Source organism: Deinococcus multiflagellatus, assembly GCF_020166415.1.
GTDB classification, from domain to species: domain Bacteria; phylum Deinococcota; class Deinococci; order Deinococcales; family Deinococcaceae; genus Deinococcus; species Deinococcus multiflagellatus.
This window is the reverse complement of sequence record NZ_JAIQXV010000018.1, coordinates 1-104,780: the sequence shown is the minus strand read 5'-3', so window position 1 is coordinate 104,780 and position 104,780 is coordinate 1. Positions and strand designations below refer to the sequence as shown.

Annotated in this window: 109 protein-coding genes, 1 other RNA gene and 1 pseudogene; 38 read left to right on the top strand and 73 right to left on the bottom strand. The window is 69.0% G+C overall.

The genetic code is table 11. The annotated features are described in order from the left end of the window. The 8 genes from K7W41_RS17965 to K7W41_RS17930 form a co-directional block, all read left to right on the top strand. A partial coding sequence (locus K7W41_RS17965; protein ID WP_224611550.1) for a hypothetical protein occupies positions 1-987 on the top strand: 987 nt, incomplete at its 5' end. Positions 988-997: 10 nt separating this feature from the next. Continuing rightward, positions 998-1,417 (top strand): DUF4240 domain-containing protein, encoded by a 420-nt coding sequence (locus K7W41_RS17960; RefSeq protein ID WP_224611549.1) that lies wholly within the window; start codon positions 998-1,000, stop codon positions 1,415-1,417. Between the two features lie 203 nt (positions 1,418-1,620). Then, entirely contained in the window at positions 1,621-2,409 is a 789-nt protein-coding gene (locus tag K7W41_RS17955; RefSeq protein WP_224611547.1) for a TIGR00282 family metallophosphoesterase, read from the top strand. A gap of 39 nt (positions 2,410-2,448) precedes the next feature. Then, complete coding sequence (locus K7W41_RS17950) at positions 2,449-4,935, top strand: phosphoenolpyruvate carboxylase (RefSeq protein WP_224611545.1); 2,487 nt, start codon at positions 2,449-2,451, stop codon at positions 4,933-4,935. 99 nt (positions 4,936-5,034) lie between these two features. Beyond that, positions 5,035-8,010 (top strand): hypothetical protein, encoded by a 2,976-nt coding sequence (locus tag K7W41_RS17945; RefSeq protein ID WP_224611535.1) that lies wholly within the window; start codon positions 5,035-5,037, stop codon positions 8,008-8,010. Positions 8,011-8,681: 671 nt separating this feature from the next. Beyond that, on the top strand, positions 8,682-8,834 hold the full coding sequence (locus K7W41_RS17940) for a hypothetical protein (protein ID WP_224611533.1): 153 nt from the start codon (positions 8,682-8,684) through the stop codon (positions 8,832-8,834). 3 nt (positions 8,835-8,837) lie between these two features. Then, entirely contained in the window at positions 8,838-9,140 is a 303-nt protein-coding gene (locus tag K7W41_RS17935; protein ID WP_224611532.1) for a hypothetical protein, read from the top strand. 117 nt (positions 9,141-9,257) lie between these two features. Continuing rightward, a complete protein-coding gene (locus K7W41_RS17930) occupies positions 9,258-12,239 on the top strand; it encodes a hypothetical protein (protein ID WP_224611531.1) in 2,982 nt (993 codons plus the stop codon). Positions 12,240-12,509: 270 nt separating this feature from the next. Here K7W41_RS17930 and K7W41_RS17925 read toward each other — a convergent pair whose 3' ends face one another. From K7W41_RS17925 to K7W41_RS17880, 10 genes are all read right to left on the bottom strand, one after another. Further along, positions 12,510-13,076 carry a hypothetical protein gene (locus K7W41_RS17925; RefSeq protein ID WP_224611530.1) on the bottom strand — a complete coding sequence of 189 codons (567 nt, stop codon included), beginning with the start codon at positions 13,074-13,076 and terminating at the stop codon, positions 12,510-12,512. Positions 13,077-13,172: 96 nt separating this feature from the next. Continuing rightward, complete coding sequence (locus tag K7W41_RS17920; protein ID WP_224611529.1) at positions 13,173-14,912, bottom strand: thiopeptide-type bacteriocin biosynthesis protein; 1,740 nt, start codon at positions 14,910-14,912, stop codon at positions 13,173-13,175. Further along, positions 14,909-16,069, bottom strand: a complete 1,161-nt coding sequence (locus K7W41_RS17915; protein WP_224611527.1) for a hypothetical protein — start codon at positions 16,067-16,069, stop codon at positions 14,909-14,911. Before K7W41_RS17915 ends, K7W41_RS17920 begins: the two co-directional genes overlap by 4 nt. 37 nt (positions 16,070-16,106) lie before the next feature. Further along, positions 16,107-18,005, bottom strand: coding sequence for a TOMM precursor leader peptide-binding protein (locus K7W41_RS17910; protein WP_224611525.1), 1,899 nt, complete (start codon positions 18,003-18,005; stop codon positions 16,107-16,109). Positions 18,006-18,036: 31 nt separating this feature from the next. Beyond that, the gene (locus tag K7W41_RS17905) at positions 18,037-19,653 is read right to left on the bottom strand and encodes a hypothetical protein (protein ID WP_224611516.1); all 1,617 of its coding nucleotides are present in this window, start codon (positions 19,651-19,653) and stop codon (positions 18,037-18,039) included. Further along, on the bottom strand, positions 19,650-20,768 hold the full coding sequence (locus tag K7W41_RS17900) for a lantibiotic dehydratase C-terminal domain-containing protein (RefSeq protein ID WP_224611514.1): 1,119 nt from the start codon (positions 20,766-20,768) through the stop codon (positions 19,650-19,652). Before K7W41_RS17900 ends, K7W41_RS17905 begins: the two co-directional genes overlap by 4 nt. 130 nt (positions 20,769-20,898) lie before the next feature. After that, entirely contained in the window at positions 20,899-23,580 is a 2,682-nt protein-coding gene (locus tag K7W41_RS17895; protein WP_224611513.1) for a lantibiotic dehydratase, read from the bottom strand. A gap of 114 nt (positions 23,581-23,694) precedes the next feature. After that, positions 23,695-23,889, bottom strand: coding sequence for a thiazolylpeptide-type bacteriocin (locus K7W41_RS17890; RefSeq protein ID WP_224611512.1), 195 nt, complete (start codon positions 23,887-23,889; stop codon positions 23,695-23,697). 168 nt (positions 23,890-24,057) lie between these two features. Then, a complete protein-coding gene (locus K7W41_RS17885) occupies positions 24,058-24,870 on the bottom strand; it encodes an ABC transporter permease (RefSeq protein ID WP_224611511.1) in 813 nt (270 codons plus the stop codon). After that, positions 24,867-25,808, bottom strand: a complete 942-nt coding sequence (locus K7W41_RS17880) for an ABC transporter ATP-binding protein (protein WP_224611510.1) — start codon at positions 25,806-25,808, stop codon at positions 24,867-24,869. Before K7W41_RS17880 ends, K7W41_RS17885 begins: the two co-directional genes overlap by 4 nt. Before the next feature lie 349 nt (positions 25,809-26,157). On the opposite strand from K7W41_RS17880, the gene K7W41_RS17875 reads away from it, so the two are divergent. The 4 genes from K7W41_RS17875 (at position 26,158) to K7W41_RS17860 (ending at position 28,392) form a co-directional block, all read left to right on the top strand. Further along, entirely contained in the window at positions 26,158-26,307 is a 150-nt protein-coding gene (locus K7W41_RS17875; RefSeq protein ID WP_224611505.1) for a hypothetical protein, read from the top strand. Between the two features lie 150 nt (positions 26,308-26,457). Beyond that, complete coding sequence (locus tag K7W41_RS17870) at positions 26,458-26,655, top strand: hypothetical protein (protein WP_224611503.1); 198 nt, start codon at positions 26,458-26,460, stop codon at positions 26,653-26,655. A gap of 17 nt (positions 26,656-26,672) precedes the next feature. Further along, positions 26,673-26,825 (top strand): hypothetical protein, encoded by a 153-nt coding sequence (locus tag K7W41_RS17865; RefSeq protein ID WP_224611500.1) that lies wholly within the window; start codon positions 26,673-26,675, stop codon positions 26,823-26,825. A 112-nt stretch (positions 26,826-26,937) separates the two neighbouring features. Then, on the top strand, positions 26,938-28,392 hold the full coding sequence (locus K7W41_RS17860; RefSeq protein WP_224611498.1) for an alpha-amylase family glycosyl hydrolase: 1,455 nt from the start codon (positions 26,938-26,940) through the stop codon (positions 28,390-28,392). Between the two features lie 184 nt (positions 28,393-28,576). Here K7W41_RS17860 and K7W41_RS17855 read toward each other — a convergent pair whose 3' ends face one another. Continuing rightward, complete coding sequence (locus K7W41_RS17855) at positions 28,577-28,957, bottom strand: hypothetical protein (protein ID WP_224611496.1); 381 nt, start codon at positions 28,955-28,957, stop codon at positions 28,577-28,579. 154 nt (positions 28,958-29,111) lie between these two features. Between K7W41_RS17855 and K7W41_RS17850 the strand changes: the two genes are divergently transcribed. From K7W41_RS17850 to K7W41_RS17835, 4 genes are all read left to right on the top strand, one after another. Next, positions 29,112-29,660: an AAA family ATPase gene (locus K7W41_RS17850; protein ID WP_224611494.1), complete on the top strand. Its 549-nt coding sequence runs from the start codon at positions 29,112-29,114 to the stop codon at positions 29,658-29,660. A 243-nt stretch (positions 29,661-29,903) separates the two neighbouring features. Further along, positions 29,904-30,497: a chromate transporter gene (locus K7W41_RS17845; protein WP_224611492.1), complete on the top strand. Its 594-nt coding sequence runs from the start codon at positions 29,904-29,906 to the stop codon at positions 30,495-30,497. Continuing rightward, positions 30,494-31,012: a chromate transporter gene (locus K7W41_RS17840; protein WP_224611490.1), complete on the top strand. Its 519-nt coding sequence runs from the start codon at positions 30,494-30,496 to the stop codon at positions 31,010-31,012. The genes K7W41_RS17845 and K7W41_RS17840 overlap by 4 nt, the downstream gene beginning before the upstream one ends. Positions 31,013-31,059: 47 nt before the next feature. Next, a complete protein-coding gene (locus K7W41_RS17835) occupies positions 31,060-31,845 on the top strand; it encodes a phosphotransferase family protein (RefSeq protein WP_224611488.1) in 786 nt (261 codons plus the stop codon). Positions 31,846-32,058: 213 nt separating this feature from the next. Here the strand turns inward: K7W41_RS17835 and K7W41_RS17830 are convergent, their stop codons facing one another. From K7W41_RS17830 to K7W41_RS17805, 6 genes are all read right to left on the bottom strand, one after another. Beyond that, the gene (locus tag K7W41_RS17830; RefSeq protein ID WP_224611487.1) at positions 32,059-35,361 is read right to left on the bottom strand and encodes an AAA family ATPase; all 3,303 of its coding nucleotides are present in this window, start codon (positions 35,359-35,361) and stop codon (positions 32,059-32,061) included. A gap of 118 nt (positions 35,362-35,479) precedes the next feature. Then, positions 35,480-36,031, bottom strand: coding sequence for a GerMN domain-containing protein (locus K7W41_RS17825; protein ID WP_318010920.1), 552 nt, complete (start codon positions 36,029-36,031; stop codon positions 35,480-35,482). After that, positions 36,028-37,416 (bottom strand): N-acetylmuramoyl-L-alanine amidase, encoded by a 1,389-nt coding sequence (locus K7W41_RS17820; protein WP_224611485.1) that lies wholly within the window; start codon positions 37,414-37,416, stop codon positions 36,028-36,030. The genes K7W41_RS17825 and K7W41_RS17820 overlap by 4 nt, the downstream gene beginning before the upstream one ends. Beyond that, on the bottom strand, positions 37,413-37,844 hold the full coding sequence (gene smpB, locus K7W41_RS17815) for an SsrA-binding protein SmpB (RefSeq protein WP_224611484.1): 432 nt from the start codon (positions 37,842-37,844) through the stop codon (positions 37,413-37,415). The genes K7W41_RS17820 and smpB overlap by 4 nt, the downstream gene beginning before the upstream one ends. 105 nt (positions 37,845-37,949) lie before the next feature. Beyond that, positions 37,950-38,663 (bottom strand): SDR family oxidoreductase, encoded by a 714-nt coding sequence (locus K7W41_RS17810; protein ID WP_224611483.1) that lies wholly within the window; start codon positions 38,661-38,663, stop codon positions 37,950-37,952. An 86-nt stretch (positions 38,664-38,749) separates the two neighbouring features. Further along, positions 38,750-39,211, bottom strand: coding sequence for a hypothetical protein (locus tag K7W41_RS17805; protein ID WP_224611482.1), 462 nt, complete (start codon positions 39,209-39,211; stop codon positions 38,750-38,752). A 119-nt stretch (positions 39,212-39,330) separates the two neighbouring features. On the opposite strand from K7W41_RS17805, the pseudogene K7W41_RS17800 reads away from it, so the two are divergent. Both K7W41_RS17800 and K7W41_RS17795 read left to right on the top strand, forming a co-directional pair. Then, a pseudogene (locus K7W41_RS17800) lies at positions 39,331-39,975 on the top strand (MazG family protein); the annotation flags it as partial. A gap of 27 nt (positions 39,976-40,002) precedes the next feature. After that, positions 40,003-40,590 (top strand): NUDIX hydrolase, encoded by a 588-nt coding sequence (locus tag K7W41_RS17795; RefSeq protein WP_224611553.1) that lies wholly within the window; start codon positions 40,003-40,005, stop codon positions 40,588-40,590. Positions 40,591-40,702: 112 nt separating this feature from the next. Here K7W41_RS17795 and K7W41_RS17790 read toward each other — a convergent pair whose 3' ends face one another. The 7 genes from K7W41_RS17790 to mraZ form a co-directional block, all read right to left on the bottom strand. Next, positions 40,703-41,728 carry a DUF4384 domain-containing protein gene (locus K7W41_RS17790; RefSeq protein ID WP_224611481.1) on the bottom strand — a complete coding sequence of 342 codons (1,026 nt, stop codon included), beginning with the start codon at positions 41,726-41,728 and terminating at the stop codon, positions 40,703-40,705. Positions 41,729-41,970: 242 nt separating this feature from the next. After that, positions 41,971-43,143 carry an ABC transporter permease gene (locus K7W41_RS17785; RefSeq protein WP_224611479.1) on the bottom strand — a complete coding sequence of 391 codons (1,173 nt, stop codon included), beginning with the start codon at positions 43,141-43,143 and terminating at the stop codon, positions 41,971-41,973. Positions 43,144-43,230: 87 nt separating this feature from the next. Then, positions 43,231-43,788, bottom strand: a complete 558-nt coding sequence (locus K7W41_RS17780) for a 3D domain-containing protein (RefSeq protein ID WP_224611469.1) — start codon at positions 43,786-43,788, stop codon at positions 43,231-43,233. 430 nt (positions 43,789-44,218) lie between these two features. Further along, positions 44,219-45,556: a peptidoglycan D,D-transpeptidase FtsI family protein gene (locus K7W41_RS17775; RefSeq protein ID WP_224611467.1), complete on the bottom strand. Its 1,338-nt coding sequence runs from the start codon at positions 45,554-45,556 to the stop codon at positions 44,219-44,221. Beyond that, the gene (locus K7W41_RS17770; protein WP_224611465.1) at positions 45,547-45,957 is read right to left on the bottom strand and encodes a hypothetical protein; all 411 of its coding nucleotides are present in this window, start codon (positions 45,955-45,957) and stop codon (positions 45,547-45,549) included. Before K7W41_RS17770 ends, K7W41_RS17775 begins: the two co-directional genes overlap by 10 nt. Further along, entirely contained in the window at positions 45,954-46,862 is a 909-nt protein-coding gene (rsmH, locus tag K7W41_RS17765) for a 16S rRNA (cytosine(1402)-N(4))-methyltransferase RsmH (protein WP_224611463.1), read from the bottom strand. The genes K7W41_RS17770 and rsmH overlap by 4 nt, the downstream gene beginning before the upstream one ends. A 3-nt stretch (positions 46,863-46,865) precedes the next feature. Continuing rightward, positions 46,866-47,294 carry a division/cell wall cluster transcriptional repressor MraZ gene (gene mraZ, locus K7W41_RS17760; RefSeq protein ID WP_221089180.1) on the bottom strand — a complete coding sequence of 143 codons (429 nt, stop codon included), beginning with the start codon at positions 47,292-47,294 and terminating at the stop codon, positions 46,866-46,868. A 254-nt stretch (positions 47,295-47,548) separates the two neighbouring features. On the opposite strand from mraZ, the gene K7W41_RS17755 reads away from it, so the two are divergent. Next, a complete protein-coding gene (locus K7W41_RS17755; RefSeq protein ID WP_224611453.1) occupies positions 47,549-47,905 on the top strand; it encodes a DUF423 domain-containing protein in 357 nt (118 codons plus the stop codon). Between the two features lie 119 nt (positions 47,906-48,024). Here K7W41_RS17755 and rnpB read toward each other — a convergent pair. From rnpB to K7W41_RS17740, 3 genes are all read right to left on the bottom strand, one after another. Then, positions 48,025-48,462, bottom strand: an RNA gene (gene rnpB, locus K7W41_RS17750) — RNase P RNA component class A. Between the two features lie 79 nt (positions 48,463-48,541). Beyond that, positions 48,542-49,300, bottom strand: a complete 759-nt coding sequence (locus K7W41_RS17745; protein WP_224611451.1) for a pseudouridine synthase — start codon at positions 49,298-49,300, stop codon at positions 48,542-48,544. Beyond that, a complete protein-coding gene (locus tag K7W41_RS17740; RefSeq protein WP_224611449.1) occupies positions 49,300-49,671 on the bottom strand; it encodes a hypothetical protein in 372 nt (123 codons plus the stop codon). The genes K7W41_RS17745 and K7W41_RS17740 overlap by 1 nt, the downstream gene beginning before the upstream one ends. 38 nt (positions 49,672-49,709) lie before the next feature. Here K7W41_RS17740 and truB point away from each other — a divergent pair, with 38 nt between their 5' ends. After that, complete coding sequence (truB, locus tag K7W41_RS17735) at positions 49,710-50,636, top strand: tRNA pseudouridine(55) synthase TruB (protein WP_224611431.1); 927 nt, start codon at positions 49,710-49,712, stop codon at positions 50,634-50,636. Here the strand turns inward: truB and K7W41_RS17730 are convergent, their stop codons facing one another. The 4 genes from K7W41_RS17730 to K7W41_RS17715 form a co-directional block, all read right to left on the bottom strand. Next, a complete protein-coding gene (locus tag K7W41_RS17730) occupies positions 50,637-50,993 on the bottom strand; it encodes a hypothetical protein (protein ID WP_224611429.1) in 357 nt (118 codons plus the stop codon). 133 nt (positions 50,994-51,126) lie between these two features. Beyond that, entirely contained in the window at positions 51,127-52,578 is a 1,452-nt protein-coding gene (gatA, locus tag K7W41_RS17725; protein ID WP_224611427.1) for an Asp-tRNA(Asn)/Glu-tRNA(Gln) amidotransferase subunit GatA, read from the bottom strand. A 481-nt stretch (positions 52,579-53,059) separates the two neighbouring features. Beyond that, on the bottom strand, positions 53,060-53,821 hold the full coding sequence (locus K7W41_RS17720; RefSeq protein WP_224611414.1) for a DUF4388 domain-containing protein: 762 nt from the start codon (positions 53,819-53,821) through the stop codon (positions 53,060-53,062). 244 nt (positions 53,822-54,065) lie between these two features. After that, entirely contained in the window at positions 54,066-55,463 is a 1,398-nt protein-coding gene (locus K7W41_RS17715) for a S8 family serine peptidase (protein WP_224611413.1), read from the bottom strand. A 226-nt stretch (positions 55,464-55,689) separates the two neighbouring features. Here K7W41_RS17715 and K7W41_RS17710 point away from each other — a divergent pair, with 226 nt between their 5' ends. The 3 genes from K7W41_RS17710 (at position 55,690) to K7W41_RS17700 (ending at position 63,615) form a co-directional block, all read left to right on the top strand. Further along, positions 55,690-56,301 carry a hypothetical protein gene (locus K7W41_RS17710; protein ID WP_224611411.1) on the top strand — a complete coding sequence of 204 codons (612 nt, stop codon included), beginning with the start codon at positions 55,690-55,692 and terminating at the stop codon, positions 56,299-56,301. Between the two features lie 2 nt (positions 56,302-56,303). Beyond that, entirely contained in the window at positions 56,304-58,280 is a 1,977-nt protein-coding gene (locus K7W41_RS17705) for a hypothetical protein (RefSeq protein ID WP_224611409.1), read from the top strand. An 82-nt stretch (positions 58,281-58,362) separates the two neighbouring features. Next, complete coding sequence (locus tag K7W41_RS17700) at positions 58,363-63,615, top strand: DNA repair ATPase (RefSeq protein WP_224611407.1); 5,253 nt, start codon at positions 58,363-58,365, stop codon at positions 63,613-63,615. Positions 63,616-63,634: 19 nt separating this feature from the next. On the opposite strand, the gene K7W41_RS17695 is transcribed toward K7W41_RS17700, so the two are convergent. After that, positions 63,635-63,967: an HNH endonuclease gene (locus K7W41_RS17695; protein ID WP_224611406.1), complete on the bottom strand. Its 333-nt coding sequence runs from the start codon at positions 63,965-63,967 to the stop codon at positions 63,635-63,637. Between the two features lie 41 nt (positions 63,968-64,008). On the opposite strand from K7W41_RS17695, the gene K7W41_RS17690 reads away from it, so the two are divergent. The 4 genes from K7W41_RS17690 to K7W41_RS17675 all read left to right on the top strand — a co-directional run bounded on the left by K7W41_RS17690 (position 64,009) and on the right by K7W41_RS17675 (position 66,092). Further along, positions 64,009-64,593: a Uma2 family endonuclease gene (locus tag K7W41_RS17690; RefSeq protein WP_224611404.1), complete on the top strand. Its 585-nt coding sequence runs from the start codon at positions 64,009-64,011 to the stop codon at positions 64,591-64,593. 35 nt (positions 64,594-64,628) lie between these two features. After that, complete coding sequence (locus K7W41_RS17685) at positions 64,629-65,180, top strand: Uma2 family endonuclease (RefSeq protein ID WP_224611402.1); 552 nt, start codon at positions 64,629-64,631, stop codon at positions 65,178-65,180. A gap of 74 nt (positions 65,181-65,254) precedes the next feature. Beyond that, entirely contained in the window at positions 65,255-65,800 is a 546-nt protein-coding gene (locus tag K7W41_RS17680) for a Uma2 family endonuclease (protein WP_224611400.1), read from the top strand. A gap of 13 nt (positions 65,801-65,813) precedes the next feature. Beyond that, entirely contained in the window at positions 65,814-66,092 is a 279-nt protein-coding gene (locus K7W41_RS17675; RefSeq protein WP_224611398.1) for a hypothetical protein, read from the top strand. A 71-nt stretch (positions 66,093-66,163) separates the two neighbouring features. On the opposite strand, the gene acnA is transcribed toward K7W41_RS17675, so the two are convergent. Further along, on the bottom strand, positions 66,164-68,875 hold the full coding sequence (gene acnA, locus K7W41_RS17670) for an aconitate hydratase AcnA (protein ID WP_224611396.1): 2,712 nt from the start codon (positions 68,873-68,875) through the stop codon (positions 66,164-66,166). A 145-nt stretch (positions 68,876-69,020) separates the two neighbouring features. Here acnA and K7W41_RS17665 point away from each other — a divergent pair, with 145 nt between their 5' ends. After that, positions 69,021-69,851 (top strand): hypothetical protein, encoded by an 831-nt coding sequence (locus K7W41_RS17665; RefSeq protein WP_224611394.1) that lies wholly within the window; start codon positions 69,021-69,023, stop codon positions 69,849-69,851. 110 nt (positions 69,852-69,961) lie between these two features. Here the strand turns inward: K7W41_RS17665 and K7W41_RS17660 are convergent, their stop codons facing one another. Then, positions 69,962-70,273 (bottom strand): helix-turn-helix transcriptional regulator, encoded by a 312-nt coding sequence (locus K7W41_RS17660; RefSeq protein ID WP_224611392.1) that lies wholly within the window; start codon positions 70,271-70,273, stop codon positions 69,962-69,964. A 30-nt stretch (positions 70,274-70,303) separates the two neighbouring features. Between K7W41_RS17660 and K7W41_RS17655 the strand changes: the two genes are divergently transcribed. From K7W41_RS17655 to K7W41_RS17645, 3 genes are all read left to right on the top strand, one after another. Further along, a complete protein-coding gene (locus tag K7W41_RS17655; protein ID WP_224611390.1) occupies positions 70,304-71,815 on the top strand; it encodes an NADP-dependent isocitrate dehydrogenase in 1,512 nt (503 codons plus the stop codon). A gap of 279 nt (positions 71,816-72,094) precedes the next feature. Next, the gene (locus K7W41_RS17650) at positions 72,095-72,265 is read left to right on the top strand and encodes a hypothetical protein (RefSeq protein WP_221089197.1); all 171 of its coding nucleotides are present in this window, start codon (positions 72,095-72,097) and stop codon (positions 72,263-72,265) included. Positions 72,266-72,293: 28 nt separating this feature from the next. After that, positions 72,294-72,482: a hypothetical protein gene (locus K7W41_RS17645; RefSeq protein ID WP_224611388.1), complete on the top strand. Its 189-nt coding sequence runs from the start codon at positions 72,294-72,296 to the stop codon at positions 72,480-72,482. A gap of 61 nt (positions 72,483-72,543) precedes the next feature. Here K7W41_RS17645 and K7W41_RS17640 read toward each other — a convergent pair whose 3' ends face one another. Further along, positions 72,544-73,614, bottom strand: a complete 1,071-nt coding sequence (locus K7W41_RS17640; RefSeq protein ID WP_380057880.1) for a type III polyketide synthase — start codon at positions 73,612-73,614, stop codon at positions 72,544-72,546. A 565-nt stretch (positions 73,615-74,179) separates the two neighbouring features. Next, complete coding sequence (locus K7W41_RS17635) at positions 74,180-75,070, bottom strand: aldo/keto reductase (RefSeq protein WP_224611384.1); 891 nt, start codon at positions 75,068-75,070, stop codon at positions 74,180-74,182. A 196-nt stretch (positions 75,071-75,266) separates the two neighbouring features. On the opposite strand from K7W41_RS17635, the gene K7W41_RS17630 reads away from it, so the two are divergent. Further along, positions 75,267-75,461 (top strand): hypothetical protein, encoded by a 195-nt coding sequence (locus tag K7W41_RS17630; protein WP_224611382.1) that lies wholly within the window; start codon positions 75,267-75,269, stop codon positions 75,459-75,461. 198 nt (positions 75,462-75,659) lie between these two features. Here the strand turns inward: K7W41_RS17630 and K7W41_RS17625 are convergent, their stop codons facing one another. The 3 genes from K7W41_RS17625 to K7W41_RS17615 all read right to left on the bottom strand — a co-directional run bounded on the left by K7W41_RS17625 (position 75,660) and on the right by K7W41_RS17615 (position 77,422). Beyond that, positions 75,660-75,926, bottom strand: coding sequence for a BON domain-containing protein (locus K7W41_RS17625; RefSeq protein ID WP_224611380.1), 267 nt, complete (start codon positions 75,924-75,926; stop codon positions 75,660-75,662). A gap of 332 nt (positions 75,927-76,258) precedes the next feature. Beyond that, on the bottom strand, positions 76,259-77,062 hold the full coding sequence (locus tag K7W41_RS17620; protein ID WP_224611379.1) for a nitroreductase family protein: 804 nt from the start codon (positions 77,060-77,062) through the stop codon (positions 76,259-76,261). Positions 77,063-77,101: 39 nt separating this feature from the next. Continuing rightward, positions 77,102-77,422 (bottom strand): hypothetical protein, encoded by a 321-nt coding sequence (locus K7W41_RS17615; RefSeq protein ID WP_224611377.1) that lies wholly within the window; start codon positions 77,420-77,422, stop codon positions 77,102-77,104. Positions 77,423-77,499: 77 nt separating this feature from the next. Here K7W41_RS17615 and K7W41_RS17610 point away from each other — a divergent pair, with 77 nt between their 5' ends. After that, a complete protein-coding gene (locus K7W41_RS17610) occupies positions 77,500-77,970 on the top strand; it encodes a hypothetical protein (RefSeq protein ID WP_224611375.1) in 471 nt (156 codons plus the stop codon). A gap of 259 nt (positions 77,971-78,229) precedes the next feature. Here K7W41_RS17610 and K7W41_RS23740 read toward each other — a convergent pair whose 3' ends face one another. Next, positions 78,230-79,264 (bottom strand): GGDEF domain-containing protein, encoded by a 1,035-nt coding sequence (locus K7W41_RS23740; RefSeq protein WP_224611373.1) that lies wholly within the window; start codon positions 79,262-79,264, stop codon positions 78,230-78,232. 218 nt (positions 79,265-79,482) lie between these two features. Further along, positions 79,483-79,899: a nucleoside-diphosphate kinase gene (gene ndk, locus K7W41_RS17600; RefSeq protein WP_224611371.1), complete on the bottom strand. Its 417-nt coding sequence runs from the start codon at positions 79,897-79,899 to the stop codon at positions 79,483-79,485. Between the two features lie 92 nt (positions 79,900-79,991). Here ndk and K7W41_RS17595 point away from each other — a divergent pair, with 92 nt between their 5' ends. The 4 genes from K7W41_RS17595 (at position 79,992) to K7W41_RS17575 (ending at position 85,727) form a co-directional block, all read left to right on the top strand. Further along, entirely contained in the window at positions 79,992-81,920 is a 1,929-nt protein-coding gene (locus tag K7W41_RS17595; RefSeq protein WP_224611369.1) for an ABC transporter permease, read from the top strand. Beyond that, complete coding sequence (locus tag K7W41_RS17590; protein WP_224611360.1) at positions 81,921-82,835, top strand: ABC transporter permease; 915 nt, start codon at positions 81,921-81,923, stop codon at positions 82,833-82,835. A 635-nt stretch (positions 82,836-83,470) separates the two neighbouring features. After that, complete coding sequence (locus K7W41_RS23570; RefSeq protein WP_263489946.1) at positions 83,471-84,424, top strand: helix-turn-helix domain-containing protein; 954 nt, start codon at positions 83,471-83,473, stop codon at positions 84,422-84,424. A 163-nt stretch (positions 84,425-84,587) separates the two neighbouring features. Beyond that, positions 84,588-85,727 (top strand): AI-2E family transporter, encoded by a 1,140-nt coding sequence (locus K7W41_RS17575; protein WP_224611358.1) that lies wholly within the window; start codon positions 84,588-84,590, stop codon positions 85,725-85,727. Between the two features lie 364 nt (positions 85,728-86,091). Here K7W41_RS17575 and K7W41_RS17570 read toward each other — a convergent pair whose 3' ends face one another. From K7W41_RS17570 to rpsH, 17 genes are all read right to left on the bottom strand, one after another. Beyond that, positions 86,092-87,231, bottom strand: a complete 1,140-nt coding sequence (locus K7W41_RS17570) for a GGDEF domain-containing protein (RefSeq protein ID WP_224611356.1) — start codon at positions 87,229-87,231, stop codon at positions 86,092-86,094. 190 nt (positions 87,232-87,421) lie between these two features. Continuing rightward, entirely contained in the window at positions 87,422-87,772 is a 351-nt protein-coding gene (gene rplQ / locus K7W41_RS17565; protein WP_224611354.1) for a 50S ribosomal protein L17, read from the bottom strand. Between the two features lie 162 nt (positions 87,773-87,934). Further along, positions 87,935-88,936, bottom strand: coding sequence for a DNA-directed RNA polymerase subunit alpha (locus K7W41_RS17560; RefSeq protein WP_224611352.1), 1,002 nt, complete (start codon positions 88,934-88,936; stop codon positions 87,935-87,937). 14 nt (positions 88,937-88,950) lie between these two features. Next, positions 88,951-89,571 carry a 30S ribosomal protein S4 gene (rpsD, locus tag K7W41_RS17555; protein ID WP_224611349.1) on the bottom strand — a complete coding sequence of 207 codons (621 nt, stop codon included), beginning with the start codon at positions 89,569-89,571 and terminating at the stop codon, positions 88,951-88,953. 138 nt (positions 89,572-89,709) lie between these two features. Continuing rightward, positions 89,710-90,105, bottom strand: coding sequence for a 30S ribosomal protein S11 (gene rpsK / locus K7W41_RS17550; protein WP_221089212.1), 396 nt, complete (start codon positions 90,103-90,105; stop codon positions 89,710-89,712). Between the two features lie 3 nt (positions 90,106-90,108). Next, a complete protein-coding gene (rpsM, locus tag K7W41_RS17545) occupies positions 90,109-90,489 on the bottom strand; it encodes a 30S ribosomal protein S13 (RefSeq protein WP_221089213.1) in 381 nt (126 codons plus the stop codon). 2 nt (positions 90,490-90,491) lie between these two features. Beyond that, positions 90,492-90,605, bottom strand: coding sequence for a 50S ribosomal protein L36 (gene rpmJ, locus K7W41_RS17540; protein ID WP_012693977.1), 114 nt, complete (start codon positions 90,603-90,605; stop codon positions 90,492-90,494). 110 nt (positions 90,606-90,715) lie between these two features. Next, positions 90,716-90,958, bottom strand: coding sequence for a translation initiation factor IF-1 (gene infA / locus K7W41_RS17535; RefSeq protein WP_012693978.1), 243 nt, complete (start codon positions 90,956-90,958; stop codon positions 90,716-90,718). A gap of 309 nt (positions 90,959-91,267) precedes the next feature. Then, a complete protein-coding gene (locus K7W41_RS17530; RefSeq protein WP_224611348.1) occupies positions 91,268-92,650 on the bottom strand; it encodes a polysaccharide deacetylase family protein in 1,383 nt (460 codons plus the stop codon). Positions 92,651-92,788: 138 nt separating this feature from the next. Further along, positions 92,789-93,382 (bottom strand): adenylate kinase, encoded by a 594-nt coding sequence (locus K7W41_RS17525; protein WP_224611340.1) that lies wholly within the window; start codon positions 93,380-93,382, stop codon positions 92,789-92,791. A gap of 154 nt (positions 93,383-93,536) precedes the next feature. Continuing rightward, entirely contained in the window at positions 93,537-94,871 is a 1,335-nt protein-coding gene (gene secY, locus K7W41_RS17520) for a preprotein translocase subunit SecY (protein ID WP_224611338.1), read from the bottom strand. Next, positions 94,872-95,330 carry a 50S ribosomal protein L15 gene (gene rplO / locus K7W41_RS17515; RefSeq protein WP_221089217.1) on the bottom strand — a complete coding sequence of 153 codons (459 nt, stop codon included), beginning with the start codon at positions 95,328-95,330 and terminating at the stop codon, positions 94,872-94,874. Continuing rightward, complete coding sequence (gene rpmD, locus K7W41_RS17510) at positions 95,327-95,494, bottom strand: 50S ribosomal protein L30 (protein WP_224611336.1); 168 nt, start codon at positions 95,492-95,494, stop codon at positions 95,327-95,329. Before rpmD ends, rplO begins: the two co-directional genes overlap by 4 nt. Further along, a complete protein-coding gene (gene rpsE / locus K7W41_RS17505) occupies positions 95,491-96,015 on the bottom strand; it encodes a 30S ribosomal protein S5 (protein ID WP_224611334.1) in 525 nt (174 codons plus the stop codon). Before rpsE ends, rpmD begins: the two co-directional genes overlap by 4 nt. Further along, positions 96,005-96,343, bottom strand: a complete 339-nt coding sequence (gene rplR / locus K7W41_RS17500) for a 50S ribosomal protein L18 (protein WP_224611332.1) — start codon at positions 96,341-96,343, stop codon at positions 96,005-96,007. Before rplR ends, rpsE begins: the two co-directional genes overlap by 11 nt. Beyond that, entirely contained in the window at positions 96,343-96,900 is a 558-nt protein-coding gene (gene rplF / locus K7W41_RS17495) for a 50S ribosomal protein L6 (protein ID WP_224611330.1), read from the bottom strand. Before rplF ends, rplR begins: the two co-directional genes overlap by 1 nt. A 73-nt stretch (positions 96,901-96,973) precedes the next feature. Further along, positions 96,974-97,375 carry a 30S ribosomal protein S8 gene (gene rpsH / locus K7W41_RS17490; RefSeq protein ID WP_224611327.1) on the bottom strand — a complete coding sequence of 134 codons (402 nt, stop codon included), beginning with the start codon at positions 97,373-97,375 and terminating at the stop codon, positions 96,974-96,976. A 357-nt stretch (positions 97,376-97,732) separates the two neighbouring features. Between rpsH and K7W41_RS17485 the strand changes: the two genes are divergently transcribed. Further along, positions 97,733-98,137, top strand: coding sequence for a hypothetical protein (locus K7W41_RS17485; RefSeq protein WP_224611325.1), 405 nt, complete (start codon positions 97,733-97,735; stop codon positions 98,135-98,137). A 56-nt stretch (positions 98,138-98,193) separates the two neighbouring features. Here K7W41_RS17485 and K7W41_RS17480 read toward each other — a convergent pair whose 3' ends face one another. The 15 genes from K7W41_RS17480 to rpsJ all read right to left on the bottom strand — a co-directional run. Then, the gene (locus tag K7W41_RS17480; RefSeq protein ID WP_022800309.1) at positions 98,194-98,379 is read right to left on the bottom strand and encodes a type Z 30S ribosomal protein S14; all 186 of its coding nucleotides are present in this window, start codon (positions 98,377-98,379) and stop codon (positions 98,194-98,196) included. 9 nt (positions 98,380-98,388) lie between these two features. Further along, a complete protein-coding gene (gene rplE, locus K7W41_RS17475; protein WP_107138971.1) occupies positions 98,389-98,928 on the bottom strand; it encodes a 50S ribosomal protein L5 in 540 nt (179 codons plus the stop codon). Positions 98,929-98,994: 66 nt separating this feature from the next. Continuing rightward, the gene (rplX, locus tag K7W41_RS17470; protein ID WP_107138972.1) at positions 98,995-99,342 is read right to left on the bottom strand and encodes a 50S ribosomal protein L24; all 348 of its coding nucleotides are present in this window, start codon (positions 99,340-99,342) and stop codon (positions 98,995-98,997) included. After that, on the bottom strand, positions 99,342-99,746 hold the full coding sequence (gene rplN / locus K7W41_RS17465; RefSeq protein ID WP_022800312.1) for a 50S ribosomal protein L14: 405 nt from the start codon (positions 99,744-99,746) through the stop codon (positions 99,342-99,344). Before rplN ends, rplX begins: the two co-directional genes overlap by 1 nt. Continuing rightward, positions 99,743-100,030, bottom strand: a complete 288-nt coding sequence (gene rpsQ, locus K7W41_RS17460; protein ID WP_224611323.1) for a 30S ribosomal protein S17 — start codon at positions 100,028-100,030, stop codon at positions 99,743-99,745. Before rpsQ ends, rplN begins: the two co-directional genes overlap by 4 nt. Further along, positions 100,027-100,233, bottom strand: a complete 207-nt coding sequence (gene rpmC, locus K7W41_RS17455; RefSeq protein WP_221089226.1) for a 50S ribosomal protein L29 — start codon at positions 100,231-100,233, stop codon at positions 100,027-100,029. The genes rpsQ and rpmC overlap by 4 nt, the downstream gene beginning before the upstream one ends. Next, positions 100,220-100,645 (bottom strand): 50S ribosomal protein L16, encoded by a 426-nt coding sequence (rplP, locus tag K7W41_RS17450; RefSeq protein WP_046843208.1) that lies wholly within the window; start codon positions 100,643-100,645, stop codon positions 100,220-100,222. The genes rpmC and rplP overlap by 14 nt, the downstream gene beginning before the upstream one ends. Beyond that, positions 100,645-101,391 carry a 30S ribosomal protein S3 gene (gene rpsC / locus K7W41_RS17445; protein WP_224611321.1) on the bottom strand — a complete coding sequence of 249 codons (747 nt, stop codon included), beginning with the start codon at positions 101,389-101,391 and terminating at the stop codon, positions 100,645-100,647. The genes rplP and rpsC overlap by 1 nt, the downstream gene beginning before the upstream one ends. Continuing rightward, positions 101,391-101,789 carry a 50S ribosomal protein L22 gene (rplV, locus tag K7W41_RS17440; RefSeq protein ID WP_221089227.1) on the bottom strand — a complete coding sequence of 133 codons (399 nt, stop codon included), beginning with the start codon at positions 101,787-101,789 and terminating at the stop codon, positions 101,391-101,393. Before rplV ends, rpsC begins: the two co-directional genes overlap by 1 nt. Further along, a complete protein-coding gene (rpsS, locus tag K7W41_RS17435) occupies positions 101,786-102,073 on the bottom strand; it encodes a 30S ribosomal protein S19 (RefSeq protein WP_221089228.1) in 288 nt (95 codons plus the stop codon). The genes rplV and rpsS overlap by 4 nt, the downstream gene beginning before the upstream one ends. 12 nt (positions 102,074-102,085) lie before the next feature. Further along, complete coding sequence (rplB, locus tag K7W41_RS17430; RefSeq protein ID WP_221089229.1) at positions 102,086-102,919, bottom strand: 50S ribosomal protein L2; 834 nt, start codon at positions 102,917-102,919, stop codon at positions 102,086-102,088. 13 nt (positions 102,920-102,932) lie between these two features. Continuing rightward, positions 102,933-103,220, bottom strand: coding sequence for a 50S ribosomal protein L23 (locus tag K7W41_RS17425; RefSeq protein WP_221089230.1), 288 nt, complete (start codon positions 103,218-103,220; stop codon positions 102,933-102,935). After that, positions 103,217-103,831: a 50S ribosomal protein L4 gene (gene rplD / locus K7W41_RS17420; RefSeq protein WP_224611319.1), complete on the bottom strand. Its 615-nt coding sequence runs from the start codon at positions 103,829-103,831 to the stop codon at positions 103,217-103,219. The genes K7W41_RS17425 and rplD overlap by 4 nt, the downstream gene beginning before the upstream one ends. 3 nt (positions 103,832-103,834) lie before the next feature. Beyond that, positions 103,835-104,455 (bottom strand): 50S ribosomal protein L3, encoded by a 621-nt coding sequence (gene rplC / locus K7W41_RS17415; protein WP_224611317.1) that lies wholly within the window; start codon positions 104,453-104,455, stop codon positions 103,835-103,837. Next, a partial coding sequence (gene rpsJ, locus K7W41_RS17410) for a 30S ribosomal protein S10 (protein ID WP_449508528.1) occupies positions 104,452-104,780 on the bottom strand: 329 nt, incomplete at its 5' end. The genes rplC and rpsJ, both read right to left, overlap by 4 nt.

Sequence of the window (104,780 nt, the reverse complement as noted above, 5' to 3'; positions counted from 1 at the left end):
AAACTTGTGGCCAAAGTCAAGAATGTGATTGAGAAACTCCTGGGCAAAGGCAAGGACAACACTGGGCAGCCCTCCGCGAAGGGAACGGGCGATTCTTCCTCTCGCTCGAAGGCCGAGATGGAACAAGATGTCCGGGCTGCCGTGAAAGACGCTGAAGGCCTGATGGCCAGAAAGACGGTCAGCAAAGAGAATCTCGAGGGGAAATTTCCGTCAATTATCAGGCGGCGTAAGATCAAGGAGCTGCGGCTGAAGCCTGCCGGAAAGAAAGGACATTACGTACCTTACGCCAGCGTCAATCCAGAATCCACGGGCGACTCACCGCAACTGGTGTTGAGCAATACGCAGATCGCCTCTTTAAAAGCACTGGCGTCAAAATTTGCGCAGTACATTGGCTCAAACCCAGCCAGGCGAGCAAAATACAGCCGCGATAAAAAATCATTTCTCGAAAACGATGTCAAGACGGGTGACATCGTTGAGTTCGCCGCGCTACCGTTAATCGAGCAGTTCGCTGCAGAATCGAAGATGAAGCTGATCTACTCTCCGACGCTGAAGCTGATCGGTGGAGAGCCCCAGAGGGTTATTGGCGGTGACCGGGCGGAATTAGACTTCTTGCTGGTCGGCGACAAGAGCAAGGTCACCATCATCAGCGCCAAACTTGATGCCGGAAAATTCAAGGTGAAGCAGGACAAGACGCTCCTCAGTCACTTCCTGAATATTCCAGCGACAGCGCCTGACATTGTCACCTATGCCGAAACCTACTTTGGGAGAAACAAAGAATACAAGAACGTTTACGGCGCGGTGGTGGATTCAAGTGTGGGCCGCAAAGACATCGAGACCTTCAGGAAGACCTATCTCTCGAAAGTCAGCGTTTCGGATGTCGAAGTCAAATCTGTGGCGCCCAGACCTAACCTGAGAGGCATTCAAATTGAAGCGAGCAAGGAAGAACTTCTTGACCTGGTGATCGAGATGATTGACCAGGTCCTGTGAGGGGGACGCCGTGGGAGCCAAGAAGGTCTTTGAGGCCGATGATGAAAGCGTCATCCTGTCCAGCGAGCCGACCCCCTGGACGATTGATAACCTTATCTATCTGGACCTTGAAATCTGGCAGACGCTGATTGAATTCGTACGTCAGTTTTCTGAAGCAGATGCGGAACAGCTTGAACGGTATGGCCGTGCCGGGTTCGGCGAACATCTGGAAAACAGAACGCCCGAACACCTGATGGACTTCCGTAGAATTCTCGAGGCTTGCCTTCAGAAGCTTGAGACAGCGCCGGAGCGACTTCATACCGTCATGGCGCAACTGGAGCTTGAGAACCCGCTGATAGATGACGAGTACAAAAGAATTCTACAGATCTTCCTGACTTTTCTCGAAAAGTGCCTCAAAAAGAAGGTGTTCTACTCCGCGTGGACCGAGTGAATTCATCATGTCCATCACAGGAGCAGGTGGGGCCAGAAGAGCCTGAAATTGAGCCGGCATCGTCCTGAAAGCCCCAGGGGGTCGTCTCTGAGCCTCTTGCCTTGATCACAGAGGGTCAGCGGCTGTATACGGCAGAACTGGCGCTGGGAAGAATTCCCGAAGGCCTCGCCCATTCATTTCGTTGGCACGCTACCCTACCCCCTATGCGCGTGCTGTTTATTGGCGATGTGTTCGGCCAGCCGGGCAGGCGGGTGCTGGGCGCCCACCTGCCCACCCTGCGCGGTCAGGCTGATTTCGTGATTGTGAACATGGAAAATGCCGCCGGGGGCTTTGGCCTGCACCGCGAGGCCGCCGACGCGGCGCTGAAGGCGGGCGTGCACTGCATCACCCTGGGCAACCACGCGTGGCACCACAAAGACGTGTACGTGATGCTGCAGGACGAGGGCACCTATCCCATCGTGCGGCCCCTGAACTACAGCGACCCCGGCACGCCCGGCGTGGGCTGGCGCACCTTTACGGTGAAAACGGCGGCGGGCCCCCAGAAACTCACGGTGGTCAACCTGCTGGGCCGGGTGTTCATGGAGGCCATGGCCAACCCGTTCCGCGCCATGGACGAACTGCTGGAGCGCGACGACCTGGGCACGGTGTTCGTGGACTTTCACGCCGAAGCCACCAGCGAAAAGCAGGCGATGGGCTGGCACCTCGCCGGGCGGGTGGCGGCCGTGATTGGCACCCACACCCATGTGCCCACCGCCGACACCCGGATTCTGAAGGGCGGCACCGCCTATCAGACCGACGCGGGCTTCACTGGCCCGCACCACAGCATCATTGGCAGCGGCATTGACGGGCCCATCCAGCGCTTTCTGACCGAGCGCCCCCACCGCTACGGGGTGGCCGAGGGAGGAGGCGCAGAACTGAACGGCGTGTTTGTCCAGATAGAGGGGGGCCGCGCCACCGGCATCGAACGGTACCGTTACGTCGAAGAGGGGTGAGGCCGGGCGCAGACCCCGCCCACCCCGCCCGGAGGACGCATGACAATCCGTGACGACGTGAGGGTGCTGGGCCGGCTGCTGGGCCAGGTGCTGAAAGAGCAGGAAGGCGAGGCGTTTTTTGGGCTGGTGGAGCGCACGCGCGCCCTGGTGCGCGAGGTGCGCGCGGGGGGCGACGACCGCGACCTGCGGGAGATGATCGCGGGCCTGTCGGGCGCGGAGGCAGGCAACCTCGCCCGGGCCTTTACCTGGTATTTCCAGCTGGTCAATCTGGCCGAGGAATACGAGCGGGTGCGGGTGCTGCGCGCCTCGGGCGGGGTGCGGCCCCAGAGTCTGGCCCAGGCGCTGCATGAGCTGAGGGCACAGGGCCTGAGCGCCGAGGACACCGAAGCACTGCTGGCACGGCTGGACCTGGGCCTGACCTTCACGGCCCACCCCACCGAGATGCGGCGGCGCACCGTGCGCCGGCACCTGGAAGCGGTGGCGCGCGCCCTGCCGGCCCTGGGGGACGAGGGCGAGGGTGGCCCCGCCGCCGAGGGCATCGCCGCCCATGTGGAGGCGCTGTGGCGCACCCCGGAACTGCGGCGCCTGAAACCCACGGTGCTGGACGAGGTCAAGGGTGGCCTGAACTATGTCGCCAGCATTGCCCAGGCGCTGCCGGGGTTGCAGCGCGACCTGAACGCGGCCTTCCGCGAGGTCTATGGCCGCGACACCGCCGCCACCCTGCCCCTGAGTTTTTCCTCGTGGATGGGCGGGGACCGCGACGGCAATCCGTTTGTGACCCCGCAGGCCACCCGGGAAGCCCTGGCCCTGCACCGGGACCGCGCGCAGGAGGTGCTGCTGGCGCTGATCCAGCAGGCGTTTGCCGACCTGAGCCAGGAGGCACACGGCACCGAGGCCTACCGCGACGAGTTGCAGGCCCTGTTCGACGCAGTGCAGGCCGGCGAGACGGTGGACCTTGTGGGCCGCCTGTCGGCCCTGGACGCCAGCCTGCGCGCGGCCGGGCAACGCCGCAGCGCCGAGGTGCTGCTCACCCCGCTGCTGACGGTGGCGCGGGTGTTCGGGCAGCACCTGGTCAGCCTGGACATCCGCGAGCACTCGGCGCAGACGGGCGCGGCGGTGGCCGAGTTGCTGCGCGCCGCCGGCGTAGAAGCCGATTACCTGGCCCTGCCGGAACACGCCAAGCAGGAACTCCTGATCCGCGAACTGCGCTCGCGCCGCCCGCTGTGGCCGGCGGGCGAGGCCCTGACGGGCACGCTGGAAACCGCCATTGGCCCCATCCGCGAGGTGCGGGAAGCGGTGGCGCTGGCGGGGCCCCGGGCCTTTGGCCGCTACGTGATCAGCATGGCCGAGAGTGTCAGTGACGTGCTCGAGCCGCTGCTGTTGGCGCGCGAGGTGGGCCTGCGGGTGCTGCCGGTGCCGCTCTTTGAAACCCTGGACGACCTGACCCGGGCGCCGCAGGTGGTGTGGGAACTGCTTTCACTGCCGGAATACCGCGCGGTGTTGGGCGGCGACGTGCAGGAAATCATGCTGGGCTACAGCGATTCCAACAAGGACACCGGCTTCCTGGCCGCTAACTGGGCCCTGCACGAGGCACAGCGGCAGATCAGCGACGTGTGCCGCCGCGCCGGGGTGCGCTGGCGCTTTTTCCACGGGCGCGGCACCTCGATTGGGCGCGGGGGCGGGCCAGCCAGCCGGGCCATCCTGGGCCAGCCGGCAGGCACCATTGACGCGGGCCTGCGCATCACCGAGCAGGGCGAAGCCCTGGCCGACAAGTACAGCCACCCCGTCCTGGCGCGGCGCAACCTCGAACAGGCGCTCTACGGGCTGCTGCTCTCGGCGGCGCGGCCCGGGGGCGAACTGAAGCCCGAGTGGCTGGAGGCCATGACCCGGGCCGCGCAGCGCAGCGCCCAGGCCTACCGCGCCCTGGTGGACGACCCGGCGTTCCTGCCCTTTTTCGAGGCGGTCACGCCCATCCACGAGATTGCCCGCCTGAACATTGCCAGCCGCCCGGTGCGCCGCCCCGGGGCGCCCACCCTGGGCAACCTGCGCGCCATTCCCTGGGTGATGAGCTGGACACAGAACCGCGCGGGGCTGCCCGGCTGGTACGGGCTGCAAGAAGGCCTGCAGGAAATTGGCGCCCAGACGGCGCGCGAGATGTACGCCGCATGGCCTTTTTTCCGCACAGTGCTGGACAACGCCCAGATGAGCCTCGCCAAGAGTGACCCCCTGATTTTCGACGAGTACCTGCGCCTGAGCCCCCCTTCCCCGCTGGCCGCGCACCTGAAAGACGCCTACGCGCGCACTGTGGCCCTGGTGCAGGAGGTGGTGGGCGCCGAACTGATGGCGGGCGAGCCGCGCCTGAAAGCCAGCATTGGCCTGCGCAATCCCTACATTGACCCCATTCACCGCATTCAGGTGGAGCTGCTGCGCCGCAGCCGGGACAAGGAAGGCGGCCTGGACGAGTTCGAGCGCCCGCTGCTGCTGTCCATTCAGGGTATTGCGGCGGGGGTGCGGAATACGGGGTAAGGGGCTATGGGCCATGGGCACTGAGGCCAAATCCTCATGGCCCGCAGCCCATCGCCTCTTTCCTGACCGCTTTGTGAAGTCTCTATACTAAGGTCCCCCATGATCCCCTCCGCGCCCGCTCATCCGTCGGTGGTGGTGCCCCGGCCCCTGCGCACCGAACTGGGGCGCGCGGCCTTGCTGGGCCAGCTGTCGGCGCCGGGCCCGGAGCTGGTGGCGCTGCTGGCGCCCAGCGGCTACGGCAAGACCACCCTGCTGGCACAGCACGCCCGGGCACTGGGCCGCCCCACACTGTGGCTCAGCCTCAGCCCCAGCGATTCCGAGGTGGATTTCTTTGTGGCCTCACTGGCCCGCGCCGTGGCGCGCCTCGGCGTGACACCGGCACCACCGCCACAGGCCACCCCGGAGCGGGCCGCCGATCAGCTGGCCGCCCAGGTGCTGGCGGCGCAGCCGGACCTCGCGGTGTACGTGGACCGCACCGAGTTGCTGAGCCCGCTGACCGGGCAGTTGCTGGCGCTGTTTCTGGAACCCCTGCGCGGCGGGCGCGTGTTCCTGAGCGGCGTGGCGATGGACACCCTGCCGCTGGCCCGCTGGACGGCCGCCGGGCAGGCCACCGTGCTGGGGGCAGCGCAACTGGCGTTCAGCAGCGCGGAGAGCGCAGCCTTCTTGCAGGCGCGCGGCGCCCCCGATGAGGCGCAGGCGGCCGTCTCGGCGCTGGAAGGCTGGCCGGCAGGGGTGGCGCTGGCGGCCGGGGGCATTCACGCGGGCCTGGAACCCGGCGACCTGATGCGCGAGGCCCTGAATGTTCTGCCCGCCCCCCTGCGCGACGCCCTGCCGGAAGCCAGCGTGCTGGGCGAGTGGCACGACGATCTGGTGCGCGAACTGGACCTGCAGCTCCCCGGCGGCTGGCTGGACACGGTGCGCCGGGCGGGCCTGCCGGTCACGCCATTGGGCCGGGGCTGGTACCGCCCGCACGGCCTGCTGCTGAGCACGCTGGACGCCGGGCTGCGCCACGATCCGGCGCGTTTCCGCACGCTGCACGGGGCGCAGGCTCGGCGCCTGGCCGCCAGCGATCCCCTGCGTGCGCTGCACCACGCCGCACAGGCGCAGGACCACGCCCTGACGCTGGAACTGGCGGCCGGGGTGCTGCCGCGCCTGAAGGACCGGGGCGAATTTGCCCTGATGCACAGCGTGCTGTCCGGCCTGCAGGTGCCCGACCCGCCGCCGTGGCTGCGCGAGTACCGCGCCGTGGCCCGCATCGAGGCAGGCGAACCCGAACTGGGCGAACCCGAACTGCGCGCCCTGCACGACCAGGGCCTGACCACCGCCGTGGGCTTCACCGCCCTGACCCTGCTGGCCACCCGCCGGGGCGACTTTGCCGAGCAGTTGCGGCTGGCCGAACTGGGGCTGGCGCTGTTCCCGGCCGAAGAAACGCGCGCCCTGGCGCTGCAGCGGGCGGTGGCCCTGATCTCGCTGGGGCAGGTGCACGAGGGCCTGCGCGTGTGCGAAGCCGCCGCTGCCCAGGCCCGGGCGCGCGGCGCGCCACTGGAAGAAGCGGCGGCCCTGACCATGGGCCAGTACGCCCACCAGATGCTGGGCCAGTGGGCCGAGCGGGCCCAGGCGGTGGCGCGGGCCAGCGCCCTGCTTCAGGAACAGCGTCAGGGCGCCCGCGCGTTGCCACTGATGAACATTCTGGCCGAAGAAGCCCTGCTGCGCGGCGACCTGGACGGCGCCCACGCCGGGCTGCTGCAGGCCCTGGACATCGCCGGGCGCCATAGCCCCGTGATGGCCGCGCAACTGCACCTCACCCTGGCACAGTGGCAGGTGGCGCGGGGCGACCTGGCCGCCGCGCGGGCCACCCTGGACACCGCTCTGGACACCGCCCGGCGCCTGGGGCTGGAGGTGCTGCGCCCCTTTGCCCTGCTGGCCCGGTTTGAGGTGCTGAGCGCCCTGGGGGCGCCGGCCGAGGCCGAGGCCGCCTATCAGGACGCCTGCACCCTGCTGGCCGGCAACGCGCGGGCCGAGGTGCTGTTGCCTTTTTACAGCGGCCTGCACGCCTGGGGCCGCCAGGATCTGGCCGGGGCAAAAAGCGCCTTTGCCCGCGCCGCCGCCCTCCCGGGCCGCACCCAGCCCGCGCGGGCCGGGCTGTACCTGCTGGAACTGCAGCGCCGCGCTGGGCCCCTAGGGCCCGACGCCGCCGCCCAGGCCCGGCAGCGGCTGGGGGACCTCAGTCCGCTGCCGCTGCTGGCCCTGGACCGCGAGGCCCTCCGGCCGCTGGCAGCGGCCCTGGTGCAGCTGGACCCCACACACCCGCTGGGGGCCCTGCTGGGCCCGCTGCCGGCTGACGCCACCCCTGCCGCGCCCGCGCCTCAGCCGGTGCCCACGACCACGCTGGACGTGCGCCTGCTGGGAGCAGTGCAGATCTGGGCCGGGGGCCACGCATTGCGGCTGCCACTGGCGAAATCCGCCGAGGTGCTGCTGTGGCTGGGATGGCATGGGGCCGGCAGTTCGGCCGAGATCATGAACGACCTGTGGGACGGGTCGCGCCAGAGCAAGCACCATGAATATTTCCGGGTGGCGGTGCGGCGCCTGCGCGCGGCCCTGACCCAGGCGAGTGGCTGGCCGTTTGACCCCGTGCCCTACGACGGCCAGCGCTACCGCCTGCACCCAGACCTGACCCTGCACCTGGACGCCCGCGAGGTCATGACCCGCCTGGGCCAGGGCGAGGTGGCCGGGGCTCTGGACCTGTACAGCGGTGACCTACTGCCGGGCAGCGAGGGCGAGTGGGTGCGTACCCTGCGCGAGGGGCTGCGCGGGGCCCTGCTGGACGCGGTGGTGGACGCCGCGCGCACGCAGCCCGGCGAACAAAGCCTGAGCCTGCTGCGGCGCGCCGCGCTGCTGGAACCGGCGGGCGAGGCCGTGAATGTGACCCTGATTGAAGCGCTGCTGCCGGCCCACCCGCGCGACGCCCTGGGGGCCTTTCGCAGCTACGCCCGCCACCTGCGCCGCTTGCTGGACGAAGACGTGCCCGAGCGGCTGGTGCGCCGCCTGCGCAGCCAGGGCCTGCCGCTGCCCTGAGGCGCGGGCCGCCTCAGGATCTGGCGAAAGAGCGGCCCCGCTGCCGACGGGGCGGCGCACCCGGAAGCCCAGCCGCCGGGCTGGCCCTAATCCACCCGCCGCGTTGGCCGAACAAAAGTGTCCAAATCTAGTGGAATAGCGCCCCACACGGCGTCGTGACGGTCGGCCAAGCGAGCAACGTCGGTCGGCACGGCACTCTCTCTGTCGCGTCGTGGAAGGGATGTTCAGGCGTGACCGGCCCTCTTCGGCCTGAACAGTCCAGATCCCGAGCCTCTCCCAAGAGGACCCCGAGAAGAAGGTCGTCGTCGGACCTCGTGTGGTGCGGAACGCAAGGGCCACGGGCGCCAAGCATGCTGGCCTGGCCGGTCAGCGTTCAGACAGGGCTGTGCCCGGCCGTGTCCTGGAGGGCATCTCGCGCCGCCTGGAAACTCGTGAAAGGCAGGGCCAACATCTGGCGTGAAGATAGGCGCCCCCTCATGGCGCCGTTCCCTACCCCAGGCCCCCGGCCGCTTCTACGACACTCCTTTCCCCGATCTGGCGCGCTTTTCGCAACCTTTCCCAGTCCACCAGCAGGTGGGAATATGTGGCCCCTCTGAGAGGCCGCTGAAGATCTTCCCAGGGTATTCCCAGGGGGGGGCCTAGCCTATGGATACCGCAGGAAAGGAGACGCCATGAATACCATCCGCATGCTGCTCAGCACCCTTGCCCTCCTCGTCGCGTTCGCCCAGCCTGTTCACGCCACCCCGGCCCCAGTCCAGCCCACCTTCGATGACGGCGGCACCATCATTGACCCGGTGTGGCCGCCCATCTGGTGGCCCAGGTAAGCCGTGTCGCCGCAACGCTACGCGCTGGCCCTGGAACTGGCCTGCCAGACCATCAGCACCTGCCTGGACGCCGCGCCCCTGCCGGAGGCCGAGCGCCGCCGCCTGCACGGGGTGCTGGGCGAGCTTCAGGTGGCCTGGGGTGACCACGCCCGGCTGCAAGCCCCGCTGAACACGCTGCGCAGCGCCCTGTCGCAGCTGCCCGCCGAACACGCCCTGGCCGCCCGCGTGAGCCTGCAGACCATCAGCCAGTGGGGCGGCGAGGTGCTGGAAGCCGCGCCCCCGCGCCGCCCGGTGGCACTGGGCTGAGGGCCGCCGCACTCCCCCGCAGGGCCAGCACGCTGGGCCCTGACAGGGCACGCCCACCTCGTTCCTGACCCTTCGCCCCCCGTTCGCCCCTTGCCCCTACCCCCGGAGGCCGGCCGCATGACCCTTTTCCAGCCTTCCACCAGCCTGCCCCCGGTGGGCCGCCGCCCGCCGGGGCAGCAGCTCCCCGCGCCCCTGCCGGGCGAGTTGACCCGCACCCACCTGCTGGCCGAACTGGCGCAGGGCCGGCGACTGGCGGCCCTGATTGCCCCGGCAGGCTACGGCAAGACCACGCTGCTGGGCCAGGTGGCGCGCGCCGCCCAGACCCAGGGGCAGGCGGTGGCGTGGCTGACCCTGACCCCCGAAGAAGCCGACCCCACGCGGCTGGCCGGGGAACTGAGCCGGGCCTGTGCAGCGCTGCCCGGGTTTCAGCCGCTGGCCTTCCAGACCGCGCAGCAGGCCGGTGGACCGCCAGGCCCCCTGGCCGCTGCCCTGGCCCGTGACCTGAACGATCTGCCGCACAACGCGCTGCTGGTGGTGGACCAGACCGAGGTGCTGGGCGCCGCCGGGGCCGCGTGGCTGGGCACACTGCTGGGCCACCTGGGCGAGGGGCACCGGGCGGCAGTGGCCGGCTTTGACCTGGGGCCGCTGCGCCTGGGCCGGGTGCTGGCCCAGGGCGGCCTGAAGCTGCTGGACAGCGAGAAACTGGCCTTTACCCCTCAGGAGGCCGCGCAGTTCTGCGCCGGGCACCCCGGGCTGAAGGCCCCGGCCGACCGCTGGCCGCTGGGGCTGGCCCTGAGCGCCGCTGGCGCCGAACTGGGCAGCGCCCTGACGCCACAGGCTTACCAGGAAGAACTGCTCCAGGCCCTGCCACCGCACCTGGATGAGCTGCTGGACGCCGCCGCCGTGCTGCCGGTGTGGACCACCGCTGACTTCCGGGCGCTGGGCCTGGAGCCGCCCGGCGACTGGGCCTGCACCCTGCTGGGCGCGGGGCTGCTGCTGCGCGCGCACGGCGACGGCACCTACTGGCCGCACGACCTGCTGCTCTCGGCCCTGCGCGCCCGCCTGGACCGGCGCCCGCAGGCCCGCCCGGTGCTCTCGTGCCGGGGGGCGGCCCGCGCCGAGGCCGAGGGCCGCCCGCTGGAAGCCCTTCGCCTGTACCTGCAGGCCGGAGACACCCCGCGCGCCCTGGACCTAGCCCGGCGCAGCGCCCCGGCGCTGGAAGAGGGCTGGGCCTTTGACGTGCTGCGGCAGATGCTCGACAGCCTGCCCTACGCGGCGCTGGGGCCGGACCTGCAGGTAAAACTGTGCCTGTGCCTGCTGCACGTGGGCGAGGTGGTGCGCGCCGAGGCCCTGCTGCGCGAGCTGCGCGACCTGCCCGAAGTGCGCGCCGAGACGCTGTTTTTGCTGAGCGTGGTGGCCTCGCGCCGGGGCGACAGCGCCCGGCAGCTGGCCCTGGCCGAAGATGGCCTGCGCGCGGCCCCCACCGACCGCGTGCGCACCCGGCTGATGCGGGTGCAGGCCAGCGCCCTGAACGTGCTGGGGCGCACGGCAGAGGCGCTGCCCATTGCCCACGAGGCCCTGGCCCTGGCGCAGGACACCGCGCAGCACGGCGAACGCGCGCACCTGCTGGCGCTGCTCAACGCCCTGCAGGCCTTTACCCGCACCCCACTGGCCGAGCGCGAAGCTGTGATTCAGGCCGGGGTGCGGGCCTACCACCGCGCGGGCCTGGCGCCCGCCTGCACCCGCCTGCACGCCTCGCTGGCGTACCTGTACCGCCTACACGGCCGCCTGCAGGACGCCTGGACCGAGCTGCGCGTGGCCCAGGCCCTGGAAGACCAGGGCCCCACCCCGGACGGCTGCCTGGTGCTGGAGGCCCAGGGCGACCTGCACCGCGCCGGTGGCGATGACCGCGCCGCGCAGACCGCCTACGAGGCCGCGCTGCACCGGGCCGAGGCCCAGGGCATCACCTACCTGCAAGACACCCTGGCCTACAAACTGGCCGAACTGGCCCTGCACGCCGGGCACACGGCCGCCGCCCATACGTGGCTCACCCAGGCCCGCTCCTGGCAGTACGAGCAGCCGGGCCGCTGGACCGGGGGCGGCGCGCAGTTCTACGAGGGGCTGTTTGCGGCCCTGCGCGGCGACCCTGCAGCTGCCACCCGCCACCTGCGCGCCGCGCTGTCTGACCCCCGCCTGGGCCTGGAAGAGCAGGTGCGGGCCCAGGCGTGGCTGCTGCACCTGACCCCGGCCCACCAGCCCCTGCCGGCCGAAGGGGTGGGGGCACTGAAAGAACTGCTGACGTTCCTGGGCAGCGCGGCGGCGCTGCACCCTGACCTCAGCGCCCTGGCACCGCTGCAGGCCCGGATGCCCGGCCTGTTCCCGGCGCGAGGCAACCCAGAGGCGCCCACCCCCCCCGCCCCGGCCGGCGCCCGGCGCCTGCCCCTGCAGGTGACCCTGCTGGGCGGCGGCGTGCGGGTGAGTGTGGACGGCACGCCGCTGCGGCTGGCACACAGCAAACCTGCCGAATTGCTGGCGTGGCTCGCGCTGCACGGCCCCGCCACCCGCGAGCAGCTGGTGGACGCCCTGGTGGGCGGCGGCACGGAGCAGCGCCACGTGGAGTACGTGAAGGTCTCGGTGCGGCGCCTGCGCGCGGCCCTCAGCGAGGCGCCGGGCGTGGCCTTTAACCCGCTGGAGTTCCGCGCCGGGCAGTACCTGCTCTCTGAAGCCTTCGAGGTCCAGGTGGACGCGGTGACGGTGCGCGCCGCGCGCCACAGCCACGACCCGGCGGTGCTGACCCGGGCCCTGGACGCCTACACCGGGCCCCTGCTGCCCCGACTGGACAGCGCCTGGGCCGACGACGCCCGGTTGGAACTGGAAGAGGACCTGATCGCCTGTGCCCTGCGCCTGGCCGAACTGGTGCGCGAAGACGACCCGGCCCTGGCCACCCGCGCCTACCGCCGCGTGCTGGACCTGGACCCCTTGCAGGAAGAGGCCGCGCAGGCCCTGGTGGAGTTGACCGAAGAGGGAGGCCGCGCGGGGGAAGCCCGGTATCTGGAACGGGTCTGCCAAAGACGCCTGGAAGAGGGGCTGGGGGCATGATGTCTCGAAAGACGGCTGTCTCTGCCGAGTAGGGGTGAAATCATTTTTGTCGCCGATTCAGGCCAAGCGAGATGTGTGCAGCTTGGTTCTGCCCTGAGGTGGGGATGGGGCAGTGGCAGACCGTCTCATACGGAGTCCGGACCATCCGTGACCGCCCTTCCGCTTCGCTTCAGTGCTTCCACGCCTCTCCGTCCCCGTTTTTCCCTCTCCCTCTGGTCGGGTTCATCAGTTCTTTCATAGCGGATGAACCGGAAGCCTTGTCACATGACGTTACCAGGGGTTTCGGTAGACGCAGCCCAGCGTGCCTCTAGTCTGCCTGGACGAGAAGTCAAACGTGCGCTTCAGTGCCCACTGAACACCTGGGACCCAGCACTGGAAGTCATAGACGCCCGGGATTTCGTACAGGTGTGGCAGCGGCAGCAAGGGGGTCCGGGACTCGCTGCGCGTGCCATCGCCCCAATCCACCAGCACCGCCTCATCCTGGCTGGCGTTCTCGTACTCAAAGAGCCGGAGCGTCACCAGGGCCTGGGTATCTTCTCTTCCCTGAATTTCGACCCGGACAATCCGTCTGGGCCACAGGTCTGGATGACGAAGAAATGGCGCCCAGTCCTCCTCAAGGGCCTCAACCGGGCCTTCGCGCTCATCGGCCAGCAGGTATTCAGCAGAGCGCGCCTCTCGCAGCGTCATGCCGAAGGCGTCCATGAACAGCCCATAGGCCGTGAATCGGTGCAGCTCCGGGCGCGCCAGCAGGCTGCGGGCCAGCGCCGTGCCAGACACGCCCTGTAGCGCCTGTGCTCTCATGTGGCGAATCAGCTGAACCTGCTCCTGGTCCGTCATCGTGGCTGCATTGTCGCTGAAGATGGCGCCCGCACCGTCATCAGACGGAAAAAGGCGGACCCCATGTTCAGGTCCGCCCTCGTCCCTTCTTCGTCTCTACACTGGTCCGCCCAGAGGCAGCATGTAGGCGGTGAATTCATTCACGCCGTCCAGATGCAGCAGGGCATTCACGGCGTCGTCGTAGAAGCCGCCGATGGTGAGGTGCGGCAGGCCCAGGGACGCCGCGATCAGGCACAGGTTCTGGGTCAGGTGCCCGCATTCCAGCAGGGCGTGGCGGTAGGCGCGGTGGTGGTAATGCGCCTTGACATAGGTGTAGTCCAGCACCGGCAGCAACCACGCGGCAACCTCACGGGCGGGCAGCACGTTGGGCATGGCCGGGTTCAGGAAGGGCGAGCTGCGTTCCAGCAGTTCCACGGGCGGCACGGTGCCAAAGCGCACAAGTTCGCTGCTGTGTTCATCGAAGACGTAGTGCCCGGCATCCAGGCCACCCACGCAGTAGGCCAGCAGGTGCAGCCGCCACGGATACCGGCCCCCGCCGGATGGGTAAGGCCGCCGCTGCACCGCAAACTGCCCGCCCGGGTGCGTGACCACCCGCGTGTCCACAATGCCCGCTGCCCCGTGCAGCAGGGCCGACAGGGTGGGCAGCACCAGCGGCTGGCCGTAGCGCGCATACGAACTCGTGCGGCGGCGCAGCACTTCGCCCAGCGGCATGTTCAGGTCACCCGCTTCCTGGCGGGGCAGGGCCACCCGGCGCTGGCCCGGCCAGTGCGGCACTGGGCGCGGCTCGGGTGGCGTGGTGGCGCGCAACTCGGCCAGGCCGTGCGGGTACAGCTTGCTGTCCTCGTGGGCGCGGTGGTCCGAGGCCCAGTCGGCGTGCAGGTGCTCGCCCCCCCGGTCCGACAGGATCAGGGCCGCCAGCGTCGCCAGATAGCATTCGTCCTCAATGCTGAACCCCAGGCGGTTGTGGAACATGTGCAGCTGCGAGCGCCAGATGTCCAGGCTGGGGTAGCTCAACTGGCCCTCCACGGCGCGGTAGGCGCGGTGGGCGGCGCGGACCTCCGCTTCCCAGGCCTGCAGGAGCTGGCGGCCAGGGCGCTGCGTGTAGGTCTGCCGCGCGCCGCTGAGAGACGGGGGCGAGGCGAAGTACGTGGCCTCGGCGCGTTCGCGGGCGCGGGCCACCTGTTCGGTGGGGGTGGTGGAAAACAGCGGCCAGGCGTTCACGAAGTCGCGCAGCCAGCGCACCGCGCCGGGCGTGTCCAGGTCCAGGGCGCGCACGGTGGTCAGCAGCAGGTGCAGGCCCAGCCCCAGCCGGGCAGCGCGCGTGGGGGTCAGCGGCAGAATCTGCGCGGCAAAGGCGCTGGAGGTCTCGAAGAACCCCTCGCTGATTTCCAGACCGGCCGGGCCGCCGTAGCGCAGGGTTTCAGGCTCGTAGGGCACGGCCAGCACCTGCCCGTGGGGGTGCCAGCCGTACTGACCAGCGGCGCCGGCCCGCTGGCCGGGAGGGACGAAGGCGGCGTAGTAGGTGTCTGGATCGGGGATACCGGCATTGGGCAGGGCGCCCAGACTCCGGCCCAGGACCTCGCGCACCTGGGCAGCCGCCTCTGGCTGGGCGTCCCGCAGGCGCAGGCGCACATGCGGCCCGCCTTCCCAGTAGCGGATAAAGAACCAGCCCGCCAGCGCCGCGTGCCCCTGCAGGTGGCCCAGCAGCGGAAAGATGTCGGTGTGCAGCGCGCGTTCCAGCTCGGCGCTGGGGGCGAACGTGTGGGCGTGGAACGAGGTCCACACGGGGCGGGCGGCGGGCGGCGCGGTCACAGGGGGCGCGCTCAGAACAGTCATGCGGTCCTCCTCAACAGGGGCAGTGAAAGGTCGTTCAGGGGCGCGCGGCCACACAGCAGGGCGTAGGCCACGGTCTGGTTGGCGGGCAGGTTCAGCAGGGCGTCCAGCGGGGCTTCGCGGTAGGCGCGCACCGGGCGGGCAAACAGCCCCGCGCGGGCCAGGGCCAGGCACAGGCGCTGCGCCCGTTCCCCCAGGGCCAGCTGGGTGTGCAGGAAGGGCTGGTCCGGGTGATAGGTGGCGGTGAACAGCACGGCGGCGTTCAGGGCGCTCACGTTCAGGTCCTCAGGGTAGGAATAGGCGTGCTGCAGCGCGTCGGCCAGAGCCGGGGCAGGCACAGGGAGGAGGCCAGTACTGCTGTACACCCCGGCTGCCAGACCCGTGAGGTTGTGCGCGAGGAGCACCGTGTCTGGCTTGCGCAGGGCCGCCTGAAACGGGGCTGCGCCGGCGGGTTGCTGGTCGGTGAGCAGCCCAAATGGGCCGGGGCCCGACGAGCGCGCCTGAAGATCGGCCCAGGCCCTGGCCGCCTGCCCGGCATCGGCGACGCCCTCTTCCACCGTCAGGCTCAGCAGCGGCCACCACCCTGGACCCAGGTCTGGTGAGGCCGCGCCGGGCTGCTCGGTCAGGCGCAGGCCCAGGCCACCGCCCAGGTGCCGCAGGGCGCCCAGCAGGTGCCCGGCTTCCAGCGCGACCAGCGTGGGGCGCAGGGCGCCGTAACTGTCGGGCACGGTGGGCAGGTGGCCCAGCAGGTGCAGGGTGGCCGCCTGGGGGGGCGTGAATGCCGCGTGGGTCAATCGGCGCAGCTGCGCGCGGTGGGGGTCCAGCAGCCAGCGGCCCTGCGCGGTCTGCAGCACCACATGCGCGGCGTACAGCGCCCGGGGCGAGGGGTAGGCCCGGTGGGGGTTGTACGTGGCGTGCGGTTCCACCCGCAGCGGGGTGGCCGCCAGGCGCAGCAGGGTGCCCAGCCGGGCCCAGAAGGAAGCCGCTTCGGGCTGGTCCAGGGCCGCCCAGTCGGGGTGCAGCGGCGCGTCAGCCGGGTAGGGGTCCAGGTGTGGGGGCTGTCCGGGCCGGGCGGGGCCCACCTGCTTCAGGTACGACTGTTCTAGGGCGTGCAGAGGGGCCAGGAGTGTGGAAGGCAGGAACGGGGTGGGCAGGGTCATCGGTTCACCTCCTTGGGGCTGGCATGGCGGGCCAGGCTCACGGGAACGGGTGGGGCAGATGCAGGGCTGGGGCGGGGTTGGGAAAGCCCAGTCGCTCGGGCACGGTGTGCAGGCGGCTCAGGCCCCCAAAGCGCTGGTTCAGGTGCCCAAAGGTCATGGGCAGGCTGCCCGGCACGATCACCTTCACCTGGGCAAACCCCAGATCGCGCACCACGGCGCTCGTCTGGTCCACCACCAGCACGTCCAACCCCTCGGCCAGCACGCGGTCCGTCAGGCGGCGCAGCACATTGGTGAGGTCGGGGTCCATCCAGCCGCGCCAGTCGGGGAACAGGTCATCCAGGCGGGCGGGCGGGGTCGAATCGCGGAACAGGAACGAGAGGCGGTCAAAGGCGTCGGGGTGGGCGTTGACCGCCACATGGTCATCCAGGGTGCGCACCAGGGCAGGGTCACGCAGCATGGCCTGCAGCGCTTCTTCCGTGTGGGCGGGCTTGCGTGTATGCACAAAGGCGTTCACCACCACCTCGATCAGCCCGGCGCTCAGGGCCTTTTCCGGGTTGAAGTGCGCGCCAGCCGCCGACAGCGCCCGCGGATAGCCCCCCGATTCATTGACGAGCAGGGTCCAGATGGCGGGCACCCCAAATTCGGTGGTGATGTCGAAGGCATACGGCGTGAAGCCCAGCGACTCGGCGCGGCGCAGCAGGTGCAGGGTCAGGGGATCGCGCACCTCTGCCAGGTCAATGCGGCGGGCGGGCCGCTGGGCGTGCCACGCGAGCAGGAAAGCGTCGCGCTCAATCACTTCCAGCAGGCCGTAGAGCGCAGCCTCTTCGACCGAGGCACCCAGGGCGCAGCCGTTGGAACTCTCGTACAGAAAGCGTTCCTCGCGCGGCACGCGGTCGTGCTGGTAGTAGGCAATGTGTTCGGGCACCAGTCGGGCGGCGTTCTGGGCAAACGAGTGGGCCCAGACCCACGGCGTGGGGGTGTCGGGGTCCAGGGGCGCGTAGTCGTAGGCGGGGTGGTCCGCCTGGGTCACACCGCCCAGCGTGCGCAGGTCCACCGCGTGGGCCCCCAGCGCGCGGGCACTGGCCCGAATCCGGGTGCGCTTGCCGCGCGGGCGCTGGCTGCCGTAGCGTTCCAGCGCCTCTAAAAAGGCCACCGGTTCTGCATCCGTGAAGGCGTCGGCGCGGCCCCAGCCGGACTCGTTCAGGCGGTGGTCCGGGGCGTGGAACTCGGCGCCCACCAGCGGCATGCCCGCGTTGTGTGCGCGGTACACATGGTGAATCAGGCCGTAGCGCCAGTCGTGCAGCGCCGCGCGCAGGGCCCCGGCGTCCAGGTTCAGCGCCTTTTCCCGGAAGGCTTCGGGGTTGGCCTGCAGGCGGGGCTGCAGGTGCAGGGTGGCGGCCTCGGCGGTGTCGTCGGGGTAGGGCGAGCAGTGCGGGCAGTCGTGCAGCGGCACATGCCGGTGCCACTCGCCGGTCAGATCAGTCCAGCGCCAGGCGTAAATCTGGCCTGGGGCGGGCCAGTCGGTGCCCGCGCGGGAGATCAAGTCGTCCAGCACAGCCAGCAGCGGGCTCAGGGCGGCGGCGGGGGGCAGCACGGGCGCCGGGTGGGCAAAGTGAGCGTCCGGCACCTGGGCCACCTCGCGGCGGCGGCGCTCGGCGCACAGGGCGCAGCCGGGCGTGTGGGGCGTGACCGGGGGGCCCACCAGGGCCAGGGCCGCGTCCAGGCGCACCGGCAGCAGCTTCAGGTCGTGGGTGCGGGCGTAGTCTTGCAGGTCGGCCAGCTCGTGGGGCCGCCAGTCGTCGTGCACGGCCAGCAGCACGCTGCCGGGCGCTGGGGGGGTATTCAGATCGGTGCGCAGGGCGGCGCGGTGGGCGCTGCGGGCCCGGATCAGGCCATGCAGCGTGCCCTCGCCCAGGAGGTAGATCGCGGGGGTCATGGTGGCTCCTTGGGGGTCCGAGACAGGGTGTTCAGGCACGGGCACTCACCCAGCCCAGCAGCACGCCGCGCTGCACGGTGCCCGGCAGGCTCAGGTCCGGGATCAGGCGGAGGGCCCGGTCCAGCGCGTCCAGGGCGGCCCAGGTCTCGCGTTCGGGCTCGGTGGCCGGGGCGGGGTGAACCTCGCCAGCGGGGGGCAGGGGCGCGCCGGGCAGCGGCAGCGCCAGTTGCAGCGCGGCCACAGCGTCCACCAGGGCGTGCCGGATGGCCGTGTCTGGGTCGGCCTGAAAGCTGCTGGCCAGCAGGCCGCGCGCCGGGTCATACACCGCCGCGCCGTGCAGGCCGCGCAGAGCCGGGTGGCCCAGGGAGACCACCTGTGCGCCGACGCCATACACCATGCCCAGGCTTTTGAAGAGCCACAGGTGCGCCAGTGGCAGGTCGGCGGGCGGCAGCGGCTGGGCGGTGAAGGTCTGCGGCGCGCGGGCCAGTTCAGCACTTAGAAGGGCGTTCAGGCCCCGGCCCAGCAGGTCGGTCTCGTGGTAGCCCAGCACCGGGAAGGCGTATTCTCCGGGGTTCAGGTCCAGTGGCGCGCCGGGCAGCAGGGCCAGCAGGCGGCGCTCGGCGGCGCGGTTCAGGGCCTCGGTGCCGTCGGTGCCCCAGCCCGCCCGCCCGGCGCCGCCGGAGGTGCCGTAGGTGAACAGGGGCAGTTGCTCGCCCGCCGCGCCCGGGGCGTCGGTGAGGGCAAAGGGGCCACTCAGCAGCGCCGCCAGGTCGTCGGGGCCGGCCAGCGGCGCTGGCGCGTGAGCCACCGCCCACCAGTCCCCCTCGGTGGCCCTCTGCAAAAAGGCGGGCACGCGGGCGCTGCGCAGGGTGGCGGCGTCCACAACCAGCGCCTGATCCTCGGTCACGCCGCCCGGCAGGCCCGCAGCGGCGCGGAAGGCTTCCAGCGCCAGCAGCCCCGAGAGCAGTTCGGTCAGGGGCACGCCCGCGTCGCCGTCCAGGGTCAGGCGCCGGCGCAGGGTGGCTTCCGGGGTGTGCAGCGGGGCAATCACGCCCTGGTCGGCATCCAGCGCGGCCAGCAGCAGTGGCGCCTGCGCGCCAGACGGGTTCAGGTACAGGGCGATGAAGGGACCGGGGGCCGGCTGGGCGTCCACCGTGACAAAGGCCAGGTCGCGCAGGTGGGCGGCCACGCTGCGGGTCAGGGCCTGCGGGCCGCGCAGGGTCACCCGGGCGGCGCGCACGGCGCGGAAGGCGGCAGCGGGGCTGGCGCTCAGCGAGTCCAGGAAGCGCAGCACGCCGGCATGCTCGCCCACCTCGGCCGGGGTCAGGGCGGTGTCGGCAGGGAGCAGCAGGTCACGGGCGCGCAGTTCGTCCAGCAGCAATTTCGCGGCGGGCCACGCGCGCTCAGGCAGGCTGGCCTGCAGTTCGGCAGCGGTGACGCCCCCGGTCAACCCAGGCAGCAGGCGCAGAAACAGGGCGTGCAGCGCGGGGTGGCCCTGAATGCGGAAGGTGGTGGCCCAGTGCTGAAAGCGAATGCCGCTCCGGATGGGTACGTGCCCCACGCCGGGCCGCAGGCGCAGCACCTCGGCGCCGAGCACAGCCGGGCTGGGCGCCAGGGCCGCTTGCGCTTGCAAGGCCGGGGCGCTCACGCCACACCTTCCTCGCGCAGCTGCACCCACCACTGGTCGAAAAAGCCGCGCCAGTCCTGCCCGTGCAGTTCCTGCATGGCCTCGCTGACCATGTAGTTCACGAAGTACCGCTCCGTGGGCGAGATGTCCATCAGGGGCAGCGCCGAGTACATGAAGTTCATCAGGGTGCGGTACGTCGAGAACATCTCGACGTGGTACCAGGTCTCGGAAATGTTGAATTTGCGCAGCTCCTGGTGAAATTCGCTGAACTGGTAGTCCGGCCCAAACGCCCAGCGCGCCTGCGCTTCGGGGTTGATCCCGGCCGCCACCCGCTGCATGGTGGCGGTGGGATCGGGGGCCAGCAGGCCCGCGTCGGCCAGCTGCCGCCCAACCGGCCACAGGCGCCGGAACTGCGTTTCCCACAGGCTCAGCACCTCGTCACGCGCCCCGCTGGCCACCCCGTCCACCGCGCGCAGCACCTCATCGCGGATGGGCGCGTACTTCTGGGCAAACGCCGCGCGCAGCCGCTCTCCGCCGCCCTGGCGGAACAGGAACTCCTCCAGGTGCGAGCGGTACGAGATGTGCCCGGGATACACCCCGAACGGGTACGTGCTGGCGTACAGCACGAAGATGCGCGCCAGACGGATCAGCCGGTCGGTGTTGGTGCCCGCGTCCGCCTGCAGGGTCCGCAGCAGGGCGGGCGTCAGCGCCGCGAAGTACTGTGCGCGGAAGGCTTCGGCTTCCGGCGAGCCCAGCACCTCGCGCCGGTCCGGGGCCTCGCCCACCAGCACGCTGTTGTCCGGCCGGATAGGGCCGTAGGGCCCCGCTTCCAGTTCCAGGGTGCCCAGCTTCTCGCTGCGCGCCAGATACGCCGCCTCATCCAGCTCGCCGGTGGAGGGGTACTCGCGCAGGTAGGCTTCGGCCTGCTCCTGAGCGTAGGCCAGCGCGGCCTGCACGGCCCCGTCCTCGCCCTGCACGATCACGCGGACGTGCGGGCCGAACTTCCAGTGGCGCTCGGCGTAGGCCAGCGTGACCCCGGCGCGCGCCTGCAGCTCCAGCACGAGGGGCAGAATGAGGTCGCGCAGCAGCGGGCGCTTCTCGCTCGCGTAGTGGGTGACGTACAGGGCAGCGTTCATAGGGAACCTCCGGTGCGGGGCAGATAACCTGGGGTGAGTCGAAGACGAACCCAAGCGAAGCGAGTCTCAGCAAGAAAGGGGCGGCGAGGATGGACAGGCATGGCGGCGCTGTTTCCGCGATCCCTGGGAATCACAGCCGTCCCTTCTGATGCAGTTCAAAGACGAGTTCGCTGGTAAGAGGCCCCTGGTCGCCGTGGACCAGCGCCTCTTCGGGCAGGGGGCGGCATTCTTCAAACACGAAGTCCTGCGGGCTGTCGCGCAGCACCTTGGCCAGCAGCCGCGCGTGCAGGGGACTGGAGAAATCGAGGTACTGGGGTTTCTGGGTGCCGCCGGCCAGTTCGGCCTGCCACGCCTGCAGGTTGGCGCTGCCCCGCGCGGCGCGGCGCCGGCGCATGAACACCTGGGGGGGCAGCCCGTGGTCGGCGGCCCAGCGCCACAGGGTCAGGGCGTACTCGGCGTCGGTGGCGTGGGGACCGGGGGCGGGCAGGGCGGCGTGGGGCACGCTCCAGCGGGCGCGGTGCAGCACCACAGGCCCGGCGCGCAGGCGCGGCGTGCGCCGAATCTGGCCGCCCGCGGGCCCCAGGCTGGCCTCGGCAATGTCGGGCAGGTGCGGCACGATCAGGCCGTTGTTCGTCAGGGTGACCAGAAAGTTTTTCAGGCTGGGCAGCAGCTGGGCGATCAGGAACCCGGCGTACACGATCTGCACGGACTCACCCGTGTCTCGGCGGCGCAGCACCACCTCGTCGCGCGCCTCGTCGTGTTCCAGGTACAGGTCATTCACGCTCAGGGCTGGCCCATCCACCGGGGCGTCAATCTGCACCTCGGTGTCGGTCAGGGCCGGGTGCAGGTTGGCGGTAAAGCCGTGGGCACTGCGCAGGCCAAGCTGGCTGTGGCCGGCGGGGGCCAGGGCAGTCAGGGTGGCCCGCACGTCCGCCGTCACCTGGGCAGGCAGCGCCGACAGGAAGCGGCTGAAATACTGCCCGTACCCGGCGTAGACCTGGTTCACGATCAGGCCCGTTTCGGTGCCGCCCACCGCAGCCTGGGCAAACACGTCGTAGGACCAGGGGCGGGTCGTGAGGCGCCCGGGGAGGCGCGCCAGCCACGCCTGCAACTGCGCCTCGGTCAGGTCGAGTTCCTCGTGCCCCTCGCGGGTGGCGGCCAGGTAGGCGGCGCGCACCTCGCGCTGCACCGCGAAAATCTCCTGCAACTCCGGGCGGGCGCGCAGGGCCTCACTGGGGCCGCGCAGCGAGGCCTGCAGCCACTCGTCGAACAGGTCAGCGTTCTCGCGCACGAAGGTGGGCAGGTCGTCTACCCGGGCCCCCCGGCCCAGGCCGGTGACCAGCCGCTCGCGCAGCAGCGGTTCAAACAGCAGGTGGGTGTCGAATACGCGCAGCACGGCCAGCAGCAGGTGCAGCCGCGTCAGGGCGGGCTGGAAGGGCGCCGGGTCCAGCGTCTGCATTTCAGGGGCCGCCGTGTCCTCGTACAGCACCGGGCCGGCGGGCAGGGTCAGCCCGTACGCCTCGTAGGCGGCGGCCAGATGCGCGCGGGCCGCGTCCAGGGCGGCGGGGCGCGCCCCACTGTCCAGGGCCGGAAAGGCCTGCAGGGCGCCGGCCAGCGCGGCCAGGGCGCCGGCGGCCACCTCGCCCTGGATGGTCTGGGCGCGGCGCAGCAGGGCCGCCACCTCGCCCAGCAGGTCGGCCGGTTGTTCGGTCAGGCCAGTGACGGGCAGCAGGAAGCCGCTGTCCATCAGCTGCCCCAGGAAGCGGTGGGGGGCCTGCGGATCGGCCGACAGGTCCGCCAGGGTACCCGCCAGGTCAGCGTAGGACGCCTCTCCCCCGTTCTCCCGCACCCGGGCAATCAGGCGGGCCAGGCCGCCGCTCAGGCGCAGGGTCACGCGGCGCGAGGCCAGGTTGCGGGCCCGGGGCTGGCGCACGGCGTCATCCAGGGCCTGCTCGAACCGCACTTCGGCGCCCTGCACCCGCAGGTGATCGCCCAGGCGCCAGGGCAGGGCGGCGCGCAGCTCCGGGGTTTTCAACGCGCCGTCGAGCAGGCGCAGGATCAGCACGTGGTTCACGGTCACGCTGGCCTGAATCTCCGGGCGGGCCAGCGCGGCGCTGCCCCCTTGCATCCAGCGGCCACCGGCCACCGAGGTGTAGTGGCTGAACGGACTGGTTTTCCAGGCGGCGCGGGACACGTACTGCAACAGGCGGTATTCGCTCTTGCGCAGCGTGCCCTTCTGCTCGGCCAGGGGGGTGGCGGCGTACTGCCGCGCGGTGGCCAGCAGGGCGCCGCTGGAGACCGCCAGCGCCTTCAGGAACCGCTCGTCACGGCACACCGCCTGCATGGCCGTGCGTTCGGCCGTCAGGTGGGTGTCCAGGGCGCCCAGCAATTCGGCGGTGCGCGCTTCCTGGGCGGTCCAGGCCCGCAGGTAAGCGTGCACCGCCGGGGGCAACCGGACCAGCAGGTCGGCGGGAAGCTGGCGGGGGGCCTTGGCGGCCAGCACCGTGCGCCGCAGGGCCAGCAGTTCGCGGCGTTCGGTGTCACGCTCCAGGCCAGGAATCAGGGTGTACAGCGCCTCGGCCGCCTCGGCGCGGCGCTGGTGTAGGTCGGTCCGCGCCGCCGCGTCGCCGCGCAGTTCGGCCTCCAGGGGAAAGCCCGGCCGCGCGGGGCTGACGTGGTTAAAACGCAGGAGCAGCTGGGGAGCCAAAAGGTCATCTGGTGTTGTGGGTGCCGCAGTGGTGGTCTGTGTTGTGGCGGGCAGCGCTGCCGTGGACTGCGCGCTGGGCTGGTGCCGAATAAAACCCTGGGTCATGGCCGTACCTCCTTGTCTGAAAGTCGAGAGGGCGTTGTCGGCGTGCTGCGGGGCAAAGGGTGGGGGGAGGGGGGTCGCCTGGACCCAGTCCCTCCCCCGCCCGCACTGGGCACCTTACTCAGCGGAGACTTCGCTGGCCCCGCAGCAGCACGAGCTGCTGCCGCAGGTGGAGGTGGCGCTGCAGGAGCTGGAGCCGGACGACGCGCCGGTTTCGGCCAGGGCGGTGCTGTCGCGCACTTCGGTCACTTCCAGGGCTTCGATGTTCAGGTCGCTGAAGTCAATGTCGGTCATGGGGGCAATGTTGGTCATGGTGGTCTCCTTGGGAATGCGCTGTCGGCGCAGTGAGAGGGCGAAGGAACGGACAGCGGCGTGCAGGGTCAGGTGAGGGGGCGGGGCGTTAGAAGGCGATCACCTCCGGGTGGGGCGGGTAAAGCCGGGTGGATTAGGAGCGCTGGAACCCTAGGGGCCGCAGGGGCCTTATAGGCCAGCGTTGCCTTCGTCGCGTCGGTAGCCCAGGCGGGCCAGGAAGAGGAACAGCGCGGCGTATCCGGTCAGCCACAGCACGTGGGAGAGCATGTTGGGGTCGTGTGCGGCACCAATCTGGCCCAGGGCCAGCTGCGAGAAGTGGTAGGGGGGCAGGGCCGGGGCGATCTTCTGAAAGAACGCGGGGAGCATGGCGTACGGCATCCAGAGGCCGGAAGCGAACGACATGGGGATGTAGATCACATTGGCCAGGGCCGGCGCGGCGCCGGGGCCGGAGAGGAAACCCAGGGCCAGACCCAGGGCGGTAAACGGCAGGCCACCCAGAATCAGGGCCAGACCCAGGCGCAGCCATGTCTCGGCCGGCATCTCCACGCGGCCCACGGTGGCGCCCAGCAGGAACATCAGCGAGATGATGGTGACGTTGAACATCAGCGAGGTCACCAGCTTCGAGAGCAGGAAGGCCCCGGGCGGCATGGGTGAGACGCGCTTGATCTTCAGCCAGCCACTGGCCCGGTCGTTGGCGATGCCCACCCCGAAGGAGAAGAGCGAGGCGCCGATCACGCCGAAGGCGCCGTAGGTGGCCAGCATGTACATGGGCACCCGGACATTGCCCGCCGACTGGTTCATGTAGGTAAAGCCGAACACCACGTAGAACAGCAGCGGAAAGATGATGGTGGGAATCAGGAACATGGGGCTGCGCAGCAGGGTCAGCGTCTCGGCGCGGATCTCCAGGCGGTACAGGCGCCAGCGGTTGACGCGGGGGGCCGGGAAAGGCCGGGTGCGGGGCACGTCTTGCACGAGGCTCATGCGCTCACTCCTTGTGGGGTCTTGAGGCCCTGGAACACGTCGTCCAGGCTGGCGGGCCGCACGGTGAATTCCTGCAGGGCAGGGTCCAGGGCGTACAGGGGGGGCGCGATCACGGCCTGCCCGTCCACGGTCAGGTGCAGCACCCCGTCCTGCTGGCGCACGGCGCGCACCCCGGGCACCGCCATCAGCTGCGCTTCGGTCAGCAGGGCGCTGCGCAGCGAGACGTGCTGCACGTTCACCCGGGCCTTGAGTTCCTGCGGTGTGGCCTGGGCCACCAACCGGCCCTTGTCCATCACCAGAATCCGGTCGGCCAGGGCGTCGGCCTCTTCGAGGTAGTGGGTGGTGAGCAGCACGGTGCGGCCGTCGTCCACCAGGGCCCGCACCTGGGTCCAGAAGGACCGGCGGGTGTCCACGTCCAGCGCCACGGTGGGTTCGTCCATCACGATCAGCGCGGGGTCGCCGCACAGGGCCAGGGCAAACCGCACCCGCTGGCGCTGCCCGCCGGACAGCTGCCGGTAGGTTCTCGTGGCCAGGTCGCTTAGACCGGCGCGGCGCAGCGTTTCGGCCACCGGCAGCGGCGCGGGGTAGTAGCTGGAAAACAGCTCGACCAGTTCAGCGACGCGCAGGTTGGCCGCCAGATGCACCTGCTGCAGCATGGAGCCGGTGTGCATGCGGTGGGCGGCGTCAAGCGGCGAGCGGCCGTAGACCTTCACCGCGCCCTGGGTGGGGGCCAGCAGACCCAGCACCATATTCACCAGGGTGCTTTTGCCGGCGCCGTTGGGGCCCAGGAGTGCCACCACCTCGCCGGGGTGGATGCTGAGGCTGGTGGGGTGCAGCGCGGGAATGGCGCCGTAGGCCTTGCTCACCTCCTGAAGTTCGATGGCGGGGCCGGCGTACTCCGGTCTCCACGTCCTGGGTGTGTGCCGTTCAAGCTGCATTTCACTCTCCTTCCGGCGCGGGGCTTCTTTGGGTTCTTCCCGAGCGGTGAGGAGAGTGTGCCGGGGGACCGGGGACAGCCCGGAGACAGGGGGGCCGGTGGTGGAGCGAGTGGCAGGGACATAGGCCCGCAGCCAGGGTCCAGGGCCGACTGTCCCCAACCCGTCTCCGGGCGGCGCGCACCGTGGGCGCACGTGCAGGCCCCTCCGTTTCGGTGGTCCGGCCTGCACCGGCGGCGCGCTGGTGGTTCTGCTGCCGTCAGGACCCACCCCTGGGTGTCTGACGCGCGGCCACACCCAGCGCCACTTCCCGGCCCGCTTCTCACACCCGTTTCTGTCTCAAGGAGGTTTTATGCGCGTTCTGTCTGCCCTTCTGCTCTCCCTGGTCCTCTTTGCCCCGGTGGCCCAGGCCACGGGCGCGGCCACGCCCCAGACCGGCGGCACCTTTGGCGGGTTCGGCGGCGGCTCGTCGGGTGGGGGCGGCGCCTCGGGCGGCTGGTAAGTCCGGCCCCAGTGTCCCCGCCGCGCCCCGCCCGTGACCCTGCCCCCAGTCGTGTCTCCAGTCGTGTCTCCAGCCGTGTCCCCGTGCGTGTCCCTGCGCGGCCTGCACGGTGTCTCCAGGCCGTCCCCAGGCGATTTCTACAGTTCCCCCATGACCCGCACCCGCACCCCCCGCACCGCCGTGTTCGCCCTGCTGACCGCTGCCCTGCTGGGCCTGAGCGCCGGCGCCCAGACCGCCTCGCCCAACAGCGACCCCGCCGTGGGACCGGTGCAGCTGAGTGACCCGGCCGTCGGCCCGGTGCAACTGGGCACGCCCGCTCCTGCCCCCACCCCATCCACGGGCCGCTGAGCCCCAGGAGGTTTGATATGCGTCTGAAAACTGTGCTGACCAGCCTGCTCGCCCTCGTTTTGGTGACCGCCACCGCTGCCCAGGCGGCAACTGCTGCCCCGCAGACCCAGGGATCGGTGAAAGGCGGCGGCGGGTCCTTCGGGGGGGGCGGGGCCAGCGGCAGCTGGTAAAGCCCACCTTCCTGGCAGGCGGCGAATCCATTCAGGGTTCGCCGCCTGCCGTGATGCCCCTGTCCTGACTGCACCGCCCCTCTGCCGATCTCGGAACCGCTACCATAGCCCCATGCGCTTTCCTGCCCTGACGGGCGCGCTGCTCCTGGCCCTGACCAGCCTGAGCAGCGCGCAGACGGCCACGCCCCCGGCCCGCTTTGAGGGGCAGATTATCTATCAGGTCATGCCGGACCGCTTTTTCGACGGCAACCCGAACAACAACCAGGGCGTCAACCGCGCCGATCTGCGCGCGTGGCACGGCGGCGACCTGCCGGGCCTGACCCAGAAACTGCCTTACATTCAGAAATTGGGCGCCACCGCCGTGTGGCTCACCCCCGTCTACCAGCAGCAGACCACCAATTCCTTTGGCACGGCGCCCTACCACGGCTACTGGCCGGCCGATTTCCGCAACGTGGACCCGCACTTTGGCACCCTGGCGGACTTCGGCACCTTCGTGAAGGCCGCGCAGGGGGCCGGGATGCGCGTGGTGCTCGATCAGGTGATCAACCACTACGGCTATGAGGCGGCGGCGGTGCGCGCGCGCCCAGGCTGGTTCAACGGCGAGGCGCAGTGCAGCGCCACCACCAACAAGGATGTGGACTGCCCCCTGGCCGGGTTGCCGGACCTGCGGCAGAGCGAGCCCCAGGTGCGTGAACTGCTGCTGGGCAACGCGAACTTCTGGCGCGAGCAGGGCGTGCAGGCCTTCCGCTACGACGCGATCAAGCATGTGGAAGGCCCTTTCCTGCGCGAGCTGCTGGCCGCCGACCGGCAGGCGGGCACCTGGACCCTGGGCGAATGGTTCGACGCCGACACGGGCACGGTGGCCGACTGGCAGAAGGCGGGCTTTGACAGCCTGTTTCTCTTCAGCCTGCAGGCGGCCATGAAGGGCAGCATCATGGCCGGCCAGAGCCTGGACGGTGTGCGCAGCGTGCTGGCGCGGCAAGGTGAGCTGGTACGCCCCGGCGAGGTGGCCCTGTTCCTGGACAACCACGACGTGCCCCGCTTTGCCCAGGGCACCCTGTTTGAAGACATCGGCCAGGAGCGCACCAAGTATGGCCTGCGCGCCCTGATGACCCTGCGGGGCGTGCCGGTGATCTGGCAGGGCACCGAAATCGCCATGCGCGGCGCCGCCGACCCCGACAACCGCCGCGACATGCGCTTTGAAGACCAGTGGACCCCCGGCGAGCGCGCCGTGTTCGAGGCCACCCGCGACGCCATCGCCGTGCGCAAGGCCAGCCCCGCCCTGAGTGCCGGCGCCCTGAAGCTGCTCCCCACCCCCGACACCGTCAGCGGCGACCTGCTGCTGTTTACCCGCGAACTGAATGGCCAGACCGTGCTGGCTGCGTGGCACAACGGCAAGGCGCGCAAGACCTACAGCCTGAAACTGAGCACCCTGGGCGTGGCCTGGGCGAACCGCCCCGCCGCCTCTTCCCTGTTCGCCGGCCAGAACGCCCGGGTCAGCGTCTCGGGCGGCTACCTGCACCTGAGCCTACCGCCCCAGGATGCGGCGGCCTTCCGGGTGGAGTAAGCCACAGGGCAGCGGCGCGGAGGTCATCCTTCCGCGCCGCTCTGCTTTGGTCTGATACGGAACTCAGGTGAGCCGAAGGCGAGCCTGAGCGGAGCGAACACGAGAAAATACGGGACTACGGCGATGGAAAAGCATATTTGCGCTCTTCCCAATATGCTTTGGAATCAGAGGAGTCCCGTATGATTTAAGCTTTCAGGGGCCTGGGCACCGGCAGGGTGTAGGTCGCAAACGGTTTCCACTGCCCGCCCGGGTGGTGGCGGGCCAGGGGCCGGTCCTGGGCGTCCACATAGACCATGCGGTAGCGCATGCGGCCCAGTTCCAGACCGCCGCGCTCGCGCCACAGCACCTGCACGTCCACATTCGTGGCGGCGGGGTCCGTGTCGTGGGCACCCAGAATGCTGAACTCATCCAGGCGGCCCGGGTACACCTTCTTGACCTGCCGGATGCTGCGCCGCCCGGTGGGAAACACCCGCGCGGGCAGGGCCAGGGCCATTTCGCGGTAGTGGCCGCCCTGCCAGTGGGTCAGGAAGGCGCTCAGGGCGTCCTGTGGCGTGGCCGTGTTCATGCCCCCAGCATGGCACGCCGGGATTAGGGCGCGGTATGGGGCATTTGGCGCAGCGGCAGGTGCGACAGGTGGCCCAGGGACAGCCCGCACCCCTTTGTATAGATGGCCCTTTGGATGGAGGGCGGCGCTGGCCGTAGGCGGGTAGCCTCGGGAAGTGACCCCACCCCTTCTGCTGGTGCTGACCGGGCTGCCGGCTGCTGGAAAATCCACCCTGGGCGCGGCGCTGGCCCGCGACCTGCAGCTTCCCTTCGTCACCAAGGACGAGTACAAGGGTCTGCTGCTGGCCCGGCAGCCAGACCTGCCCCGGGACATTTCGGGGCCTCTGAGCTTTGACCTGATGTGGCATGTGGCGGGCGTGACGCTGAGGGCAGGCGTGAGCACCGTGCTCGAAACGCATTTCTACCGCGGGGTCAGCGAGGCGCACCTGCTGCGGCTGGCGCAGACCCACGGCGCCCGGCTGGCCCAGGTGTTCTGCACCGCGCCGCTGGACGTGCTGCGGGCGCGGCATGCGGCGCGCGTGGCTTCGGGGGCGCGGCCGGGGATAGACCTGCCCTTCGAGCACGCCCTGGCGCCCGCCCACTGGTGCCACACCCCGCTGGACCTGGGCCCGGCGCCCTGTCTGCAGTTGGACACGGCTGCGGGTAATCCGCTGCCCAGGGCGCTGGCCTGGGTGCAGGGGCTGGCTGCTCTGCCGACAGACTGAGGGAAAGAGCCCCCTATTTGATGGACTGCATGGGCCATCACCCAACCCAGGAACAGGCCCATGAACGGCCCTGCTCCTGCAGCTGCCCGGCGCGAACCTAGACCCCAGGCTGCACCAACCACAGCGCCCGGCGTGATGTCCCCACCGCTGGGCCACCCTTCTGCCCCTTTCGTTCGTTCTGTTCCCGGCTGTTCCCGCCGCAGTCACGCCTGGGCGGCGGGCCCGCCGCCTTAGGCTCTGGGCATGCCTGCCCCGGCCCTCTCCCCCACCGCCCCGGACCACCCGGCCCAGCCGCAGCGGCCTCCCACTCCCCTGGGGCTGCTGCAGTTGTTTCTGGGCGTGGCGCTGGTGGGCATTGGCGGCGGCCTGCCCGCCCATACCCGCCGGGCCCTGGCGGCGCGCGGCTGGCTGACCGACGCCGCTTTTGCCGAGGCCTTTACCCTGGCGCAGCTGACCCCCGGGCCCAACGCCGTGAATCTGGCCGCCATGGTCGGCGCGCACCTGTGCGGGCCCCGGGGCGCGGCGCTGGCGGTGGCCGGGATTCTGGCACCGGGCTTGGTGGCCATGCTGGCAGTCAGTGTGATCACGCTGGGGCTGCCGGGGGGCCTGCCGCCCACCTTCCAGAGCGCACTGCGCGGAGCGGCCTGCGCGGCGCTGGGGGTGATGCTCACGGCCGCCGTGCCGGTGGTGCAAGTGGCGCTGGGGGTCCGGGGCGGCGCGGTCCTGATGGGCGCTACGTTTCTGGCCCTGGCCGCCCTGAAACTGGACCTGCTGCCGGTGCTGGCGGTGGTGGTTGCGGCTGGCCTGCTGCTCAACCGGCCCCGGAGCGGCGAATGAGCGCCGACCCCTGGGACATCCTGCTCACCTTTACCCGGCTGGGGCTCGTGAGTTTCGGGGGGGCCAACCTGCCGGAAATTGAACGGGTGCTGGTAGAGCAAAAAGGCTGGATCACCCCGCAGGTGCTGGCCGGCGGCTTTGCGCTGGGGCAGGTGATGCCGGGGCCCAACATGCTGGCCATGACCCACTACGGCTTTGCGGCCGGGGGCTGGTGGGGCGCGGCAGCGGCCACCGCCGGGTTTTACGGCCCCACCGCCCTGCTGAGCGCAGCGGCCATGCTGGCGTGGCAGCGCCTGAGCCGCTGGCGCTGGTTGCCGCCGCTGCGCAGCGCGCTGCTGCCTTTTGGCGCCGGGGTGCTGCTGGCGGGCGCGCTGGTGCTGGGGCGCAGCAGCCTGCACAGCTGGCCCGCTGCCGTGATTGCCGTGGCCGCTTTTGTGCTGCTGCAGCGCACGCGGGTCAACGCGGCGGTGGTGGTGCTGGGCGCGGCGGGGCTGGGCGCGCTGCTGGGCCTGTAGGGTGTGGCCAGACGCGGCGCTCACGGCCCCAGGGGAATACTGAGCGCATGGCTCCGTCCCCCTACGCCAAGCCCCTGCAGCACGCCGACCTGCCCGCAGGGATCCGGGTGGTCCTGGGCCCCGGACCCCTGCAGGAGCCCCCGCAACAGGGCCGCACGTCCCGCGTGGCCTTTGCGCTGGACACTGGGGGCAGGCCTGTTGTGGTCAAACGCTCGGTGGGGCCACACCTGGACTTGCTGCGGCGCGAAGCCCGCGCACTGGGCGCCCTGCACCCGCTGGGCGTGCCCGCCCCGGCGCCGCTGCTGTACCTGGAACACGCGGCGCCCGCTGGCCCGGAAGGCTGGCTGGTCACCCCGCGCTGGCCCGGCCTGACGCTGGAGGTGGCCCTGCGCACCCAGGAAGACCCGGGGCACCGCGCCGCCCTGCTGGCCGACTTCGGCACGGCCCTGGCGAGGCTGCACGCGACGCCGCCGCCACCCGGTTTCGGCAGCCCCGACTGGCTGGCCGGGGCCCTGACCACCGCCGCCCGCCTGAACCCAGCGGTGGACGCCGCCCACCTCGCCCAGTTGCGCCGCGAGCAGCCTGGCGGCCGGGCGGCAACCCTCATTCACGGCGACCTCTTTCTGGACAACGTGATGGTGGCCCAGGGGCGCGTGACTGGCTTTATTGACTGGGGCTTTGCGGCGGTGGGCGACCCCCGTTATGACGTGGCCGTGGCGATCCACGAACTGAGCCCGGCGGATCAGGCGGCTTTTATAGAGGGCTACGGCCCGGCTGCGCAGTTGACCCCCCAGGAAACCGATTTCTTCGTCGGGGTCGCCCTGCTGTTCTGACAGCGGCCCCAGGGCAAAGGACACGAGTGTCAGTGAGGAACAGTCGCGCCGTGGAAGAGAGGCGCCCCAGGCTGACAATCAGGCCACCCCGATGAGCGTGCTTCCCTCCCTGCGCGAGCCACTTTCGGGCTCTGTGGCACCCACTCGGGCCTCCCCCAGCAGAGCCTTCCTCTGAACCTGCCTTCAGAGGACAGTCCCCCCCCTGTCTTTCCTCTACCCGGCTTTGGCGTCCTCGGGCTGCTTGATGCTCAGCACGCGGCTGGCGCCGGTCTGGTCGGTGGTCACGCCCCACAGCGCAGTGGCAATTTCCATGGTGGCCTTCTGGTGGGTCACCAGCAGGAACTGGGCGCCGCGCTCGCTGAACAGCTGCAAAAAGGCGGTAAAGCGGCGGATGTTGGCCTCGTCCAGCGGGGCGTCCACCTCGTCCAGCACGGCCAGGGGCAGGCCCCCGGCGCCGCCTTCGCCGCCGGCATGGTTCAGGGCGAACAGGAACCCCAGCCCCGCCATGGTGCGCTCGCCCGCCGACAGCAGGGTCATGGAGCGGGTGCGTTTTCCTTTGGGCTGCACCGCCAGCCGCAGGCCGCGCAGGCGCCCGGCCTCGTCACGCTCGCCTTCCAGTTCGCCCTGGCCGCCCAGCAGCTGGGCGCTGTACTCGCGGAAGGCGGCGTTCACCCGGTCAAAGGCGGCGGCCGTGGCGTGGCCCTCGGCGGTTTCGAGGTCGTGCAGGTGGGCGCGCAGTTCAGTGGCGGCCGTTTCGGCGTCGTGCAGCTCGGTGCGCACGGCGGCCAGCAGCTCGGCCTCGGCGGCGTGGTCGGCCTCGGCGCGGGCGTTCACCGGGCCCAGGGCTTCCAGGGCAGCGCGGGTGCGGGTCAGCTCGGCCGTCCACTCGCGCGGGGTGCCGGGGGGCAGGCAGCCGTCGGGCAGGGGTTCTTGCAGCCCCTCGCGCCGGGCTATGAGCAGGCGCACCTCGTCCAGGCGGGCGCGGGCCTTGTTCTGCGCGGCAATGAGGTTCGCGTAGGTCTGGGCGGCCTGCTCGCGGACATATTCGGCGCGGGCGTATTCGTGTTCGTCCAGGGTGCCCAGGGCGGCCTCGCGCCGGGTCACCTCGGTCACGGCGGCGGCGAGATGGGCCTCCTGGGTCTGCAGGGCCGCCCCACTGGCCTCCAGGCGGGCGCGCAGGTCCCCGGCGCGGGCGCGGCCGGTGCGGTAGGCGCGCCACGCGGCGTCAGCCTCGCGGGCCAGGGCCAGGGTTTCGGCGGCGGCGCGTTCGGCGGCGCGGCGACCCTCGGCCTCGTGGCGGGCGCCGGCCAGGGCCGCTTCCAGGTCGTTCAGGTCGGGCAGGGGCGCAACAGGGTCCACGGGTGCAGGGGTGTCGGGGCCCAGGCGGGCCGAGAGGCGGTCGCGGTGGGCTTCCAGGCTGCGGGCCTGCGCGCCCAGTTCGGCGGCGCGGCGCTCGGCCGCCGCCTCTTCCTGCGCGGCACGTTCGCGGGCGGCCAGCAGGGTGTCGTGCGCGGCGGCGCCCCCGGCCAGCGCGGCTTCCACCTTCTTCAATTCGGCGCCCAGGCGGGCACTCTGGCGGTCGGCGTCGTCCAGTTCAGCGTCCAGTTCCTGAAAGCGGCGCTGGTCGGTCAGCACGCCCGCGCCCGTGTCGCGCGCGCGGCCCCCAGTAATCGCGCCGCCGGGCTCCACCAGTTCGCCGTCCAGAGTGACCAGCCGGGGGCGGCTGCTGTGCGTGCGGGCAATGCGGTTGGCGGCGCGCAGGTCCCGCACCACCAGGGTGTCAGCCAGAATGGCTTCGCTCACCAGCGGCGGATCGCTGGGGCACAGGTCGGCGAGGTTGCCCACCACCCCGTCCTCGCGCAGCAGGGCGGCGTCGCGGCGTGGGCGGGCGCGGATCAGGTCCAGAGGCAGGAAGGTGGCGCGGCCCCCCACCCGCTTCAGTTCGTCAATAATCTCGCGGGCGTCTTCGGCCCGGTTCACGACCACCTGTTCCAGGCGCCGGCCCAGGGCGGCCCCCAGCGCGGTCTCGTAGTCGGCGGGCACAGTCAACAGGTCCGCCACCGAGCCCACGATGCCGGGGTGGTCCAGCCGCAGGGCGTTGCGGGCACCCTCGCCGTAGCGGGCATACGAATTCAGGGTCTGTTCCAGGCGCTCGCGTTCGCGGCGCAGCGGCGCCACGCTGGCGTTCACGCGCGCCAGTTCGCCGCGCAGGTGCCGCTCATGGTTCAGGGCGGCCTCGCGCTCGGCCTGCAGGGCGCGGTAGGCAGTTTCGGCCTGCTCGCGGGCGTGGCGCGCGGTGTCCAGGCGTTCCTCGGCGGCGTGCAGGCTCTCCAGGGTGGTGTCCAGGTTGCCCTGGGCGCGCTCCAGTTCGGCGCGCAGGGTCTCGCGGCCCCCGGCCTCGCGGGCCTGGGCCTCGGCGGCGCGGGCCACCAGGGTGCGGGCGCGCGACAGCTCGGCGTCCAGGCGGCGGGCCTGGACCTCGGCGCCCTCGGCCCCGCTGCGGGCGGCCTGCAGGGCGGCGTCCAGGGCGGGCAGGTCGGGGGCCGACACTTCCGGGGGGCTTGTGGGCAGGGCGTCCAGTTCGGCCTGCAGGGCGGCGCGCTCACCCAGCAGGTGGTCGCGGTAGCGCCCGGCCTGTGCGGCGGCGTCGCGGGCGGCGCGCAGGGTTTCCAGGGCGCCCGCGTAGGCGTCGCGGCGGGCGCGGGCGTCCTGGGCGGCCTCGCGGGCGCGCTCTGCGGCGGCGGCGGCGGTCTGCACCTCAGTGCCCAGGGCAGCGCTGCGGGCCTCCAACTCGGCACCCTCGGCGCGGGCGGCGGCGATGTCCCGGGCCAGTGCCGCCTGCCGCTCGCGGCGCAGGGCGTCTTCCAGGGTCAACACGCGCAGGCTCAGGGTGCGCCAGTCGCGCGCCTCCTGGGCCGCGCGGCCCAGCCGGGCCAGGACCGCTTCACGCTCGCCCAGCACCAGCCGCAGCGCGCCTAAGTGGGTGTCGGCCTCGCGCAGCCGCGCTTCGGTCTCCTGCCGCGCCGACACCGCGCGCGACAGCCCGGCCGCTTCCTGCACGTAGCCCAGCAGGGTCTTGCCCTCGGCCTGCACCACGCCGCTGACCTCGCCCTGCCCGATCACCGCCAGCCCCCCGGGCCCCAGACCCGTGCCGCGCAGGGCGCTCTGCACGTCGCGCACGCGGGCGGGGCGGCCCCCCAGGTCCTGCTCGGCCGTGCCGTCGCGGTAGATGCGCCGGGCCAGATTCACCCGGCCCTGCGCGGTGTGCAGTTCCAGCTGCACCTCGGCCAGCCCCAGCGGGGCCTTGCCGCCGCTGCCGTGAAAAATCAGCTCCGAGGCCCGGCCCGCGCGCAACTCGCGGGCGCGGGCCTGGTGGGTGGCCCAGCGAATGGCCTCCACGACGTTGCTCTTGCCGCTGCCGTTGGGCCCAATGACCGCACTGACGCCGGGCCCGAATTCCAGCCGGGTCCGGTCCGCGAAACTTTTGAAGCCTTGGAGGGTGATGCTGTGCAACATGGGGAGGTCAAAGGGTCTAAAGGTCTAAGAGTCTAAGGGAAAACAGAAGGAGCGTGGGCCCGCACGCAGGGGCGCCTGCCCCTTAGACCCTTCGACTCTTTGACCCTTAGACCTCTCCTCACTGATCCGCGCAGTCCTCGCGGGTGTACGGCTCGCGCAGGTCCAGGTGGCCCAGGGTTTCCACGTTCTGGCCGGCCAGCAGGAAGGTCACGTCCTGGCCCCGGCTGTCGAGCAGGGTGCGGGTGAGGGTACACAGCAGCATGCGCTCGCCGCTGGTGCCGTAGCGCAGTTTGGCGTAGCTCTCTGGCAGGTCCACGAAAAAGTGTTGCCCGCGCAGGTACACCTTGGGGGCCACGCTGCCGGTCGGCACCACGCCCAGCAGCCCCTTGTCGAAGGGGCCCTGGGTCCACACGTTCACGGCGGCCTGCGCCACGGCGCGCGGGTTGGTCTGCACCACCTGAATGGTGCGGGTTTCGGGCTTCAGGCGCTGCACCTGGGGGTCGGTGAAATACACCTTGACCTTCAGGGTCTGGCGCTCTTCGAGGTCCGGTTTGGGGGGCGTGGGCGTGGGCGGCGTGCGCTGCACTGCCTGCAGGGCCAGCACCGAGCAGGCAAACAGCGCCGCGGCCACCACGTTGAAGAGCGAAAACAGCTTGCGCAGCGCGGTCATGGCTGGGCCCCCGCCGCACCCGCACTGATGTTGGCGTTGTTGTTGGCGCGGGCCGTGAGGTAGGTGGCCACCGAGCGCGCCACTGCCTCGGCCATCAGCTGCAGGCGCTGGTTCACGCCCAGCTTGGCCAGATCCTCGGCGTTGCCCGCCCAGCCCAGTTCCAGCAGCAGCGCGGCCTGCGGGGCTTCGCCCAGCGACAGCACGCGGCTGGTGGTTTCGCGCCCGGCGGTGACGCCCTTGGCCTTCAGCTCGCCGCGCAGCAGTTCACCCAGGCGGCGGGTGCTGCCCGGGCCCGCCACCACCAGCGCCGAGTAAGGCGGCGCCGCGCCGGCGCGGATGGTGTTGATCAGGGGCGCGCTCGCCCGGCCGGTCTGCTCGTAGACGGTCACCCCGCTGCGCTGGGCCCCGGGCAGGCGCCCCAGGTCCAGGGCCAGATACACGTCGCTCTGGCGGGTCAGCCGCAGGGCGTCCTCGCGGCTCAGGGTCTGGCTGGCGTCGCGGGTCATGCGCACCTGCCAGCCGAACTTGGAGAGCAGCTCGGCCGCGCGCCGGGCCACTTCCAGGGTCACGTCGCGGCCCACGCCCGGCACCCGCACCGGGTCCAGCACGATCAGGGGAGCGGTCACCCGGGTCAGCACTTGGGGGCTGCTGCGCGCCACCCCGGGCCCGGCGTCCACCACCACGCGCACGTTGCCGGGGCGCACCACCTTGTACACGCGGTACCCGCTGCCCGCGTTCAGGGGCAGGGTCACGGTCAGGTCCTCGCCGCTGCGCGCCACGTCCACAGAGGGCACAAAGGCCCCCCGGGTGGTGTAGCGGCGGGTCTCGCCCTTCAGGCCGCGCAGGGTGATCACCGCGCGGTCGCCGCGCTGCTCGTCTTGCACGGCCACATCGCGCGAGAGGTCCAGCACCAGCCGGTCGGTGTCGCGCCCGGCGCGGCTGCTCACGCCCAGCAGCTGCGGCGCGGGCACCGTCAGCTTGCCGGGCTCGTACTGGGCGCCCAGGCCGGCGGCCAGGGTGTCCACCGGCAGGTACAGGTTGCCATTCACCAGCGTGGCGGCGCGCGCCTGCAGGCGGCGGGTGTCCAGCTGCACCGTGTTGAAATCGGTGGTGGCCCGCTGCTGGTCCTCGTCAATGGGCAGCAGCAGCGTGTGGCCCAGCCCCGTGACCCGCACAATCTGGCCTTCGCGGGTCACGGTGAGCAGGCCGCTCAGAACGCTCTGGCTGGCGTATTCGGCGCCGTACAGCTGAATGCTGTCCACCGGCTGCCCCGCCAGATTCAGGCGGCTGAAGGCAATCTGGGCCCCCGCGAGGCCCAGCAGCAGCAGGCCGGCGCTCAGCAGGCGCAGGGCGGCGCGGGGGCGGGCAGAGCGGGCGGCCTTCACAGCTCGCGCAGCTCCCGGCGCACGGTCTTTTCGGCCTCGGCGCGGCGCTTGTCATGCAGTTTCTTGCCGCGCGCCAGCGCCAGTTCCACCTTGAAATAGCGGCCCTTCTGGTACAGCCGGGTCGGCACCAGGGTCAGACCCTTCTGCTCCAGGCCGCGCTTTAATTTGCCAATTTCCTCGCGGTTCAGCAGCAGGCGGCGGGTGCGGCGGGGCTCGTGGTTGTTGTAGGTCGCTTCCTTGTAGGTGGGAATGTACAGCCCTTCTAACTCCACGTTGCCGCCCTGCAGCCGGGCAAAGGCGTCGCGGAAATCCACGCCGCCGGCCCGCACGCTCTTGACCTCACTGCCCGTCAGGCTGATGCCCGCCTCGAAGCGCTCTAATAATTCGTACTCGTAATGAGCGCGGCGGTTCGTGTACACGCGGGGCATTCTAGCAAGGGGCGGTGAGTGGTGAGTAGGCAGTGGTCAGTGGAAAAAACAGCCTCTCGGGCGCGCGCACAGCGCCTCTTCCACTCACCACTCCCCACCCACCACTTACCCCTTCTTTGGCCGGCTGGGCCGCACCTCCACGCGGCTGGGCAGGGTGCGCGCGGGCATGCGCAGGAGGTCCACGGTCAGCTGCGCGAGGTCCTCGGGCTGAATTTTCCAGGCGTCCTGATCATTCGGGGTGTGGCCGTTAAAGTGCGTCGCCACGCTGCCGGGCATGATCTGGGTGACCTTGATCCCCCGGTCGCGCAGTTCCAGCATCAGCACCTCGGACAGGCCGTTCAGGCCGAACTTGCTGGCGTTGTAGGCGCCGCCACCCGCAAAGGGGTTCTTGCCCGCCAGGCTGGACAGGGTAAAAACGTACCCGCCGCGCTGTGAGAGTGCTGGAATGGCCGCCTTGACGGTGTAAAAAGCCCCGCTGAGGTTGGTGTCAATCACGTCCTGCCACTGCTCAATGCTCAGGTCGGCCACAGAGGCAAAGTGGCCCACGCCTGCGTTCACAAACAGCACGTCCAGGCCGCCAAACGCCGCCACATGCGCGTCCACGGCGGCCTGCAGGGCGTGGGGGTCTTTCACGTCGCAGGCCACGCCCCGGGCCTGGGCGCCCAGCTCTGCGGCCACCCCTTCAATCTCGCCCTGGTGGCGGCTGGTGATCGTGACCCCGTAGCCCTCCTGCACCAGGGCCTGGGCCACTGCCCGCCCAATGCCCTTGCTGGCTCCGGTGAGAAAAGCGCTTTTGCCCTGCTGCGTCTGGCCGGTCATGGGCGGACGGTAACACGCCGCAGGCCGGGCGCAGTGTGGGGCCGCGTGCAGACACGGGCCCCGGGGCAATGACGGTGCGCCCGCGCTCAGGGCAGGCGGGCCGCCAACTGGTCGTACAGGTAATTCACGAACTCGGCCTGATAGCGCAGCAGCACGGAAATCCCGAAGGTTTCACTGAGCACCACGTTCTGGCCTTCGGGCAGGCGGAATTCCAGGCGGGCGCCCAGCTTGTTCCAGGGCAGCAGGGCGCGGGGCGCCACGAACACCGGGCGCACCTCGATGGCCCCGGGGGCGCCCGCCTTCTCGGTCACGGTGGCCCTGGGATACCGGCGCTTGATGGCCCCGGCGCTGTCGCGCTTCATGGCTGCCAGGATGCTGGCGCGCTGCTCGGCGCTCACGAGGTTGGGGTTGCCCTCGATTTTGGGGTCCAGGATGACGTAGGTGGCTGCCGAGAGGCGCTGGGCGGTCCAGCTGGCCGGCGTCTGGGCGCTCGCCAGGGGGAGGGTCAGCACCGAGGCGGCCAGGGCCGTGGAAAGCAGGAACTTCATGCGGGCCAGTGCATCACACCCAAGCTGACGCGGTGTGAGGGGGCGCTGAGGGGCGCCCTGGCCGCCCAAGGGCGCCACCAGGGCCCCGGGCCGTTCCAGCGGGCCGCTACAGTAGGGCCATGCAGGATCTACTGACCATCATGCGCCGCCTGCGCGGGCCCGGCGGCTGCCCGTGGGACCAGGAGCAGACCCACCAATCCCTGCGCCCCTACCTGCTGGAAGAAGCCGCCGAGGCCGCCGACGCTGCGGCCGGGGGCGGCGGCCCCGAACTGGCCGACGAACTGGGCGACGTGCTGCTGCAGGTGGCCTTTCACAGCGTCATTGGCGAGGAGGCCGGCACCTTCTCCTACGCGGACGTGGAACAGAGCATTGTGGAGAAGCTGGTGCGGCGCCATCCCCATGTGTTCGGAGACACGGCGGTGGCGGGCAGCGCCGAGGTGGTCACCAACTGGCAGGCCATCAAGGCCACAGAGCGCGGCGGGCGGCCCAGAAGCGCCCTGGAGCGGGTGCCCGCTGGCCTGGGCGCCCTGAGCCGCGAGGCCCAGGCCCAGAAACTGAGCGCGCAGCAGGTGGGTGCCCAGCCAGGCACCGCGCCGCCCAGGGGCGAGCCGGGCCAGCGGCAGGCCCAGGCCCTGGCGGCGCTGCAGGAGGCCCCGGCCACCCCGGAGGGCGTGGCACAGGTGCTCTCGGCGGTGGTGGCCTGGGCCCGCGCGGCAGGCGTGGACCCCGAACTGGCCCTGCGCGACCACACCACAGCGGCGCTGCGGGCACTGGACGCCGGCGCAGCGGCCATCCCCGTGACTGATCCACTGGACCGGGCTGCAGCCGACCCCTGGGCCACCTGGGTGGGGGAACGCGAGCGCCGCACCCTGCACCTGCCTGAATACCGCCGCGCCGCCGTGCTGGTGGGTCTGACCCGGGAAGCCAGCCCCCGCGTTCTGCTGACGGTCCGCTCGGCCGACCTGCCCACCCACCGGGGCCAGATCAGCTTTCCGGGGGGCAGTCTGGAACCGGGTGAGGACCCAGTCACGGGCGCCCTGCGCGAAGCCCAGGAGGAGGTGGGCCTGGACCCGGCCGCCGTGACCGTGCTGGGCGAACTGGACGACGTGTTCACGCCCATCGGCTTTCATGTCACGCCTGTGCTGGCCCGCATTCCCGCGCAGCCGGGGCTGACCCTCAGCGCCGAGGTGGCCCAGCTGCTGCTGCCCACCCTGGCCGAGCTGCGCGCCCTGCCCGTGACCACCGAAACCCGCACCCTCCCCGACGGCACCCGCGTGCCCCTCTACCGCTACCCCTGGCAGGGCCACGACATCTGGGGCATGACCGCCCGGATTCTGCACGACCTGCTGACCCAGGGGCCGGAGGAGGCCGATGGCTGATAGCTGATGGCAGATGGCTTTATCACCTTGCCATCTGCCATGTGCCATTACCCATCTGCACACAAAAAACCACCCCCACCACGGCGGGCGGGGGTGGGCTTCACGCTGAAGATCAGCGGGTGGGGGTAATGGTGATCTGACCGTTCTGGGTCACGTTGTAGGTGTTGCTGAAGGTGCGGTAACCGGCGGCCACGACCACGATCTCGTGGGTGCCGCGCGACACGCGGATGTTCAGCACGCCGTTGCGGATGGTGCCCACCTCGTCGCCGTCCACGAACACGCGGGCGCCGTTCACCGGGCTGCGCAGGGTGATGGTGTACTGCGCGGGGGCCGGTACGGGGGCCGGGGTCACAGCCTGGGCAAATTCCACGTTCAGGTTGGTGGTGCTGCCCGCGCGGATGGTGATGGTGGTGGTGTAGTCACGGTAGCCGGGGGCCTGCACCCGCACGGGGTAGGTGCCCGCACGCAGGTTGCTGTAGGTCACGTTGGCACCGCCCAGCCGCTGCCCGTTCAGGATCACGGTGGCGTTCTGCACGTTGGTGCCCACAAACAGGCTGCCGGTGCTCACGGGGTTGCGCGCCGCCACGGTGTAGAAGGCGGTGTCACTCACCCAGCTGTTCTGGGGCAGTGGGTTCACCACGATGCTCAGGGCCTGGGCCAGCCCGGCCTGGCTCTTGGCGTTCACGGTGGCGAACTGGTCCTGCGCGCTCTTGAAGGAGCTGATGTCGTCCAGGTCCAGCTCGGTCAGGCTGGCCAGGGCCAGCACCTTGTTCTGGCCGATGGGGCCCGCCACGGTGTACGTGAACTTGTCGTCGGGCGCGGGGAACACCTTGGTGGTGTTGGCCTTGACGAAGTTGTCTTCCGACAGACGGTTGGGCAGGATCTGGTCCACGGTGCCGTCGGGGTTCACGTTGAACAGGTACACGTAGGCGTCGCGGTTGACGGTGGTGCTGATGGAAATTTTGTCACCCACGCGGTAGGCGGGGTTCTGGTTGCCGCTGGTGTCTTTGTCCACACGCACGTTCACCGACAGGTCGGGCTGCGTGGGGTTCACGATGATGCTCTGCGCACTGATCTTGGGGGCCGCAGCGGCCGTGCTGAGCAGCATGGCGGCGGGAATCAGAAAAAGCTTCTTCATGTCGTACCTCCAGGGCACAGCCTACGGGCGGCAAGATGACGCACCGTGAGCGGCCTGGGAGGCTTTGTTAATGGTGCTTCAGGTCACCGTCAGGCAGGTGACGCCGCCCTGACGGGGCGTGTGAAGCAGCCTTTGGAAGGCGCCTGGGGCAGCTTCCCGAGTCGGGAGCCATAGGTCTCCCCCAGCAACTTCAGCGGCGTCCAGCCTCAGGCCAGCACCCTTTCAAACCTACACCCCTTTGCTCAGCGCAGAATCCGCGCCGGTTCCACCGCCGCCGCCCGCCGGGCCGGAATGAGGGCCGCCAGCAGGGTGGTCACCAGGCCAATGGCATTCACGCCCAGCACGTCGGTCAGGCGCACCTCGACCGGCAGGGTGGTGATGAAATACAGGTCGCCCGGCAGGGTAAAGGGCCGCACCGTGAAATACGCACTGATGCCCAGGCCCAGCAGGTTGCCCAGCAGCAGCCCGCCCAGCCCCAGCGCCAGGCCCTCCAGCAGAAAGATGCGGGTGATCAGCGGCCGGGTGGCCCCGATGGCGCGCAGAATGGCGATTTCCTGTGTTTTCTCGAACACCGCCAGCGTCAGCACGTTGGCGATCCCAAAGGCCGCCACCACCACGATGAGCAGCACCACAAAGGCAATCACCCGTTTCTGCAGCGCCAGTTGGTCCAGCAGCGTGCCGTACAGGCTTTGCCAGGGCAGCGGCGAGTAGGCGCGGGTACGGGTCAGGTCGTCGCCCACCGCCGGGGCCTGGGCGGGGTCGTGCAGGCGCAGCTGGTAGCCCGTGATGGCCTGGGTCCCCTGCAGGGCCTGCAGGGTCTTCAGGTTGGTAAAGGCGTAGGCGGAATCAATCAGGTAGTTACCGGTGGAAAACACGCCGCGCACGCGCAGGGTCGTGCGGCGCTGGGTGCTGTTCAGCAGGCGCACCGTATCGCCAGTAAAGGCCCCCACGCTGCGGGCCAGGGCCGCGCCCAGCAGCACCTCGCCGTCTTTCAGGCTGCCCAGCGCGGCTTGCTGCTCGGCGGGCAGTTGCAGCACTTCCCGGGCGGCAGGGGTCACGCCAAACAGGGTGGTGAAGTCCACCCCGGCGCCTCGCCCCGGCGAGGCAGGCCGGGTGAGCAACCCCTTGTCGGCCAGGAAGGGTGTAAAGGCCAGCACCCGGCGGTCAGCGCGCAGGGCGGCTTCCAGTTCGGCGTCGGGCGGGACAGGCCGGAAAGCGGTCACGCTGAGGTGGGGGCTGGCGCGCAGCGTGGCGTCCACCAGCGCGCGGGTAAAGCCGTTGGTCAGGCTGAGCGCCGCAATCAGGGCCATGACCCCCACCGCAATGCCCAGAATGGTCAGGGTGTTCTGGGTGCGGCGGCGGCGCAGGTGGGCGCGCGCCAGTCGCCAGGGCAGGGCGCGGTCAGGCTTGGACATGCACCGGGGAGGATAGCAGAGGACCAAAGTGAAGGCCCCGCCCGGCAGCGGCGCGGGCGGGCGGGGGCCTGGAGGGCAGCAGAAAGGTCAGCGAATGGCGGTAATGCGGATCTGGCGCGCGCCCCAGTTCAGGGCCTCGGTGCGGGTGGGCATCCAGATGTCCACACTGTTGGTTTTGCGGGCGGCCATCGTGTCTTCCACGATGAACACCCGGCCGCGCAGCATGTTGGAGTAGCGCCCGCTGAGGTCCTCAATCATGACGCGGGTGCCGTAGGGAAAAAGGCGCAGCAGGTCGCGCGACAGGGCGATCACGCCGGGCCGGGTGCGGGTGCCCGTGGCCGTGATGTACGGCGAGCCGTCGGTCTGGCTGGGCAGGCTGTTGTAGGCGGTGGAGCGGGCCACCGCCGAGCGGCCACGGACCGGCGTGAGCGCCACCGGCTGGCTGGGCTGCTGCGCCTGGGCAATGGCGGCGGCGCGGTTCTGGGCCGCCTGCTGGGGGGCCGGGGAGGCGGCCGGGCGAACGGTCAGGGCGTCACGCACCGCGTCTGAGGCCACGGTACTGGCAGGCAGGGCCGGCGTGGCGCCCGCTGTACCCAGCAGGACGAAGGCGGCGGCGCGAATCCAGTTCAAAGGGCGTTGAGACATGCGTTCTCCTGCGGGCGCAGCGCCAGGGCGCGCGCCCGTTGAGGGTCAATGAAAGGAACATCACTGGGTTGAGGGCGCATGAAGCGTCCCCCTGTTCGTGCATGAGCGTAATGGGGAGAAATGGCAGGTTTTTGAGAAAGTGCTGTCTCCTGGCTCATCCAGTGCCGACCATTCGGGTGGCAACAGTTCAAAACAAATGGAATCCGCCCAGCAAAAGCGGGTTCTAATCATGAGACAAGTTCTAATCGTCTCATTTAGTTTCTCATTGATTTCGTGTGAAGAATGCCGGATTCGGGTGCTGCCGCTCCCCTATTGTTCAGCTGCAGCGCCCAGTAAGGTAGGAAAAATGACACTTCGGCGGTGAGCCCCAGTGAGAGGCAGCCGAAGTGTCAGTTGACCGGAAGTTCAGCTTCTCAGCGTCTCTTAGAATTCACTCATTGTCGCCCGAGGTGGGCGGCACCACGCCCCAGCTCGACAGCACATCTGCAGAGATAGAGCGGAAAATAGGCGCGGCCAGCTGCGAGCCGTGGTATTTCACCTTGGCGCCGTGCACCATAACCGCAATGGTGATGCGGGGGCTGTCCACGGGGAAAAAGCCCGCGAACACGCTGTCATAGATGCTGCTGGAATAGCGGCCGTCCACCACCACCTGCGCGGTGCCGGTCTTGCCAGCCAGGTCATAGCCTTTGATGCCGGCGTTGCCTGCAATCCGCTGCACCACGGTCTGCAGCATGGTGCGGGTGGTGCGCGCCACTTCCGGGCGCAGCACGTCGCGCCGCTCCTGACCTGCTTCACCTTCCACCAGACGGGGCGAGACGTAGCGGCCGTCATTGGCCAGCACGTTGAAGGCCGCCGCCAGCTGCAGCGTGGTGCTGCTCATGCCCTGCCCGAAGGCGTTGGTGGCGCGCACCAGCTCACTCCAGCGGCTTAGGGGCTGCAGTTGTCCACTGGCGGCCACCACCGTGGGCAGCGGAATGTCGCGCCCAAACCCGTACTGCTCCAGATAGCCGCGCATGCGCTCTTTGGGGAAGTGCTCCACGATATGGGTCATGCCCACGTTGGAGCTGTACTGCAGCACGCCCTGGGTGGTCAGCGTTTTGGGGTGGGCCACGCTGTCGCCAATGCGGCTGCCCCAGCGCCCACCCACAAAGCGGCTCATGGGGGTGCTGTACAGGGTGTCTGGGGTGGTCAGGCCCTCGTTCAGCGCGGCGGCCACCACCAGCGCCTTCACGGTGGATCCGGGCTCAAAGCGGTCCAGGAAGGCGCGGTTGCGCCGGGCCCCCTCCGAGTAGGTGCGCCACGTGCCCGGATCAAAGGGCGGGTAGCTGGCCGCCGCCAGCACGCGCCCGGTGCGGGTTTCGAGCACCACAGCGGCGCCGTATTCGCCCTGGTGCTCGGGAATGGTGCGGGCCAGCGCCGCTTCGGCCGCCGCCTGGATGCCGGTGTCGATGGTCAGTTTCAGGGTGCGGCCAGCGGTCAGCGGCCCGTCGTAGGCGTGTTCCAGGCCCTCCAGGCCCTCGGTGGCGCCCATCATGCCCAGCAGCTGCCCGGCCAGGGTGCCCTGCGGATAAACCCGTTTGCCGTCCACGCTGGTGGCCAGCACCCGCCCATCGGCCGACACCACAGACCCGCGCGCCTGCACGGCCTTTTGCCGCGCGCTCTGGGGCGCGCCCCATTCCAGCTGGGCGTAGGCCCAGACCAGGGTCAGGAACATCAGCAGGGCCAGAAACCGCATCAGGTGGGAGCGGTTGCGAATTTTCACTTCCACAGCGTGTTCACCTCCAGCGTACGCGGGGGACGGGGGCGGGGGGGCGGGGCGGCCGGCAGCGGCGCGAAGGTGGCCCGGTCCTTGGGCACGTCGGTCAGGCGGCGCATGCCATGTTCAGTGGCCCAGTCCAGGAGCCGGCGCTGGTTTTCCAGGGTCTGCAACTGCACGGTGAGGTTGGCGTTCTGGGTGGTCAGGGCCGCTTCGCGCGTCTGGGCGGCGCGCAGGGCGGGGCGCACATGACTGGTCAAGGCGCGCGCCCCCACGAGCACCAGCACCAGCGCGAAGTAAATCAGCACGTAGCGCACGGCGCGCGCCCGCCACGTGGGCAGCGAGGTGTCCAGCTCGCTCCAGCGCGGCAGAAAGCGCGACAGGGACACCTGGGGCCCTTGCAGTCGGGTCACGCGGCCCTCCGCTCGGCCACGCGCAGCTTGGCGCTGCGGGCGCGGGGGTTGCTGGCCTGCTCCTCTTCCGAGGCCACCAGCGGGCGCTTGGTGAGTGGGCTCAGGACCTCGCTGCCCAGCAGGAAGCGCTTGACGATGCGGTCTTCGAGCGAATGAAAGCTGATGACCGCCAGCCGCCCGCCGGGGGCCAGCAGCGTTTCGGCGGCCTGCAGCCCGTCGCGCAGGGCGCCCAGTTCGTCGTTGACATGGATACGCAGCGCCTGAAAGGTGCGCCGGGCGGGGTGAATCCCCTTGGAAAAGCCGGGGTACGCCCGCTTCACGATCTCGGCCAGTTGCACGGTGGTCTCGATGGGCGCCTTGTCACGCGCCGCCACGATGCCGCGTGCAATGCGGCGCGAGAGGCGGTCCTCGCCGTATTCATAGATGATGGCGGCGAGGTCCTCTTCGTCGTAGGTGTTCACCACGTCGGCGGCCGATTCGCCGCTCTGGCTCATGCGCATGTCCAGCGGGGCCTCGGTGTGGTAGGAAAAGCCGCGCGCCGCGTCGTCCAGCTGAAAGCTGCTCACGCCGATGTCCAGCAGAATGCCGTCCACCTGCGTGACGCCCGCTCCTGAGAGCAGCGCGGCCATGTCGCGGTAGTTGCCCTGCAGCACGGTCAGGCCCGCCCATCCGGCCCGCCGGGCGCGTTCCAGGGCGTAGGGGTCCTGGTCAATGCCGTACACGGCCGCGCCGGCCGAGAGCAGCAGCCCGGTGTGCCCGGCGCCGCCCAGGGTGCCGTCCACGAACACGCGGCCCGGGGCCGGTTGGAGCGCTTCCAGCACCTCGGCGGCCAGCACCGGCACATGCGACAGGCCGCCTTGGGCGGGGGCGGCTTCGGAAGACAGGGGGGTCTGGGAGTCGTTCATTGGTTACGCCACAAAGTTGGACAGAAGGTCAGGTTTGGGGGGGTTGTCCTGCACCGCCGCAATGGCGGCTTCCCAGCGGGCCGGGCTCCAGAGTTCCAGGCGACCGGGCGCACCCGCCACGATCACCTCGCCCTCCAGGGCGGCAAAGGCGCGCAGGGGCTGGGGCACAGAGACGCGGCTCTGGTTGTCCAGGCGCGCCTTGCTGGCCCCGGAATAGAAGAAGCGCACAAACGCCCGGGACTCGGCGTCGGTGAGGGGCAGGCCTTCTAACTGCGTTTCCACCCGCTTCCAGCTGGCCAGGGGAAACACGTACAGGCAGCCTTCCATGCCGCGCGTGAGGATCATGCCGTCCTCCACGAAGTCGCGGAACGCGGGGGGCATGACCACGCGGCCCTTGTCATCAATGGTGTACGGGTATTCGCCAAACGGCACACACGGCTCCTCTTTTCCCACCTGTGCCCACCTTGCGGGCGGATGAGGTTGGGGGTCCACCTCAACCATAAACACGCGCTCAACGTCTTTTGGTTGATGCGGCGAGTGTAACAGCCGTTTCCACGAATTACCACCAATTCCCACCTCTCTCCCACTTCTCTGGCCCCTTTCCCCCCACAGCCCCACCCCGGCCCCCCGCGCTGAGCCTGGGGGCGGGACACCGGCCACCCCGCGCGCGCCCTACGCTGCGGGCCATGCGTTCCCACCACACCCTGCGCGCCGGCGCCGTGCTGGCGGCCCTGGCCGTTGCCCTGGGCGCCTTTGCGGCCCACGGCCTGAAAGCCCGCCTGGACGCCGCCGATCTGGCCACCTTTGAAACCGGCGCCCGCTACCAGATGTACGCCGCCCTGGCCCTGCTGGCCCTGGGCACCCAGGCCGGGCAGCGCCGCGCGCCCCCGCTGCTGCTGGCCGGCGCCCTGGTGTTTGCCGGCAGCCTGTACCTGCTGGCCCTGACCGGCGTGAAAGTGCTGGGCGCCGTGGCCCCCATTGGCGGCGCGCTGATGATGGCCGGGTTTGTGCTGGCGGCACTGGACGCGAAGAAAGGGGTGTAGGGGGTGGGTTGTCGGGTGTGGGAAAAAGAAGGGGGACCGTGCACGCCTTTTTTCTGCCCTTCCCACAGCCCACGACCCACAACCAAAACAGGCCGCTCCCATCTGGGAGCGGCCTGCCTTCTTGCGGGGGAACTATAAGCCGGGTTCTGTCCACCGCCTGGGGCGGCTGTTCGGCCATCTCTCTGGGACGCGCATTGCGGCGCGCCTCAAGCGACCATCCTGGCGGTCATCGGGCGGGCCAGCCCTCGCGCACGGTCGGGTCTTGCACCGGATGGGGTTTACCAGACGCCCGCAGTCTCCTGCCGGCCTGGTGCGCTCTTACCGCACCGTTTCACCCTGACCGCGCGCCTGCCCACTGCCGGGGCTTTGCGTTCTGCACGCTAGCGCGCGGCGGTCTGGTTTCTGTGGCACTGTCCTTCGGCTTCGCCGTTTCCCAGGCCCCGGCAGCGGGCGGCTGGGCACTTGACTCGCCGACCAGCCGTTAGCTGGCATCCTGGCCCTGCGGTGCCCGGACTTTCCTCACGCCTGTAAGGGCGCGCGGCCGAACATTCCCCCGCAAGGAGAAAGGATAGCAGGAGGCGGGCCGTGGTGGGCGGTGAACCCTTCTTGTCCCGCCTCCCGCGCACTGCTGCCTTTCTACCCCCAGCGCTTCTCAATCCGTTCCCACTGGCGCGCCCACACCTGGGGCGGCGTGCGGTCCGGGTGCAGCAGGTCGCGCAGGTCGCGGTCGTCAAGCTGGCGGTATTCGCCCACCTCCAGGTTGCCCAGCCACAGGCCGCCCACGCGGTAGCGCAGCAGGCGGGTGACGGGGTGGCCGATGGCTTCCAGCATGCGCCGCACCTGGCGGTTGCGGCCCTCGCCCAGCACCACGAAGGCGCCGCCCCGTGCCGGGCGGGCCTCCCGGGCGGTGGCCGGGCCGTCGTCCAGCGTCAGCGAGCCGTCCAGCAACTGCTCCAGATCGGCCGGGGTGGGGGCGTGGGGGCCCTCAGTCCAGGCGCGGTACGCCTTTTCGTGGCCGTAACGGGGGTGGGTCAGGGTCAGGGTCAGGTCGCCGTCGGTGGTGAGCAGCAGCAGCCCTTCGGAGTCGCGGTCCAGGCGGCCCACCGGGTGCAGGCCGGGGGTGGGGGGCATGGCGTCCAGCACGTTCCTGCGGCCGTACTCGTCGCGGGCGGTGGTCACGTAGCCGCGCGGCTTGTAAAGCATGTAGGTGACCTTCGGGGCGGCCCCGGTTTCGATCAGCTGGCCGTCCACCCGGATGTCGTCGGCGTCGGTGACAGTCTGGCCCAGGGTGGCCGGCACGCCATTGACGGTCACGCGCCCGGCCTGAATCAGGCTTTCGGCCGCGCGGCGCGAGGCCACCCCGGCGCGGGCCAGCCGCTTGTGCAGCCGCTCCATTACAGCCGGCTCCGGCGTGAGGGGCTGCCCAGCAGCGCCATAACCGCCAGCAGGGCCAGCGCACCCGAGACCACCAGCAGGGCGGTGCGCAGCGGCGCGGCCAACGTGTCGGCGCCGCGCAGCACGGGGGGCAGCAGGGCCGCCACCAGCAGCAGGTTACCGCCCACCAGCCCCCCCACCTTTACTCGGTCCGGGGCAAAGCTGGCGGCCAGCTGAAAGGCGCCCCAGGCCAGCACCACGGCCCCCGCCCCGCGCGCCAGCCACAGCGGCGAGACGCCAATCAGGGACGCCACGGCAGGCGGCAGAAAATACAGATACAGCCCCAGCGGCACAAACAGCAGGGCGGTCAGCCAGAAGGCGGCGCGCAACACAGGGGCCAGTGTACCGCCCACCTGCTACCCTGCCCCCCATGCCCGTGATCGCCGTGGACAAACCCCTGACGTTGACCTCGCACGATGTGGTGAATCGCGCGCGGCGGGCGCGCAGCACGCGCCGGGTGGGCCACACCGGCACCCTGGACCCGCTGGCCACGGGCGTGCTGGTGCTGTGCGTGGACGACAGCACCAAGGTCGTGCAGTTCATGGAGGCCGACACCAAGGATTACCTCGCCTGGATCAGCCTGGGGGCCGGCACGCCCACCCTGGACGCCGAGGGCCCGGTGGATTCGCGCGCCGACGTGCCCCAACTGACGGAAGCGCAGGTGCGCGAGGTGCTGGCGACCTTCGTGGGACCCCAGGCCCAGGTGCCCCCGCAGTACAGCGCCATTCAGGTGGGCGGCCAGCGGGCCTACGCGGTGGCGCGCGCCGGCGGCGCCCTGGACCTGCCGGCCCGCCCCATCGTGATCCACGAACTGGCGTTGCTGGGCCTGTATCCCAGCGTGGCGGCGGCGCCCCACACCTTTGATCCCCAGACGTGGCGCCCGGCCGACAGAGGCCACACTTTTACCCTCCCTGACGCACTGGGCGAGTTCCCCACCCTGCTGGTGTGGGCCCGGGTGGGCAGCGGCACCTACCTGCGCTCGCTGGCGCGCGATGTGGGCGCGGCGCTGGGCGTGCCCGCGCACCTGGGCGGCCTGGTGCGCACCCGCGTGGGCCGCTACGACCTGCGTGACGCCGTGCCGCTGGACGGGCTGGCCGACGCCCCGGGCATTCCCGATCTGGCCGCCCTGGACTTCCCGGTCATCGAGGCCGATGAGCGGCTGGCCCGCGAACTGCGGCAGGGCAAACGGCCGGCGCATGAGGCCGCCGGCCGCTTTGTGGTGACGCTGGAAGGCCAGCTGGTGGCCGTGGTGGACGGCGACGGGCAGCAACTGAAGGTGGTCCGGGCCTGGGCGTGATCAGAGCATAGGTAGCAGCGCCAACCAGTGGGCAAGCTCGGCGGCTTCGTCTTCTGGAAGGCCCGCGATGAATTCTGGATGACGGCGCAGATCGGCAAGGACGTTGCGCAAGAACCCCAGCTGCCGAATCCGCTCGTGGGGAAGCGTGCGCCACGCCGTCAGGTCAGCGCTCACCTGTTCTGGAGACTCTGACCGCAAGACAGACCAGTACCAGACTCGGGCCGCCTGCCGCCACTGCGCAGCCGCAGGGCCGTCTGGAAAAAGTGCGGCGCAGCGGAGGCGGGCGGCTATGGCTTCCCGTTCATCCTGGGGGGCGCGGGTCTGCTCGGCCACCGCCTCGTAACAGGCGAGAAGCATCAGGCACCATTGCGGCCCCCGGGCGGTTCCTCTGGCCTGAAAGAGGGCATGCCACACCCCTTCTTTGAGGGACAGGAGGTCGTTCACCCCAGCCCGGCGTGCCCGAAGCTCCTGAAGCTCTGTCCTGGCAGCGTCAATATCCAGGGGCCACCCCGGCCTGCACCACACCCAGGGCCTCCAGGCCCCCCGCCAGCCGCACCAGCCGCTCGTCCTGCAGGGCCGGCGCGATGAACTGAATGCCCACAGGCAGGCGCACCCCGTCCACCGTCTCGAATCCGGCGGGCACGCTCAGGGCGGGCAGCCCGGCAAGGTTGATCGCCACGGTGTCCACATCGGCGGCGTACATCGCCAGGGGATCGCTGGTCTTTTCACCGCGCCGGAACGCCGGAAACGGACTGGTGGGCGTGACCAGCACGTCAAATTGCCCGAACGCCTGCGCGAAGCGGTCCGCGATCAGGCGGCGGACCTTCATGGCCTTGCTGTAGTAGGCGTCGTAATAGCCGCTGCTCAGGGCGTAGGTGCCGATCAGGATGCGGCGCTGCACCTCGGGGCCAAAGCCCCGCTCGCGGGTGAGGGTCATGGCCTCGGTCACGTCACTGCCCGACACGCGCGCGCCGTACACCATGCCGTCAAAACGCGCGAGGTTGCTGCTGGCTTCCGGCATGGCAATCAGGTAATAGGCGGCAATGGCGTACTTCAGTTCGGGCAGGCTCACCTCGGCCACCTGGGCCCCGGCGCCGCGCAGGGCGTCCAGCGTGGCTTGCAGGGTGGCGTCCACGCCCGGCGTGTTGCCCCCCAGGCTCTCCTGGATAACGCCCACCCGTAACCCGCGCAGGTCGTCAGCGGTGACCGTGGCAAAGGCGGGCGGCGCGTGCAGGCTGGTGGCGTCCAGGGGGTCGTGTCCGGCCAGCACGTTCATCAGCAGGGCGAGGTCCTGCGCCGTATGCGCGAAGGGCCCAATCTGGTCCAGACTGCTGGCGTAGGCCACCAACCCGGAGCGGCTGACCCGGCCGTAGGTGGGTTTCAGGCCATACACGCCACAGAAACTGGCCGGCTGGCGCACGCTGCCGCCAGTGTCGCTCCCCAGGGCCACCGGGGTGAGGCCCGCCGCCACCGCGACCGCGCTGCCCCCGCTGCTGCCGCCCGACACCCGCGCCTCGTCCCAGGGGTTCAGGGCAGGGCCATGCGCGCTGCTTTCGGTGCTGGAGCCCATGGCGAATTCATCCATGTTCGCCTTGCCCACAATCACCGCGCCGGCCTGCTGCAGTCGCGCCGCCGCCGTGGCGGTGTAGGGGCTGACATAGGTCGCCAGAATGCGGCTGCCGCAGGTGGTGGCCGTCCCCGAGACATTGATGTTGTCCTTCACGAGGATGGGCACGCCCGCCAGCGGCAGTGCCTCGCCCCTGTCCACCCGGGCCTGCACCGCCTGCGCCTGCGCCTGGGCGCCGTCATTCAGGCTCACCACGGCATTGAGGGGCCGGGCGGCCTGAATACGGCTGAGGGCGGCGGTCAGCAGCTCGGGCGCGGTGGTCTCGCGGGCCTGCACGCGGCGGGCCAGTTCGGCGGCGGTGGGGGGCACGGGCATACCGGGCCAGTGTAGCGGGGGGGCCTGCGCGCGGTGGGGCCACGCCGTCTAGCCGGGGGGTCTTGTGGGGGTCGAGGCGTCGGGAAGTCGAGAGAAGAACTGGATTTCTTGGGCAACGGTGCGGAGAAAGCCGGTTATTCAGCTGGTGTGGCTCGATGAGAGCAAGGTTTTTCTCTCTCCCGGGCGCTCGATGCAGAGAGGCCGACCCTGGACCCAGCCAGAGCGGGCGTCTCCACGCCGCTCCTGTGAAGCCGTCGCAGTGCCCAGGAAGGAGCGTGCACCGGCACCGTCGCCTTATCCGCCCATTTCAGGCGCCCTTGCAGGCGAGCGGGCGCCACTGCCCACACAGGTTTGACGCCACTTCCACGGCCCGGAACATTGGCCGCACGCCGCACCATTCTTCCAACCAAACCAACCTCTGACGGCCCCTCTCCTGCCCTCTCGACCCCTCGACCCCCAGACTTCTCGACGCTCCCCCCGCCTACACCGGCTTAACCAGCACACTGTCCCCCGCCCGCAGCCCCGTGCGCATCAGCAGTTCGGGGGGCACCATCAGCTGGGTGGTGAGGTTGGACGCCATGCGAATCGGCAGGGTGTACACCTGCCCGCCATCGGTGCGGATCGCCACGCTCTGCGGGTGGCGCACGATGTCTTCTTTCCAGCGGCGAAAAATCAGTTCGTCCACCAGAGCCACGTCGCGCACCTGCCGGGTCACGGTCACGGTCAGGCGGGCCACGCGGGACTTGCGCGGCGCGATCAGGCCAATGCGGCAGAGTTTCAGCAGCATCCGCTTGGCATCCGGGTCGCGGGCGAGGTCCGACACCGGCTGCTGCGCTTCAATCTGCTGCAGGATGTCCAGTTCCTTCAGGCCCCAGCGCATGCGCGCCACCCGCTCTGGCGAGGTGATGCGCGCCGGGCCATCAAAGGGGAGTTCCTGCACCGGCATCGCTTCCAGGGCCTCCAGGGCCACCTCGTCCAGCAGGGCGTCCATGCGCGGCTGCGGGTGGGCCAGCCCCTCGTCAAAGTGAAAGCGGCCCTGCGGGGCTTGCAGCAGGCGCACCAGCGCGGGCACCCCCAGGTCGTCGCCAAACTGCAGGTGACGCACCCGCCCGCCTTCCAGCCACGCCTGAAACTGCCCGTCGGCGCGCTCCACGTTCAGGACGCCGCTGCGCCGCTGCTCGGTGAGCAGATACAGCAGTTCCAGAAAGTCGAAGGTTTCAAGGCTGGCGGTGGATTTCGTCATGAGGCTCAGGCCGTACGGCCTCATGTTGGCTCATCTGGTGGCCCTAAGCAAGCCAAAATGCCTTAGCGTTAAGCAAACAACCCGCCAGGGGGCCCCTCGTGTGGAGAGGATCAAGGGACACGTTTTGACGGTCAACACAGGCCCGGCAGCACAGGCAGCTGCACCTCTGTTCAGTGCAAACAGGGGGCCAACAAGGAACGCCCGGCGCTTGGCCGGACGCTTCACCCCTCCACAACTGCCCGGCTTAGCGGGTGGCGGCGCGCACCGCCGCGTTCACGTCCAACCGGGGCAGGCCCGCCACCGCCGTGTTGGCGCTTTCCAGCAGGCGCTGTTTTGTTTCGGCCGCGCTCAGGGCCGGGTTGGCCGCGCGCATCAGGGCCGCCGCGCCACTCACCAGCGGGGCGGCGAAGCTGGTGCCGGCACTCAGGGTATAGCCCCCGCCCGCCGCCAGAATCAGCATTTGCCCCGCGTTGGTCGCCCCGGCGCAGTTGCCGGCGCCGCCAGGGGCCACGATGTTCAGACCCCGGGGGCGGGCCGTGCTGGGGCGGGCACTGTAACAGGCCAGGGCCGTGTCGCTGGTGCCCAGCGCGCCCACCGCCACCACGTCCGGGTGACTGGCCGGGAAATACACGCCGTCGCCCGCTGTGTTGCCTGCAGCCGCCACGATCACGGCCGACTTCGCCGCGTTGGTCAGGGCCGCGCTGAGCACCTGATCGCTGGAGCCCGCCGGTTCGTTGGGGTCCAGGGGTCGGCCCAGGCTCAGGTTGATCACCTTGGCGCCGCCCGCCACCGCCGCGTTCAGGGCCTGGGCCAGCGAACTGGTGCTGCCGCCGTTGGCCCCCAGCACTTCCAGCGCCATCAGGGGCCCGCTCCAGGTGACACCCGCCAGCCCCGCGCCGTTGTTCGTGGTGGCCCCCACCAGCCCCGCCGAGGCAGTGCCGTGCCCGCTCTGGCTGTCCGAGCCGCCCGCTTCTGGCGTCAGGAACGAGGCGCGCTCGGCAATGCGGGCAACCAGGTCCGGGTGGTTGTCCACCCGCGCGTCCAGAATGGCGGTCTTGGCGGCGACCGGCGTCTTGCCACAGGCCTGCAGGAAGGTCCACGCAGCGGGCGCCTGGACGCGGCCCAGGTAGGTCTGGGTGTACGCCACTCCGCCGGCCACCAGCGGCACGCCGCCGTTGCCGGGCACACCCGGGTCATTGGGGTTGGCCAGCGGCTGGTACAGGTAATCCGGCTGCACCCGCAGGCCCTGGGCCTGCAACTGCGCGGCAAAAGCGGCGTCGGTCTGGCCGGCCGGCGTTTGCGCCAGCGTCAGGCCAGCGCCCAGCGCGCGGGTCTGCACCCCCAGCAGGGCGCCCTGGGCCTGCAGGCCGCTGCCCACGACCAGCACCCGCCCCGGCACATGCGGCGCCGACCACACCGCCGGGGCCCCGGCCACGGGCGCGCTGGCCCCGGCCTCCACGAGCCCCGCCACCTGCTGCGCCGACACCCGCGCGGCGCCCTCGCCCTGCGGACAGATCGGCGCGGGCGGAGCAGGCGGCGCCGGCGGCGTCACAGGCGCCGTGCCGCCCCCACAGGCGGCCAGCAGCAGGGCCAGCGACAGCGGCAGAAGTGTGCGGGACGCGAAGCGGGGCAGCGTGGGCATACCCCCAGGGTATAGGGCATTGGGCTGACCCGCCTCTGAATCTGGGGGCGCCCAGGGGGTGACCTGCCCCCACTTCCCCCTCCGGAAACCCGGGCGAAGGTGAAGGCGTAGTGAGAAGCATGACCCCCCAGCCCCCCCACCGCCCGCCGCAGATGCGGCCCACCCCGCCCCCGGGGCCCGCTAGCCTGGGCGGTATGCCCTTCCCGCCCGCTCCCCGGAGCCTGCATTGAACACCTTTCTGAACACGGCGCTGAGTTTCCCGGCCGCGCTGTGGAGCGCGGTCTTTGCTGCGTGCGTGCTGGGCTGGCTGCTGGTGGCCCTGGGGCTGCTGGACAGCGACGGCCTGGACGGCGCGCTGGGGGGCGCCGCTGGCCTGGGGGCCCGTCTGGGGCTGAGCGGCGTTCCGGCCCTGCTGGTGCTGACGGTGTTGACCTTTCTGGGCTGGGTGGGCACCTACATGGCGCAGCGGCTGGTGCTTTCAGGGCTTCCGGCGGGCGTGCAGTTCGGGGCCGGGGTGCTGACCCTGGCGCTGTCCCTGCCGCTGGCCGCTGCCCTGACGGCCGCGCTGCTGCGCCCGCTGCGGCGCCTGAGTGCCCAGAGCGAGCCCACCGCCGCCGCCGATCTGGTGGGCCGGCGCGCCACCGTGGCCTCGGCGGCCGTGGACGCCACTTCCGGGCGCGTGACGGTGGACGACGGCGGCGCCGGCCTGATCTTCGAGGCGCGCGCCCTGCCCCCAGACCGCCCGGTGCGCGGCCAGCGCGTGGTGCTGCTGGCCTACGACCCCGAAACCCACCGCTATCAAGTGGCGTCTGAAACGCCAAGTGCCAAGGAGTATTAGAGATGCCTGATCTGTCGTTGCTGTTGCCGTTCGTGGTTGGCCTGGGTGTGTTTCTGCTGGTGCTGCTGGCCCTGATTGGGATTGTGCGCGCCTTTTACGTGAAGGTCGAACAGGGCACCGCCCTGATCGTGAACGACCTGTCCGCGCGGCCCAAGGTGCGCTTTACCGGCGCGCTGGTTGTGCCCGTGCTCTACAAGGCCGAGGTGATGCGCATTTCGCTGATCACCCTGCAGGTGGACCGCCGGGGCAAAGAGGGCCTGATCTGCAAGGACAACATCCGTGCCGACATCACGGTGGCGTATTACCTGCGCGTGAATGAAACGCCCGAAGACGTGCTGAAGGTCGCCAAGGCGATTGGCGCCAACCGGGCCAGCGACCACAAGGCGGTGGATGAGCTGTTCAACGCCAAATTTTCCGAGGCGCTGAAGACCGTGGGCAAGAAGTTCGAGTTCATCGAACTGTTCGAGAAGCGCGAGGAATTCCGCGACGCCGTGGTGAACGTGATTGGCCGCGACCTGAACGGGTACGTGCTCGAAGACGTGGCGATTGACTACCTGGAACAGACGCCCAAGAGCATGCTGGACCAGAACAACATCATGGACGCCGAGGGCATTCGCAAGATCACCGAGCTGACAGCCGCCCAGAACGTCGTGACCAACGAACTGGAGCAGAACGAGCACCTCGCCGTGACCAAGAAGAACGTGGAAACCCGGGAAGCCACCCTGGCCCTGGAACGCCAGCAGGCCGAGGCCGAAGCCCGCCAGAAGCGCGAGATTGAAACCATTCAGGCCCGCGAGCGCGCCGAAACCGACCGCGTGAAAGAAGAGCAGCGCCTCGTGGCCGAGCAGGCCCGCATTCAGACCACCGAGCAGGTGGAAATCCGCGAGCAGGAGCGCCAGCGGCAGGTGGAAATCGCCGAGCAAAACCGCCTGCGCGCCATTGCCATTGAAGCCGAGCGCGTGGCCCGCGCCGCCAAGATGGAAGCCGTGACCACCGACCGCGAGGTCAAACTGCAGGAGGTCGAGCGCGACAAGGCCGTGGAGCAAGGCGTGATGGACGTGGCGAACATCACCCGCGAGCGCGTGGCGATTGACAAGACCGTGGCCCAGGAAGAGGAGCGCATCAACGAGGTGCGCGAGGTCAGCGCCGCCGACCGCGCCAAGCAGGTGCGCGTGCTGGCCGCTGAAGCCAGCGCCCAGGAAACCCTGGTCAAGGAAATCAAGGCCGCCGAAGCCGCCGAGGCAGCCGCCAAGTACCGCGCCACCGAGCTGACCACCATTGCCCAGGCCGAATTCGATGCCGCCAGCCGGCAGGCCGAAGCCAAGAAGATGCTGGCCGAGGCCACCAAGGTGGAGCAGGCCGCGCCCGGTCTGGCCCAGGCCCTGGTGCAGGAAGCCAGCGCCGCCGCCATTGAGAAGGTGGGCACCGCCGAGGCCCGCGTGATTGAAGCCAAGGCCGACGCCAACTACAAGCAGGGCAGCGCCGACGCCCGCGTGATGGCCGAGCGCCTGAGCGCCCAGGCCGAGGGCGAGGCCCGCATGGGGCAGGCCCGCGCCACCGCCACCGAGGCCCTGGGCAGCGCCGAGGCCAGCGCCACCCTGAAGAAGATGACCGCCGAGGCCGAGGGCCTGACCGGCAAGTTCAATGCCATGGGCCAGATGAGTCCCGAGGCCCGCAGCCACGAGGAATACCGCATGGCCCTGGAAACCAGCCTGCAGCAGGCCCTGGCGTCTATTGAGGCTGGCAAGGAAATCAGCAAGGAGAACGCCGAAGTCATTGCCAGCGCCCTGCGCAGCGCCAAGATTGACCTCGTGGGCGGCGAGGGCGGCATGTTCGAGGCCCTCAGCAAGGCCCTGTCGCTGGGCAAGGCGGTGGAAGGCTTTACCCAGAAAAGCCCTCTGGTCCAGAGCGTGCTGCAGCGCTTTGGCGTGAACGTGCCCCAGAGCACCGCCCAGGGCAGCGCCAACACCCAGGCCTGACCCACGCCAGCGGGGCGGGCCCTCGTGTGTGCCCGCCCCGCTTTCCCCTCTTTCCTCCCCTTTCCTCTGAGGTTTTTTCCCCATGACCGACCCTGCCCTGCCCACCCCCGACACGTCTCTGGATCAGGCGGTGGCCGAAGGCGGCGCCTATGAGGTGCTGCGCAAGCGGCTGCTGGCCCAGGGCGCGCAGCTGCGCCGCGTGGCCGACGACCTGAATGCCGGGCGCGTGGCCGAGTTCGGGGACAGCCGCCTGAGCCTGCTGGGCCGCTTCCGGGTGCAGACCGAGCACAACGGGGTGGGCCGCAGCGTGGTGCAGGTGGGGGGACAGCTGCTGTTCGGCTTCAACGTGTTTCTGGGCCTGAAAACCCAGACCCAGGTGGCGGACGTGTTCGGCCTGTACCAGCTGGTAGAGGTGGGCGGCGCATACGACGTGGAGCCGGTCAGCCTGAAGGGCACCTTCCTGGCCGACCCAGCCTTTACCCGCGACTTCGACGAACTGTACGCCTACTACAAGCACGCGCGGCTGCTGACCCTGAGCGTGCAAGGCGACAAACTGCTGGCCGCCTTTCAGATTGGCGAGCGCAGCAGCGACCGCCGCGTCTTTCGCTGGGCCCTGGGCCCGGCGGGCGAGGTCACGTATCTGGACGCCCGGGGCGAGCGCGACCTGAAGGCGCCGGCTCCCTTCGATTTCGAGTGGACCCGCGCCGGGCGCGAGCAGGCGGTCAGCGGGCGCTTTCCGCACCTGAATATCCTCGACACCCTGTTCGTGGAAACCAGCGGCGGCGACCTGACCATCAAGGTGGAGAACAACACCGAAACCGGCCAGGGCATCTACAGCGAGCCGGTGGAAGACCGCACCCAGTCGCTGGACGACGCGACCTTTGAATTTGCGCAGGTGGGCACCCTGATTCTGCTGCGGGTGCTGCCTTACCGCGAGAAGGTCTGGCGCGGCCTGATCTACAACACCCTGACCCGGCAGGTGACGCGCAACGACGCGATCACCCGCGCCTGCGTGAGCCTGCCCGAAGACCACGGCCTGATCTTTCCGGGCGGCTATTACCTGCAGGGCGGCGACCACCGCGCCTTCGAGGCCGCCCACGCCGGGATGGGCCTGGGCCGCGTGGTGCGCTCGCCCAACGGCGAGGACGTGCTGTATGTCTTTTCCGAGCCAGACAGCGGCTTGTCGGCGCTGTTTGTCTACAACCTGATCCGGCGCGAGGTGCAGCCGCCCATGCTGGCCCACGGCTGGGCCCCGCTGCCCGACGGCCGGATGGTGCTGTTCCACGCCGAATCCGGCGAGCCCACGCGCGTGCACCCCATGCAGGTGTGGCAGACCCCCTTTGTCAGCGACCTCTACGCCGCCAGCCGCCCGCCCGGCACCTCGTACCTGGGGCGACTGGGCAACGCGGAACTGGTGCGCGGCGTGTCCAACCTCTATGAACTGGCGCGCGAGATCGAGCACCCCTCGGTGAGCGCCGAGCGGTACGCGCGCCTGGAAGGGGCCACCCGGCGGCTCTTTGACCAGCACCGCTGGTTCGACGACGAGCACACGGGCGGCCTGCGTACCCTGCTGCACGGCATCGTGGTGACCACCGAAACGGTGCTGGACGAGTTCGAGAAGGTGCAGAGCCTGCGCGCCGCCGCCGCCCAGGCCCTGCAGGCGGCGCAGGCCGACCACCGCGCGCTGCTGGCCCGCGTGCGCCCCGAGGACTGGACCCGCATTGACGAGTACGTGGCGGCCCTGGCCGACCTGAACGCCCTGCGCGGGCGCCTGCTGACCCTGCGCGAGGGGCGCTACATGGACCTTGCGGCGCTGGACACCATGACCAGCGCGGTGCAGGAGGCCCACGCCCGCCTGGGGCTGGCGACCGGCGCCTTTCTGAACACCCCGGAGGCCCTGGCTCCACTGGCCGCCCGCCTGGACACCCTGGCCGCGCAGATCGACGCCGCCGACACCAGCCGCGCCCTCACCGAGGCCCTGGACGCCCTGGCCGGGCTGTCGGCGGAACTGGACCTGCTCTCAGAATTGCTGGGCGCGCTGCCCGTGGAGGACGCTGCCGCGCGCACCCGCGTGGTCGAAGCCATCGCGGCCCTGTACGGGCGCCTGAACGGGGTCCGGGCCCGCGCCGAGCAGGCCCGCAAGGCCCTGGGGGCCGGCGAGCGCACCGCGCAGTTTGCCGCGCAGCTTGGCCTGTATGCGCAGGCGGTGGCCAGCGCCCTGGGCCGCGCCACCACCCCCGAAAAGGCCGAGGAGGGGCTGGCGCGCGCCCTGGTGGGCCTGGAGGAACTGGAAGGGCAGTTTGGCGACGACGAGACGTTTCTGCCCGACATCCTGACCAAGCGCGACGAGGTGCGCGAGGCCTTTGAGGCGCGGCGCCAGACCCTGCAGGACGAGCGCCAGCGCAAGGCCCAGAGCGTCATGGACGCCGCCAGCCGCATTCTCTCGGGGCTGGGGGGCCGCGCGGCCCGCCTGAAGATGCTGGACGAGCTGAACGCCTTTTTTGCCAGTGATCCGCTGATCGTGAAGGTGCGCGACCTCGCAGCGCGGCTGCGCGAGCTGAAAGACACCGTCAAGGCCGACGATCTGGACGCGCGCCTGAAAGCTGCCCGCGATCAGGCGGCCCGCAGCCTGCGCGACCGCACCGAGCTGTTCGAGGGCGACGGCACCGTGATTCGCCTGGGCCGTCACCGCTTTAACGTCAATACCCAGCCGCTGGACCTGACCCTGTTGCCACGCGGCGACGACCTGGCGGTGCACCTCACCGGCACCGAGTACCTGGACCCGCTGGACCACCCGGCGCTGAACGACCTGCGCGCCTACTGGTCGGCCACCCTGGTTTCGGAATCCGCCGAGCTGAGCCGCGCGGAATATCTGGCGGGCGAGGTGCTGCGCGCCGCCCAGGACGGACAGGAAGGCCTGACCCTGGCCGGGCTGCACGCCCTGAGCCCCGACGACCTGAGCCGCACGGTGGCCGCCTTTGCCGCGCCCCGCTACCGCGAGGGCTACGAGAAAGGCATTCACGACCACGACGCCGCGCGGCTGCTGCAGGCGCTGCTCCCGCTGCTGCAGGCGGCGGGCACCCTGGTCTACCCGCCTGCCGCCCGCGCCCTGGCCACCGCCTACTGGGCCGAACACCCGGCGCGGCGCGCGCACTGGCACGTGGCCTTTGGCAACGCCCACGCCATGCACGCGCTGTTTGGCCGCCGCGAGGCGCTGGACACGGCGCTGGGCACCCTGGCCGCCGAGGTGGCCGCGTTCCTGACCGGGGCCGGGCTGCCCCACACGCCGCTGGACGCCCGGCAGGCCGCCGCCTTCCTGGGCGACGAGTTAAAGGCCCCCGCCCCCACCCTGAGCTTTTCACAGGCCGCCGCCGACCTGAACGCGGCCCTGGACACCCAGCTGCAGACGGCCGGGCTGCAGGGCACCCTGGCCCACTCGCTGGCGCAGCTGGAGGGCGACCTTGCGGGCCGCTGGGCGCTGCTGCGCCACTGGCTGGGCGCCCTGTGCGCCGCGCCGCCGTGGGCGCCGCTGGCCCGCGCCGTGCCCGAAGCGGCGGCCCTGCGCCTGTTCGGGGCTGCCGTGTCCCACACCGTGCGCGACGTGCCCCTGGGCACCCAGGTCACGGGGCTGCTGAGCGGGCACCCGCGCATTCAGGGCGGCACGCTGTCCGTGGCCCCGGACGACCTGCTGACCCGCCTGGAGCGCCACCGCAGCGACTTCCTGCCGGGCTTCCAGCGGTATCAGGCCGCGCGGCAGGAGGCCACGGCGCAGGAACGCGCCCGGCTGCGGCTGGACGAACTGCGTCCCCGGCCGCTGACCTCCTTTGTGCGCAACCGCCTGATTCAAGAGGTGTACCTGCCGATCATCGGGGACAACCTCGCCAAGCAGATGGGCACGGCCGGCGAGGGCAAGCGCAGCGACCTGATGGGCCTGCTGATGCTGATCTCGCCGCCCGGCTACGGCAAAACCACCCTGATGGAATACGTGGCCCACCGCCTGGGCCTGGTGTTTGTGCGGGTCAACGGCCCCAGCCTGGGCCACGAGGTGCGCTCGCTGGACCCGGCCCAGGCCCCGGACGCGGGCAGCCGCCAGGAACTGGAGAAGCTGAATCTGGCCCTGGAAATGGGCGGCAACGTGATGCTGTACGTGGACGACATTCAGCATACCCACCCCGAATTCCTGCAGAAATTCATCTCGCTGACCGACGGCACCCGCCGTATTGAGGGCGTGTGGCGCGGCCAGCCCAAAACCTACGACCTGCGCGGGCGCAAGTTCGCGGTGGTCATGGCCGGGAACCCCTACACCGAATCCGGCGAGGTCTTCAAGATCCCCGATATGCTGGCCAACCGCGCCGATATCTACAACCTGGGCGACGTGCTGGGCGGCATGGAGGACGCTTTCCGGCTTTCGTACCTCGAAAACAGCCTGACCAGCAACCCGGTGCTGGCCCCACTGGCAACCCGCGACCTGAACGACCTGTACCTGCTGGTGAACCGCGCCCAGGGCCAGGAAGTCAGCACCAACAACCTCTCTCACCCGTATTCCGCCGCCGAGGTCGAGGAGATCGTGGGCACGCTGCAAAAGTTGCTGGCTGTGCGGGACGATCTGGCCCGCATCAACGCGCAGTACATCGCCAGCGCCGCCCAGGACGACCGCTACCGCACCGAGCCGCCCTTCAAGCTGCAGGGCAGCTACCGCAACATGAACAAGCTGGCCGAGAAAATCAGCGCGGTGATGACCGACGCCGAGGTGGATCAGGTGGTCACCGACCACTACCAGGGCGAGGCGCAACTGCTGACCACCGGCGCCGAGGAAAACCTGCTGAAGCTGGCCGAACTGCGCGGCACCCTGACCCCCGAGCAGGCCGCGCGCTGGGAAGCGATCAAGGCCGACTACCGCCGCAACAAGGCGATGGGCGGCGACGACGCCGACACCGGCGCGCGCATGGTGGCCCAGCTGGCCGATATTGCCCAGGGCCTGCAGGGGCTGGGCACGCGGCAAACGCCCATGCCGGCCCCCACCGCTCCCCCACCCTCGGCTGAACCGCTGGCCGACGCCCTGCGCGAAGGGCTGGCCCCCCTGCTGCGCGAACTGACACGCGGCTTTCACGAGCGGCCGGCCTCGACTGCCCCGCTTGCCCCGGCCCCCGACGACACGGCACTGCGCGCGGCCCTGGCGCCCTTATTGGCCGGGCTGGCCGCCACCACCCAGAAGCAGGACCAGACGAACGCGGCGATCTACGAACTGGTCGAGGTGATTCGCAAGCGGCAAAACGTGGTGCGGGGCCCGGCCGGGCCGGTGGGGGCCACCGGGCGGCATTCACCGGGCGAATAACCCCAGCTTCCTCTGGGGGTCAGTGCACCCGCACGCCCCGGCTGAGCGGTTGTTTCTGCACCCATTTCACGAACTTCTGCACTTCCTCGCGTGCCAGGATGGCTTCTACGGTGTTCAACTCGTTCGCCAGTTCTGCGTTGCTGAACGTTTTGGAGAGGAAACCCTGGCAGGCGGCGCACATCTTCACGGTGGGAATCTGGCCCAGTTTCACGCCCTGGCGGCGGCCCTGCGACTTGGGTATCAGGTGGTGGTCGGTCATTTCGCCCTCCCGCCCGCACAGCACGCAGACGTCCTGCGGCTGCTCCTGCGCGTCCTCCGTCCAACTTGCCTGCGCCCGTTCTTTCCGACCCATCGGGCCACGATAGCGCGCGGCGCCCTGGGTACACTGAGGCCATGACAGATTCGCCCCTGAAAAAAATCAGCGAGGCCGAGTATCTGCGCACGGAAGAAGTGAGCCCGTTCAAGCGCGAATACGTGGACGGCTTCGTGTACGCGCTGCACGGCGAGGATGGGCCAGTGGCCCAGGCGGGCGCCACCAGCAAACATGGTCTTCTTTGCACCAATCTGGTGGCCGCGCTGCACCGCCCTGCCCGTCAGAAGGGATGCCGGGTCTACGTCAGCGACATGCGGGTTCGGGCTGACGCCCTGGGCACACGCTATTACTACCCCGACCTTGTGCTGACCTGTGAGGACATGGCGGATGAAGCCCGGTATACGGAGGCCCCCTGTTTTATTGCCGAAGTTCTGAGCCTCAGCACGCGTGACACAGACCGCCGGGAAAAGCTCTGGGCCTACCAGCAATTGCCCAGCCTGCAAGGGTATCTGCTGGTGGACACTGCCACCCGCGCCGTTCGCCTGTACCGCCGCGACGCTGAGGGCTGGCGGGACGCCTACGCCGAGGGCCAGGGCCAGATCACCCTGCCGTGCGTGGACCTGACCCTCTCGCTCGACGAGATCTATGACGGCGTAAACCTGTAACGGTTGAAGGTGCGGCCACAACCTACACTGTGCCCATGACGGAGCCCGCCTTCCGCACCATGACTGAGGAGGAATACCTGCGCTGGGACGGGCCCCGCGAGGGCAAATGGGAGTTCGTGGACGGCTTCGTGTACGCCCAGGCCGGGGCCAGCCGTCCCCACAACCAGATTGCCAGCAACATTCAGCGTGTCCTGCTGCCCGCCACCGCCGATGGCCGCTGCTGGTCGTACGCCAGCGATCAGAAGGTGCGCGTCTACCGTGACGGCCGCCCCCGGTACTACCTGCCCGACCTCGTGGTGGTGTGCGACTCCAACCTGGTGGGCGAGGTCGAGACCACGCCCTGCCTGATCGTCGAAATCCTGAGCGCCAGCACCCGCGCCGTGGACGAGTCGTTCAAGGCCAGCGATTACCGCCGCCTGGACAGCCTGCAGGGGTACCTCTTGGTGGACAGCGAAGCGCGCGGCGTGGAGTTCCACCGCCGGGTTGGGGCTGAATGGCAGTTAGATGTCATTGACACCAGCGTGGACCTGCCCTGCCTGGGTGTCTCGCTGAACGTGGATGATATTTACCGGTACGTGGGGCTTTAAGGCGGGTCAAAGTTCACCCTACCCGGCGTGAACCTGTGACGGTCTGACCTGGGGCGCAGGTCTACACTGTTCCCATGACCGATGCCGCCTTCAAGCTCGTGTCTTTGGAGGACTATCTGCGCGCCGAGCGGGACAGTCCCACACGGCATGAGTACATTGACGGCTTCGTGTACGCGCAGGCGGGGGCCAGCCGGGCGCATAACATCATCACCAGTAATCTTCATGTGGCGCTGCACGGCCCCGCGCGCCGGGCGGGGTGCCAGGTCTTCCAGAGCGACATGAAGGTGCGCGTCACCCCCACCCGTTACCACTACCCTGATCTGGTGGTGAGTTGCGGCCCACCGGGCGAGGACGAGTACACCGAAACCGCCCCCTGCCTGATCGTGGAGGTGCTCAGCGAGAGCACCCGCGCGGCGGATCAGAATTACAAGGCAGAGCGCTACCGCGAGTTGCCTTCCTTGCAGGCTTACCTGATGGTGGACAGTGCCCGGCGGGCCGCTGCCCTCTACCGCCGCACCCCGGAAGGCTGGGTTTTTGAGGTTGTGGCGGAGCGTATACAGTTGCCGTGCCCCCCAGTCGAACTCATGTTGGAACTCATTTATGAAGGCGTCACGTTTTGAAAGGGGTTCTGACATGACACTTGAACTAGCGGACATCCTCAAGCAGTCCTTTTCCGCAGACGAACTCAGGGCAAATCTCCACTATGTCCTCGCTGCCCTCTACGAGGACGCTTCGGACCGTACTCTGGCTTCGAATGTCAGCCAAGCGTCTGGACTTGATTATTATTGGCTTTACAACGAACTCTGCGGCATCTCGACCTTTGACCTCAGCGACACGGCGAGAATGGCAGAGGTGCAGCAGCGACTGGAACAGGGCGGCTTGCTTGAGTGGCGCCGCCAGCATCCCATCTAAAGCTGCCTGAGCGTCTGGACGGCAAATGAAAAACCCCCTCCGCAATGGGAGGGGGGTCATGCTGAAGGGGCTTACGCCTTCACTTCGTTCTTGCTGCGTTCCAGGATGCTGCGCAGTACGGTTTGCAGAATGCCGCCGTTCTTGTAGTAGTCGATTTCCACGGGCGTATCAATGCGGCACTGCACGGTCACAATGCGGCTCTGGCCGTCCTTGGTGATGCGCAGGCTCACGTCCTGACGGGGCTTCAGGTCGGCGGGCAGCAGCACGTCGAAGACCTCGTCGCCCTGAATCCCCAGGCTCTCGGCGGTGTCGCCGTTCTTGTACTGCAGCGGCAGCACGCCCATGCCCACGAGGTTCGAGCGGTGAATGCGCTCAAAGCTCTCGGCGATGACGGCCTTCACGCCCAGCAGGAAGGTGCCCTTGGCGGCCCAGTCGCGGCTGGAGCCCATGCCGTAGTCCTTGCCGGCAAACACCATCAGGGGGATGTGGCTGGCCTTGTAGTTCTGGGCGGCGTCGAAGATGCTCGTGACCTGCCCGGTGGTGTAGTCGGTGGTGAAGCCGCCTTCGGTGCCGGGGGCCAGCTGGTTCTTCAGGCGAATGTTGGCAAACGTGCCGCGCGTCATGATGCGGTCGTTGCCGCGCCGCGAGCCGTACGAGTTGAAGTCCTTGGGCTGAATGCCGCGCTCGGTCAGGTACTTGCCGGCGGGGGTGTCGGCCTTGAAGGAGCCGGCGGGGCTGATGTGGTCGGTGGTCACGGAGTCGCCCACCTTCACCAGGGCGCGCGCGCCTTCAATGCTCACGATCTCGCTGGGGCCGCCCGCGAGGTTGTCGAAAAAGGGCGGGTTCTGGATGTAGGTGCTGTCCGCGTTCCAGTTGTACAGCGCGCCTTCGGACACCGGAATGGCGTTCCAGTCCTTGTTGCTCTTCTCAATACCGTCGTAGACCTTCTTGAACATCTCGGCGTTGATGGCGCTGTCCATGACCGTCTGAATCTCGGCGGCGGTGGGCCAGATGTCTTTCAGGTACACGGGGCGGCCGTCATGGGCGGTGCCGATGGCGTCGTTCACGATGTCGTTCACAACCGTGCCGGCCAACGCGTAGGCCACCACCAGGGGGGGCGAGGCGAGGTAGTTCGCCTTGATGTGCGGGTTCACGCGGCCTTCAAAGTTGCGGTTGCCGGAGAGCACGCTGGCCACCACCAGATCGCCTTCGGTGATCGCGTCCACCACGGGCTCGGGCAGGGGGCCAGAGTTGCCGATGCAGGTCATACAGCCGTAGCCCACGGTGTTGAAGCCAATCTGGTCCAGGTAGCGCTGCAGGCCAGCGGCTTCCAGGTACTCGGTCACCACGCGGCTGCCGGGGGCGAGGCTGGTCTTGACCCAGGGCTTGCTCTTCAGGCCCAGTTCCACGGCCTTCTTGGCCACCAGACCGGCGGCGATCAGCACGCTGGGGTTGCTGGTGTTCGTGCAGGAGGTGATGGACGCCAGCGTCACCGCGCCGTGCCCGATCTTGATGTCGGTGCCGGTGATGGTGCCCTGCGCGGCCAGCTTGCTCTCGGGCAGTTCAAAGCCGCGCGCCTTGACGGGGGCGGTCAGGGCCTCATTGAACACCGTGTGCATGTCCGTCAGATTCACGCGGTCCTGGGGGCGCTTGGGGCCGGCGAGGCTGGGGACGATAGTGCCAAGGTCCAGTTCGATGTGGTCGGTGAAAACGGGATCGGGCGTCTCGTCGGTGCGGAACATGCCCTGGGCCTTGTAGTACTGCTCAACCAGTTCGATTTCCGTTTCCAGGCGGCCGGTGCGGCGCAGGTAGCGCAGCGCCTCGTCGTCCACGGGGAAAAAGCCCATGGTCGCGCCGTATTCCGGGGCCATGTTGGCAATCGTGGCGCGGTCGGGCAGGGTCATGTTGCTCAGGCCGGCGCCGTAGAACTCCACGAACTTGCCCACCACGCCCTTCTGGCGCAGCATTTCGGTCACGCGCAGCGCGAGGTCGGTGGCGGTGGCGCCCTCGGGCATGGCGCCCGTGATCTTGAAGCCGATCACTTCGGGCATCAGCATGTAAATCGGCTGGCCCAGCATCACGGCCTCGGCCTCAATGCCGCCCACGCCCCAGCCCACGATGCCCAGGCCGTTGATCATGGTGGTATGAGAATCGGTGCCCACGAGGCTGTCGGGGTACACGACCACGCCGTCGTCCTCGGGACGGCTCTGCACACCCTTGGCGAGGTACTCCAGGTTGACCTGGTGCACGATGCCGCTGGCGGGGGGCACCACGCCGAAGTTGTCGAAGGCCTGCTGGCCCCATCTGAGGAACTCGTAGCGCTCGCGGTTGCGCTCGAATTCCAGGGCCATGTTGTTGGCCAGCGCGAAGTCGGTGCCGAACTCGTCCACCTGCACCGAGTGGTCAATCACGAGGTCCACCGGAATCAGTGGGTTGATCTTGCTGGGGTCGCCGCCCAGCTTCACCATCGCCGAGCGCATGGCCGCGAGGTCTACCACGGCGGGCACGCCCGTGAAGTCCTGGAGGATCACGCGGGCGGGCTTGAAGGGAATCTCGACTTCCTCGTTGACCGGCTTCCAGCCCGCCACGGTCGCCACATCTTCGCGGCGCACATCGTAGTCGTTGGCCTCGCGCAGCACGCTCTCCAGCAGCACCTTGATGCTGACGGGCAGCTTGCTGATGTCATGGCCCTGGGCCTGCAGCTTGTTGAGGTTGTAGTAGTACAGCGGCCGGCCGCCTTGCGTGGTAAGAACGTCGCGCGTTCCGAACAGGTTCATCGCCATGAGTGTGGTTCCTCCTTGCCCCGGGGGGCGGTCCATTCATCATAAATGTTGGGCGTGTGGGCGGGCGTTACCGGAACAGGCACGCGACCCCCGCAATTTGTTACCACCTTGGGGACGACAGAGCAGGTGTGGCAGAGTGGGCGTGATGGCCCCCACCCTCTCCCCCACCCCTGGCTCCGGTGCCCTGGAGCCCCACGAATCGGCCCGCTTAAAGGCCCTGGAACAGACTGTGCGCGACGGCCTGCGCGACTTTCAGCGCACCGGGCAGGCGCTAAGTGACATCCGCGACAACGCCTTTTACCGCGCCACCCACGAGAGCTTTGAATCGTACCTGCAGGAGCGCTGGGGCTTTAGCCTGCCGCAGGCCGGGCGCCTGATCGACGCCGCGAACGTGGCGAAGGTCCTCTCACCCATCGGCGTGCAGCCGCAGAACGAACGGCAGGCGCGCGCCATGAAGGCCGCCGCAAATATCGTGACCGAGCTGGAACCCGAGCAGCAGCGGGTGGTGGCGCGGCTGGTTGAGGCCGCGAGCGAAACCGCCCCATGGGAGGACGCGCCGCCGGCCGCCGAACTGCGGATCATGGCCGGGGTGGTGAAAAAGCTGGCGCCCGAGACCACCGTGTACCACCCCGACAGCGGCGACGAGGTGCCCTTTGAGTCCCTCAGCGTGCCCCAGCGCTACGAGGTGGCGCGCACCCAGGCCGAGCAGAAAACCCAGGCCTACCGCGAAAAGCAGGAGGCCAAGGCCAACGCGCCGCAGCCCGAGAAGGTCAACTGGGCCGAGTGGTGCCTGAACTATGCCGCGCAGGCCCTGGGCCCGGGGCAGCGGCTGGAAATCGTGGTGGAACCCGGCGAACAGCCCCGCGTGCAGGCCCGCGTGATGGACGGGGGGACCGGCGAAGTGCTGGCCGAGGGACCGGAAGCGGGCAATCTGAAACGCGCCGTGCTGAATCTGGTGGCCGAAGTCAAAGGGTAGAGCGGGAAAGCGAATTCCTGTTCCAAAACCACCGGCCCCGGGTTTTTCACCTGGGGCCCGGTCTTTGCCGGCGGTGGGGGCGGGCGCCCAGAGCAGACGGCGTTCAGCCTCTACCCCAGCGAAGTCAGCAACTCCCCAACCGTGTGGTGCGCCTCCAGGGGGTGCCTCAGCGCCGCCGCGTGCTGAATGCGGTAGGTGTTGCGCCGCCCCTGGCGCTCGCGGCTCACCACCCCGGCCTCTTCCAGATCGCGCACGATGCGCTGCACCGCCCGTTCCGTAATGCCCACGCGGGCCGCCACCTCGCGCAGGGTGTCGCCAGGAAAGCGGTCCAGGCACAGCAGCACATGGGTGTGGTTGGTCAGGAAGGTCCAGGGGGCAGGGACAGGCGCGGCCATAGGGGCCTTGACACTAGCACGAAACATGCGACATCATTTTCGTGTATTAAGTTTCGCATGACCCGGAGGCACCCCATGATGCAGGCCACGCTTGATTCCCACCACTCCGCCCCCACCGACCACACCGCGCTTGTGCCCGTGGCTGTTGCCCACGGCGACGGTATTGGCCCGGAAATCATGGACGCCACCCTGCGCGTGCTCTCGGCGGCGGGCGCGCGCATTCAGCCCGTGCCCATCCGCGTGGGCGAGGCGGTGTACAAAGAAGGCCACACCAGCGGCTTTACCCCCGACACCTGGGACACCCTGCGCGCGGCGGGCGTGCTGCTGAAAGCACCCATCACCACCCCGCAGGGCGGCGGCTACAAGAGCCTGAACGTGACCCTGCGCAAGACGCTGGGCCTGTACGCCAACGTGCGCCCCTGCCGCGCGTACGCGCCCTTTGTGCCCACGCTGCACCCGCAGACCGATGTGGTGATCATCCGCGAGAACGAAGAAGACCTGTACGCCGGCATTGAGCACCGCCAGACCCGCGAGGTGGTGCAGTGCCTGAAACTGGTCACCCGCGAGGGCTGCGAGCGCATTGTGCGCTACGCCTTTGAATATGCCCGCGCCCACGGCCGCAAGAAGGTCACGGCCCTGAGCAAGGACAACATCATGAAGCTGACGGACGGCCTGTTTCACGAGGTCTACCGCGAGATTGGCGCCGAGTACCCGGACATCGCCCAGGAACACCAGATCATTGACATCGGCACCGCGCGCCTGGCCACCCGCCCCGAGCGCTACGACGTGATCGTGACCCTGAACCTCTACGGCGACATCATCAGCGACGTGGCCGCCGAGATCACCGGCTCCGTGGGGCTGGCGGGCAGCGCCAACATTGGGCCCAGCTTCGCGCTGTTTGAAGCCATTCACGGCAGCGCGCCCGACATTGCCGGGCAAAACCTCGCCAACCCCGGCGGACTGCTGCAAGCGGCTGTGATGATGCTGGGGCACCTGGGCCAGCACGAGGTGGCCGAACAGGTGCAGAACGCCTGGCTGCGCACCCTGGAAGACGGCATTCACACCCCAGACATTGCCGGCGAGCACACCAAGGAAAAGGTGGGCACCCGCGAATTTGCTGACGCCGTGATTGCGCGGCTGGGGCAGGTGCCGGCGCAGTTGCCCGCCGCCCGCCGCAGCCCCGGCCAGCTGGCCCTGCCCGCCGCCCCCCCCAGCCGGCGCGACGTGACCAAGACGCTGGTGGGCACCGACGTGTTCTTCGAGTGGGCCGAGGCCGACCGCGACCCCCAGGCTCTGGCCGAGAAGCTACAGGCCCACGCGACCGGCGCCCTGCGCCTGAACATGATCACCAACCGGGGCGTGAAGGTGTGGCCCGGCGGCCAGCAGGAAACCCGCCGCGCCGACCACTGGCGCTGCCGCTTCCTGGCCGCCGAAGGCCAGGAGGTCACCCACGCCGACGTGGTGGCGCTGCTCTCGGGCCTGCTGGACAGCGGGCTGGACTTCATCAAGACCGAGCACCTCTACACCTTTGACGGCGTGCCCGGCTTCTCGATGGGCCAGGGGCAGTAAAGGGGAGAGTCCCGCCTTCCAGGCCGCTGCTGCGCTGAACCCTGGCGCAGCGGCGGTCTTTCTTTTTGTTCTGCTAGCGCGGGCAGGTGCAGTGCGACCGCTGAAGATCCTCTCCGGGACAGCGAGGCAGGCCCAGCACTTGCGCCCTGCCCTCTCCCATCACCTGCCGCCCAATGCCCAATCCTCGATGAAGCTGGGCGGGGGCTGACCTTCATGCCCTGGGCCTACGCTGGAAGGCGAACTACCACAGACTTCAGGCCACAAGGAGGCGCGCACCCCATGACGGACAAATCTCACCCCCAGGGCGGCACCAAGGACACCGACGACCTGAGCGACATCAAGGACGTGCAGGACCAGACCATGCAGGAACACGCCCGGCAGGCCGACCAGACCCCCCAGGAGGTCCGGGGCGAACTGGACGGTGCGCAACCCCAGAACCTCCGGCGCTAAGCCGCCCCCACCCCCAGGAGGTCCCCCGATGGGCGAAGGCAAACCCGGCCACACCCCGGCCGATGAACCGAACGTTGGCGTGTCGCAGATGGAGCAGCTGAGCAGCACCACCGACCCCGCCCACAGCAAGGAAGAAGGCGGCCTGCTGGCCAACCCCGACGTGGCCGACAGCATGGCTGAAGGCGACGAGGACCAACGCCGCGAGAACAACGGTTAAGTACGCGCCAAGTCAACACCACGCCGCCGGGTCAAAGTTCCCCGGCGGCGTCTTTTCCTTTTTAAGTCCCAGTTGCCGGGAAGCGCAGCAGCACGTGTTCGGCGCTGAAGCCGGGGCCCATGGCGGTCAGCAGACCTTGTCCCTGGGGGCGGGCCTGCAGCGCCTCGGCCAGCACGAACAGCACCGTGGCGCTGCTCATGTTGCCGTAGCGGCGCAGCACGGCGCGGCTGGTGTCCAGGGTGCCGGCGGGCAGGGCCAGCGCCTCTTCAAAGGCGGCCAGCACCTTCACGCCGCCCGGGTGAATCACAAAGGTGCCCACCTGCTGCCGCGTCCAGCCGTGGGCGGCCAGGGCCTGCGCCACGTTCTGCGCCATCATGCCGCGCACCAGGGCCGGAATATCGCGGCTGAAGCGCACTTTCAGGCCGTCATCCACCACGTCCCAGCCCATGATGTCCTCGCTGTCTTCGATCAGGGTGGAAAACGCGCCGCACAGTTCGGCCAGAGAGGGCGGCCCCGGCACATCCGGCGCGGTGAGCACCAGGGCCGCGCCACCATCGGAAAACAGCGCCGTGCCCACGAAATTGCTCTTGGACTCGTCACCGGCCAGCAGGGTCAGGCTACACAGTTCCACGGCGACGAACAGCACCCGCCGGAACCCTGCACGGACCAGATCGGCGGCGCGGGCCAGCCCAGCTGCTCCCCCTGCACACCCCAGCCCCCACACCGGCAACCGGACGGCGTGGCGGCTGATGCCCAGCGCCTCGATGACGTGCGCGTCCAGGCTGGGCGCACTGATGCCACTGGTGTTCACCAGCACCACGGCGTCCACCTCGGCCGGGGCCACCTGCGCCTCTTGCAGCGCCTGCCGCGCCAGCCGCACGCTCAGCGCGCGGGCCTCTTCCACAAAGGCGGCATTGCGCTCGCTGAACGGGCGCGGCGACAAGTACCACTCCAGCGGCCGGGCCAGCGCCCGGGTGTCAATCTGCGCGTTGTCGAACACCTCGAGCAGGCCCGGCCGCGCCGCCATACGCGGAAACAGCGTGCGCGCCGCCTCGCGCACCTGACTCTGCGGGGCCGACCAGGGCGGCGTGCCCGTGACCACGGCGCGCAACAGGGGAGCGGAAAACGTCATGCGGCGCATTCTGCCGTCCCCCCACCGCCCAGACCGTGCGCAAAGTTGCCCCCCACCTTGGGAAAAAGCTGGGAGTTCTTCATGGGCAAACAGGAACTCTAAAAGTCTGCCTTCATCCCACAGAGAAGTTGTCGAAGAACTACCTATCCTGAGCAGAAAAGAGGCCGCGCCAGAAGCGAGCCGTCGCCCCTTCTCTTTTCAAAGTAGAACTTTCTGGGCCGCACCAAGACGCCTTGCCCCGCCACCGCCCAGGTCCAGACGAAGCCGTCGAACGTGGCCCCACCCGCTCGGGGGCGGCCCCTCGCTCATCTTGGTTCGGTGACGTAGGCTCACTCGCTCTTTGGCGCGCAGCGCGCGGGCGTGGGGCGATGGGCGGAGGCGGACCACGGCGTACAACGCGGGGCGAAGCCAGACAACCCTACCGCGCCAGTCAACGTTTGCCGAGCGCAGCGGAAAAACTCCCCCTGCCCCTCTGGGGTAGGGGGCTGGGGGGTGGGGCAAACCCAGACACCTTCACAAAAAAACGGCAGCAGGCCAACACCCACCGCCGTCCACACGAAAGCCCTTATCCCCCCTGCTTCGCCCACTCCTCCCGCCCCACCTGATCCAGCGCCCGGAAATCCTCATCCGACAGGCTCAGCCGCGCCGCCGCCACATTCTCTTCCAGGTGCTTGCGCTTGCCCGTGCCCGGAATGGGCAGCATCACCGGGCTGCGCCGCAGCACCCAGGCCAGCGCCACCTGCGACGGCGTGGCTCCCAGCCGCCCCGCCACGTCGCTCAGCACGCTGCCGGGCCGCGCCAGCCCACCGGCGGCCAGCGGATACCACGGCAGAAAGCCAATGCCCTCGCGCTCGCAGTAATCCACCACGTCTTCACTCTTGCGGTTGACGAGGTTGTACAGGTTCTGCACGGTGGCCACCGGAAACACGGCGCGGGCCGCCTCGATTTCTTCCACGCTGACTTCAGACAGGCCGGCGTGACGAATGATGCCCTCGTCCATCAGTTCCTTGATGGCGCCGAACTGCTCGTCACGCGGCACGCTGACATCAATGCGGTGCAGCTGCCACAGGTCAATGCGTTCCACGCCCAGGCGGCGGCAGCTGAGGTGCGCCTGCTGCTTCAGGTACTCCGGGCGCCCCAGCGGAATCCAGACATTGGGACCGGTGCGGGTCAGGCCGGCCTTGGTGGCGATCACCACGGTGTCAAAGGGGTGCAGCGCCTCGCGCAGCAGTTCCTCGCTGACCGCCGGGCCGTAGCTGTCGGCGGTGTCAATGAGGTTCACGCCCAGTTCGGGCAGGGCCCGCAGGGTGTCCAGGGCCGCGCGGCGGTCGGTGGGATCGCCCCACACGCCCTCACCGGTGACACGCATGGCGCCGAAGCCCAGCCGGTTCACACTCAGGTCACCGCCAATGTTGAAGGTGCCGCTGGCAGCGGCGGGTGCAGTCGTTTCGGTCATGTGGAACCTCCAGCCGGCATTGTGCGCGTTGCGGCTGGGCCCGCCTAGGGCCCTGTGCTGAAGGGAAACTAAAGAGTTGTGGCGGGGCGCGCGCCTGCCTTGTCCAGCCCTGTCAGAGATCAGACAGAAGATGTGTGAAACATTGAGTGCACTTAAACATTCCCTCATGTTTTCTTGAGGGTGAGCGGGAGTGCGTATGGACGACATCGGCACCTCTTTACAGGCAGTTTCTTTCACCCGCCGCGACCTGATTCAGGATGAGCAGGGCAACTGGTTTCACCTGCCGACCCTGCGCGCCCTGCATGCCGCCGGCCGCCTTGCCGCCGACAGCGCCGGTTTTCTGCTTCTGATGCAGCACGCGGCCCTGAACCGTCCCCGCATGATTTCCTGAGCTGACCGGCAGCCCCTGTCCCACCGCAGCCGAGCCCAGGCGCAGACCAAAGGCAGGCCCCGCGCTGGCCTTTCCCCTCGACTCCTCGTCCCGCGGTGGGTGCCGCTGGCGTCGCCAGTGCGTCCGGCACCCAGGCGCGGCGCTGGCGCTGGCCCGTCTGGGGCTGGGCCATGCCGGTGCGCCCGTTCCCTGCTGGCTCTAGACACGCAGATTGGTTGTGGACCCGTGTACTCCGCGCACGCCGTCCAAACAGTCCTCGGGCAGCTGTTTCTGGCGGCGGTTCATCACTGTGCCGCTCCGGTTCACCGCACCGTTTTGCACCTGCACCCCAAGCCCGCTGGCGGCGAGTTCGTGGTGGTTTTTGAGCATGTCGCTGACCACTTCGCGGATACGCTCGTCACGGCGCGGCTGGCCCTTGGGGCCGCGCCCCCGGAAGCTGGTCTGGCCGCCCATGCCCTGACCCATGCCGCCCTGCGCGGTTCCGCTGTGGCCGGCCCCCCTGGCTCCACAGGTGCCCGCCGCTGCGGTCACTGGACCTGGCGCCCCGGTTGTTGTGCCAGCCGCCCATCTGGGGGCCCATACCGCCGCAGCCACCGACCATCAATGGGTCACCGGACCCTGTGGCCCCTGCAGGACATAACCCGGCGGGACCCAGGGCACAGCCGTGCGCGCTGCCCGCTTGGGCTGCCCCCGCTCATGACCACCCCACAGCGCCAGATGACTTACCCCTAGAGCCAGGGGGCGCGGCCCTTCACCACCCCATTGAGCGGAGCTTCGTTCGCGGCGGCCAGCCCCATTCAGGCACCCTGTGGCCCCTGCGTGTCCTGCTCCGGCACGGCGCAGGTTTCGCGGAACACAAACTGCGACAGCCGCTTGCGGTGGCGGCTGCTCCAGTCAATCGACGGCCGGGCCCCCTGCTCGGGCAGGTACCCCAGGCGGTAGACGGCCATCAGTTCCAGGTCCGGCGGCACCTGCAGCAGTTCGCCCAGGGCCTGCCAGTGCCGGGGAATCTCCATGGGCGTGCTGACAAACTGAATGCCCATCCCCAGCGCCCCCACGGCGTTCCAGATGTTTTCCATGGCGGCGCCCAGGCCAAAGACCGAGTAAAACCCGCTGAGTTCGCCGGGCCGGTATTCGGTTTTGTCCAGCAGCGCCGCCAGCAGCAGGGGGCTTCCCGCCACCAGCTTGCGGTTGTCTTCGCCCAGCTTCCTCGGCACGCCCAGCTGGCGCATCAGTTTCAGGCCCGCGTCGGAAAAGACCTGCCGGGTAAAGGGTTTCAGGGGGCCGGGCAGGTGGTCAATGTGAATGCCGTCGCGCCGGGCGTCCATCTCGGCTTCCGAGAAGCGGAAGTAACGGCGGTACCGCTCGAAAAACACGCCCGCTTCGATCAGTTCGGTCATGCTCTGGCCGGCAATCTGGGCCACGCGCTCAATGGTGGCGCGCTCCTCAATGAGCACAAAGCGCCAGGGCTGCGAATTGAAATGGCTGGGCGCGGCCTGCGCCACCCGCATCAGCAGGTGCTGGTGTTCGCGGCTCACCGGCTCTGGCCGAAAAGGGCCATTGGTGGTGCGCCGCGCCAGCATGCCGTCTATCAGGTTCATGGCGGTCAGGCTAGCAGGGCGCGCGCTGGCCCCCTGTCCCTACCCCCAGGCCAGCCACGCCCCCAGCCCGTAGGCCCCAGCGCAGGCCAGCGCCCGGCGCCAGTGGTCGCTGCGCCCAGGGCGGGTGCGCGGCATGGCCAGCAGCAGGGCCAGCGCAGGCCCCAGCGCCCAGCCCCGCTGCCCGGCCAGCTGCGCCAGCACGGCGGCCAGCAGGGTCCCGGCACAGACCGCGAAGAACAGCGCGTGGTGGGGCCAGCGCACCCGGCTCTGGCTCCAGCCCAGTTGCAGCCGCAGGCCCAGGGCCAGCAGCGCCAGCAGCAGCGCCCCGGTCAGAAGCAGCAGCGGCTGGTGCAGGGGCATGGCGGCATGCTTGCACGGCCCTGGGCATGACAGATGCCCCCACATCGGCCCCGGGGGCGTGGTATACGGTGGGGCGCATGCGTGTCCGTCCCGTTCTTGTCTGGCCCCTGCTCACGGCGGCCCTGCTCGGCGGGTGCAAGCCGGCCGCCGGGGGCGCCCAGGATCTGGTGGCCCGCACCCTCTTTACGGCCACCGGCGCCTACGACGCCCAGGCCGATCTGCGCGAGCGGGTGCCCGTGGGCCAGCGCCGCACCACCTGGACACGGCGCCCACCCCTGGACGCCGCGCAGGTGGTGGTGGTCTACGACAGTGACGCCCGCCCCCTGAGCTGGATGCTGGACATCCGCACGCCCCGCTTCAGCGCGCAGGCCCTGGCGGGCAGCGGCGCGCGTTCGGTGAACACACCCCTGGGCCCCGGCCTGCGCCCCGCCCCCGGCTCCCGGCTGGCCGACACCCTGATTCTGCCCACCAAGACGGGGCTGCGCATTCTGACCCGGGGGTATGTCACCCAGAATGACCCCGCCCTGCTGCGCGCCTTTTCGCCGTAACCCCGAGGACCGGAACCCGGGCCCACATCGCTGGCCGGGCCAAAGATCAGCGGGGGCCTACCGGCGCGGGTATCTGCACTGTTGGCCTGCCTCCCGCAGCGTTCCAGCTTTTGCCGTGCAGTTCCGCCGTCGCCCTCATCTGGGCACTCAGAACGGGACCCCGAGCGCCCTGGGGCAACGCAAAGACCCTCACAGACAGGACCGGACAATGAAGGTGAGCAGCCACTTTCTGGCCGCAGGGTGGAACGGGCCGCCGCTGTCAGCGCACGGCGTTGCGGCCAGCGCGCTTGGCGTGGTACATGGCGCTGTCCGCGCGGCTGAAAATGGCGTCAATCGAATCGTGTGGCCCGCGCATCGAGGCCACCCCGAAGCTGGCGGTCACCTGCAGCCCGGCCACCGGCTCGGCGCTGACCTCGCCGCGCAGGCGCTCGGCCACGGCCAGGGCGTCGGTCTTGGCCACGCCGGGCAGCAGCACAAGAAATTCCTCGCCGCCCCAGCGCCCCACCAGGCCGCCCGAACCGCTCACGCTGCGCCGCAGCCGTTTGGCCGTGGCCCGCAGCACATCGTCGCCCACCGCGTGGCCATGCTCGTCATTGACCCGCTTGAAGTGGTCAATGTCGGTCACGATGATGCTCAGCGGCGTGCGGGCCTGGGCGGCGTGCTGCACGGCGCGTTCCAGTTCCTCTTCGATGGCGCCGCGCCCCATGACCTCGGTCACGGCGTCCAGCCGCGCGGCGCGCAGACGCTCATTGTCTTCACGGTGGCGCGAGAGGTTGTTTTCAATAAACGACATGAGCACGTACGCCATGATCCCGGTGGCGCCCATCACGATGCTGGCCGTGACCCAGTCGGCCAGATTGGGCGCGGCCACCGGGCCATTGACCACCAGACTGACCAGCATGATGGCAATGCCCGCAATGTTCAGCGCCGTGCCAAAGCGCGAGCCAAACACCAGATAGGACACCAGAATGTTCATGGTGAGCCACAGGCTCAGGTGCATGGGCATGTCGCCCCAGGCCACCGCGCGCGGAATTTCTACCACCGCCGCCAGGACATACCCGGCCGTGGTCACCATGTAGATCCGCCGCAGGGAGGCGGGCGAGAACACCACCGCGCCCACGGTGCCCAGCGCCACGAGCGCCGCCCAGTATTTGGGCACGTTGTAGGCAACCGGAAAAGCCCCCGGCGGATCAATCAGCGCCGTGAGCAGGGCGTAGAGCACATACGCCAGGCAGGACGTGACCACGGCCACCTGCCGGCTGCGGTGCAACCGCTGGGGCAGAGAGTCAGGCACGCTGGTGGCGCCCGCCGCTGGGCTGTGGGGTCCCGATCCGTGGGTTCATGTGGGGTCCTGGATGCAGCGGGCACCTGGACCACACCTCTGGCCCGGCGTCCGCGCAGCAGCGTTCATAGTAGTACATGGGGCGGGCCCCATGGGCGCAGAAAACGCCGCCCAGCAGCGCGCAGCGGCCCACCCCCACTGGGGGACGGACCGCTGCCCAGGGGCGCGCTTCAGGCGAGCAGTTCGCCGTCCTGGAAGAACAGCGCCAGTTCGCGCTGGGCGCTTTCCGGGCTGTCGCTGCCGTGGGTCACGTTCTCGCCCGTGGTGGTGGCGAAGTCGGCGCGGATGGTGCCAGGAGCGGCGTTGGCGGGGTTGGTGGCGCCCATCATGGCGCGCCAGCCGGCGATGGCATTCTCGCCTTCCAGGGCGATGGCCACCACGGGGCCGCCCGTGATGAAGTCCACCAGCTCACCGAAAAAGGGCCGCTCCTTGTGCTCGCCGTAGTGGGCCTCGGCGGTTTCGCGGGCAATCACCATCTGCTTGAGGCCCACAATGCGGTAGCCCTTGTGCTGAATGCGCTTGAGAATCTCGGGGGTCAGGCCGCGGCGCACGCCGTCGGGCTTGATCATGGCAAAGGTGCGTTCCATACCACGGGGCAGCATAGCAGACCCGCTTCCCCCCGCTTCCCCCACTGCCCGGCCTCTGGCCGGAATTCACCGGCACCGCGTACAATAGGAAAGTGACCCACGATTCTCACTCTCGCCCGTCTGGCGTCGCGGCGCGGATCGCCATGATCGTCAGCGCGGTTGCCATTCTGGGGCTGCTGCTCACTCCCCTTGCCACGCTGGGCCGCGGGGGCGACGCGGACGCGGCGCTGCTTCATCTGAGCGGCGCGGTGTACAACCTGACCAGCAATGCCCAGATTCCCCTGCCCCCCAGCGGCGCGGTGCTACCGCTGGCGTGGGGCGCCCTGGCCGCCCTGGCCGCCACCCTCTTCGGCGCGTGGCGCCGGGCACGCTGGTTCTGGATTCCGGCCCTGGTGGCCTTTGTGCTGGCCACCGCGGCGGTGCTGGTGCTGGGACGCGCCCTGGACACCGAAACCACCCGCGTGCTGGCCGACACCGCCCTGCGCCCCGGCACCAAGCGGCAGCTGCGCAACTTCTATGCCAGCGGCGGCATGAACCTGGGCCTCTTTCTGCCGGCCCTGGCGGGCCTGATCGCCGCCGGCGCCGGTCTGAGCCACGTGCCGCGCTGGTGGGAGACGTTTAACCGCCTGCGCGCCCTGCTCGTGCCCTTTACGGCCATTGGCCTCGCCATTCTGGTGGGGGCCGCCGTGGTGCTGGCGGTGCAGCCCGCCATCAACACCAGCAGCGCGCCCCTGACCCTCTGGACCGGCTGGCTGGCCAAGACCGACCTGGTGTATTTCGTGTATTCCTCGCTGTTTGCGCCGGTCACGGCGGTGCAGTCGCTGCTTGACAGCCTGAAACTCGCCACCCCGCTGATTTTCACGGGCCTGTCGGTGGCGTTCGCTTTTCGCACGGGCCTCTTTAACATCGGCGCGCCGGGGCAGCTGACCATGGGGGCCATTGCGGCCATGCTGGTGGGCGTCTATGGCCCGCCCAGCCTGGGCTGGGGCCTCTTGATCTTGAGTGTGCTGGCTGCCGGCGCGGGCGGGGCGCTGTGGGGGGCCATTCCCGGCTTCCTCAAGGCGCGCTTTGGCTCCAGCGAAGTGATCAACACGATCATGCTCAACTACATTGCCTCGGCCATCTTCATCTTCATGATCGGCAGCGAAACCTACCCCTTCCTGGGCAAGACCTATCCTCTGCCCTTCAAGGCCGAAGGCTCCAACCCCGAGAGTGAACTGATTCAGGGGCAGGCCCAGCTGCGGCCACTGCTGGAAGTGCTGAATGTGGGCCAGAACGGCACGGTGGCCCTGAGCATCGGGCTGCTGGTGGCTGCCGCCGCGTTCTTCATCACGCGGATCGCCATGCGCGGCCACCGCCTGCGCTCGCTGATCGCGGCGGCGGCGGCCGTGGTGCTCGGCGCGCTGACGTGGCGCATTGGGATTCCGGTGGAGGTGGCCGGCAGCCAGCTGAACGGCGCTTTCCTGATTGCCCTGGCCTGCGTGGCCCTCTTCGGCGTGCTGATGTGGCGCACCGCCACCGGGTACGCCCTGCGCGCCGTGGGCCTGTCGCCCAAAGCCGCGGAATACGGCGGCATCAGCGTGGCCCGCAACACCATCCTGGCCATGACCATCGCCGGGATGTTCGCGGGGCTTGCCGGCACGCACTACGTCAACGGCGGCGCGCTGGACCAGTACCGCCTGAAGCAGAACATGCCCGTGAACGTGGGCTTTGACGGCATCGCCGTGGCCCTGATGGGCCAGAGCACCCCGGCCGGGGTGGTGGCCGCCAGCGTGCTGTTCGGCACGGTGGACACCGGCGGCGTGAACGTGACCACCAAGCTGCAGAAGGTCAACAGCGACATCGTGACGGTGCTCAAGGCCCTGATCGTGCTGTTTATCGCGGCCGGCGGGTTCCTCAGCCGGCGTATCACGGAGCCGCCCGCCGCGGCCCTCAGTGGGCCCAGCTCATCGGCGCCCAACATGGCCACCAACGCCGTCGCGCACCGCCAGATGCACATCCCCAACGACGGGAGCAAGTAAATGGACAGCCTTTTCGCACAGCTTCTGACCACGGCCTTTCTGGCCACCTTTATCCGCAGCGTTGTGCCGCTGCTGCTCACTGCCCTGGGGGGCCTGTTCAGCGAGCGCGCCGGCGTGGTGAACATCGCCCTGGAAGGCCTGATTATCTTCGGCGCGCTGGCCGGCGCGGTTGTCGCGGAACTGCTCGGGCCCAGCCTTGGGGCCGCGGCCCCCTGGGTGGGCTGGCTGGCCGCAGCGGTGGTGGGCGGCCTGATAGCGGCCATCCACGCCGTGCTCAGCATCCGCTACCGCGCCGATCAGGTCATCAGCGGCACGGCGATCAACCTGCTGGCCAACGGGGTGCCCGCCGTGCTGCTCACTGCCCTGTACGGCGTGTCCAACGAAAGCCCCAAGGTGGCCAATGCCCTGCCCCTGTGGGGCTTTGGTGACCTGCGTTTCTCGCCGCCCGTGTACTTCGCCTTTCTGGCGGTGGCGATCACGTGGTACGTGATGTACCGCACGCCCTACGGCCTGCGCCTGCGCGCCACAGGCGAGCAGCCCGGCGCCGCCGCCAGCATGGGCGTGAACGTCAAGCGCATGCGCTACAGCGCCGTGATTCTCTCGGGGGTGCTCGCCGGCACCGCCGGGGCGTTCCTCAGCATTGGCAACCTGGATTCGTACGTGCGCAACATCAGTGCGGGCGCGGGCTTTATCGCCTTGGCCGCCCTGATCTTTGGGCAGTGGAAGCCGCTGGGCGTGCTGGCCGCCACGCTGCTGTTCGGCTTCCTGCAGGCGCTGTCCATTGCCCTGGGCGGCACCGACCTGCTGCCGCCCGCCCTGGTGAGCGCCCTGCCCTACCTGATCACCATTCTGGCCCTGGTGTTCACGGGCCGCAGCCGCGCGCCCAAGGCGCTGGGCCGGCCCTACGACGGCTGAGCGGCCAGCCCACAGCCCACTCCGCCTCCCCTGTCACCAGCGGGCGCGCTTCCCCACCGGGAGCGCGCCCGCTTGCGCATGGCGTGGCCCGCCCCTACGGACCACCGTCCATTGCCGGAACATCCAAGAGAGAACGGGGTGTTGCCCGCCTTCGGCGCTGGGCCAGCCCAATGCGCGGACAGCCGTATGTTCTTCCACTTCCTCTGCTGCGCACCTGGGCCAGTCCGGTCGAAAACACTCCGTCAGGCGTGGCGGAATGTTTCCGAAGCCGTCTCACCGATGGTGCGGACAGTTTCAGCATTTCACACAGGACAGCCTGACAAACACGGTGTTTTTCCCCTCCCGCTCGTGGGGGACTCACAGAGCTGCGCAGCAGAGGTCGGGAGGGGGGAAGCGAGTTGGGCGGCCCAGACGACCTTTCTTCCATGGGCCACTCGCAACGCTTGAAAAGTGTCTGCACCATTGCTCACACGGATTCCGGATGATCCGTTTCAGCGCCTCCGCTTCGCTCCGTCACCGCTTTTCCTTCCCCCTCCGGTCGGGTGAACCCGTTGTTTCACAACGGATGAACCGGAATCCTTATCACGCCCAATCCGGCACAGACGCCGGGCGCAGGCAGCGTGTAGGGTAGGGGCATGGGGTTTGGCAGCGCGCTGAAACAGGCCAGGGAAGCGCAGGGACGCACCACGCAGGACGTGGCCCTGCACACCAAGATTCGCAGCGATTACCTGCAGGCCCTGGAAGATGGTCAGCTGCACCAGCTGCCCGAACGCACCTTTGCCCGCTCCTACCTGCAGCGCTATGCCCGCGAACTGGGGCTGGACCCGGCGCCGCTGCTGGCGGAATTTGACCGCCAGGTGCCGTTGCCGCCGGCACCCAGCGCGGGGATGTCGCGGCACTCGCCTGCGCGGCCCGGGCGGCGCAGGCCCTGGCCGCTGCTGCTGGCGGCGGGCGCCGCAGTGGTCCTGCTGGGCGGCGCGGCGGCGTGGCGCCTGGGCCGGGCCCCCGCCCCAGTGGCCGCGCCGGCCCCCGAACCAGCCACCCAGGCGCCGGTGACGGTTCGCCTGACGGTCAGCAGCGTGCCCAGCGGGGCGCGGGTGTACCTCGACAACCGCTATCTGGGCACCACCCCGGTTCGGCTGTTTCCCCTGCAGGCGCGCGACCGGGCGCAGTTGCGGGTGGAACTGACGGGCCGCGCGCCCCTCAAGGAGGCGGTGGCCCTGGCCCGCAGCCGCAATCTGCGCGCCACCCTGAACCCGGCCGGCCAGCGCAGTCTGCTGACCGACCTCAATGCGCCGCGCCCCACCCCCGCCCCCAGCGCCCAGGTGCCCCAGGCCGCGGCGCCCACGCCCGCCACCCCGGCCCCCGCCGCCATCACCATGACGTTCTCTGGCTCCTCATGGACCCGGGTGACAGACGCCCAGGGCCGGGTGCTGTTTGAGGGCACCCCGGCCGCCGGCACCGTCAAGACCTTTCAGGCGGGCGTGACCATTCGTACCGGGAACGCGGCGGCGGTCCTGGTGAGCGTGCAGGGCGCGGCCTCGGCGCCGCTGGGCCGGGCGGGCGAGGTGGTCACCCGCACGTTCTGAATCCAGGGCTACCCTGGCGAGTTGGCAGCGGTCCAGCACTGCTCTCCCCCGGGGGCCCGCACCAACAGTGCCGCGGCGCGTCTCAAGGGCCCCTCTTGCGCCCGGCCATGTGGGTGCAGGCTGGGCGGGCGGCACCCACCGCCTGCCGTACAGTAGAAGCACTGTGACCCGCCCCACCCGTCCACCCCCGTTGCCCACCTCCGCCAACGCCTTTCAGTACGTCTGGCGAAGCCCCTGGATTCGCGTGCTGGTGTTCCTCCTGGCGTTTTACCTGCTGTACGGCTTCGTGGGCCAGGTGCGCACCGTCATCGTTGATTTCGCCGTGGCCTTTCTCATCGCCTACCTTGCCAATCCCCTGCTGAACTGGCTGGAAAAGGGAAAGGTCAAACGCGGCCTGGGCGTCTTTTTCGTCATTCTGATTTTCGTGGCCCTCTTCAGCTTGGCGGGGATTCTGCTGGCCACCGTCTCGGCGCAGCTGATCACCCTGTTCCAGAAATTGCCGGATCAGATCGGCTCGCTGGGTGACACGCTGGACCGGGTGTCGGCGTGGCTGAGTGCGCGCGGGGTACCAGGGATGGACGACGCCCGCGACCGCCTGATCACCGCCGCCCAGACCTACGTGCAAAACATTGGCCGCAACATCGTGCCCATCCTGCAAAATGCCCTGAATTCCACCGGCACCTTGCTGAGCGGCCTTCTCTCCATTGGCGGCATGGTGGGCCAGATTCTGCTGATTCTGCTCATGAGCATTTACCTGATGCTGGACTACAGCCGGGTCAACGCGGCGCTGCTGGCCATTTTCCCCCGGCCCTGGCAGCCGCGCGTGCTGGAATTCAGCGAACTGACCGGTACAGCGGTGGGCGGCTACGTGCGCGGACAACTACTGATTGCGGCGTTTATCGGCGTCTTCGTGTGGGTGGGCCTGACCCTGGTGGGCATTCCCAGCGCCGCGGCCATCGGCTTTCTGGCGGGGGCCTTTAATATCGTGCCGTACCTGGGGCCCATCATTGGCGCCACACCAGCGATTCTGCTGGCCCTCACGCTGCCCGGCGCGTGGCTGAAGATCGTCTTTGTGATCGTGGTCTTCGTGGCCGCCAACCAGATTGAGGGCAATTTCCTCAGCCCCTATATCCTCAGCAAGACCACCGATCTTCACCCCATCACCGTGCTGGTGGCCATCCTGATTGGCGCCTCGCTGCTGGGCTTTGCTGGCGCCCTGCTGGCCGTGCCCACGGTGGCCCTGGGCAAACTGGCCCTGCACCGCTACTACTATCCCAGCCGCATTTACACCGAAGGGCCGTAGCCCCCCTGATGTTCAGCCGACGCCGCCGGGCCTGGAGAGGTTTCCGGCGGCGTCGGCTGTGAAGTTTATGGACAGCGCGGCTGCGACGCCCACCTGCCCATGATCGGCCTAGTGCCGACCGAACGGCCTGTTCCCTGCCGGCCGCACCTCTTCAAGGACGCCGCCTCTGCCCGCTTGTGCTTTCGCCACCTCACCGCTCTACCAGACCCTCTGGATGGGCACGGCTGTCGGGCCTGCCTTTGTGCGGCGACTGTAGGGCACTGGGGCGGCCGGCACACCAGGGCTGCGGTCCGGCCCCGCCCCAGGCCCCCCTGCCTTCCTCTTTGCTTGATGCTGAGGAAAGACTGGTCTCCGCACCGCGGACCTATTTCAGCATCACCGCAGGGCGGTGGCGCTCGTATCGCTCGGCCACGGGGGCGGCCAGATGCACGCGGTTGCGCCCGGCGCGCTTGGCCTGGTACAGCGCTTCATCGGCGGCGTCCAGCAGCGTGGGGCCGTGCACGGGCGCGCCCATGACCGCCACACCCACGCTGACCGTGATGGGCAGCCCGGCCAGCGGCTCGCGCGACACCCGGCCGCGCAGCCGCTCGCAGAATTCCAGTGCGGCGGTTTCGTCGGGCAGGTGCAGCAGGCACAGGAACTCCTCGCCGCCGTAGCGCCCCACCACGCCGCCCGCTGGCTGGTGCGCCCGCAACTGCACCGCCAGCGCCCGCAGCACCTCGTCGCCCCGGGGGTGCCCGTGGTCGTCGTTGATGCGCTTGAAGTGGTCCACATCCACCAGGGCCGCCACCAGCCGGGGGCCGTCCATCGTGAGGGGCCCGGCCAGACCCTCCAGCGACAGCATCAGGGCGCGGCGGTTGGGCAGCCCCGTGAGCACATCGGTGTGGGCGTCGGCCATGGCCTGCCGGGCCAGCCGCGTGACCAGCGAGGAATGCCGCGTGGCCACCACCTGCGCCGCCAGCACCGCCAGGGTGGCCATCACCAGTTCGCCCAACGTGGTCATCAGGTAGCGCTGCGCGGCCCCGGTGCCCTGCGGCCACCACGCCAGCATGCACAGCACGAGGCCGCACAGCACCATAAAGTTCAGCCGCAGCGCCGCCATGCCGGGAAAGACCCAGGCATTGAGCATCAGGGCCACAATGGTCCACGGCAGGGTGGTGCTCAGCAGCGCCGCGCGGTCCCCAGCGGCCAGCGTGTGGTCGGCCAGCAGGGCGCCCAGGCGCAGCACCACAAAGCTGTTCAGCGCCGCCACCAGGGCCGTTTCGGTCCAGGCCAGCGGCAGCCGGGTCCAGCTCAGGACCGACAGCAGCGTCAGCACCACAAACAGCAGCGGCAGCGCGGCCTGATCAAAAGCGCCCAGATACGGGGACGCCGCGTGCAGCCACAGCGGCAGCCCCACCGCCAGGGCGCCGCCCGGCAACACCAGACGGCCCAGCAGCCGCCGTTCCCGGAAGGACAGATCCGCCGGGTCGGAACTCGCGCTCGGCGGCGCAGGGACGTGCATGGCCCAATCATACGGAGTTCTGCCGCCTTCGTATACTCAGTTCAGGCTGCGGCGCAGCCCTGGAAAGGCCGTCAGCACGCAGCGGGACCGGCGCGGTGGGCCACGCATGTCTGCCCCCTGCGCCACCAGACAGCCGTCACAAAAAGAACCGGAAGCTTTCGCTCCCGGTTCCTGTGGTCTATGGCCGAACTCAGACGAGTTCGATCAGGGCCATGGTCACGCCGTCGCCGCGGCGGGTGCCCACGCGCAGAATGCGGGTGTAGCCCCCCTGGCGGTCGGCGTACTTGGGCGCCACTTCGTCCATGACCTTGCGCACAACGGCGGTGTCCTGGATATCGCGGGCCACGAGGCGGCGGGCGTGCAGATCGCCGCCCTTGGCGGTGGTGATCAGCTTCTCAACGTAGGGGCGCAGCTCTTTGGCCTTGGTGAGGGTCGTCTGGATACGGCCCTCGCGCAGCAGGGCGGTGGCCTGGGCACGGGCCAGGGCCACGCGGCTGCTGCTGTTGCGGTTGAGCTTGCGACCGGCTTTACCGTGACGCATGGTGAATCTCCTTGGGGGGAAGTGGGGGGTGGGGCGTGGTCCGTGGGACAGAGGGGGCGCGGGCGGCAGGAAGCGGGGCGCGGGAAGAAACCTGGGCGAGGCCGGCAACTTCAGCGGGCTCTCTGCTCTAGACCCTTAGACGCTTTGACCCTGGACCTTTTCTCAGTCGCGCAGCGCCAGGCCAAACTGGGCCAGTTGCTGCTTGATTTCATCGAGGCTGCGCTCGCCAATGCCGGGCACCTTCTTCAGGTCGCGGTCGGACAGGGCGCACAGGGCGTCCACCGAGTCGATGCCTTCTTCCTTGAGGGAATGCAGCACGCGGGTGGTCAGGCCCAGGCCTTCGAGGGTCACGCGGGGCGTGTCCAGTTCGGCGGGGTAGTCGCCGGGGTTCAGGTTCACGCTGCCGGTGGCGGGCGGCAGGTCGTACACGTTGGGCGCGCTGGGCGCGGGGGTGTAGACCGGCTGCTGGTACTCAGGGGCGGCGGCCGGCAGGGTTTCCACGTTGCCGAACACGGTCAGTTCGTCGCGCAGAATCTCCACAGCCTTGTCCAGCGCGTCCTGGGGCCCGGTTGAGCCGTCGGTCCAGACGCGCAGAATCAGGCGGTCCAGGTCGGTCTGCTGGCCCACGCGGGTGTTTTCCACATGGTAGGCCACCCGGCGCACCGGCGAGAACACCGCGTCCACCGGAATGGAGTTGATGCGGTCCTTGGTGGCGTGCTTGTCGGCGGGCACGTAGCCTTCGCCTTCTTCCACGCGCACCTCCATCACCAGCTTGCCGTCTTCGGCCAGCGTGGCGATCACGAGGTCAGGGTTGACGATTTCCGCGTCGCTGGGGACCTCAAAGGCACTGGCGCGCACCACGCCCTCGCCCTGCGCGCGCAGGGTCAGGGTCTTGGGCCCGGGGGCGTGGAACTTCACCACGAGTTCCTTGAGGTTCAGGATGATCTGGATGACGTCTTCCTTGACGCCAGGGATGGTGGAGAACTCGTGCAGGACGTCCTCGATGTACACGCTGGTGACAGCTGTGCCCGGGATCGAGGACATCAGGATGCGCCGGATGGGGTTCCCGATGGTGACGCCGTAACCGCGCGTGAGCGGCTCCAGGACGAATTCGCCGTAGTCGCCGTCCACGCGGGCTTTGAGTTGAGGGCGCTTTTGATCCACTGGGGCCTCCTGATTTAGCGCGAGTAGTACTCGATGATGAAGTTCTCGTTGATGGGCAGGGCGAGGTCTTCACGCGCAGGCAGGCGGGAGAAGGTGCCCTTGAAGTTCTCGGCGTCCAGTTCGACCCAGGGGCTGACGCGGCGGCGCTTTTGCGCTTCCATGTTCTCCTGAATAAAGCCGATCTTGCGCGCCACTTCAGCAACGGTAATCTCGTCGCCGATCTTGACGCGGTAGCTGGGGATGTCCACGCGCTTGCCGTTGACCAGGATGTGGCCGTGGCCCACGAACTGGCGGGCCTGACGGCGGGTGCTGGCAAAGCCCATGCGGAACACCACGTTGTCCAGGCGGCGCTCCAGCAGCTGCAGGAACACGGTGCCGGTCACGCCGGGGACGTTGGCCGCTTCCTCGAAGAGGTTACGGAACTGCTTTTCGCCAATGCCGTACAGGCGGGCGAGCTTCTGCTTTTCGCGCAGGCGCACCGAGTAGTCGCTGGGACGGCCACGGCCACGGCGCTGGCCGTGCTGGCCGGGCGCGTAGGGGCGGCGGTCCAGATACTTCTGGACTTTCTCGGTCTCCGCGAGGTTGATGCCTTCGCGGCGGCTCTGCTTGGTAATGGAACCACGGAAACGACCCATGTTCAAATTCTCCTTGCGGTTGGCCGGTAACCGGCACAACCGGGTCTGCGGCCCTCTGGTGCCCGCTTCCGTCGCCTGTGGTGAGGCTTATGCCGCGCAGGGCAGGGGAAGCGGGACAGGTGGGCGCGCGCTGCGCGTTTAGGCGCGGAACTTCTTCTTGGGGCGGCAGCCGTTGTGGGGCACGGGGGTGTCGTCCATGATGGACTTCACTTCAATGCCCGACGCCTGAATGGCGCGGATGGCCTGCTCGCGGCCGGAGCCCGAGCCGCGCACAATCACGTCCACCACGTTCATGCCGAAGGTCTGCACGGCCTTTTTCACGGCGTCGGCGGCGGCCAGCTGGGCGGCGTAGGGGGTGCCCTTCTTGCTGCCCTTGTAGCCAATCGTGCCGCCGCTCGACCAGGCCACAGAGTTGCCTTCGAGGTCGGTGATGGTCACGATGGTGTTGTTGTAGCTGGCGTGCACGTACGCGCGGCCAGCGCTGATGTTGCGCCGGGCGCGGCGCGGGGTCTTGCCTTTGGTGCTCTTCGCCATGGCTTACTTCCTCGTGGCCTTTTTCTTACCGGCGACGGTCTTGCGCGGGCCCTTGCGGGTGCGGGCGTTCGTCTTGGTGCGCTGGCCGCGCACGGGCAGGCCGCGGCGGTGGCGCAGGCCACGGTAGGCGCCGATGTCCATCAGGCGCTTGATGTTCTGGCCCACTTCGCTGCGCAGGTCACCTTCGACCTTGTAGGTCTTCTCGATGGCCTCGCGCAGGGTGCTCTGCTCGGCTTCGCTGAGGTTCTTCACGCGGGTATCGGCATTGATGCCGGTGCGGGCCAGAACTTCCTTGGCACGGGTCAGGCCGATGCCATAAATGTAGGTCAGCGCGATTTCAACGCGCTTTTCGCGGGGCAGGTCAACGCCAGCAATACGCGCCATGCTTAACCCTGCCTCTGCTTGTGCTTGACGTTGGAGCAAATGACCAGCACGCGCCCGTGGCGGCGGATCACTTTGCAGTTGTCGCACATCTTTTTGACACTGCTGCGAACTTTCATTGCGTCCTCCTCGCGCCGCCGCGTCTGCCGTTCCATCATGAACAGCGACTGGCAGCGCTCGACCCCCGGCCTGCCGTCTGCGGGCAGGGAATCTGTTGGGTTGCGGCCTGTTACTTGCGGTAGACGATGCGCCCGCGCGTTGTGTCGTACGGACTGATCTCCAGAACCACGCGGTCCCCCGGCAGAATACGGATGTAATGAATCCGCATCTTGCCGCTGATGTAAGCCAGGATGTCGTGCCCCGTATCGAGTTTCACCCGGAAGGTGGTGTTGGGCAGCGCCTCTTCCACCACGCCCTCGGCCCGCACGGTATCGGACTCTTCCTTCTTACGCTTTTCCCGCTGTTCCGGCATCTTTCGTCTTGCCACGCAACCTCCAGGCCTGATACAAGCCAAACGTAAAGGTATCATGGGCATGAAGGAAACGGCAAGGTGGGCGGCGACCCCAGAGGACCGGATGTCAGGGGGGCCCGTAGGTGTCCTCTGACTCTGGACACAGGCCAGGCTCAGGTTCTGGAAAGATCACCTGGCCCGTCCGGGACGCTGTGCAGTCGGTGAGGCGTACTGCACTGGGCGCAGGGTCCGCTTGACGTCGCTCTCAGCCACCCGTTGCCGGAACGCCCAGTGGACGGTCCAGCCTGTGCCCCGGCTTCTCCCCTTTCCCTACCACACCGCTGTCAGGCGCACGCCGAAGCGGCGCCCACTGCTCACCTCGGCGGCCACGCTGTAGCTGCCCACGCGGTACTCGATTTCGCCGTAAGGCCCCGCGCCTTCGCCCCAGCGGTAACCTGCCCCCAGGCGCAGGGGGCGGCCCTCGCCGCTCTGCCAGGGCAGCGCCGCACGCAGGCCCAGCTGGGTGCCGGCGCGGTCCTGCGCCGCTGTCAGCTGCACGTAGTCAGCGGGAATAAGGGTGCCGCCCCAGGCCCAGTACCAGCCGCCGTCCACCCGGCTGGCCCGCGCCCAGACCTCGCCGTAGCCGCCCAGGGCCAGCGCGCCGCCCACCAGTGGCCCCCCCGAGTCCAGGCCCGCCGCCAGCGTGACCGGCGCAAGGTTCAGCGCCGCGCCCACGCCGGTGTAGACCCCCTGCCCGGGGCCTACCCCCCGGCGGGCCGCCAGATTTACGCTCCAGCGTCCCTCACGCCACGCCAGCCGGGTGTCGCGCTCGCCGCGCCACGCCGCGCTGATCAGGCCATTGCCCAGCAGCTCATAATGGGCAGCGTTCCAGGTGCGCGGCGGCGCGGCCAGGGGATGCGGCTGGCCCAGACCGTCCAGCGCGGGCAACAGCATGCCAGCCGCCAGCAGCGGCATGCGGGCGTCCAGGCCCCAGCGGGTGCGTATGGGCAGCAGCGTGTCGTCCCAGGGGGTGATGGCCGGGGCAGGCAGCGCCATCGGGTCAGTGCGGGTCAGGGGCGGCGGGCCCCCGGCCACCCCGCAGTTTAGACCCTGGCGCGCGGCTTCGCGGCGCACCCGGGCGTCGTGGCGGTTCAGGGGATAGGCCACGCACTGCACGTCGTCGGCCTGATCCTGGGCGCTGGGGCCCAGTTCCCGCCGCAGCCCCCCTGGGCTCAGGTCCGCCAGCGCCGCGTGTGAATGCGAGTGCGTGCCCACCTCCCAGCCTGCCGCGCGCAGTTCGGCCACCTGCGCGCGGGTCAAGCTGCCCGGCTGGTCCAGGCGCGACCAGATCACGTAGGCGGTGCCGGGCACCCCCAGTTCGCGCAGCACTGGAAAGGCCAGCTGGTAGACGCTTTCAAAGCCGTCGTCGAACTGAATGACCGCGACCCGTTCCCCGGCCGGGGCGCGGGCGGCCTCGCTGGAGGTCACAAAGCGGTAGCCCAACCGCCGCAGGGTCTCCACCCGCCGCCGCAGGGCGTCCGGCGAGATGCCCAGCGAGGCCCCGGTGGCCGCGCCCACTTGATGAAACACCAGCACCATTGGCTTGGCCTGGGCAGGGGCCGCCATGGTCAGCGCCGCCGCCGCGCCCACACACAGCGCCGCACGCGGCCAGGGGCGAAAGCGGAACAGGTGGGCCAGCAGATGAGAAAGCATAACGTTCGTTAAAGAAGATAGCCCGGGCGAAGTGCCGAATGGTGAATGGGTCAGTTCCGCCCTTGGGGGGCGGTGGGGGCATAGCTGGCAAAGCCGCCGCTCTCCATGTTAGGAAAGCGGCGGCCTTTGGGGCAGAGCTCAGTGCAGGCCAGACAGGATGCGGCTATACACCTCATCCATGGGACCCACGCCGTCCACCCGGTAGAGGTGGCCGCGCGCCGAGTAGTAGTCAATCAGCGGCTGGGTCTGCTCGCGGTAGATGTCCTGGCGGCGGCGGGCCACTTCCTCGGTGTCGTCGCTGCGCACTGCCTCGCCCCGGGCCGCGGCCTGGCGGCCCCGCTCCACGATGCGGCCAATCAGCACCTCGTCGGGCACTTCCAGCAGCGGCACCGCGCTCACCGGGGCGCCCAGTTCTTCCAGCAGCATGTCCAGGGCCTGCGCCTGGGCGGTGGTGCGGGGAAAGCCGTCAAAGATCACGCGCACCGGCTCCATGTCGGCCAGCTTGTCGCGGATCAGGGCAATCAGAATCTCGTCGGGCACCAGCTGGCCCGCGTCCAGAATGGGCCGCACCTGCTGGCCCAGCTCGGTGCCGCGCGAGACGTGGTCGCGCAGAATGTCGCCGGTGCTGATCTTGACGAGCCCCTTGTCCTGCGCCAGCCGCTCCGCCTGGGTGCCCTTGCCCGCGCCGGGCGGCCCCAGGAAGATCACGACGTTGTGTTTGGCTTGAGTCACGTTTCCTCCGTTCACACTTCAGCATAGTGGCTCAGTGCGCGTTTCGGGCAGGCCTGCATGGCCCGCCCCTGTTCCTGCCGGGGGAACGAAGCCCAGCAGGAGGCCCAAGCGAAAGCCGCCCCCCGAAGCGGAGGGCGGCCAAGCCGGACCAAACTCAGTTGTCGCGGTTCATGCGGCCGCGAATGCGGCCCTTGGAGATAAAGCCGTCGTAACGTCTGACGGTCAGTTGGGCCTCAAGCTGCTTCAGTGTTTCGAGGGCCACACCCACGATGATCAGCAGGCCGGTGCCACTGAACTGGAAGGTGCTGATGCCCGTCCAGCGCTGAACGAGCTGCGGCACCACAGTCAGCACGACCAGGAACACCGCGCCCCACAGGCTCAGGCGACCGCTGATGGTGCCCAGGAACTCGGCGGTGGGCCCACCCGGCCGCACGCCCGGGATAAAGCCCCCGGCCTCGCGCAGTTGCTCAGCGATGCGTTTGGGATCAAACTGCACGCTGTTGTACAGGTACGTGAACCCAAAGATCAGCAGGGCTTCAAGCGCAATGTACAGCGGCTGCCCAAAGGTCAGGTACGTTTGGATAAACGCGTTGACCCCAGGCGCGCGGGTGGCCGTGGCGCTGGCGATCAGGTTAGGAATGATCAGCATGGCGCTGGCGAAGATCACCGGAATCACGCCAGCCTGGTTCACCTTGATGGGCAGCCAGGTGGCCTGTCCGGCCCCGCGCGCCTGCCCGGCGGCGCCGCCGCGCGCCCGGGCGTAGGTGACGGGCACCCGGCGCTCGGCCTGGTACACGTACACGATGCCCGCGATGGTCACCAGAATCACGCCCACAAAGGCCAGCAGGCGCAGCGGCCAGTTGCCGTCGCCGCCGTCGGTCTGAATCAGCTTCGCTGTGTTGGCGATCTCGCGGGGGTACATGGCGATGATCCCGGCCGTGATGATCAGCGAGATGCCGTTGCCCACGCCCACCTCGGTGATGCGCTCGCCGATCCACATGGTGAAAGCCACGCCGGCCACCTGGGTCAGCACCATCACCAGAATGGTGAACAGGCCGGGCTCCCAGCCCACCGCAATAAAGCTGGGGTTCGAGGAAATGTACGAGGCAAAAAACAGCGCCTGCACGGTCCCCAGCGCCACCGCGGCGTAGCGGGTGTACTGGTTGATCTTCTTGCGCCCCTCTTCCCCTTCCTTGGAGAGCTTTTCCAGGGCGGGAATGGTGGTCGTCATCAGCTGGATCACGATGCTCGCCGTGATGTACGGCAGCACGCCCAGCGCGAAAATCGAGAACTGCGAAAGATTGCCGCCCGAGATCATGCTGATCAGGCCAAACAGCCCCGCCGAGTCGGCGTTACTCAGCGCGGCGCCGTTCACCCCCGGTGTGGGAATGCTGCTCCCCAGCCGGTACACGGCGAGGAGCAGCAGGGTGAACACAATCTTCCGCCTCAACTCCGGAATCCGGAATGCGTCGCGGAAGGCGCGCAGCATTTATTCCGCCTTCTCGGCTTCGGTTGCTTCGGGCAGGATCACTTTGCCGCCGGCCGCTTCCACGGCCTTCACGGCGCCTTCGCTGGCGGCGTCCACGTGAATGGTCAGGGCGCGGGTCACTTCGCCGCTGCCCAGCAGCTTCACGGGGCGGTTCTTGCGGCGCACCAGGCCCGCGAGTTCCAGCACGTTGCGGTCAATGGTGGCGTCTTCAATGTTCGCCAGCTGCGCGAGGTTCACCACTTCGAAGGTGGTGCCCACGTTGTTGAAACCACGCTTGGGCAGGCGGGCAATCAGGCGGCTGCGGCCACCCTCAAAGAAGCTGCCCTTGCCAGCGCCGCTGCGCGACTTCTGGCCCTTGTGACCACGGCCGGCGGTCTTGTCGGTGCCGCCGGGGCCACGGCCCACGCGCTTGCGGTTCTTGCGGCTGCCCGTGTGGGGCGTCAGTTCGTGGAGTTTCATTCCTGGACCTCCAGGAGGTGCTTGACGGTGTTCACCATGCCGCGGATGGCCGGGCTGTCATTCAGTTCACGGCTGTCGCCGATCTTTCTCAGGCCCAGCGCCTTGACGGTCTGCACCTGGTTTTCCGGGCGACCGATGACACTGCGCTTCAGGGTAATTTTCACTGGGCGCCTCCGGTGGGCTGCACCTCGCCGCGCAGGGCGCGGACCTGCTTGGCGGTGCGGAGGTTCTTCAGGCCATCGAACACGGCGTACGCCACGTTCACCTTGTTGCGGCTGCCCAGTTCCTTGGACAGCATGTTGGTGATCCCGGCCAGTTCGGCAATGGAGCGGGGCACGGTGCCCGCGATCACGCCGGTACCGGGGCCAGCGGGCTTGAGCAGCACGCGGCTGGTGCTGTTCTCCCCCACGATGTCGTGGGGAATGGTGCCGTTTTCCACCGGCACGGTGATCATGTTCTTGCGGGCAATGCTCTTGGCCTTTTCAATGGCCACGGGCACTTCCTTGGCCTTGCCAATCCCCATGCCCACGCGGCCGTTGCGGTCGCCCAGGATCACCAGCGCGGCGAAGCGGAAGCGGCGGCCACCCTGGTAGGTCTTGGAGGTGCGGTTGACAAAGAGCATCTTCTCTTCGAATTCGCTGCTCTCGCGCTCCACGTTGCGGTCGTTACGACGATTAAAAGTCAAGGCCACCCTCCCGCGCCGCGTCTGCCAGCGCCTTCACGCGTCCGTGGTACTTGTAGGCGCCACGGTCAAACACCACTTTGGTCACGCCCTTGGCGCTCGCTGCCTCGGCCAGGGCCTTGCCCACGGCGGCGGCGGTGTCGGTCTTGCTGCCCGTCTTGACAGCGGCGCTGGTGGCGGCGGCCACCGTAATGCCCTTGCTGTCGTCGATGATCTGGGCGTAGATGTGCTTGCTGGAGCGGTACACGCTGAGGCGCAGACGCTCGCCAGCGGCCTGCCGCACCTTGCGGCGGGCGCGCAGCTTGCGGCGCACGGTCGTCTGGGTCGCCATTATTTCTTCCCTTTGCCGCCGGTGGCACCAGCCTTACCGGCCTTGAGGCTGATCTTCTCGCCAACGAAGCGCACGCCCTTGCCGTGGTAGGCGTCAGGCTTGCGCACCTTGCGCACGTTCGCGGCCACCTGACCGACGAGCTGCTTGTCAATGCCAATCACGTCAATCTTGGTGGGTTCGGGCACGGCAAAGCTCACGCCAGCGGGGGGCTCAATGATGACGGGGTGGCTGAAGCCGATGGCCAGCTCCAGGGCCTTGCCGCTCATCTTGGCGCGGAAACCCACGCCCTTGAGTTCCAGGTTGATGGTGTAGCCCTCGCTGACCCCCTTGACGGCGTTGGCCACCAGGGTGCGGGTCAGGCCGTGCAGGGCGCGGTGGCGCTGCTGGTCGCTGGGGCGCTCCACGATGAGCGTGTCGCCCTCGTGCTTGATGGTCAGTTCGCTGTTGTAGGGAACGGTCAGTTCGCCTTTGGGCCCCTTGACCTTGAACACGCCGTCTTGGGCGCTCAGGGTCACGCCGCTGGGCACGGCGATGGGCATTCTTCCGATACGGGACATAGCTGTCCTCCTTTGCCTTAAATTCGCTTGCGCGAGGTCAGGTGGGTGTGCGGGGTGATGCGGGGCTTCTGGATTACCAGAGAACGCAGATCACTTCGCCGCCGACGCCCTGCTTGCGGGCTTCGCGGTCGGGCAGCAGGCCCTTGCTCGTGGACACCACGGCCAGGCCCAGGCCACGCTGAATGCGGGGCAGGTTCTCGGCGCTCACGTACGCGCGGCGGCCAGGGCGGCTGATGCGCTCGATGTGCTTGATGACCTGCTCGCGCTTGGCGCCGTACTTCAGGGTCAGGCGCAGCACGTCAAACTTCTGGCCTTCAGGGCGCACGCGCTCGGCGGACGCCACGTAGCCTTCGGCCACGAGCAGCTTGGCGAGTTGCTCCTTGAACTTGGAGGCCGGGATGTCCACGGTCTCCTTGTGGGTGCGCGTCGCGTTGCGGATGCGCGTGAGCATATCGGCGATGGGATCACTCAACATGTAGCCTCCAGGTGGGCTGGTGTTGATCCGGGCTGGTTCCTGCACGCAGGCCTGCTCCCGGCAGGTGGCCCGGCCCCAGGCAAAGCTGGCGGACGGGCGCGCGTCTCCCCAAGTCGAATGTGGGCCCCAAGGCGGGGCGCGTCTTCTGTTGGGTCTTTTCCTCCGCCGGACGATCACAAGTCAAAGTGGCCTGTTCGTCTCCGGGGGGCACTGCGCCGGGGCCTGAACAATGTCAAGACACGGCAATTGAGAAGTGTAACAGGCGGCCCAGGAAAAGGCAATGAAGGTCTTTGCAGAGGGGGGCCGCTACAGTCGCGGGTCCTCACGGCAAACCCCCACCTTTCCCCCGGAGACCGCATGAAAAAACCCCTGCTCTTTCTCGCCCTGACCGGCCTGCTGACCGCCTGTGTGCCCGGCTCCCTGCGCCACGTCTTTGGCAACAGCTGGGAGAACGAAGCGCTGGTGCAACTGGTCGGCCAGAACATCAGCGTGGTGACTGCCCGCGTGAAGACCTCGCAGGAACGGAACCTGCTGGGCCAGCCCAAGTACGTGATTCGCAACTGCCAGTACAGCGGGCGCACGGTGGCCTACCAGAACGCCAGCGGCACCGTCTACGCCGAGCGCGAGGTGCGCTGCGGCAACAGTGTGTTCCTGACCGACCAGAAAAATGTCATCACGGCCTACTACGAAGAGGGCGATCCTGACTTCGTTCCCTATCTCCTCGATACGTTTGCCGACGTTCTCCAGAAAGCGAAGAAGTAGCCCACAAGCCATCAAAAAACCCCCTCGCACTGGAGGGGGCTTTTTTGGGCTGGGTCTTACCAGCTGGCTTTCTTCACGCCGGGCAGTTCGCCCTTGTGCGCCATCTCGCGGATGCAGATGCGGCACATGCCGAAGAAGCGGTAGTAGCCACGGGCGCGGCCACAGCGGGAGCAGCGGTTGTAGTTCTGCACGGCAAACTTATGGCCGCGGGCTGCTTTCACAACTTTCGAGGTATTCGCCATAACGCTTCCTTATTTCCGGAACGGGAGGCCCATCGCCTGCAGCAGCGCGCGGGCTTCCTCGTCGGTCTTGGCGGTGGTGACAATCGTGATGTCCATGCCGCGCACCTTGTCCACCATGTCGTAGGTGATCTCGGGGAAGATCAGCTGCTCCTTGATGCCCAGGTTGTAGTTGCCACGGCCGTCAAAGGCGTTGGGGTTTACGCCCTTGAAGTCACGGATGCGGGGCAGGCCAATGTTGATCAGCTTCTCCAGGAACACGTACATGCGCTCGCCGCGCAGCGTGACCTTCAGGCCCACGGGCATGCCCTGGCGCAACTTGAAGTTGGAGATGCTCTTTTTCGCCTTGGTGACGATGGGCTTTTGCAGGGTGATCAGGCCCAGTTCCTTGGCGGCCTTGTCAATGGCCTTGCTGTCTTCCTTGCTGGAGCCCAGGCCCTCATTGATCACGATCTTCTCAATGCGGGGGGCGGCCATCACGGAGGTGTAACCGAACTGCTGCACCAGGCTGGGGCGCACCTGTTCGTTGTATTTGGCCTTGAGGGTCTGCATGTTGCCTCGCTTCGCGCGGTGTGGGCCGCGCGGGGCACCCCTTAGGCGGGTGCCCCTGAAAGGGTCTTAGTCGATGGTCTTGCCGCTGGCCACAGCCACGCGGACTTTCTTGCCGTCCACGATCTGCTTGCGCACGCGGGTGGCCTTGCCGGTTTCGGGGTCCACGAGGGCCACCTTGCTGGCGTGCAGGGCCAGCTCGCGCTGCTCCTGGCCGCCCTGGGGGTTGGCGGGGCTGGGCTTGACGTTCTTGGTGACCAGGTTCACGCCTTCCACCACGACCTTCTGGTCGCGGGGCAGCGCAAGCAGGACCTTGCCGCTCTTGCCTTTGTGCTTGCCGCTCAGAACGATGACGGTGTCACCCTTCTTGACGTGCAGCTTGTCGTTGTGGTGGCTACCGGCGCTGGGACGGGGCATTACAGCACCTCCGGGGCCAGGGACACGATCTTCATGAAGCGGCGGTCGCGCAGCTCGCGGGCCACCGGCCCGAAGACGCGCGTGCCACGGGGCTCGCCCTGGTTGTTGATGATGACGGCGGCGTTCTTGTCAAAGCGGATGGTGCTGCCGTCGGCACGCTTGATGGCGTGGCTGGTACGCACGACCACGGCCTTGACCACGTCGCCGGCCTTCACGGTGCCGCGGGGAGCCGCGTCCTTGACGGAGGCCACGATGATGTCACCCACATGGGCGTAGCGCTTGTTGCCGCCGCCGCCGGTGGTGAGACCCTTGCCGCCGATACCGCTGTTCAGCACGCGGATGCACATGATTTCGCGCGCGCCGCTGTTGTCCGCCACGTCCAGGCGGGACTGGGGCATGATCATGCGTTACCGCCTCCCTCTGTCTCCACAGCGGTGGTCTCGATGCCACGGGGGCGCTCGATCAGCTTGGTGACCTTCCAGGTCTTGGTCTTGCTGATGGGGCGCACGGCGATGATCTCCACGCGGTCACCCACCTTGTATTCGTTGTTCTCGTCGTGGGCCGCGTACTTGTGGCTGCGGGTCACGACCTTGCCGTACAGAGGGTGAGCAAACTTGCGCTCGACCTTGACGCTGACCGTCTTGTCGGCCTTGTCGCTCACGACGACGCCCGTAAAGGTCTTCTTCATGCCTGCTCTCCCTGCTTCTTACTCAGCTCAGCGCGGATGGTGTTGAGCTGGGCCACTTCGCGGCGAAGCTGCTGCACGCGGTGCGGCTGGGCCAGGGTGCCCATGGCGGCCTGGAAGCGCAGCTCCATCAGTTCTTTCTTGCGGCTGTCGATCTCGCGGGCGAAATCTTCGGCCCCCAGATTACGCATGTCACTGGGCTTCATCGTAAACCTCGCGCTTGACCATCTTGGTCTGGATGGGCAGCTTGTGGCCGGCCAGGCGGAAGGCCTCTTTGGCCTGCTCCTCGGTCACGCCGCTCACCTCGAACATGACGCGCCCGGGTTTGACGACGCTCACCCAGTACTCCACGGCACCCTTACCCTTACCCATTCGGGTTTCGGCGGGCTTCTTCGTCACCGGCTTGTCGGGGAAGATACGGATGTAGATCTTGCCCCCACGGCGGAAGTGACGGCTCATCACGATACGGCAGGCCTCGATCTGGTTGCTCTTGATCCAGGCGGGTTCCAGGGCAATCAGGCCGAAGTCGCCGAACGCGACGTAGTCGCCGCCCTTGGCGTCACCGGTCATCCGGCCACGGTGCTGCTTACGGAACTTGGTGCGCTTCGGAAGAAGCATCATTCACCTCCGGGGCGGCGCCGCGCGGCGGGGCGGCGGCGGTTGGGACGGTCACCGTCTTCGCGGCGGCGCTCGTCGTTGCGGCGCTGGGGACGCGCGAAGGTTTCGGTGCGGCCACCAATGACTTCACCGGTAAAGACCATCACCTTGATGCCTAAGCTTCCGTAGGTGGTCTCGGCGCGGGCGGTGCCGTAGTCAATGTCGGCGCGCAGGGTGTGCAGGGGCACGCGGCCTTCGCGCACCATTTCGGTACGGGCCTGCTCGGCGCCGCCCAGACGACCGGCCAGGATGATCTTGACGCCACGGGCGCCCGACTCCATCACGCGCTGCGCGGCCTGCTTCATGGCGCGGCGGAACGCAAAGCGGCGCTCGATCTGCTCGGCGATGCGCAGGGCCACCAGGGGCGCGCTGATGTTGGGGTTGGGGATTTCCGCGACGTTCACAGCCACGGTCCCGGCCGACACCAGACGCTCGATGTCCTGGCGCAGCTCCTTGATGCTCTCGCCGCCCTTGCCGATCACGATGCCCGGCTTGGCCGCGCTGATGATCACGTTGACCTGCTGGCCAGCGCGCTCGATCTCAATGCGGGCGATGCCGGCCGCGTTGAGCTTCTTCTGCACCAGCTTGCGGATCTTCTCGTCTTCCTTCAGCAGGCCGGCGTACTGCTTCTTACCGGCGTACCAGCGGCTGTTCCAGCCACGCGTGATGCCGAGGCGGAAGCCGTTGGGGTTGATCTTGTTGCCCATTATTTGGCTCCCTTCTCGCCCACGATGATGGTGATGTGGCTGGTGCGCTTCTTGATGATGTTGGCGCTGCCGCGTGCCCGGGGAATCAGGCGCTTGAGGGTGGGGCCCGCGTCCACGTAGGCGGCGGTGATCACCAGACGGTCTTCGAGCATCTGGTCGTTGTGCAGCGCGTTGTGCTTGGCGCTGTTCAGCACCTTGGCCACAGGCTCGGAAGCGGCGCGGGGGATGAAGCGCAGCAGGTCTTCGGCGTCACGCACGCTCTTGCCACGGATCACGTCCACGACCAGGCGCACCTTGCGGGGGCTCATGCGCACGTACTTGGCCACGGCGTAGCCGGGCTTACGCAGCTTGACTTCCTGCTTGCGCTGCTTCTTGTTGCGGAATTCAGGAGCGGTCATTTCTTCTTGCTCCCCTTGGCGTTCTTGTCGGCGCCGTGGCCACGGTAGTTGCGGGTGGGGCTGAACTCACCCAGCTTGTGGCCGATCATCTGCTCGGACACGAACACCGGCACATGCTGCTTGCCGTTGTGCACGGCAATCGTGTGGCCGATCATCTCGGGCACGATGGTGGAGCGGCGGCTCCAGGTCTTGATGACGCGCTTGTCTTTGCGCTCGTTCTGGGCGTCCACCTTCTTCAGGAGGTGGTCATCCACGAATGGGCCTTTTTTCAGGCTGCGGGGCATGGTCTACCCTCCTTACTTCCCGCCGCGGCGGGTGATGATGAAGCGGTCCGAGATCTTGCGCTTCTTGCGGGTCTTCAGGCCCTTGGCGGGCTGACCCCAGGGGCTGACAGGCTGACGGCCTGCGCCGGTGCGGCCTTCACCACCGCCGTGGGGGTGATCCACGGGGTTCATGGCGCTGCCGCGCTGGTGCGGCTTCTGGCCCAGCCAGCGGCTGCGGCCGGCCTTACCCAGCACGATGTTCTTGTGCTCGGCGTTGCCCACGGTGCCCAGGGTGGCGTAGCACTCGGAGTGAATGCGGCGCAGTTCGCCGCTGGGCAGGCGCAGGATCACGTAGTCGCGCTCCTTGCCCTGCACCTGGATGGAGGTGCCGGCCGAGCGGGCGATCTGGGCGCCCTTGCCGGGGACCAGTTCCACGCTGTGTACCACGGCGCCCACGGGCACGAAACGCAGCGGCAGCGCGTTGCCCAGCTTGGGCTCGGCTTCGGGGCCCGCGTTCACGGTGGCGCCGACCTGCAGGCCCTCGGGGGCCAGGATGTAGCGCTTCTCGCCGTCGGCGTAGTGCAGCAGGGCGATGCGGGCGCTGCGGTTGGGATCGTACTCAATGGCAGCGACCTTGGCGGTCACGCCCGCCTTGTCGCGGCGCTTGAAGTCGATGATGCGGTACAGGCGCTTGTGGCCCCCGCCGATGAAGCGGCTGGTGATGCGGCCACGGTTGTTACGGCCACCGGTCTTGGGCAGCGCTTCGGTCAGCGCCTTTTCGGGGCGCTTCTTGGTCAGTCCACTGAAGTCCGCAGTCGTCATCTGGCGACGGCTGGGGGTGTAGGGACGGTATTTCTTGACGGCCATGTCTCAGATCTCCTTAGGCCTGGCCCTCAAGGGCGGCAATAGTCTGGCCCTCGGCGAGACGCACAATGGCCTTCTTGCGGTCAGCGCGCTGTCCGAAGAACTTGCCCACGCGCTTGCGCTTGCCGGGCACGTTCATGGTGCTGATGCCGATCACGGTCACGCCGAACGCCTGCTGAATGGCGCTCTTGATTTCCGTCTTGCTGGCCTTGGGGCTGACCCAGAAGCTGTAGACGCCGCGCTCCATGCCCGCGTACGCCTTCTCGCTCACCACAGGCGCCTGGATGATGTCGTAGTGGCTCATGCCTCTTCCCCTTCCTGTTCGTCCTGGGCGGGCTCCAGCACCACGGCGTCAATGACCAGGCGGTCGTGGCGCAGCACGTCGTAGGCGTTCAGGCCGGCGACGGGCAGCACGGTGGCCCAGGCCACGTTGCGCGCGGCCTGACGGGCCTGCAGGTCGTCGGTCACGATCAGGACGCGCTCGGTGCCGTCCATACCGTTATCCTTGGCCCAGCTCACAAAGCCCTTGGTCTTGCCGTCGAGGCCAAAACCGTCCACGGCCACCAGCTTGCCGGCTTCCTGGCGCGCGGCCAGGGCCATGGCCAGACCCAGCTGACGGACCTTGCGGGGCAGGGTGTAGCTGTAGCTGCGGGGCTTGGGCCCGAAGGCCACGCCGCCGCCCACGAAGGTGGGCACGCTGCGGTCGCCGTGACGGGCGTTACCGGTGCCCTTCTGGGAGAACATCTTCTTGCCCGTGGCGCTCACCTGCGCGCGGGTCTTGGTGCTGGCGGTGCCACGGCGGCGGCTGGCCAGCTGCCAGGTCACCACGTCGTGCAGCACGCCCTTGTTCACTTCCGGCAGGTCGAGGTCAATGGTGCGCCCCCCGTTCTGGCCGATGACGTTGATCTGCGCCATGTCTTACTTGCCTCCCTTGGCGGCCTGGCGCAGCACCACGAGCCCACCGTTGGCGCCGGGAATCGCACCCTTGACCAGGATGATGTTCTCGTCGGCGCGGATCTCGACCACTTCCAGGTTCTGCACGGTGATGCGCTCCATGCCCATGTGGCCGGCCATGCGCTTGCCCTTGTACACGCGGCCCGGGGTCTTGCGCTGACCGATCGAACCGGGGCGGCGGTGCCACTTCTTGGAACCGTGGCTGGCGGGACCACCCTTGAAGTTCCAGCGCTTCATGACGCCCTGGGTGCCCTTACCCTTGCTGGTGCCGGTCGCGTCGATCTTCTCGCCTTCAGCGAAGATGTCCACGTTCACGGTGTCGCCTTCAGGAGCAAAGCCACGGAACTCGCGCAGGAAACGCACAGGCGAGACGCCGTACTTCTTGAAGTGGCCAGCCTGGGGCTTGTTCACGCTCTTCTCGCGCTTGGGCGCGTAGCCAATCTGCACGGCCTCGTAGCCGTCGGTCACGGCGGTCTTGCGCTGCACGACGGGGCAGGGGCCCGCCAGCACCACCGTCACGGGAATGGCCTTGTCGCCCTTCCAGATCTGGGTCATGCCCACTTTGGTGCCGAGGATGCCCTTCATGCGCGGCCTCCCACCGTCTTGATCTCGATGTCCACGCCGGTAGGCAGGTCGAGGGTCATGAGGCTGTCGATCGTCTTCTTGGTGGGGTTCATGATGTCCACCAGACGGTTGTGGGTGCGGATTTCGAAGTGCTCGCGGCTGTCCTTGTTCACGAACGGCGAACGCAGCACGCAGAAGCGGCGGATGCGGGTGGGGAGGGGCACGGGGCCGCTCACGTCCGCGCCGGTGCGGCGCACGGTGTCCACAATCTTGCTCGCGGACTGGTCCAGCGCCTTGTGGTCAAAGCCACGCAGTTTAATGCGGATCTTCGGGGCAACCATGTCTA

Coding starts and splice junctions, on each gene's coding strand:
- infA (WP_012693978.1), bottom strand. CDS start 90,958: ATGCCGGAACAGCGGGAAAAGCGTAAGAAGGAAGAGTCCGATACCGTG.
- rplX (WP_107138972.1), bottom strand. CDS start 99,342: ATGCCCCGTCCCAGCGCCGGTAGCCACCACAACGACAAGCTGCACGTC.
- K7W41_RS17925 (WP_224611530.1), bottom strand. CDS start 13,076: ATGACGGACCAGGAGCAGGTTCAGCTGATTCGCCACATGAGAGCACAG.
- K7W41_RS17665 (WP_224611394.1), top strand. CDS start 69,021: ATGGCCCCCACCCTCTCCCCCACCCCTGGCTCCGGTGCCCTGGAGCCC.
- K7W41_RS17950 (WP_224611545.1), top strand. CDS start 2,449: ATGACAATCCGTGACGACGTGAGGGTGCTGGGCCGGCTGCTGGGCCAG.
- rplC (WP_224611317.1), bottom strand. CDS start 104,455: ATGAAGGGCATCCTCGGCACCAAAGTGGGCATGACCCAGATCTGGAAG.
- K7W41_RS17745 (WP_224611451.1), bottom strand. CDS start 49,300: ATGGAGCGGCTGCACAAGCGGCTGGCCCGCGCCGGGGTGGCCTCGCGC.
- K7W41_RS17655 (WP_224611390.1), top strand. CDS start 70,304: ATGACCCGGAGGCACCCCATGATGCAGGCCACGCTTGATTCCCACCAC.
- K7W41_RS17720 (WP_224611414.1), bottom strand. CDS start 53,821: ATGACGAAATCCACCGCCAGCCTTGAAACCTTCGACTTTCTGGAACTG.
- K7W41_RS17875 (WP_224611505.1), top strand. CDS start 26,158: ATGCGCGTTCTGTCTGCCCTTCTGCTCTCCCTGGTCCTCTTTGCCCCG.
- K7W41_RS17880 (WP_224611510.1), bottom strand. CDS start 25,808: ATGCAGCTTGAACGGCACACACCCAGGACGTGGAGACCGGAGTACGCC.
- K7W41_RS17650 (WP_221089197.1), top strand. CDS start 72,095: ATGACGGACAAATCTCACCCCCAGGGCGGCACCAAGGACACCGACGAC.
- rpsK (WP_221089212.1), bottom strand. CDS start 90,105: ATGGCGAAGAGCACCAAAGGCAAGACCCCGCGCCGCGCCCGGCGCAAC.
- rplF (WP_224611330.1), bottom strand. CDS start 96,900: ATGTCCCGTATCGGAAGAATGCCCATCGCCGTGCCCAGCGGCGTGACC.
- rplO (WP_221089217.1), bottom strand. CDS start 95,330: ATGAAACTCCACGAACTGACGCCCCACACGGGCAGCCGCAAGAACCGC.
- K7W41_RS17860 (WP_224611498.1), top strand. CDS start 26,938: ATGCGCTTTCCTGCCCTGACGGGCGCGCTGCTCCTGGCCCTGACCAGC.
- K7W41_RS17685 (WP_224611402.1), top strand. CDS start 64,629: ATGACGGAGCCCGCCTTCCGCACCATGACTGAGGAGGAATACCTGCGC.
- K7W41_RS17590 (WP_224611360.1), top strand. CDS start 81,921: ATGGACAGCCTTTTCGCACAGCTTCTGACCACGGCCTTTCTGGCCACC.
- K7W41_RS17660 (WP_224611392.1), bottom strand. CDS start 70,273: ATGTTTCGTGCTAGTGTCAAGGCCCCTATGGCCGCGCCTGTCCCTGCC.
- K7W41_RS17755 (WP_224611453.1), top strand. CDS start 47,549: ATGCGTTCCCACCACACCCTGCGCGCCGGCGCCGTGCTGGCGGCCCTG.
- rplP (WP_046843208.1), bottom strand. CDS start 100,645: ATGCTTCTTCCGAAGCGCACCAAGTTCCGTAAGCAGCACCGTGGCCGG.
- K7W41_RS17645 (WP_224611388.1), top strand. CDS start 72,294: ATGGGCGAAGGCAAACCCGGCCACACCCCGGCCGATGAACCGAACGTT.
- K7W41_RS17705 (WP_224611409.1), top strand. CDS start 56,304: ATGCCTGATCTGTCGTTGCTGTTGCCGTTCGTGGTTGGCCTGGGTGTG.
- K7W41_RS17945 (WP_224611535.1), top strand. CDS start 5,035: ATGATCCCCTCCGCGCCCGCTCATCCGTCGGTGGTGGTGCCCCGGCCC.
- K7W41_RS17675 (WP_224611398.1), top strand. CDS start 65,814: ATGACACTTGAACTAGCGGACATCCTCAAGCAGTCCTTTTCCGCAGAC.
- rplN (WP_022800312.1), bottom strand. CDS start 99,746: ATGATCATGCCCCAGTCCCGCCTGGACGTGGCGGACAACAGCGGCGCG.
- K7W41_RS17855 (WP_224611496.1), bottom strand. CDS start 28,957: ATGAACACGGCCACGCCACAGGACGCCCTGAGCGCCTTCCTGACCCAC.
- acnA (WP_224611396.1), bottom strand. CDS start 68,875: ATGGCGATGAACCTGTTCGGAACGCGCGACGTTCTTACCACGCAAGGC.
- ndk (WP_224611371.1), bottom strand. CDS start 79,899: ATGGAACGCACCTTTGCCATGATCAAGCCCGACGGCGTGCGCCGCGGC.
- rplR (WP_224611332.1), bottom strand. CDS start 96,343: ATGGCGACCCAGACGACCGTGCGCCGCAAGCTGCGCGCCCGCCGCAAG.
- K7W41_RS17630 (WP_224611382.1), top strand. CDS start 75,267: ATGGACGACATCGGCACCTCTTTACAGGCAGTTTCTTTCACCCGCCGC.
- K7W41_RS17845 (WP_224611492.1), top strand. CDS start 29,904: ATGCCTGCCCCGGCCCTCTCCCCCACCGCCCCGGACCACCCGGCCCAG.
- secY (WP_224611338.1), bottom strand. CDS start 94,871: ATGCTGCGCGCCTTCCGCGACGCATTCCGGATTCCGGAGTTGAGGCGG.
- rpsC (WP_224611321.1), bottom strand. CDS start 101,391: ATGGGCAACAAGATCAACCCCAACGGCTTCCGCCTCGGCATCACGCGT.
- K7W41_RS17485 (WP_224611325.1), top strand. CDS start 97,733: ATGAAAAAACCCCTGCTCTTTCTCGCCCTGACCGGCCTGCTGACCGCC.
- K7W41_RS17635 (WP_224611384.1), bottom strand. CDS start 75,070: ATGACCGAAACGACTGCACCCGCCGCTGCCAGCGGCACCTTCAACATT.
- K7W41_RS17885 (WP_224611511.1), bottom strand. CDS start 24,870: ATGAGCCTCGTGCAAGACGTGCCCCGCACCCGGCCTTTCCCGGCCCCC.
- K7W41_RS17890 (WP_224611512.1), bottom strand. CDS start 23,889: ATGACCAACATTGCCCCCATGACCGACATTGACTTCAGCGACCTGAAC.
- K7W41_RS17570 (WP_224611356.1), bottom strand. CDS start 87,231: ATGCACGTCCCTGCGCCGCCGAGCGCGAGTTCCGACCCGGCGGATCTG.
- K7W41_RS17825 (WP_318010920.1), bottom strand. CDS start 36,031: ATGACCGCGCTGCGCAAGCTGTTTTCGCTCTTCAACGTGGTGGCCGCG.
- K7W41_RS17615 (WP_224611377.1), bottom strand. CDS start 77,422: ATGCCCCTGCACCAGCCGCTGCTGCTTCTGACCGGGGCGCTGCTGCTG.
- rpsH (WP_224611327.1), bottom strand. CDS start 97,375: ATGTTGAGTGATCCCATCGCCGATATGCTCACGCGCATCCGCAACGCG.
- rplQ (WP_224611354.1), bottom strand. CDS start 87,772: ATGCGTCACGGTAAAGCCGGTCGCAAGCTCAACCGCAACAGCAGCAGC.
- rpsD (WP_224611349.1), bottom strand. CDS start 89,571: ATGGGTCGTTTCCGTGGTTCCATTACCAAGCAGAGCCGCCGCGAAGGC.
- K7W41_RS17810 (WP_224611483.1), bottom strand. CDS start 38,663: ATGACCGGCCAGACGCAGCAGGGCAAAAGCGCTTTTCTCACCGGAGCC.
- K7W41_RS17910 (WP_224611525.1), bottom strand. CDS start 18,005: ATGACCCCCGCGATCTACCTCCTGGGCGAGGGCACGCTGCATGGCCTG.
- rplV (WP_221089227.1), bottom strand. CDS start 101,789: ATGACCGCTCCTGAATTCCGCAACAAGAAGCAGCGCAAGCAGGAAGTC.
- rpsQ (WP_224611323.1), bottom strand. CDS start 100,030: ATGAAGAAGACCTTTACGGGCGTCGTCGTGAGCGACAAGGCCGACAAG.
- rpsS (WP_221089228.1), bottom strand. CDS start 102,073: ATGCCCCGCAGCCTGAAAAAAGGCCCATTCGTGGATGACCACCTCCTG.
- K7W41_RS17865 (WP_224611500.1), top strand. CDS start 26,673: ATGCGTCTGAAAACTGTGCTGACCAGCCTGCTCGCCCTCGTTTTGGTG.
- K7W41_RS17895 (WP_224611513.1), bottom strand. CDS start 23,580: ATGACCCAGGGTTTTATTCGGCACCAGCCCAGCGCGCAGTCCACGGCA.
- K7W41_RS17930 (WP_224611531.1), top strand. CDS start 9,258: ATGACCCTTTTCCAGCCTTCCACCAGCCTGCCCCCGGTGGGCCGCCGC.
- K7W41_RS17840 (WP_224611490.1), top strand. CDS start 30,494: ATGAGCGCCGACCCCTGGGACATCCTGCTCACCTTTACCCGGCTGGGG.
- K7W41_RS17940 (WP_224611533.1), top strand. CDS start 8,682: ATGAATACCATCCGCATGCTGCTCAGCACCCTTGCCCTCCTCGTCGCG.
- K7W41_RS17920 (WP_224611529.1), bottom strand. CDS start 14,912: ATGACTGTTCTGAGCGCGCCCCCTGTGACCGCGCCGCCCGCCGCCCGC.
- rpmC (WP_221089226.1), bottom strand. CDS start 100,233: ATGAAGCCCAGTGACATGCGTAATCTGGGGGCCGAAGATTTCGCCCGC.
- K7W41_RS17625 (WP_224611380.1), bottom strand. CDS start 75,926: ATGGGTCAGGGCATGGGCGGCCAGACCAGCTTCCGGGGGCGCGGCCCC.
- K7W41_RS17790 (WP_224611481.1), bottom strand. CDS start 41,728: ATGAAGAAGCTTTTTCTGATTCCCGCCGCCATGCTGCTCAGCACGGCC.
- K7W41_RS17785 (WP_224611479.1), bottom strand. CDS start 43,143: ATGTCCAAGCCTGACCGCGCCCTGCCCTGGCGACTGGCGCGCGCCCAC.
- K7W41_RS17480 (WP_022800309.1), bottom strand. CDS start 98,379: ATGGCGAATACCTCGAAAGTTGTGAAAGCAGCCCGCGGCCATAAGTTT.
- K7W41_RS17830 (WP_224611487.1), bottom strand. CDS start 35,361: ATGTTGCACAGCATCACCCTCCAAGGCTTCAAAAGTTTCGCGGACCGG.
- rsmH (WP_224611463.1), bottom strand. CDS start 46,862: ATGAACGACTCCCAGACCCCCCTGTCTTCCGAAGCCGCCCCCGCCCAA.
- K7W41_RS17610 (WP_224611375.1), top strand. CDS start 77,500: ATGCGTGTCCGTCCCGTTCTTGTCTGGCCCCTGCTCACGGCGGCCCTG.
- K7W41_RS17620 (WP_224611379.1), bottom strand. CDS start 77,062: ATGAACCTGATAGACGGCATGCTGGCGCGGCGCACCACCAATGGCCCT.
- rplB (WP_221089229.1), bottom strand. CDS start 102,919: ATGGCCGTCAAGAAATACCGTCCCTACACCCCCAGCCGTCGCCAGATG.
- K7W41_RS17425 (WP_221089230.1), bottom strand. CDS start 103,220: ATGAGCCACTACGACATCATCCAGGCGCCTGTGGTGAGCGAGAAGGCG.
- K7W41_RS17715 (WP_224611413.1), bottom strand. CDS start 55,463: ATGCCCACGCTGCCCCGCTTCGCGTCCCGCACACTTCTGCCGCTGTCG.
- K7W41_RS17680 (WP_224611400.1), top strand. CDS start 65,255: ATGACCGATGCCGCCTTCAAGCTCGTGTCTTTGGAGGACTATCTGCGC.
- K7W41_RS17805 (WP_224611482.1), bottom strand. CDS start 39,211: ATGAAGTTCCTGCTTTCCACGGCCCTGGCCGCCTCGGTGCTGACCCTC.
- K7W41_RS17695 (WP_224611406.1), bottom strand. CDS start 63,967: ATGGGTCGGAAAGAACGGGCGCAGGCAAGTTGGACGGAGGACGCGCAG.
- truB (WP_224611431.1), top strand. CDS start 49,710: ATGCCCGTGATCGCCGTGGACAAACCCCTGACGTTGACCTCGCACGAT.
- K7W41_RS17915 (WP_224611527.1), bottom strand. CDS start 16,069: ATGACCCTGCCCACCCCGTTCCTGCCTTCCACACTCCTGGCCCCTCTG.
- K7W41_RS17955 (WP_224611547.1), top strand. CDS start 1,621: ATGCGCGTGCTGTTTATTGGCGATGTGTTCGGCCAGCCGGGCAGGCGG.
- K7W41_RS17835 (WP_224611488.1), top strand. CDS start 31,060: ATGGCTCCGTCCCCCTACGCCAAGCCCCTGCAGCACGCCGACCTGCCC.
- K7W41_RS17640 (WP_380057880.1), bottom strand. CDS start 73,614: ATGACGTTTTCCGCTCCCCTGTTGCGCGCCGTGGTCACGGGCACGCCG.
- rplD (WP_224611319.1), bottom strand. CDS start 103,831: ATGGCGCAGATCAACGTCATCGGCCAGAACGGGGGGCGCACCATTGAC.
- K7W41_RS17690 (WP_224611404.1), top strand. CDS start 64,009: ATGACAGATTCGCCCCTGAAAAAAATCAGCGAGGCCGAGTATCTGCGC.
- K7W41_RS17730 (WP_224611429.1), bottom strand. CDS start 50,993: ATGCTTCTCGCCTGTTACGAGGCGGTGGCCGAGCAGACCCGCGCCCCC.
- K7W41_RS17900 (WP_224611514.1), bottom strand. CDS start 20,768: ATGAACGCTGCCCTGTACGTCACCCACTACGCGAGCGAGAAGCGCCCG.
- rplE (WP_107138971.1), bottom strand. CDS start 98,928: ATGCAGACCCTCAAGGCCAAATACAACGAACAGGTGCGCCCCAGCCTG.
- smpB (WP_224611484.1), bottom strand. CDS start 37,844: ATGCCCCGCGTGTACACGAACCGCCGCGCTCATTACGAGTACGAATTA.
- gatA (WP_224611427.1), bottom strand. CDS start 52,578: ATGCCCGTGCCCCCCACCGCCGCCGAACTGGCCCGCCGCGTGCAGGCC.
- K7W41_RS23570 (WP_263489946.1), top strand. CDS start 83,471: ATGGGGTTTGGCAGCGCGCTGAAACAGGCCAGGGAAGCGCAGGGACGC.
- rpmJ (WP_012693977.1), bottom strand. CDS start 90,605: ATGAAAGTTCGCAGCAGTGTCAAAAAGATGTGCGACAACTGCAAAGTG.
- K7W41_RS17530 (WP_224611348.1), bottom strand. CDS start 92,650: ATGCTTTCTCATCTGCTGGCCCACCTGTTCCGCTTTCGCCCCTGGCCG.
- K7W41_RS17870 (WP_224611503.1), top strand. CDS start 26,458: ATGACCCGCACCCGCACCCCCCGCACCGCCGTGTTCGCCCTGCTGACC.
- K7W41_RS17780 (WP_224611469.1), bottom strand. CDS start 43,788: ATGTCTCAACGCCCTTTGAACTGGATTCGCGCCGCCGCCTTCGTCCTG.
- K7W41_RS17700 (WP_224611407.1), top strand. CDS start 58,363: ATGACCGACCCTGCCCTGCCCACCCCCGACACGTCTCTGGATCAGGCG.
- rpsM (WP_221089213.1), bottom strand. CDS start 90,489: ATGGCGCGTATTGCTGGCGTTGACCTGCCCCGCGAAAAGCGCGTTGAA.